The sequence below is a fragment of the Rhodospirillales bacterium genome, from assembly GCA_023898785.1.
Lineage (GTDB): Bacteria > Pseudomonadota > Alphaproteobacteria > Micavibrionales > Micavibrionaceae > TMED27.
In genome coordinates this window covers 55789-171131 of record CP060239.1, presented here as the reverse complement: position 1 = coordinate 171131, position 115343 = coordinate 55789, and the positions used below count along the sequence as shown (strand labels likewise).

115 protein-coding genes, 1 tRNA gene and 3 pseudogenes (2 of these 119 only partly in view) are annotated in these 115343 nt (G+C 49.1%); 50 read left to right on the top strand and 69 right to left on the bottom strand.

Translation table 11 applies throughout. From position 1 onward, the window contains the following. The 3 genes in view from xth to H6859_00910 are tightly spaced (at most 40 nt apart) and all read left to right on the top strand, a layout consistent with a single transcriptional unit that may run on beyond the window. On the top strand, positions 1 to 241 hold the end of the coding sequence (gene xth, locus H6859_00920; GenBank protein ID USO05796.1) for an exodeoxyribonuclease III. The gene continues 524 nt to the left of window position 1, outside the view; only the last 241 of its 765 coding nucleotides appear in the window; the start codon falls outside the window, past its left edge; its stop codon occupies positions 239 to 241. After that, positions 238 to 858 carry a hypothetical protein gene (locus H6859_00915; protein USO05795.1) on the top strand — a complete coding sequence of 207 codons (621 nt, stop codon included), beginning with the start codon at positions 238 to 240 and terminating at the stop codon, positions 856 to 858. Before xth ends, H6859_00915 begins: the two co-directional genes overlap by 4 nt. 40 nt (positions 859 to 898) lie before the next feature. Beyond that, entirely contained in the window at positions 899 to 1789 is an 891-nt protein-coding gene (locus H6859_00910) for a hypothetical protein (GenBank protein USO05794.1), read from the top strand. A 287-nt stretch (positions 1790 to 2076) separates the two neighbouring features. Here H6859_00910 and H6859_00905 read toward each other — a convergent pair. Further along, positions 2077 to 2151 (bottom strand) — tRNA-Phe (locus tag H6859_00905). Positions 2152 to 2297: 146 nt separating this feature from the next. On the opposite strand from H6859_00905, the gene H6859_00900 reads away from it, so the two are divergent. The 3 genes from H6859_00900 (at position 2298) to H6859_00890 (ending at position 6468) form a co-directional block, all read left to right on the top strand. Continuing rightward, positions 2298 to 2696 (top strand): cyclic nucleotide-binding domain-containing protein, encoded by a 399-nt coding sequence (locus tag H6859_00900; GenBank protein USO05793.1) that lies wholly within the window; start codon positions 2298 to 2300, stop codon positions 2694 to 2696. Positions 2697 to 2869: 173 nt separating this feature from the next. Beyond that, positions 2870 to 3655, top strand: coding sequence for a 3-hydroxybutyrate dehydrogenase (locus H6859_00895; GenBank protein ID USO05792.1), 786 nt, complete (start codon positions 2870 to 2872; stop codon positions 3653 to 3655). Between the two features lie 230 nt (positions 3656 to 3885). Beyond that, positions 3886 to 6468 carry a FecR domain-containing protein gene (locus H6859_00890; protein ID USO05791.1) on the top strand — a complete coding sequence of 861 codons (2583 nt, stop codon included), beginning with the start codon at positions 3886 to 3888 and terminating at the stop codon, positions 6466 to 6468. Between the two features lie 203 nt (positions 6469 to 6671). On the opposite strand, the gene H6859_00885 is transcribed toward H6859_00890, so the two are convergent. The 3 genes from H6859_00885 to glpD form a co-directional block, all read right to left on the bottom strand. After that, positions 6672 to 7400: a PEP-CTERM sorting domain-containing protein gene (locus H6859_00885; protein USO05790.1), complete on the bottom strand. Its 729-nt coding sequence runs from the start codon at positions 7398 to 7400 to the stop codon at positions 6672 to 6674. Positions 7401 to 7542: 142 nt separating this feature from the next. Continuing rightward, on the bottom strand, positions 7543 to 9027 hold the full coding sequence (gene glpK, locus H6859_00880) for a glycerol kinase GlpK (GenBank protein ID USO05789.1): 1485 nt from the start codon (positions 9025 to 9027) through the stop codon (positions 7543 to 7545). Further along, positions 9024 to 10544: a glycerol-3-phosphate dehydrogenase gene (glpD, locus tag H6859_00875; protein ID USO05788.1), complete on the bottom strand. Its 1521-nt coding sequence runs from the start codon at positions 10542 to 10544 to the stop codon at positions 9024 to 9026. The genes glpK and glpD overlap by 4 nt, the downstream gene beginning before the upstream one ends. A gap of 143 nt (positions 10545 to 10687) precedes the next feature. On the opposite strand from glpD, the gene H6859_00870 reads away from it, so the two are divergent. Next, positions 10688 to 11143 (top strand): IS5 family transposase, encoded by a 456-nt coding sequence (locus tag H6859_00870; protein ID USO05787.1) that lies wholly within the window; start codon positions 10688 to 10690, stop codon positions 11141 to 11143. A 126-nt stretch (positions 11144 to 11269) separates the two neighbouring features. On the opposite strand, the pseudogene H6859_00865 reads toward H6859_00870, so the two are convergent. Beyond that, positions 11270 to 12375: pseudogene (locus tag H6859_00865) on the bottom strand (IS3 family transposase). Positions 12376 to 12429: 54 nt separating this feature from the next. Between H6859_00865 and H6859_00860 the strand changes: the two are divergent. Next, positions 12430 to 12789, top strand: a complete 360-nt coding sequence (locus H6859_00860; GenBank protein USO05786.1) for an IS5 family transposase — start codon at positions 12430 to 12432, stop codon at positions 12787 to 12789. Between the two features lie 16 nt (positions 12790 to 12805). On the opposite strand, the gene H6859_00855 is transcribed toward H6859_00860, so the two are convergent. Both H6859_00855 and H6859_00850 read right to left on the bottom strand, forming a co-directional pair. Then, positions 12806 to 13201, bottom strand: coding sequence for a response regulator (locus H6859_00855; GenBank protein USO05785.1), 396 nt, complete (start codon positions 13199 to 13201; stop codon positions 12806 to 12808). Beyond that, positions 13201 to 15336 (bottom strand): response regulator, encoded by a 2136-nt coding sequence (locus H6859_00850; protein ID USO05784.1) that lies wholly within the window; start codon positions 15334 to 15336, stop codon positions 13201 to 13203. The genes H6859_00855 and H6859_00850 overlap by 1 nt, the downstream gene beginning before the upstream one ends. Before the next feature lie 172 nt (positions 15337 to 15508). Here H6859_00850 and H6859_00845 point away from each other — a divergent pair, with 172 nt between their 5' ends. Continuing rightward, positions 15509 to 17623 carry a YjbH domain-containing protein gene (locus H6859_00845; GenBank protein ID USO05783.1) on the top strand — a complete coding sequence of 705 codons (2115 nt, stop codon included), beginning with the start codon at positions 15509 to 15511 and terminating at the stop codon, positions 17621 to 17623. Positions 17624 to 17792: 169 nt separating this feature from the next. On the opposite strand, the gene H6859_00840 is transcribed toward H6859_00845, so the two are convergent. From H6859_00840 to H6859_00830, 3 genes are all read right to left on the bottom strand, one after another. Beyond that, positions 17793 to 21179 (bottom strand): type I secretion C-terminal target domain-containing protein, encoded by a 3387-nt coding sequence (locus tag H6859_00840; GenBank protein USO05782.1) that lies wholly within the window; start codon positions 21177 to 21179, stop codon positions 17793 to 17795. Positions 21180 to 21699: 520 nt separating this feature from the next. Then, positions 21700 to 22692 carry an RluA family pseudouridine synthase gene (locus H6859_00835; protein ID USO05781.1) on the bottom strand — a complete coding sequence of 331 codons (993 nt, stop codon included), beginning with the start codon at positions 22690 to 22692 and terminating at the stop codon, positions 21700 to 21702. A gap of 1 nt (position 22693) precedes the next feature. Beyond that, entirely contained in the window at positions 22694 to 24040 is a 1347-nt protein-coding gene (locus H6859_00830) for a hypothetical protein (GenBank protein USO05780.1), read from the bottom strand. 95 nt (positions 24041 to 24135) lie between these two features. On the opposite strand from H6859_00830, the gene H6859_00825 reads away from it, so the two are divergent. The 3 genes from H6859_00825 (at position 24136) to H6859_00815 (ending at position 27494) form a co-directional block, all read left to right on the top strand. After that, positions 24136 to 25188: a glycosyltransferase family 1 protein gene (locus H6859_00825; protein ID USO06650.1), complete on the top strand. Its 1053-nt coding sequence runs from the start codon at positions 24136 to 24138 to the stop codon at positions 25186 to 25188. An 11-nt stretch (positions 25189 to 25199) separates the two neighbouring features. Next, positions 25200 to 25565: a response regulator gene (locus tag H6859_00820; GenBank protein USO05779.1), complete on the top strand. Its 366-nt coding sequence runs from the start codon at positions 25200 to 25202 to the stop codon at positions 25563 to 25565. A 147-nt stretch (positions 25566 to 25712) separates the two neighbouring features. After that, complete coding sequence (locus H6859_00815; protein USO05778.1) at positions 25713 to 27494, top strand: hypothetical protein; 1782 nt, start codon at positions 25713 to 25715, stop codon at positions 27492 to 27494. 126 nt (positions 27495 to 27620) lie between these two features. Here the strand turns inward: H6859_00815 and H6859_00810 are convergent. The 3 genes and pseudogenes from H6859_00810 to H6859_00800 all read right to left on the bottom strand — a co-directional run bounded on the left by H6859_00810 (position 27621) and on the right by H6859_00800 (position 30984). After that, a pseudogene (locus tag H6859_00810) lies at positions 27621 to 28726 on the bottom strand (IS3 family transposase). A gap of 86 nt (positions 28727 to 28812) precedes the next feature. Next, positions 28813 to 29661, bottom strand: coding sequence for a hypothetical protein (locus tag H6859_00805; protein USO05777.1), 849 nt, complete (start codon positions 29659 to 29661; stop codon positions 28813 to 28815). 126 nt (positions 29662 to 29787) lie between these two features. After that, positions 29788 to 30984, bottom strand: coding sequence for a hypothetical protein (locus H6859_00800; GenBank protein ID USO05776.1), 1197 nt, complete (start codon positions 30982 to 30984; stop codon positions 29788 to 29790). A 163-nt stretch (positions 30985 to 31147) separates the two neighbouring features. On the opposite strand from H6859_00800, the gene H6859_00795 reads away from it, so the two are divergent. The 3 genes from H6859_00795 to H6859_00785 all read left to right on the top strand — a co-directional run bounded on the left by H6859_00795 (position 31148) and on the right by H6859_00785 (position 34598). After that, positions 31148 to 32905: a hypothetical protein gene (locus H6859_00795; protein ID USO05775.1), complete on the top strand. Its 1758-nt coding sequence runs from the start codon at positions 31148 to 31150 to the stop codon at positions 32903 to 32905. Positions 32906 to 33182: 277 nt separating this feature from the next. Further along, positions 33183 to 33800, top strand: coding sequence for a pilus assembly protein N-terminal domain-containing protein (locus H6859_00790; protein USO05774.1), 618 nt, complete (start codon positions 33183 to 33185; stop codon positions 33798 to 33800). Between the two features lie 81 nt (positions 33801 to 33881). Next, complete coding sequence (locus tag H6859_00785) at positions 33882 to 34598, top strand: tetratricopeptide repeat protein (GenBank protein USO05773.1); 717 nt, start codon at positions 33882 to 33884, stop codon at positions 34596 to 34598. A 94-nt stretch (positions 34599 to 34692) separates the two neighbouring features. On the opposite strand, the gene H6859_00780 is transcribed toward H6859_00785, so the two are convergent. The 20 genes from H6859_00780 to H6859_00685 form a co-directional block, all read right to left on the bottom strand. Next, positions 34693 to 35637, bottom strand: coding sequence for a type II secretion system F family protein (locus H6859_00780; protein USO05772.1), 945 nt, complete (start codon positions 35635 to 35637; stop codon positions 34693 to 34695). 135 nt (positions 35638 to 35772) lie between these two features. Continuing rightward, a complete protein-coding gene (locus H6859_00775; protein ID USO05771.1) occupies positions 35773 to 36747 on the bottom strand; it encodes a type II secretion system F family protein in 975 nt (324 codons plus the stop codon). A gap of 42 nt (positions 36748 to 36789) precedes the next feature. Continuing rightward, the gene (locus H6859_00770) at positions 36790 to 38109 is read right to left on the bottom strand and encodes a CpaF family protein (protein ID USO06649.1); all 1320 of its coding nucleotides are present in this window, start codon (positions 38107 to 38109) and stop codon (positions 36790 to 36792) included. A 397-nt stretch (positions 38110 to 38506) separates the two neighbouring features. Beyond that, a complete protein-coding gene (locus H6859_00765) occupies positions 38507 to 39760 on the bottom strand; it encodes an AAA family ATPase (GenBank protein USO05770.1) in 1254 nt (417 codons plus the stop codon). A 93-nt stretch (positions 39761 to 39853) separates the two neighbouring features. After that, positions 39854 to 40522 (bottom strand): hypothetical protein, encoded by a 669-nt coding sequence (locus tag H6859_00760; GenBank protein ID USO05769.1) that lies wholly within the window; start codon positions 40520 to 40522, stop codon positions 39854 to 39856. A gap of 12 nt (positions 40523 to 40534) precedes the next feature. Next, positions 40535 to 42010, bottom strand: coding sequence for a type II and III secretion system protein family protein (locus H6859_00755; GenBank protein ID USO05768.1), 1476 nt, complete (start codon positions 42008 to 42010; stop codon positions 40535 to 40537). Positions 42011 to 42086: 76 nt separating this feature from the next. Continuing rightward, positions 42087 to 42971 (bottom strand): Flp pilus assembly protein CpaB, encoded by an 885-nt coding sequence (gene cpaB / locus H6859_00750; protein ID USO05767.1) that lies wholly within the window; start codon positions 42969 to 42971, stop codon positions 42087 to 42089. 168 nt (positions 42972 to 43139) lie between these two features. Then, on the bottom strand, positions 43140 to 43688 hold the full coding sequence (locus H6859_00745) for a prepilin peptidase (protein USO05766.1): 549 nt from the start codon (positions 43686 to 43688) through the stop codon (positions 43140 to 43142). A 34-nt stretch (positions 43689 to 43722) separates the two neighbouring features. Beyond that, positions 43723 to 43923 (bottom strand): Flp family type IVb pilin, encoded by a 201-nt coding sequence (locus H6859_00740; protein USO05765.1) that lies wholly within the window; start codon positions 43921 to 43923, stop codon positions 43723 to 43725. A gap of 78 nt (positions 43924 to 44001) precedes the next feature. Then, positions 44002 to 44181 carry a Flp family type IVb pilin gene (locus H6859_00735; GenBank protein ID USO05764.1) on the bottom strand — a complete coding sequence of 60 codons (180 nt, stop codon included), beginning with the start codon at positions 44179 to 44181 and terminating at the stop codon, positions 44002 to 44004. 421 nt (positions 44182 to 44602) lie between these two features. Continuing rightward, the gene (locus H6859_00730; GenBank protein USO05763.1) at positions 44603 to 46069 is read right to left on the bottom strand and encodes a pilus assembly protein; all 1467 of its coding nucleotides are present in this window, start codon (positions 46067 to 46069) and stop codon (positions 44603 to 44605) included. Positions 46070 to 46116: 47 nt separating this feature from the next. Then, entirely contained in the window at positions 46117 to 46641 is a 525-nt protein-coding gene (locus H6859_00725) for a pilus assembly protein (GenBank protein ID USO05762.1), read from the bottom strand. After that, positions 46638 to 47159, bottom strand: coding sequence for a pilus assembly protein (locus H6859_00720; protein ID USO05761.1), 522 nt, complete (start codon positions 47157 to 47159; stop codon positions 46638 to 46640). Before H6859_00720 ends, H6859_00725 begins: the two co-directional genes overlap by 4 nt. Positions 47160 to 47321: 162 nt before the next feature. Beyond that, positions 47322 to 47867: a hypothetical protein gene (locus tag H6859_00715; protein USO05760.1), complete on the bottom strand. Its 546-nt coding sequence runs from the start codon at positions 47865 to 47867 to the stop codon at positions 47322 to 47324. 13 nt (positions 47868 to 47880) lie between these two features. Further along, a complete protein-coding gene (locus tag H6859_00710; protein ID USO05759.1) occupies positions 47881 to 50034 on the bottom strand; it encodes a hypothetical protein in 2154 nt (717 codons plus the stop codon). A gap of 126 nt (positions 50035 to 50160) precedes the next feature. Then, positions 50161 to 51453 carry an adenylosuccinate synthase gene (locus H6859_00705; GenBank protein USO05758.1) on the bottom strand — a complete coding sequence of 431 codons (1293 nt, stop codon included), beginning with the start codon at positions 51451 to 51453 and terminating at the stop codon, positions 50161 to 50163. Positions 51454 to 51560: 107 nt separating this feature from the next. Next, positions 51561 to 52571: an ATP phosphoribosyltransferase regulatory subunit gene (locus H6859_00700; protein ID USO05757.1), complete on the bottom strand. Its 1011-nt coding sequence runs from the start codon at positions 52569 to 52571 to the stop codon at positions 51561 to 51563. Between the two features lie 111 nt (positions 52572 to 52682). After that, a complete protein-coding gene (locus H6859_00695; protein ID USO05756.1) occupies positions 52683 to 53195 on the bottom strand; it encodes a hypothetical protein in 513 nt (170 codons plus the stop codon). Between the two features lie 123 nt (positions 53196 to 53318). Further along, on the bottom strand, positions 53319 to 54689 hold the full coding sequence (locus H6859_00690; GenBank protein ID USO05755.1) for a phosphoglucosamine mutase: 1371 nt from the start codon (positions 54687 to 54689) through the stop codon (positions 53319 to 53321). Positions 54690 to 54728: 39 nt separating this feature from the next. After that, positions 54729 to 55343: a hypothetical protein gene (locus tag H6859_00685; protein ID USO05754.1), complete on the bottom strand. Its 615-nt coding sequence runs from the start codon at positions 55341 to 55343 to the stop codon at positions 54729 to 54731. A 212-nt stretch (positions 55344 to 55555) separates the two neighbouring features. Here H6859_00685 and H6859_00680 point away from each other — a divergent pair, with 212 nt between their 5' ends. After that, positions 55556 to 56506 carry an N-formylglutamate amidohydrolase gene (locus H6859_00680; GenBank protein USO05753.1) on the top strand — a complete coding sequence of 317 codons (951 nt, stop codon included), beginning with the start codon at positions 55556 to 55558 and terminating at the stop codon, positions 56504 to 56506. Between the two features lie 24 nt (positions 56507 to 56530). On the opposite strand, the gene H6859_00675 is transcribed toward H6859_00680, so the two are convergent. From H6859_00675 to rsmI, 9 genes are all read right to left on the bottom strand, one after another. Further along, positions 56531 to 56797, bottom strand: a complete 267-nt coding sequence (locus tag H6859_00675) for a DUF2892 domain-containing protein (protein ID USO05752.1) — start codon at positions 56795 to 56797, stop codon at positions 56531 to 56533. 43 nt (positions 56798 to 56840) lie between these two features. Next, on the bottom strand, positions 56841 to 58760 hold the full coding sequence (locus H6859_00670) for an ATP-dependent metallopeptidase FtsH/Yme1/Tma family protein (protein USO05751.1): 1920 nt from the start codon (positions 58758 to 58760) through the stop codon (positions 56841 to 56843). Between the two features lie 162 nt (positions 58761 to 58922). Then, on the bottom strand, positions 58923 to 59921 hold the full coding sequence (gene tilS / locus H6859_00665; GenBank protein USO05750.1) for a tRNA lysidine(34) synthetase TilS: 999 nt from the start codon (positions 59919 to 59921) through the stop codon (positions 58923 to 58925). A 49-nt stretch (positions 59922 to 59970) separates the two neighbouring features. After that, a complete protein-coding gene (ybgF, locus tag H6859_00660) occupies positions 59971 to 60939 on the bottom strand; it encodes a tol-pal system protein YbgF (protein USO05749.1) in 969 nt (322 codons plus the stop codon). A 24-nt stretch (positions 60940 to 60963) separates the two neighbouring features. After that, a complete protein-coding gene (pal, locus tag H6859_00655) occupies positions 60964 to 61473 on the bottom strand; it encodes a peptidoglycan-associated lipoprotein Pal (GenBank protein USO06648.1) in 510 nt (169 codons plus the stop codon). A 226-nt stretch (positions 61474 to 61699) separates the two neighbouring features. After that, positions 61700 to 62566 carry a transglutaminase family protein gene (locus tag H6859_00650; GenBank protein USO05748.1) on the bottom strand — a complete coding sequence of 289 codons (867 nt, stop codon included), beginning with the start codon at positions 62564 to 62566 and terminating at the stop codon, positions 61700 to 61702. Continuing rightward, a complete protein-coding gene (locus tag H6859_00645; GenBank protein ID USO05747.1) occupies positions 62556 to 63428 on the bottom strand; it encodes a BON domain-containing protein in 873 nt (290 codons plus the stop codon). The genes H6859_00650 and H6859_00645 overlap by 11 nt, the downstream gene beginning before the upstream one ends. A gap of 29 nt (positions 63429 to 63457) precedes the next feature. Next, on the bottom strand, positions 63458 to 63859 hold the full coding sequence (locus H6859_00640; protein ID USO05746.1) for a YraN family protein: 402 nt from the start codon (positions 63857 to 63859) through the stop codon (positions 63458 to 63460). Further along, a complete protein-coding gene (gene rsmI / locus H6859_00635; GenBank protein USO05745.1) occupies positions 63856 to 64758 on the bottom strand; it encodes a 16S rRNA (cytidine(1402)-2'-O)-methyltransferase in 903 nt (300 codons plus the stop codon). The genes H6859_00640 and rsmI overlap by 4 nt, the downstream gene beginning before the upstream one ends. Before the next feature lie 35 nt (positions 64759 to 64793). Here rsmI and H6859_00630 point away from each other — a divergent pair, with 35 nt between their 5' ends. From H6859_00630 to H6859_00620, 3 genes are all read left to right on the top strand, one after another. Beyond that, positions 64794 to 66083, top strand: coding sequence for a penicillin-binding protein activator (locus H6859_00630; protein ID USO05744.1), 1290 nt, complete (start codon positions 64794 to 64796; stop codon positions 66081 to 66083). A gap of 197 nt (positions 66084 to 66280) precedes the next feature. Continuing rightward, complete coding sequence (locus H6859_00625) at positions 66281 to 66904, top strand: TetR/AcrR family transcriptional regulator (protein USO05743.1); 624 nt, start codon at positions 66281 to 66283, stop codon at positions 66902 to 66904. An 86-nt stretch (positions 66905 to 66990) separates the two neighbouring features. After that, positions 66991 to 68289, top strand: coding sequence for a mechanosensitive ion channel (locus H6859_00620; GenBank protein USO05742.1), 1299 nt, complete (start codon positions 66991 to 66993; stop codon positions 68287 to 68289). Between the two features lie 2 nt (positions 68290 to 68291). Here the strand turns inward: H6859_00620 and H6859_00615 are convergent, their stop codons facing one another. From H6859_00615 to H6859_00600, 4 genes are all read right to left on the bottom strand, one after another. After that, a complete protein-coding gene (locus H6859_00615; GenBank protein USO05741.1) occupies positions 68292 to 68927 on the bottom strand; it encodes a hypothetical protein in 636 nt (211 codons plus the stop codon). Between the two features lie 100 nt (positions 68928 to 69027). Then, the gene (locus H6859_00610; GenBank protein USO05740.1) at positions 69028 to 69900 is read right to left on the bottom strand and encodes a hypothetical protein; all 873 of its coding nucleotides are present in this window, start codon (positions 69898 to 69900) and stop codon (positions 69028 to 69030) included. A gap of 117 nt (positions 69901 to 70017) precedes the next feature. Beyond that, positions 70018 to 70563, bottom strand: a complete 546-nt coding sequence (locus tag H6859_00605; GenBank protein USO05739.1) for a carboxymuconolactone decarboxylase family protein — start codon at positions 70561 to 70563, stop codon at positions 70018 to 70020. A 69-nt stretch (positions 70564 to 70632) separates the two neighbouring features. Beyond that, a complete protein-coding gene (locus H6859_00600; GenBank protein USO05738.1) occupies positions 70633 to 71214 on the bottom strand; it encodes a peroxiredoxin in 582 nt (193 codons plus the stop codon). Between the two features lie 144 nt (positions 71215 to 71358). On the opposite strand from H6859_00600, the gene H6859_00595 reads away from it, so the two are divergent. Continuing rightward, positions 71359 to 72234: a hydrogen peroxide-inducible genes activator gene (locus tag H6859_00595; protein ID USO05737.1), complete on the top strand. Its 876-nt coding sequence runs from the start codon at positions 71359 to 71361 to the stop codon at positions 72232 to 72234. Between the two features lie 32 nt (positions 72235 to 72266). Further along, positions 72267 to 72671 (top strand): transposase, encoded by a 405-nt coding sequence (locus H6859_00590; protein ID USO05736.1) that lies wholly within the window; start codon positions 72267 to 72269, stop codon positions 72669 to 72671. A gap of 31 nt (positions 72672 to 72702) precedes the next feature. Here the strand turns inward: H6859_00590 and H6859_00585 are convergent, their stop codons facing one another. After that, the gene (locus H6859_00585) at positions 72703 to 73017 is read right to left on the bottom strand and encodes a response regulator (protein USO05735.1); all 315 of its coding nucleotides are present in this window, start codon (positions 73015 to 73017) and stop codon (positions 72703 to 72705) included. Between H6859_00585 and H6859_00580 the strand changes: the two genes are divergently transcribed. From H6859_00580 to arsB, 13 genes are all read left to right on the top strand, one after another. Next, positions 73016 to 73264: a hypothetical protein gene (locus tag H6859_00580; protein USO05734.1), complete on the top strand. Its 249-nt coding sequence runs from the start codon at positions 73016 to 73018 to the stop codon at positions 73262 to 73264. The genes H6859_00585 and H6859_00580 overlap by 2 nt on opposite strands. A gap of 221 nt (positions 73265 to 73485) precedes the next feature. Then, positions 73486 to 73686, top strand: a complete 201-nt coding sequence (locus H6859_00575) for a helix-turn-helix transcriptional regulator (protein ID USO05733.1) — start codon at positions 73486 to 73488, stop codon at positions 73684 to 73686. A gap of 59 nt (positions 73687 to 73745) precedes the next feature. Next, on the top strand, positions 73746 to 74351 hold the full coding sequence (locus tag H6859_00570; protein USO05732.1) for a Fic family protein: 606 nt from the start codon (positions 73746 to 73748) through the stop codon (positions 74349 to 74351). A gap of 177 nt (positions 74352 to 74528) precedes the next feature. After that, positions 74529 to 74867: a type II toxin-antitoxin system RelE/ParE family toxin gene (locus H6859_00565; protein ID USO05731.1), complete on the top strand. Its 339-nt coding sequence runs from the start codon at positions 74529 to 74531 to the stop codon at positions 74865 to 74867. Beyond that, the gene (locus H6859_00560) at positions 74860 to 75189 is read left to right on the top strand and encodes a putative addiction module antidote protein (protein USO05730.1); all 330 of its coding nucleotides are present in this window, start codon (positions 74860 to 74862) and stop codon (positions 75187 to 75189) included. Before H6859_00565 ends, H6859_00560 begins: the two co-directional genes overlap by 8 nt. 82 nt (positions 75190 to 75271) lie before the next feature. Beyond that, on the top strand, positions 75272 to 75583 hold the full coding sequence (locus H6859_00555) for a transposase (protein USO05729.1): 312 nt from the start codon (positions 75272 to 75274) through the stop codon (positions 75581 to 75583). Beyond that, positions 75577 to 75912 (top strand): transposase, encoded by a 336-nt coding sequence (locus H6859_00550; GenBank protein ID USO05728.1) that lies wholly within the window; start codon positions 75577 to 75579, stop codon positions 75910 to 75912. Before H6859_00555 ends, H6859_00550 begins: the two co-directional genes overlap by 7 nt. Then, positions 75897 to 76190 (top strand): recombinase family protein, encoded by a 294-nt coding sequence (locus H6859_00545; protein USO06647.1) that lies wholly within the window; start codon positions 75897 to 75899, stop codon positions 76188 to 76190. Before H6859_00550 ends, H6859_00545 begins: the two co-directional genes overlap by 16 nt. Before the next feature lie 14 nt (positions 76191 to 76204). Continuing rightward, entirely contained in the window at positions 76205 to 76690 is a 486-nt protein-coding gene (locus H6859_00540; GenBank protein USO05727.1) for a hypothetical protein, read from the top strand. A 57-nt stretch (positions 76691 to 76747) separates the two neighbouring features. Then, a complete protein-coding gene (locus H6859_00535; GenBank protein ID USO05726.1) occupies positions 76748 to 77098 on the top strand; it encodes a helix-turn-helix transcriptional regulator in 351 nt (116 codons plus the stop codon). 15 nt (positions 77099 to 77113) lie between these two features. After that, positions 77114 to 77563: a hypothetical protein gene (locus tag H6859_00530; protein ID USO05725.1), complete on the top strand. Its 450-nt coding sequence runs from the start codon at positions 77114 to 77116 to the stop codon at positions 77561 to 77563. 1 nt (position 77564) lies between these two features. Next, the gene (locus H6859_00525; GenBank protein USO05724.1) at positions 77565 to 77975 is read left to right on the top strand and encodes an arsenate reductase ArsC; all 411 of its coding nucleotides are present in this window, start codon (positions 77565 to 77567) and stop codon (positions 77973 to 77975) included. Further along, complete coding sequence (gene arsB, locus H6859_00520; protein USO05723.1) at positions 77972 to 79012, top strand: ACR3 family arsenite efflux transporter; 1041 nt, start codon at positions 77972 to 77974, stop codon at positions 79010 to 79012. The genes H6859_00525 and arsB overlap by 4 nt, the downstream gene beginning before the upstream one ends. A gap of 459 nt (positions 79013 to 79471) precedes the next feature. On the opposite strand, the gene H6859_00515 is transcribed toward arsB, so the two are convergent. Then, positions 79472 to 80521: a Fic family protein gene (locus tag H6859_00515; protein USO06646.1), complete on the bottom strand. Its 1050-nt coding sequence runs from the start codon at positions 80519 to 80521 to the stop codon at positions 79472 to 79474. Positions 80522 to 80664: 143 nt separating this feature from the next. Further along, entirely contained in the window at positions 80665 to 80919 is a 255-nt protein-coding gene (locus H6859_00510; GenBank protein USO05722.1) for a helix-turn-helix transcriptional regulator, read from the bottom strand. A 169-nt stretch (positions 80920 to 81088) separates the two neighbouring features. Here H6859_00510 and H6859_00505 point away from each other — a divergent pair, with 169 nt between their 5' ends. Beyond that, entirely contained in the window at positions 81089 to 81799 is a 711-nt protein-coding gene (locus H6859_00505) for a hypothetical protein (protein USO05721.1), read from the top strand. Here H6859_00505 and H6859_00500 read toward each other — a convergent pair. The 8 genes from H6859_00500 to H6859_00465 form a co-directional block, all read right to left on the bottom strand. Next, on the bottom strand, positions 81747 to 82235 hold the full coding sequence (locus H6859_00500; GenBank protein USO05720.1) for a hypothetical protein: 489 nt from the start codon (positions 82233 to 82235) through the stop codon (positions 81747 to 81749). The two genes, H6859_00505 and H6859_00500, sit on opposite strands and share 53 nt — an antisense overlap. Positions 82236 to 82724: 489 nt before the next feature. Next, positions 82725 to 84935, bottom strand: coding sequence for a copper-translocating P-type ATPase (locus H6859_00495; GenBank protein USO05719.1), 2211 nt, complete (start codon positions 84933 to 84935; stop codon positions 82725 to 82727). Further along, on the bottom strand, positions 84925 to 86262 hold the full coding sequence (locus tag H6859_00490) for an APC family permease (GenBank protein USO05718.1): 1338 nt from the start codon (positions 86260 to 86262) through the stop codon (positions 84925 to 84927). The genes H6859_00495 and H6859_00490 overlap by 11 nt, the downstream gene beginning before the upstream one ends. Beyond that, positions 86259 to 86483, bottom strand: a complete 225-nt coding sequence (locus H6859_00485; protein ID USO05717.1) for a DUF2933 domain-containing protein — start codon at positions 86481 to 86483, stop codon at positions 86259 to 86261. Before H6859_00485 ends, H6859_00490 begins: the two co-directional genes overlap by 4 nt. A gap of 19 nt (positions 86484 to 86502) precedes the next feature. Further along, positions 86503 to 87873: an efflux transporter outer membrane subunit gene (locus tag H6859_00480; GenBank protein ID USO05716.1), complete on the bottom strand. Its 1371-nt coding sequence runs from the start codon at positions 87871 to 87873 to the stop codon at positions 86503 to 86505. Positions 87874 to 87890: 17 nt separating this feature from the next. Then, positions 87891 to 88463: a DUF2231 domain-containing protein gene (locus tag H6859_00475; GenBank protein USO05715.1), complete on the bottom strand. Its 573-nt coding sequence runs from the start codon at positions 88461 to 88463 to the stop codon at positions 87891 to 87893. Beyond that, entirely contained in the window at positions 88460 to 91573 is a 3114-nt protein-coding gene (locus H6859_00470; protein ID USO06645.1) for an efflux RND transporter permease subunit, read from the bottom strand. Before H6859_00470 ends, H6859_00475 begins: the two co-directional genes overlap by 4 nt. Positions 91574 to 91616: 43 nt before the next feature. Further along, positions 91617 to 92588 (bottom strand): efflux RND transporter periplasmic adaptor subunit, encoded by a 972-nt coding sequence (locus H6859_00465; protein ID USO05714.1) that lies wholly within the window; start codon positions 92586 to 92588, stop codon positions 91617 to 91619. Between H6859_00465 and H6859_00460 the strand changes: the two are divergent. Beyond that, positions 92573 to 94849, top strand: a pseudogene (locus H6859_00460) (type I restriction endonuclease subunit R). The gene H6859_00465 and the pseudogene H6859_00460 overlap by 16 nt on opposite strands. A gap of 35 nt (positions 94850 to 94884) precedes the next feature. Here the strand turns inward: H6859_00460 and H6859_00455 are convergent. Both H6859_00455 and H6859_00450 read right to left on the bottom strand, forming a co-directional pair. Next, positions 94885 to 96120: a type II toxin-antitoxin system HipA family toxin gene (locus H6859_00455; protein USO05713.1), complete on the bottom strand. Its 1236-nt coding sequence runs from the start codon at positions 96118 to 96120 to the stop codon at positions 94885 to 94887. After that, a complete protein-coding gene (locus H6859_00450) occupies positions 96113 to 96460 on the bottom strand; it encodes a helix-turn-helix transcriptional regulator (protein USO05712.1) in 348 nt (115 codons plus the stop codon). Before H6859_00450 ends, H6859_00455 begins: the two co-directional genes overlap by 8 nt. A 437-nt stretch (positions 96461 to 96897) precedes the next feature. Between H6859_00450 and H6859_00445 the strand changes: the two genes are divergently transcribed. Further along, positions 96898 to 97176, top strand: a complete 279-nt coding sequence (locus H6859_00445) for a hypothetical protein (GenBank protein ID USO05711.1) — start codon at positions 96898 to 96900, stop codon at positions 97174 to 97176. Between the two features lie 223 nt (positions 97177 to 97399). Here the strand turns inward: H6859_00445 and H6859_00440 are convergent, their stop codons facing one another. Further along, positions 97400 to 97657, bottom strand: a complete 258-nt coding sequence (locus tag H6859_00440) for a hypothetical protein (GenBank protein USO05710.1) — start codon at positions 97655 to 97657, stop codon at positions 97400 to 97402. 98 nt (positions 97658 to 97755) lie between these two features. On the opposite strand from H6859_00440, the gene H6859_00435 reads away from it, so the two are divergent. The 12 genes from H6859_00435 to H6859_00380 are packed head-to-tail and all read left to right on the top strand — an operon-like array spanning position 97756 to position 106336. Then, entirely contained in the window at positions 97756 to 98235 is a 480-nt protein-coding gene (locus H6859_00435; GenBank protein ID USO05709.1) for a hypothetical protein, read from the top strand. A gap of 1 nt (position 98236) precedes the next feature. Then, positions 98237 to 98809, top strand: a complete 573-nt coding sequence (locus tag H6859_00430) for a hypothetical protein (GenBank protein ID USO05708.1) — start codon at positions 98237 to 98239, stop codon at positions 98807 to 98809. A 6-nt stretch (positions 98810 to 98815) separates the two neighbouring features. After that, positions 98816 to 99232, top strand: coding sequence for a hypothetical protein (locus H6859_00425; protein ID USO05707.1), 417 nt, complete (start codon positions 98816 to 98818; stop codon positions 99230 to 99232). Beyond that, positions 99233 to 101059 (top strand): hypothetical protein, encoded by a 1827-nt coding sequence (locus H6859_00420; protein USO05706.1) that lies wholly within the window; start codon positions 99233 to 99235, stop codon positions 101057 to 101059. Between the two features lie 20 nt (positions 101060 to 101079). After that, on the top strand, positions 101080 to 102390 hold the full coding sequence (locus H6859_00415) for a hypothetical protein (GenBank protein USO05705.1): 1311 nt from the start codon (positions 101080 to 101082) through the stop codon (positions 102388 to 102390). Positions 102391 to 102393: 3 nt separating this feature from the next. After that, entirely contained in the window at positions 102394 to 104022 is a 1629-nt protein-coding gene (locus tag H6859_00410; GenBank protein ID USO05704.1) for a hypothetical protein, read from the top strand. 21 nt (positions 104023 to 104043) lie between these two features. Continuing rightward, a complete protein-coding gene (locus H6859_00405) occupies positions 104044 to 104322 on the top strand; it encodes a hypothetical protein (GenBank protein USO05703.1) in 279 nt (92 codons plus the stop codon). Further along, positions 104322 to 104807, top strand: coding sequence for a hypothetical protein (locus H6859_00400; protein ID USO05702.1), 486 nt, complete (start codon positions 104322 to 104324; stop codon positions 104805 to 104807). Before H6859_00405 ends, H6859_00400 begins: the two co-directional genes overlap by 1 nt. Beyond that, positions 104800 to 105030 carry a hypothetical protein gene (locus H6859_00395; protein ID USO05701.1) on the top strand — a complete coding sequence of 77 codons (231 nt, stop codon included), beginning with the start codon at positions 104800 to 104802 and terminating at the stop codon, positions 105028 to 105030. The genes H6859_00400 and H6859_00395 overlap by 8 nt, the downstream gene beginning before the upstream one ends. After that, on the top strand, positions 105027 to 105392 hold the full coding sequence (locus H6859_00390) for a hypothetical protein (protein USO05700.1): 366 nt from the start codon (positions 105027 to 105029) through the stop codon (positions 105390 to 105392). Before H6859_00395 ends, H6859_00390 begins: the two co-directional genes overlap by 4 nt. Beyond that, on the top strand, positions 105385 to 105573 hold the full coding sequence (locus tag H6859_00385; GenBank protein USO05699.1) for a hypothetical protein: 189 nt from the start codon (positions 105385 to 105387) through the stop codon (positions 105571 to 105573). The genes H6859_00390 and H6859_00385 overlap by 8 nt, the downstream gene beginning before the upstream one ends. A gap of 1 nt (position 105574) precedes the next feature. Next, entirely contained in the window at positions 105575 to 106336 is a 762-nt protein-coding gene (locus H6859_00380) for a hypothetical protein (GenBank protein ID USO05698.1), read from the top strand. Here the strand turns inward: H6859_00380 and H6859_00375 are convergent. The 3 genes from H6859_00375 to H6859_00365 are packed head-to-tail and all read right to left on the bottom strand — an operon-like array spanning position 106329 to position 107375. Continuing rightward, positions 106329 to 106607: a hypothetical protein gene (locus H6859_00375; protein ID USO05697.1), complete on the bottom strand. Its 279-nt coding sequence runs from the start codon at positions 106605 to 106607 to the stop codon at positions 106329 to 106331. The two genes, H6859_00380 and H6859_00375, sit on opposite strands and share 8 nt — an antisense overlap. A 14-nt stretch (positions 106608 to 106621) precedes the next feature. Beyond that, entirely contained in the window at positions 106622 to 107113 is a 492-nt protein-coding gene (locus H6859_00370; protein ID USO05696.1) for a helix-turn-helix transcriptional regulator, read from the bottom strand. Between the two features lie 10 nt (positions 107114 to 107123). After that, positions 107124 to 107375 carry a hypothetical protein gene (locus H6859_00365; protein ID USO05695.1) on the bottom strand — a complete coding sequence of 84 codons (252 nt, stop codon included), beginning with the start codon at positions 107373 to 107375 and terminating at the stop codon, positions 107124 to 107126. A gap of 544 nt (positions 107376 to 107919) precedes the next feature. Between H6859_00365 and H6859_00360 the strand changes: the two genes are divergently transcribed. Further along, positions 107920 to 108678, top strand: coding sequence for a TerB family tellurite resistance protein (locus H6859_00360; GenBank protein ID USO05694.1), 759 nt, complete (start codon positions 107920 to 107922; stop codon positions 108676 to 108678). 41 nt (positions 108679 to 108719) lie between these two features. Here the strand turns inward: H6859_00360 and H6859_00355 are convergent, their stop codons facing one another. The 6 genes from H6859_00355 to H6859_00330 form a co-directional block, all read right to left on the bottom strand. Beyond that, a complete protein-coding gene (locus H6859_00355; GenBank protein ID USO05693.1) occupies positions 108720 to 109595 on the bottom strand; it encodes a cation transporter in 876 nt (291 codons plus the stop codon). A gap of 2 nt (positions 109596 to 109597) precedes the next feature. Continuing rightward, positions 109598 to 109852 (bottom strand): hypothetical protein, encoded by a 255-nt coding sequence (locus tag H6859_00350; protein USO05692.1) that lies wholly within the window; start codon positions 109850 to 109852, stop codon positions 109598 to 109600. A gap of 2 nt (positions 109853 to 109854) precedes the next feature. Beyond that, the gene (locus H6859_00345) at positions 109855 to 110103 is read right to left on the bottom strand and encodes a hypothetical protein (protein ID USO05691.1); all 249 of its coding nucleotides are present in this window, start codon (positions 110101 to 110103) and stop codon (positions 109855 to 109857) included. Between the two features lie 15 nt (positions 110104 to 110118). Further along, on the bottom strand, positions 110119 to 113268 hold the full coding sequence (locus tag H6859_00340) for an efflux RND transporter permease subunit (protein ID USO05690.1): 3150 nt from the start codon (positions 113266 to 113268) through the stop codon (positions 110119 to 110121). A 15-nt stretch (positions 113269 to 113283) separates the two neighbouring features. Continuing rightward, positions 113284 to 114249, bottom strand: a complete 966-nt coding sequence (locus tag H6859_00335) for an efflux RND transporter periplasmic adaptor subunit (GenBank protein ID USO06644.1) — start codon at positions 114247 to 114249, stop codon at positions 113284 to 113286. A gap of 275 nt (positions 114250 to 114524) precedes the next feature. Next, on the bottom strand, positions 114525 to 115343 hold the 3' portion of the coding sequence (locus H6859_00330; protein ID USO05689.1) for a TolC family protein. 444 nt of this gene lie beyond the right edge of the window; 819 of the gene's 1263 nt are visible here — the last part of the coding sequence; its start codon lies beyond the right edge, outside the window; the stop codon is at positions 114525 to 114527.

Below are 115343 nucleotides of genomic sequence, written 5' to 3'. Positions count from 1 at the left end.
CAAACTCCTCCATCTCGGCCTGACAGAAGCCTTCCGCGCCATGCATAACGGCGCCGGACACTATACCTTCTGGGACTACCAGGCCGGGGCATGGCCCAAAAACCACGGCATCCGCATCGATCATTTTTTACTCTCCCCCGAGCTTGCCGATCGCCTGATAAACTGTACAATTGATAAAGCGCTGCGCGCACTTGACAAACCCTCTGACCATACACCCATCATTATCGAAATTGAATCATGAAACACCTGCTGGCATTTTTCAGCCTCCTGCTCTTAATTGCTTGCACCACCGATGAATCAACCTATCAGCATTATTTGAGCAACAAAGGCCTTGAGAGCCAACTCCCCGAACGTTTCCAGCATTGCCACGGCTATGGCTGCAAATACATCACGCCCGTCCGATTCACCCAAAGCGAATGGAGCGAAATCGAAGCCCTCTTTACGCCCCCCCTACAATCGCCGGAAGCCGAACGCGAGCGCATAAAAACCGCCATCGGCCTGTTCGAACAAAAAGTTGGAGCTAAAACCGGCACCAGCGTTGACATTCATGGCACCTTCTTCAAAACCGGTAAATACCAACTCGATTGTGTCGATGAAAGCACCAACACCACCGTATATCTATCTCTACTCCAGCAAAAAGGCCTGATACGCTTCCACCGCGTCGAAGGCCCAAGCGTCCGCCTGCCTCTCATTCATGCCGGACGCTGGCCACACCAAACCGCCGTCATCACCGAATTAAACACCAGCGAATTCTTCGCCGTCGATTCCTGGTTTCACGATAATGGCGCCCCTGCTGAAATTATTTCACTAAAAGAGTGGAAAGAGGGTTGGAAACCAAATGCAGACAGTGATTCTTAAAATTGACTATGCTAGAGTATTCAAAAATACGGGGTATCTCATGAATAATTTTCTCAAACTCTCAGTTTTGGCCTTAACTGGAATCAGCGCCCTCGGCCTCAATGCCTGCGGCCCGCACGAACCTTTCCGCGAACAGGTCGCCGCGCGCCTGGCCAGCCCGGCATGGATGATAAAGCGCCCCGTTGAATCAGGCCCATTCATCATCACCGCCTTTGAACGTATGCATGAACGTGGCAAATCTGCCAACATTTACATTGAAGGCGCAGGCGAGGCCGATGAAACGATGATCAAAGGCGTACTATTCAACCCCACACCGCGCAACCCTGTAGCCCTGCACCTCGCCTCAATGGATAAAGCCGATAACGTCGCCTATCTCGCCCGCCCATGCCAGTATTCAGGCCTGCGCGATCCAGAAAGCGCCTGCGATGAAAGCTATTGGGGCGATGCCCAATTCAACGCCGAAACCGTAACCTCTTATCACAGCGTCCTCGACAATATTAAGGCCCGATACGGCGTCACCGAATTCAACATTGTCGGCTATAACTCCGGCGCCACACTGGCCGCACTGCTGGCCGGACAGCGCAAAGACGTAAAATCCCTGCGCACCGTTGCCGGACATTTTGACATAGTCGCCCTTTCAGGCGCCATGGAATCCCTCAAAAATGTGCCGCAACATCACTTCATTGGTGGCCAGGACGAAACCGCCCCGCCCGCATATTTGGAAAACTACCTGCAAGCTTTAGGTGACACCCCTTGCGTTGATTACACCTTTATCCAAGAAGCTGCACATGAAAAAGGCTGGGTCAACAAATGGCCGGAGCTTTTGAAAAACGATGTTCCTGAATGCTACATCCCGCCCGAACCGGAATTCATCCCGATCGAAAAACCGGAGCCCATTTACGTTCCACGCATGGGTGGTTCCAAGAAATAAATTTGAAAAAATGAATAACCCTGCCGCAAGAGGCTAGGTATCCTATCATTGCAAGCCTCCGAAGACGGTGAAGCAATCCAGACAGGATAGGGTTTTTGCGGGTTTGACCGGGATAGTTTTTGTAGCAAATGTAGCAAATACAGTAAATATCAAAGCAATATAGATACCCACGGGTAACGGAAACAACATACCGCCTCCGGGCTCATTCATCCACGGGTAAACCCGTGGTGTTCTGTCCTACGGACCGCATAAAAACAAAATTTCCACTAACTCATTGATTTTTAAAATGGTGCCCGGGGGTAGAATTGAACTACCGACACGGGGATTTTCAATCCCCTGCTCTACCACTGAGCTACCCGGGCATGTTTGAGAGATCAAACGATAGAGCGTTATAGGAAAAAGGACCGCTCTTGTCCATACCCCTTCATCATAAAAATCACCCTAAAAAACACTCTTATGCTTTATTCATTTCCCAAAAAATATTAGAATTAAGGTTGAGGGAAAAAATATGAGTATTGCAGACGAATTACAAATTCTTAAATTTAAGCCTGAAGAACGGATTATCTCACAAGGTAAACACTCCGATAAAGCCTATATGATTTTGTCAGGAAAGGTCCGGGTTTTTATGGAAGATGGTACCAAAATCGTCGAACTCGCCACGCTGGGTGAAGACGAAATCTTCGGCGAAAGCGCTATTTTTAGCGGCGAAGCCTACGGCGCAAACGTTGAAGCCGTTGAAGAAAGCGAACTCTATGTCATCACCAAGGACTCACTCAACGAGATGCTTAAAAGCACGGATCCTATCATACGCGCCCTCATCCAGATGCTGATCGCACGCCTCAACGCCACTAACGAAGCACTACTGAAAAGCGAAACCCGGGAATTCATAGACGTCGCCCTGATATAGAAACAACGCTCCATGGCTTCAGGCTCTAAAAAACTATCCTCGCCAACATCTCTCTCAAATTTAAAAACGGATTAAAGACCGGTCGCATAGAATAAATTACCCAAACACTGGACAGAGAAATCAAAACGGCCCATCTTTAATCAAGCGCATTTTCATCGAAGCGGAGACAAAGAATGAGTAATCTCAAAGGAAAAACCGCCATCATCACCGGATCCACCAGCGGTATCGGCTTAGGGATAGCACAAGGACTGGCCGCCGCCGGCGTCAATATCGTAATGAACGGCTTCGGTGATCCCGATGAAATCGAAACCCACCGCACCGCACTGGAAAAACAAGGCATAAAGGCAATCTATCACGCCGCCGACATGACCCGGCCCAATGAAATTAAAGATTTGATTTCTACCGCCCGCACTGAATTGGGAAGCGTCGACATCCTTGTCAATAACGCAGGCATCCAATATGTCGCCCCCATCGAAGACTTCCCCCCCGAAAAATGGGACGCCATCATCGCCATCAACATGAGCAGCGCTTTCCACACCATCCACCATGCCCTGCCCCTGATGCGCAAACAAGGTTGGGGCCGCATCATCAACATAGCCTCTGCCCACGGCCTCGTCGCCTCCCCTTATAAATCGGCCTATGTCACCGCCAAACATGGCATATTAGGCCTCACAAAAACCGTCGCCCTTGAATGCGCCGAGAATAATATCACCGTCAACGCCATCTGCCCCGGTTACGTCAAAACCCCGCTGGTCGAAGGCCAGATCGCCGACACAGCCAAAGCCCGCGGCATTTCAGAAGAAGAAGTCGTCAACGATGTTTTACTCAAAGCGCAATGGACTAAAAAATTCGTTTCCGTTGAACAATTATCGGGCCTGGCGCTATTTTTATGCTCCGACGCCGCCGAAAACATGACGGGCGGACACATCTCCGTCGATGGCGGCTGGACAGCTGCATAAAATATCACAATAAATCAATACGTTACAAAGAAGAACAGCTTTCAAACCGCTACCGACAACATATAACCTTGTAGATATAATTACATAAAATTTTACGTAAAAATCAGCTCTTTTTAAGACTTTTTACCGTAAAATAAGGGATGAGCTGCAAATATGCGGCCTATAGGGTTATGAAATACTTTTGAACAATTTTGGGGTACACTTAGCGTAAGAAATAAGGGATAGGGACAATGGCTTACAAAAATTTCGACGATCTTTCACTTTCACCAACATCCGGCGCAGCAAACGAAACGCTGCAGATCAACGGCCCGTCCGTAGACCTGCCTGACGCCTCATACGTGAAAGACGCCGCACTTGAGCGCGACGGCGCAGATCTCGTTCTTGACGGTCCACAAGGCACGCTCACAATTGAAGGATATTTCTCTGCGGCAGAAACCCCTGATCTCGTTGCCCCCAATGGCGAAACCCTGACACCCGAACTTGTAAATTCCTTTGCCCGCAGCCCCGCTCAATATGCTCAAAGCCATAGCATGAACGATGAAAGCCCGGTCGGTAGCGTTGATGAAATCTCCGGCGAGGCGACAATCACGCACTTGGACGGCTCTGTTGAGCACATCACACAAGGCATGCCCATATACCAGGGCGACGTTATCGAAACCGCAGCCGACGGCGCAGTGAATATAGCCTTCATTGATGAAACCAGCTTTGCCGTATCTGAAGACGCACGTCTGGCCATCGACGAATATGTTTATGATCCTTCAACAGAATCCGGATCGCAGGACTTTTCCGTCCTCAAAGGTATGTTTGTTTTCACCTCCGGCCTCATTGGCCGCGATGATCCCGATGATGTGAATATCGACACCCCCAGCGGCTCAATCGGCATCCGCGGAACCATCATTGCAGGAAATGTTGACACCGGCGAAATCACAGTTGTTGAAGGCGCAATTGTTGTGCGCGATCTTTCCGGCCACGAAATGACACTGGCCACACAGTTCGAAACAGCAAAGCTCGACCCATCCGGCGGTGAAATCCAGAATATGGGACAATTGCCGGCACATGAAGTTTCACAAAGATTTTCCGGGGTCGTAGGCGTATCTCCGACGCTATTTTCATCCATCAACGATGCCGCCGCCGAACAAGGAACGCAACCTGTCAACGGACCGCAAGAACAACCGCGTGAAAATTTCGACGCGGAAGGCACACTCGACCACAATAACGACGGCGAAGTCGATGGCTCGGTTGAAGGCGGTGACGATGCCGCAGGCAACGGCGATGGCGCACCTCTGGATGGTGCCAAAGACCCGGCCTTAATGGATGGCGAGCCTGTAAAATTAACCGGCGAAGATGGCCTCGCGCCCAAACCGATGATGAATCCTATGCAAACCGGCATGATGGGCACAGACCCCATGGGCATGCACCCAATGGGTATGAACCAGGCCGGAACGATGAACACAACCGCAGGCATGGAAACGCTTGATGGCGGCAAAAACACCATGGACGGCATGGATCTGCTTGAGGGCATGAACCCCGATGGAAGACATGCTGGCGACGATAACATGCCGCCACCACCGCCGACTGGAGAGAACCTGCAAGATCCAAACACAATCATTCCACCAAATAGCGACACAACGCCACCCTTGCACGTCAGCGATTTGAACTCATTCGCACAAACTCAAATCAGCACTGCGCCGAATGAATTTTTCGCAACATCAGACAATATGATCTGGGATTATCATTTTGATAAGGAATTTATTGATCCGGATGGAGGAGATTTACACTTTGAATTAAGTGCGGGCACAAAAGACATACTCAACACAACATCAGGAATTACAACTTGGACTTTTGATAACGCAAATGGCCACCTCACGATTAATACCGCCTCACTTCCAGGTGACTTTAATTTCAATATCCAGGTCCGCGCCATTGATCAGGCAGGAAACGCCGGCAGTTTTGAAAACTATACGTTCCACCTAGAACAAAAAACCGGAACTTTTCCATCGACGGTTGACAGCACAGGAACAGACGTTTTAACCGGAAGCGCCAATGCAGACACCACAACACTAGGGGGATCAAGCACCACAACCAACAAAACCATTTTTGCAGGCGATGGCGATGACAACATACTCATATATGATTATGGATACAATAACACAATTCATCTGGGGAATGGTGAAAACATATTCGTAGTCACAGACGGAGCAACCGGAAACACGGCCATTGGCGGATTTGAGAAAGATACATTCAACATGGGCGGTGTCCAAAACCACGCCATTGGCATGGACGGCGACGATATCTTTAAAATTAACTTCTCAACCGGCCCGGCGAAAACAGAACTGGAAACCTCAGGAAACTCCAACATTCTCATGGATGGCGGCCACAGCTCCTACCGCATGCCGTTCCTGCTACACGGCCAAACACCGCCGGCAAGCGAACTTGGCCGCGGCGACACCTTGTCACTGGAAGGAACCGGGGTAGAGCTGGATTTCACGCTCGTTGACAATAACTATTTCCGGGGAATAGAGCGCATAGATCTCTTAAACGGAAGCACAACCGGAGCCGGCATAACACTCGGACTCAATGATGTCATCAACATGACCGATCACAACAACATTCTTCTTATCCGCGCCGACAGCAACGACTGTCTAACTTTTGTTCCTGGAGATTTTGCAAACTTCACAAAAACAGTAGATAAATATCTGGATGATAACCCCACCTTTGGAGGAGCATCCACCGACTTCACCATGTATACGAATGGAAACGTCACCCTTCTGATTGAGGACAACGGCGCAACTGTAAGCGGACTTCCCGCATAAACACAACGTCTAAAAAAACACATAAAAAAAGACCGCCCTGAATGCGCGGTCTTTTTAAATGATATTGACGAAAAATTATAGCCTACATCATATAAAATGATCATAAAAACCGTCATTGCGAGGAAGCGAAGCTGACGAAGCAATCTAGGTTTTCCGCTGGATTGCCGCGCTCCCTACGGTCGCTCGCAATGACGAAAATTGAATCAATTTATCCGGGGTAGGCTATACATATCCGCGCCCGGCCCATTGTCATTATTTTCAACAACGTCATCTTCACGACGGCGCAGTGCCAAACCCAAACCAGCGAGCCCCGCCCCGAGAAGAGCAGGCACTGCAGGCTCTGGAACGGTATTAGCATTAACTTCAGCAAAGGAAAGCTCCGGGTTGTTGGTCTCAAGTACACCGCCTATATTATCAAATCGAAGCTGAGCAAATCGATCATTCAAACTATTCAAACTAGACGCATCCAACAAAATAGTGCCTAAATCCTTGCCAGTAAACACCGTATAATCGCCAGTTAAACCAACTTGTACACCAGTAATGCCCCAGGAATTAGCCTCTGCATCGAAAAGCAAACGGAGCTGATCGGTTGTTCCGGATATTCCGCCATCATCCACAACCATAAAAGGAGAGGAAGAAATACCTATAGTCTCACCGCCAGCCTGGAAACTCCCGGAAACATCGACCCCTGTAAGCAAAGCAAGGGACGGAATCGAAGAAAGATCCGTCCCGGTGCCAGTGTCGATCCGAATAGTCCCCTCAGTTCCAGTAATGCCTGCTGGAACCGGCCCGAAAGAATTTTCAAAATTTGAAACATCGAAATTCAACTTAATAAACGCCGCCTGCGCTTTATTCGTCACCATATCTGCCGCAGCGACAGCGAAGAACACCACCGCACTTGCTGCTGTACTTTTTGCTAAACCCATATTCATTATTCTGCGTCTCCCATTTCATTTACGCAACGTATTCAAAACTTTTAAATCAAAAATGCTATAAGATCAATCAACTATAGAGCGAACCATCAACATTGGGCGCTTTTATATAGTAAATTTACGTAAAACAAAAGAAGTTTTTTCAATTTTCTTGCAAAAGCATACTCAAAGCCGCTTTCCAGCCATCATAGAGCGCATCCCGCGCCTCGGCGCCCATCTGCGGCCCATAACGCCGCGCGGCCTTCCACCCCTGCGCAACCGCTTCTAAATCCTTAAACACCCCGGCCTGCACCCCGGCGAGCGTAGCCGCGCCCCACGCCGTTGTTTCCACCACCGCCGGAACTTCAACCGGCCTTTGGAGCATATCGGCCAGAAACTGGCAGACAAAGCCGTTGGCCGCCAGCCCGCCGTCAATGCGGATAACATCGGCTTTATGCCCGCCATCATCCTCCATAGCCCCCAGCAAATCCAGCGTCTGATACGCTTGCGCCTCCAGCGCCGCGCGCACCACATGCGCTTTTGTGCTCTCCCGGCTCATACCCGTAATCATCGCCCGCGCATCCGGCTTCCAGTGCGGCGCGCCCAGCCCCGTAAAGGCCGGCACAAAATACACCCCGTTATTATCGGAAACGCTATATGCCAGACTTTCCGTCTCTCGCGCATCTTCAAACAGCTCCAACCCGTCTCGCAACCACTGCAGCGCCGCCCCGGCCACAAAGATCGAGCCTTCAATTGCGTATTGTATCTGCCCGTCCACTCGGTACGCAGGCGTCGTCAGAAGCCGATTTTGCGAGCGCCTAAACTCACTCCCAATATTTATCAGCACAAAACACCCCGTGCCATAGGTCGATTTAATCATCCCCGGTGTTAAGCAGCCCTGCCCGATCAGCGCCGCTTGCTGATCCCCAGCCATCCCGCCAATCGGCAGCGCCGCACCGATGGTCTCTTCATCACTCACGCCAAAATCCGCGATATTATCCCGCACCTCGGGAAGCAAGCTCGCAGAAATATCAAAAAGTGCCAACAAATCATCGTCCCAGCACTGCTCCACGATATTATACAGCATCGTGCGCGATGCATTCGTCACGTCCGTTGCATGAACTTTCCCGCCCGTAAGCTTCCACAGCAAATAACAATCGACCGTGCCAAACGCCAATTCACCTGCTTCAGCCCGCGCCCGTGCACCGGGAACATGTTCCAAAATCCACGCGATCTTCGTCGCCGAAAAATACGGATCCAAAAGCAGCCCCGTCTTACTCGCAACCATCGCCTCATAGCCCTGATCTTTCAAAGCCGCACAAACTTCCGCCGTGCGCCGATCCTGCCAGACAATCGCATTATAAACCGCTTCCCCCGTCTCCCGGTCCCAAACTATCGTCGTCTCACGCTGATTGGTAATCCCGATCGCCGCCGGACGCTTTTCACATTTTTCTAAAATTTTTGCGCAAGCCGTCCGCGTATCATCCCAAATATCGTCAGGCTTTTGCTCAACCCAGCCTTTTTCAGGATAATACAACTTAAGCTCTTTTTGCTGCACATCCAAAACCGCACCACCGACAGAAAATAAAATCGCCCGACTACTCGTCGTACCCTGATCAATCGCTAAAATCGTCTCGGCCTTACTCACGCCAGCACCTTTTTCTTCAAACCCGGCAACGCCTTTTCCAGCGCCGCCAGCGTCTCATCGCCAACATGCACACCCAGCTTCGATCGCCGCCACAAAATATCCTGTGCCTCCCTCGCCCACTCATAACGAATCAGATACACCACCTCCGCCTCATACAACCCGCCGCCAAAATCAACACCCAAATCCTCAAGCCCCCTCGCCCCTTCAAGAAAACGCTCCATGCGTGTACCATAGCTCCGCGCATACCGCCGCAGCAAATCCGCCGTCAACCAAGAATAACGCTCACGCTGCCTGCGCACAAACGCATCAAAATCACCTTGAGGAATATCCCCGCCAGGCAACGGCGCATCAGTCGTCCACGGCGGCGCATAACGATTATCCAGATTCAAAAGCCGCCCCATCACTTGTTCAGCCAAAACGCGATATGTCGTAAGCTTCCCACCAAACACAGAAATCATCGGTGCGCGCGATTCCAGATGCTCATACAGATAAAAATCACGGCTCACAGCGCGGTTCTCACTCTCCCCGTCATCAAAAAGTGGCCGCACCCCGCTATAGGTCCATAACACATCATCCCGCGTAATGTCGGCATCAAAATGCGCACTATACGCCGCGCACAAATATTGCAACTCCTCTTCAGAAATCCGTGGATCATAAAGATCGCCCTCAAAATCTTCCTCCGTTGTCCCAATCAGCGTATAATCTCTCTCATAAGGAATCACGAACACAACCCGGCCATCGGGCTGCTGCAAAATGTAAGACTGCCCCCCAGTATAAGCACACGGAATGATGATATGTGATCCCTTCACCAATCGAACCCGCGGCACCGGCTTCACTTCCGAATCCAACCCTGAATCCTCAAGCACTTTTCGCACCCACGGCCCGGCGGCATTCACCACCATAGATGCACGGATACACCGTTCTTTCTGATCACCCTGACCCTTATAATGTACAACCCAAAACTCACTTTTCGGTTCAATTTTTGTGCATGGCGAGCGCGTCAAAATCCGTGCCCCCTTCTCCGCAGCATCCATCGCATTGAGCACCACCAACCGCGCATCATCAACCCAACAATCCGAATAAACAAACCCGCGTGTATAATAATCCGCCAGCGGCACGCCCAAAGCACTAGCCTTCAAATTCACCCCGCGCGATCCGGAAAGCCGCTGCCTTCGGGCCAAATGATCATAAAGAAACAACCCCAGACGGATCATCCAAAACGGTCTTTGCTGCGCATTATGCGGCAATACAAATTCCATTGGTGAAATAATATGAGGCGCAATAGCTAAAAGCTTTTCACGTTCCTGCAAAGATTCTCGCACCAGCTTAAATTCAAAAAACTCAAGATAGCGCAAACCGCCATGAATAAGCTTCGTGCTCGCCGATGACGTACCCCGAGCCAAATCCTTGGCCTCAAGCAACAAAACGGAAAGCCCGCGCCCGGCAGCATCACGCGCCACACCCGCGCCGTTAATCCCCCCACCGATAATGCACAAATCATAATCAATCTTGTCCATAACGATAGATTACAGCAAGCAAGCCCGGCTTTAAAGACGATTGATATAAAAGCAAAGGAAAATTAGGATCAAAAGCCTAGGGTCTAAACACACAGGTAATTTTATGATTCAATGGTTTGGTGATTTGAGAAAGGAGCCAAACTATGCGTCATTTTTATCTTTCAGACACCCAATGGGAAGCGATCAAGCCTCACTTGCCGCCAGATAGGGGACGCAAGCCCCGCGTAGATGACCGCCGTGTGATCAGCGGCATCATTCATGTTTTGCAATCGGGTTGCCGCTGGCGTGATGCGCCGTCCGAATACGGTTCTTACACCACCCTTTATAATCGTTATAATCGCTGGTCTGCGCGCGGCATCTGGCAATATCTGTTCCGCGAGATTGTTGGCGCGTTATCGGACGAACGGGACATGGCGGCGATTGACAGCACGCATATCAAAGCGCACAGATCAGCCGGCGGCGGAAAGGGGGGGGCGCATGCTCAGGCGATCGGCATAAGCCGTGGCGGACGCAACACCAAGCTGCACGCGATCAGCGATATGAAATGCCGTCCGCTAGAGGTGGTCTCGGTTCTTCGGCCAGCTTTGCGGCGAAGTTAAGCTACGATCGGTTGGTTATTGTCATGCCGCCTGCCTGTGGTTTTGTTTCTCCGGGTGAAGGGCGCGGCCGCCGGAGCCGTTAGGCGGAGGCGGCAAGCCCGAGGCCGGAGAAACAAAATTTCGTTCATCATAAACGTCGTCCGGGGTTTGTCCATCAAATACCGAATGCGGCCTCTGCGCGTTGTAAAACGCCAGCCAGCGCCCGATATCCCGCCTGGCTTGCAGGCCGCTCTCGAACGCGTTCAGATACACGCATTCATATTTCAGACTCCGCCACAGCCGCTCGATGAACACATTGTCCATCCAGCGGCCCTTGCCGTCCATCGAGATCGCGATCCCGTTTTCTTTCAGGACGCCCGTCCACGCGTCCGCCGTGAACTGGCTGCCCTGATCGGTATTGAAGATCTCCGGCGGCCCGTAGCGGGCGATGGCTTCCTCCAGCGCCTCCACGCAAAAGCGCGTTTCCATCGTGTTCGACAGCCGCCAGGCCAGCACCTTCCGGCTGGCCCAGTCCATGATCGCTACCAGATACAAAAACCCGCGTTTGACAGGGATGTACGTGATATCCGCGCACCATACATGGTTCGGGCGGGTGATCGTGAGCCCCTTGAGCCGGTAGGGATAAATCCGGTGGCCGGGATGCGGCATCGAAGTGCGCGGCCTTTGATAGACCGCCTCGATTCCCATCAGGCGCATCAGACGCCGCACGCGGGTGCGGCCTACCTCGTACCCCTGACGGCGCAGATGCCGGGCCATCTGACGGGACCCGTAAAACGGGGTTTGCAGGAATTGCGCGTCAATCAGCCGCATCAGCGCCAAATTGTCCGCGCTCTCCCCGCGCCGCTCGTAATACCAGCCAGAGCGGCTGATCCCCAGCAACCGGCACTGCGCCGCGATGCCGATATTGTCATTGGACGGGTCTACCATTTCCTGCCGCCCCCGGACCGCAACCGGGCGGAGGCATCGGCTAAAAAATCACGTTCCACTGTCAGCTGTCCGATCTTGGCGTGCAAGTCCCTGACCTCGGCGTTATGCGCGTCCGCTCGCGATTCCAGCTTGCCCGCAAAACCCGCCTCCAGCGCAGCCAGAGCCTCCTTCTTCCAACGGTGAATGACCGTCGCATGCACCCCGTAACGGGATGACAGCTCCGTGATCGGCGCGTCCTCCCGCAACGCCGCCAGCGCAACCTGCGCTTTAAACTTCGCCGGGTAGTTCTTCCTTGTCTTGCTCATAATCCATGACCCTCCTTCGGTCATAGATCGTAGCTTAACTCACTGTCCGAATTCTTGGGGCCACCTCTGCTGGCTTTGTACATCACGCAAGGGCAACGCGCCGATATCAAAGGGGCGGTTGCCTTGGCAGGATCATTACCGTCAATAAAATATCTCTTGGCGGATAAAGCGTATGACGCGGGACATTTTCGCGGCTTTTTAATGAACCGGAAGATCGAACCTGTCATTCCCTCCACGGCCACACGCAAAATCAAAATCCCGCACGACGAGAGACGCTATAAAAACCGCAATGTCGTGGAACGAATGTTTGGACGCCTCAAAGACTGGCGGCGCGTGGCAACAAGATACGACAAACTCGCCAGAAACTTCTTCGCCGCTCTATGCCTTGCTTCCCTCTTATGTTTCTGGATTTAAGCTGTGAGTCCGGACCCTAAGCCGCTATTTTATGAAGAATAATCCGCAATTTCGCTTCAAGCTGTTTAGAAGAAAAAGGCTTACGAATATACGCCGTCACACCGGCAGACTTTGCTTCAACTACAGAATCCATATCTATGCGCCCTGTTACCATCAAAAACGGCATAGTAGAATCAACACTGCGCAATTGTCGAAGCAAATCAACCCCCGTCATTCCTGGCATATTCCAGTCACACACCAAAAGATCAATGAAGTCATAGGCCGAATCTAAAAATGTCAGCGCCTCGCGCCCGTCACTAGCCTCAAAAATTTGCGTGATGCCAAGCTCACCCATCATATTACGAATCATGGCCCGCGCTTCAGCCTGGTCCTCAACCAAAAGAATTTTAAGATCACTTAAAGCAGAACTCATCAAAATCTCTCCTCTTCTTTTTCAATACCACCCTTACTGGCCCACCGTGAGATTTGCACGGAATCCTCGATACTTTCTCCAACTCCAGACGATAAAATGGTATAAATAACTTTAACCAAAGCATCGTATTCAATGGGCTTGGCAATAAACACAGCGTCTTCAGGAATTTCTACGCGGGCCATTTGCCCTTTTGCCGGATAACCACTCATGAAGATAACATTGACATCCGGGCGTAATTCTTTCAACAAATCTGCCAGATCCACACCATTGAGTTCAGGCATCACAACATCTGTCAGCAATAGATCAATTTTTCCCTCATAATCATCTTGCACAGCCAAAGCCTCATTGCCATTGCTGGCCCGCAACACCTTCATACCCAAATCTTCAAGCATATTACTGACCAATGCCAACAAATCAGGTTCATCCTCTGCTACAAGCACGCTATAACCATCAAACCGGATAGAAGAAAGATTATCCTCTCCACCCAAAATTTTCTTGGGAACCTTGTCACTCAAAGGCAAATAAACGCTCATTGTCGTTCCCTGCCCCAAAGTAGAAAACACATCAATATGCCCGCCAATTTGCTTCACAAGCCCATAGACCATAGACAACCCCAACCCGGTGCCTTTCCCTTGCTCCTTTGTAGTAAAGAAAGGATCAAAAATACGATCAACTACATCCTTCGGCATCCCCATGCCCGTATCTGAAACTATGATGGACGCATAAGATTTGTCAGAGTTTTGCTTCAAAAGAACCGCTGGCAAAGTTTTTTGCGGACAAGCCCGCACCTCCAGCAGCAACACCCCCCCATCAGGCATGACATCACGCGCATTCAAGACCAAATTCATGATAATTTGCGTTATATTCTCTATTGGACACTCAACATACATCTCCTGATGGTCTATCAAAACGCTGCACTTAACAGATGCATCCAGCAAAGGCCGCAACAACAACTCCTGCTCGCGCACCACTGCGCCTAAATCAATCACAGTATCATCGACAATCTCATGACGACTGAATGTCAGCATTTTTTTGATAAGATTTGCCCCGCGCCTTGAAGCTGTGCGAATACGATCCAGATCATCCATTGCCCGCGCTTTATCATCCCAGTTTTTTCCGGCAATGCGGGCATACCCGTCAATAATCGACAATATATTATTGAAATCATGCGCCACTCCAGCCGCCAACTGCCCGAGAGCTTCCAGCTTTTGTGTCTTGGAAAGCTCAGCCTCCCGCATTTTCAAAGCCGTCATATCATTCAACAGCCAAATCGACAGATCCAGTTTTCCGGTATAACCCTGCACAGACGTATGTTTAAGCTCATACCAACACGCCCCGCAACACTTCTCCCCGCCAGAACATAAAATGCTCAACTCAACGCTGCCATCCTCATGCCCCTCACTGATTTGATAAATTTTTTCCATGGTCTTGGCGTCGACAATAGTGGCAAAAACCTCATGAACATTCTTACCGAGAATATCGTCGCGCGAGAGATGCATATCCTCACAAAACGCCTTATTCGCAAATACAATCCTTTGTAAACCTGAAACATGGTCTTGCTTGGTCACGACAATACCGCTCGTCGCAGCCTGAATAGCCTGGGTAAGTTCATGATTATAATGGTTAAGCTTAAGGAGATAGTCTTCCTGATTTTTAAGATCCCCGACATCAATCAAAATCAGGTTCGTACCAACATGCGGAATCTTTTGCACTTCAACCAGACACAACCGATTCCCGGCAGTCATAATGACCTCACGAAAACCTATATCAGTGTTAGTCATCGCTGAACGTCCCAGCGTATTAATCAAGGACTCATCACACTCAACAGCCATATCATAAAAATAAATTAAAAAATCCTGAAGATTCAAAGGCTCACCTGACAGCCGCTTCCCCTTATTCTCCAATAAATCTGGCAAAAATTCATGCGCCTGCACATTGGCAAGAACCAAACGATCATCAACTCCAAAAAAAACAAGCCCATTTCCAATAAAATCAGCCGCCTTTTCAAGCGCCGATGTATAATTGCGCGTCTTACAACGACACCGCATCATATAAAACATAAAACCGCACAGCATCAAAACTGCGAGCAAAAATATACCGCTAGCCAACAGCCAATAATAAGATTCTGTAAACAAAAACTCCCCCTTAAGCAAAACTACTGATTTGCAACTCTAAGTTTATGTTTATAACTACCCCTTGTCTAGACATCTCTGTAGAGAATCTGAATACCCGCGTATATACTACAACAAATCTGCATATTCTCTTCAAAGCCTTGCACTAAACGCCCATTACAAAACGCTTACAACAATGCCTTGTGTAAAACCTGACTTTTTTTATAAGGTACTCCTGCACAGCGCCGCACTATGGGGAGGCGCAATTTACGCCCATGCAGCCCCGCCGCAACCCTCCACCTCTCTCTACGGCCCGCTCGGCCTCCTCGCAATCCCCAGCGCCCGCATGGACCACGCGGGCACATTGCGCGCAGGCGTTTCAACACTCGATCCATACGTGCATAGCTGGCTCAGTGTCCAACTCGCCGATCCACTCTCCATCACGCTGCGCCAAAGCGCCGAAATCTCCAACATCAATGAAGATGCTAAACGCCTCTATCCCGGCGTTGATTTTAAACTCCGCCTGCTGGAAGAAAGCGCCTACCGCCCCGAAATCGCCATCGGCGCAAGGAGCGCCTTTGGCCATAAACGCATGGCCGGAGAATATATCTCAGCCTCCAAACGCTATAAGGATTTCGACTTTACCGCCGGTCTCGGCTGGGGCCGCCTCGGAAGCGCAGCACACTTTAAAAACCCGCTCAAATCACTCAGTTCTCACTTCGGCGGTAATCGCAATCTCGATGGTGAAATGCCAAGCGGCCCGGAAAACTGGTTTACCGGGGGTGACATCGGCCTGTTTGGCGGCGTCGAATATTTCACTCCGCTCAAAGGCCTCTCTCTAAAAGCTGATTACGGCGCCGACCGGTTCAAAGCCGAACAAGCGGCCTTCGACTACAACGCACCCGCTCCTTGGGCCGTAGGCCTGAACTACCAACCCGCCCCCTGGATTGATCTCAGCCTTGGTATGCAAGGCACAGATAAACTCATGGCCCGCCTGTCCCTGCAAGGCAATGTCAAAAAATGGCCCGATCAAGACCGCAAATATACGGCTAACGATGAATCCCCCTTCCGCCCTTACCGCACTGGGCTGGCCCTCCCCGCAGAAATGGAGCTTAAAGCCGCAGGCGAAAACATCATGCTCTATGATGCACAAACCGACTACGAAACCGCCAGCGCCACCCTGACATTGGAAAATAACCGCTCAAGCCCATGCCAGCTCGCCCGCGCTTTTAAGCACATGGCCAATCACGCAGGCCCCTCCATCGAGCGCCTCGAAATCACCCCTATCCACCTCGGTTTACGCGGCCCAAAAATAGCCCTGCTACGCGCTGACCTCGAAAACGCACTGGGCCGCCAAGCAGGCAGCGCCGAGGAAATCTGGCACAATATGGAGATCATACCCTCCGCCGAAAACCCCTTGCGCAAGCACCACCAACCACTGGAATACGGCTATGGCCTGCGCGATTACGCCCTCACCCTCGATACACAAGCCAGCCTGTCCGAAGAAGATAGCGGCACCCTTTACCGCACCGCGCTCGTCGCTGGCGCGCAGGCGCCCGAACTCTTCGGCCTGATCGACAATTTCGTGAGCTTCCGCCTCAACCTTGCTGATAATCTCGATCGTCTCACCGACATCCGCCCGCGCGCCGCCCTGCCCGTACGCTCAGATGTTGATCGCTTTGCCCGCCGCACCATAGCGCTCGACACTGCTTTCAACGCCTTCACCCACAGCTTCCGCTCCGACCTGCATACGAGCCTCATGGGCGGCTATCTCGAAGAAATGTATGCCGGCGCCGGCGGAGAAATCCTCTACCGCCCCTATAAAGCCCGCTGGGCCGTCGGCGCCGAAAGCTTTCTGGTCCTTAAACGCAATCCAGAAAGTACGCTCAATCTCGGCCTAAACGGCGACCACCTGCTCAGCGGCCACATCCAGGGCTGGTACGATCTGCCCCATTGGGATATCACCGTGAACGCCAAAGCCGGGCGCTATCTGGCCGAAGATCTCGGCGCGACCCTGTCCTTGCAAAAGCGCTTCCATGGCGGCGCAGTTTTAGAAGCCTATTCCACAATCACCAACCAGAGCGACTTCGACCTGTTTGGCGGCACTACCCACGCCGATCACGGCATCCGTCTCGCCCTGCCCCTCGGCGGCATCAAATATATCCCGCGCAATGCCAAAGCCAAATTTACTCTCGCTCCGTTTGGCCGTGACATCGGCCAGAAACTCGAAAACCCGCTGCCACTCTACGAACTGACAGAAGGCTTTTCAGCCCGGCATCTTGCACAATACTGGGATGAAATCACACCGTAAATTTTGGAAAAAATAAACACCTCCGCCCCAAGGGGCGAGGTATCACGTCATTGCAAACCGCCAAAGGCGGTGAAGCAATCCAGAATTTATCCTTGTGGCACTGGATCGCTTCGCTTCGCTCGCGATGACGATTACGCCGCAAGCAGCGAGGAATTAAACCTGAAAGAGATTAAACGATTAGATTATCCGCCGCGATCATCTGATACAGATCAAGACCAGTGACACCATTCAAAACCGCTACATTTGTAAAGCTCGCGCCGCCGGTTGCACCGTTTGCATCAACTGCGATGGTGGTGTTACCAGAAGCTTCAGTAAGTGTCACAAAATCATTAATATTGCTTGTCGTATAACTATACCCGCTCAGCAAATCGCTAATATCAATCGCATCACGACCCGTTGCGCTGAAATTCTCAATCGTATCCGTTGCATCCCATGTCGCCGTCTCGAACAAGAAAATATCAATCCCGTCATTGCCATAAAGCGTATCGGCACCAGCCCCGCCATTGATCGTTGTGTAATCAACACTGGTAAGCAATTCATCAGCATCCCATTCGATAACATAGTCTGCGCCCGCATTGCCCGTATAAACGGCATTATTATTTTCAGTCCACCACTGCCCGCCAAGAGCCGAATTCAGGATAAAATAATCGGCTGTAGAAGAACCACCCCACGGCTCAGACCCGTCAGATCTCCAGTTATCATAATGCCCGTTTATCGCCGCACCGCCGGAATTTGCGGCACCGCCAGTCCAGAAAGTTAAACCTGACTCAGAACCACCCTGCCAGACCCAGTTCCCTTCTGTCGTAACATCTGTTGCACCGCCCCATAGATTGTTTCCACCTCCCAAGGACCAGACATAATCCTGTTCAGCCTGAGATGTAATCGTGGCCAAATAACCGTTTCCTGTCAAACCGGTCAGTGTGGCTGCATTAGCGTTTGTATTGGCTGTAGTCCACGTTGCATTGGTCGTAATATGTTGGTAGAAACTATTGGTCTCGACACTGTAAACAACACCGGCATTATCCGCAAGAACCTGCGCGACCAAAGCGTCCCACGCTTCATTCGCCGAAGCCGAATAAATTGTATCCGCTCCCGCATCGCCGTTAAGTGTATCCATCCCGGTACTACCGTAAATCGTATCGGCGCCATCACCACCGCTGACAACATTGGTTTCCCCGGCATCTTCTACTCCCGTCGAACCGCTCCCGACAGTAGTATCAACCCCGGTCAGGAGGATGTCGTCAAAACGAATCCATCCATCTTCAGATGATTGACTTGTATCATTGAGGTAAGCCCCAATTCTAATCGTATGACTCCCTGCAGAAAGATCGGCAATATTCAAAGTTTCAGTCAACCAACCCGTCGTATGATCGGCACCATCGCCATTGACCCCATTTAATTCATCAACCCAGTTATTACCCCCAAGACCATATTGGGTCCCATCAACTGTGACATACAAATAAAGATTCTCACCTGTCTCCGTAGTCCCATCAAGAAACATGCTGTAGGAAATTGACATTTGGACAGACGTCAAATCAGCCGTCGTAGTAATCGTCTGGCTATAAGAACCGGAAAGCGGCCCGGTAGGGTTACCGGTCGAATTGATATTCACCTCGATACTTCCGGCAGACGTGTTCCCGTCCCCACTGATATAATTTCCACTAATCGTAACATTGGCACCGTCAGACCCGCCAACCCCGGGAAAGCCGTCTGCATAGGTAAAGCCATCTTCATCCGTATCAAATGTCGCCTCAAGAGCCGTGACCGTCGAACCGCCGCCCGCAGTGCCACTAGTTTGAACCGTCGCATCATAGGCAAAAAGCACATCATTGCCGGAACCGCCGTCAATAATATCGCTACCGTCACCGCCAAAAATCACATCATCGTCACCATCGCCATTAAGGGTATCATCGCCATCATAGCCGTAAATCCAATCATTACCAGCACCGCCACTCAAAATATCAGCCGCGCCATCATCGCTCATCAAGCCGGCTTCCCATTCAATCACATAGCTGTGAGTTGACGTATCAACCCAATCATGCCAAACGCCTGTCGTATATAAAATAGCGTTATACTCTGTGTTTACCTGCGGCTGCCCAGACGCCCAATTCTCGTACATACCGTTAACAGATGTTCCGCTGACATCGCTGAATTGTACACCTGCTTCTAAGCCGGCATTCCATTGCCAGGTACCGTTTTGAGCAATATCTGCACCACTGATATACGAATCATCGCTTAACAGCCCAGACACATAAGTATTTTCCGCCGCAGAGGTAATTGTTGCAAGGTGCCCGGCAACACCATTGAGTGTCGTCGCAGATGCGGCGGCAACAGCAGCCGCATAATCAACATTCGCGCTAACAAATTGGTAGAAACTGCCTGTTTCCTGAGAATAAACAACATTGGGGTTATTAAACAAAATATCGGAAATAGCGACCGCATCCAGACCATGCGCATGCAAAATATCATCTCCGGTGCCACCATTCATCGTATCGGCACCAGCTCCGCCAACAAGCACATCAACGCCAGCATCACCGTCTAACGTATCATCTCCATCCCCGCCGGAAATATAATCATCATCATCGCCGCCGGCAAGCTCGTCGGCGCCGTCATCGCCGTAAATACTATCGTTGCCTGCCCCGCCAGAAGCTATATCATCGCCTGTACCCGCAATAATCTCATCTGCGCCATCGCCACCGGAAAGCAGATCATTACCAGTACCACCGGAAATGTAATCGTCTCCATCACCACCGGCTAAAGCATCGTTATCTGCCCCGCCGATGAGCGTATCATTGCCATCATCGCCAAAAAGAATATCGTCTCCGTCATCGCCAATCAGCCAGTCATCGCCATCTTCGCCAAAAAGAATATCGTCCCCGGCATCACCAAGCAAACCATCGTTACCCGCACCACCATTAAGAATATCGTTACCCGCACCGCCAATCAGGTAATCGTTATCAGCCTCTCCATAAAGAATATCGTCACCATCATTGCCAAAGACCATATCATTGCCGTTACCGGCAATAACAGTATCGGCGCCGCCTTCACCAAAGATCATGTCATCACCGTCACCGCCATTAATGGTGTCATCACCACCAAGACCACGAATGCGATCTGCCCCGGCCAACCCATCAATAGTATCCGCCGCATTCCCCCCGGAAAGATTGGCATCATCCCCGGCTGTTCCAGTAACATTCGGAACACCGATGCTCGGCGTCGTATGACCAAAAAGATCCGTACCTGCAGAAACCACAGAGCTCTGAGCCTGCGCCAAAATCGTAGCCGTAAGATCAGTCCCCAAATTAAGAGCACTACTGTTAATCGAAACGGCTGTGAAAGTGATGGTATCGCCCGGATCACCAGAAGCGCCATCAAATCGAAAACTTAAGGATGAAGGAGCCGTACCGGTATATTCAATGAAAACATCATAGCTGGTGGCACCGGAAACCATCGTAACAGAGCTGACAACAACGCCACCCACCAGTATCTCCAAAGTCGGAGGATTTCCACCTGAAAAGCTGGTATTCGCATCAAATGATAATAAAAACGTATTCATCGCCCGGTTTTCTGCCCTTAACTAGTAACCCAAGTTCTCTCAGTAGTTAAAGCAATGCCTTTTAACGCATTGTTTTTTATATTTATTCTTATTAATAATACCAGAATATGGTTAGAAAAACATTAACGCATAAAGCTTAACAAAATCTTGCTTAATCTGCTAGAACAGACAAAAAAATCCGCCCCAAGGGGCGGTTTTAGAGGTACCAGATCGGATGAAGTAGTCTTAAAAAGTATGTCTCATTAAATGTAGTAGTCTTAAATTGTAGCAGTCTTAAAAGGAGATTCAAAAACCCTGCTAATATTGCTTTAATTTCCTCCGCCATTCGTCCGCTTTATTTATTTACTCACTTGATAAAATCGGATCTCTTATGTCTCAAGCGGGGGGCCTATTTTGCCCTGCCCCCCTTGCTCAGATTTGGTCTTACGCACTGACCTTATATCTTCAGAATACATAAAATTTTATGTAAATACAATAAAATTATCAAAATTTTATGTAAAATTTTATGTAAGTGTATTTTTTACAGTTTTTTCAACAGGTTAAAAAAATCATCTGGAGCATCAACTTCATAATTATGCACCTCACCACTGAGCGGGTGCACAAATGAAATACTTTTCGCATGCAATGCCTGTCTGGGAAAATTCAATGCGGCCATAATAACATCTTCTTCATAACCGGCCTTTTTCATAGCCCCGCGCACCGCCGTATCCTGCGCGCGATAAAGCGGATCACCGATCAAAGGATGCTTAAGTGCCTGCATATGCACCCGAATCTGATGCGTTCGCCCGCTCTCAAGCTTACATTCCACCAGGCTAAGCGCCTCTCCATAAGCTTTCAAAACCCGGTAATGCGTACGCGCCGGCTTGGCATTTTGCCCCTTCACACTCATTTTTAAGCGATTTCGAGGGTCCCGCCCTATCGGCATATCCACAACACCCTTAACCGGCACCGGAACTTTAAGCGCCAAAGCCTCATAAATCCGGCTTAAAGACCGGTCCTCAAGTTGCGCCGCCAGCCCCTGATGCGCCCGGTCGTGCTTGGCCACCACCATCAACCCGCTTGTATCTTTATCAAGCCGATGGACAATCCCCGGACGCGCCACACCGCCAATCCCCGACAGGCTTTCCCCGCAATGATATAACAAAGCATTGACCAAAGTCCCGCTGGCATTACCTGCCCCCGGATGCACCACCAACCCGGCCGGCTTATTAATCACCAGCACGTCCTCATCTTCATAAATAACATTAAGAGCGATTTTTTCAGGTTGCGGGGCCGCCTCTTCCACAGGAGGAATCTCAATCTCAATAACGCTGCCAAGCGAAACTTTATGCGATACATCACGACACACCAGCCCGTTTAAATGCAACGCACCGTCCTGAATTATACCTTGCAGACGCGAACGCGAAAAACCATCCGCTAAAGCAGCCAAAGCCTTGTCAAGCCGCTGCCCCACCTGCTCTTCACTAATTATAAAACGTAACGTATCTTTTTCTTTATCTGAGCACTCATCCATATTACGGCATCACCCGCTCTCTTTGCCGACAAGGATCCGGATACGGATCAACCCCCGTAGCCGCAACCACCCACCCTTCCTGACTACGCACAACCTCATCGGGAATCTCCGGTCCCTGCTCATTTATGGCCCTGCTGTGCTCAATTTTATATGCAACGCGCGTCTCACCAATAATCAACCGCTCCGCCCCTTTACTGGCCATCAACGCGTAAGCATCCACCGCTTCACCATTAAAAAACTCGTCACTCGAAAACAGCACGCCACGCGGATTTAACGTCAATAAACGCACATGCTCTATCTCTTCACTGCCCTCAGGAGTCTGACCATCAATAAGCACACTGATTAAACCATCCTCACTCACCATCACATCACGTCCATCAAAATGTAAAGAGCCGTTGAGATAGCGCTGCCAGACCACATCGCCGGTTGCATCATTCACAACCATAACCCAGGCTGCACGGTTGCCGTCACCCATCGGCAACGCGCTACCGACAACCGCCAGAGTATCGGCAAGCATCTCATGCGCCCGTACGATCTCAGCCGCCGCACCGCGCGGATAAGACTTCTGCCACATCATATTAAGATCCTCGGCTATGCGCATAACCCATCCCGTCTTACGCCCAATAGCATTATCAATAGAGCCGCTCGCTACATAGCCGCCATCTTTCATTGGATATAAATCATAAACAGCATTTTCCGAACCAATTACAAACGCATGATCCGCAATCACCACGCCAGCACTGTTCACGCGGTATAATACCGACCAATCAGGTTTATCCTCTTTTGGTGATGATGCCGACGCCGCGATCACAAAAGACTGACCAGACGCACTGGGCTCCATATCATGCCCACGCAAATGATTACCTGGATCGCGCACCACCTTGCTGAACAGCAAATCACCTTGTAAATTGAATACCCCAAGCCAGATATGCTGCCGTCCTTTTGGAGGCGTGATATTCGCAAGCATAACCATACCCTTATCGTGCGGCAAAACCTTCACAAGCTCTGCCAGCCCCGGCACCTCATAATCCTTCTCCCACAACACCCGGCCATTGCGCCCAATCTCGACCAACAACAAATCCTTACGATCCCCTTTAGCAGGAAGAACGCGCTCACCGGCAGCCAGAACCGTCCCTGTTTCGTTAACCAAAGCACTCTTGAACCGCTCATGCGTAGGAATTTCCCCATGCACACTGTCCCACACATTATAGGACCCCAACGTCGGCGCCCGCAGCTTTATAATCGCCTCATACTGAATATCGCAGTTTTGTGCCCATACACCGCCAGACCACAGCGCAAAAACACCGACAAATGCAGAAAACAAAACCAGCCTGTTTATCATTTTCACGAAACCTTTAAAGCCTTTGAAAGACTATAAAATTGACAGCGACAAATGTCTATGCCAGTAACAAAAGACCATTGCAGGAAAGCACGACAAACCCGATGAAACTCTTGATTATCAGCGATGCCTGGCACCCGCAAATTAACGGCGTTGTGCGCACCTATGAACATATTAGTCAAGAAATGCAAAAACTGGGCCACACTGTCAAAGTCATCGGCCCGGCAGATTTTCCCATGAGCGTGCCCATGCCCGGCTATAAAGAAATCAGACTGGCCATAGCCCCCTACCGAAAACTGCAACGCATAATAAAAAAATATAACCCCGACCATATTCACCTTCCCACCGAAGGACCTCTCGGCTGGGCTGGACGCAAATATTGCCTGCGCAATGAACGTCGCTTTTCAACCGCTTTCCACACCCGTTTCCCGGAATATGTCGCCCAGCGCGCCGCACAAATTTTGCCCTCATCACACGATTTCGTCCATGCCCGCGTCGTGAATTACGTCCGTCGTTTCCATGCCCCCTCTTCCGGCATGACCGTCGCCACCGGAAGCCTTGAAGAAACGCTGAAAAACTGGGGCTTTCAAAACCCGATGCACCGCGTCACGCGCAGCGCTTGTCTCGATACATTCACTCCAGGAGAAAAAACACTTTTTCATGATCTCAAAGGTCCGATCGCCCTGTATGTCGGACGCATCGCCATTGAAAAAAACATCGAAGACTTCCTCAAAATGGATTGGCCGGGAAGTAAAGTCATTGTCGGCACCGGTCCGCAAAAAGCCGAACTGGAACAAAAATATCCCGATGCGCTCTTCGTCGGCAAAAAAACCGGCGCTGAGCTTGTAGAACACTACCGCTCCGCCGACCTGTTTGTTTTCCCCTCACGCACAGACACATTCGGCATCGTCCTGATCGAAGCGCTGGCCTGCGGCCTGCCGGTCGCCGCTTATAATGTAACCGGCCCCAAAGACATTATCACAAAAGATTTTCTCGGCTCTCTGCACGACACGAACTTAAGCCTGGCCGCAAAAACCGCTCTGCAAAACAAAGACTTGGAAAAACGCACCACCCATGTGCATAAAGAATATACGTGGCAACATGCCGCTGCCCAATATGAAGACATGATACTGAATAAAATCCTCCAAACACGATAAAGGAAACGACTATGGCCCACATTCTCATTGCCGAAGACGACCAATCAATGTGCAGCTTCCTCCAACTCGCGCTGGAAAAAGCCGGCCATAATGTACAAATCGCCTATAACGGCATTGATGCCCTGAAAATTATAGAAGAAAGCAACCCCCCCATCGATTTACTCCTCAGCGATATTGTCATGCCCGGCATGGATGGTGTTGAGCTGTCCAACAAAGCCACAAAAACTCATCCTTCAATCAAAATCATGTTTATCACCGGCTTTGCCGCCGTAGCCATGGAACGCGAAGACCTGGACCGGGAAAAAACCAAAGTCCTGTCCAAACCTTTCCACCTCAACGATCTCGTAGAACAAGTGGAAACCTTGCTGTCCACCTGAACACACTCCCGACTCAGAGACCCGAAACACTGCAAACACAGCGACTTTCAAGCATATCCTAACACTTTATTAACGAAATTCACCGATAATAAGGTGCAAAACTATATCTGCTCCGCAGGTGCAGTAGAATTGAGTTAAGGGCGTAAAATGGCGGAAAACACCCATATTGCAGAGGAATATATAAAAAAACTGGGCGGTAACAACACCGTCTGGGCAGACACAATCGCCCCGCCTACCGCCGAGCAAACCGCCAGATTAGCCAATTTCGCCAACGAAGGCATGAAAAACTCTCTCCTTCAAGGCTATGCCGCAGACATGGGACCCGACACTAACTTTTGGAATAAAATAGGGACAAAAGACGGGTTTCACACCGCCCCCGTAGACGGAAAAACAGGACAATTTCGTTTCGAAAACCTGACACAGACAACACTTCCTACACTCGGCGGAACAGTCGGCGCCGTTTTCGCGCCTCTTGAAGAAGAATGGCTGGTTGGTCTGGATTTCGAAGTCAATGTCAAAGGCACAATTCTGGTAGAAATGGCCAAGCCGGGCGAAGAACTTGGACCAGCAGGCTATAAGCTCTCTCACAACGTCAAAACAGACTTGAACTTCTACAACGAAAAAGTAGAGGACCCGCTAAAAGTCTCAGGCAAAGCCTTCTGGATTGAAAAGAGCGAGGAAATACCGAGCTTCGCTTTCAAACACCAAGAAGAAACAAACCTTGGAAACGCAATGGCCGACCTCGGCAACGCGCCAGCCGGTCTGTCTTTCGCCTCCCTCGACACGGCAAAGAATCCAGACATGTCAGGCGTTATCTCCGATACAACACCCCTGCCGCCTGCTGCTCCAGTTGAAAAAAGCGTTGATCCATTTACTCAGCTTAACCCGGAAGAAGCACATAAGGGTTACTCAGGGCCTGCCCCGGCGCTCATCGATGCAAAAGTCACCTTTTCCGGCGAATATCAGATCAACGCTAAAATAAATGTCGAAGTCGAACACACCTTGACCGTATCACGTCAGGACTATGAACGTATTAAAGCCGAACTTGACGGCCAAACGATATATTCCGCCAGCGTTGCCGGATCCGTAACCGTATGGAACCCCGGTGCAGACAGCGAAGGGAACGCCAGCGAATTCTTCGTTCACGTAGGGCTTGATAAACTTGAGATGAAAGGCGGCATAAACGAAACCGTCGCCATGACCAAGCTGCTGCAAGATGAAAAAGACGGCGCTGGCCAGCAATATATTGCCGAACTCAATGGAAGAGCACCGCCCCCGGTCAATCCATACCTTCAAGACAGCCCCGGCAAAACCATGATCGCCAAGGCAAGCCCCACCGGCACAGCGGATGACGTCCGGCTTGCCCAGGCATCATGCAATCTGCTCAGCGACGCCAACCTCGCGATTGACGGCGATCCCGGCACCAAAACGCAGAGCTGCGTCGGCACAGTTCTGGGCGATGATTATGTCGCCGATGATTGGAAACAAAACGCCGAAAATCTGCAGGAAATCGTCGCCCTCAGCCCCGAAGCCGCAGAAAAAGGCCGGATTCTGGCAACAAAAACCCTCAACGGCGAAATAAAGGATTTCTCAAAAGAAGCCTACGAAACTCAGGCATTCCTAAAAGCCAAAGAAGGCATAGCCTTTGACGGCGACATCGGCCGAGGCACCCGCGCCGCCGCAACGGCCCATCTCGACATGGAAAACCAGCCCAGCATCGAAGCCATCGCCAACGCACCGTCCCCGGGGAAAGGCACTCCATCACTCAGTTGTGAATTTGGAAAAGTCTGCGGCCCGGAAAACGCCGCCAACGATCCAAGCTTTGATCAACCGGAAACCGACGCTCGGGCCGTTGCTAAAACGCAGCCCCCCATACAACCAACCAGAGAGGTGGTCTCGGTTCTTCGGCCAGCTTTGCGGCGAAGTTAAGCTACGATCGGTTGGTTATTGTCATGCCGCCTGCCTGTGGTTTTGTTTCTCCGGGTGAAGGGCGCGGCCGCCGGAGCCGTTAGGCGGAGGCGGCAAGCCCGAGGCCGGAGAAACAAAATTTCGTTCATCATAAACGTCGTCCGGGGTTTGTCCATCAAATACCGAATGCGGCCTCTGCGCGTTGTAAAACGCCAGCCAGCGCCCGATATCCCGCCTGGCTTGCAGGCCGCTCTCGAACGCGTTCAGATACACGCATTCATATTTCAGACTCCGCCACAGCCGCTCGATGAACACATTGTCCATCCAGCGGCCCTTGCCGTCCATCGAGATCGCGATCCCGTTTTCTTTCAGGACGCCCGTCCACGCGTCCGCCGTGAACTGGCTGCCCTGATCGGTATTGAAGATCTCCGGCGGCCCGTAGCGGGCGATGGCTTCCTCCAGCGCCTCCACGCAAAAGCGCGTTTCCATCGTGTTCGACAGCCGCCAGGCCAGCACCTTCCGGCTGGCCCAGTCCATGATCGCTACCAGATACAAAAACCCGCGTTTGACAGGGATGTACGTGATATCCGCGCACCATACATGGTTCGGGCGGGTGATCGTGAGCCCCTTGAGCCGGTAGGGATAAATCCGGTGGCCGGGATGCGGCATCGAAGTGCGCGGCCTTTGATAGACCGCCTCGATTCCCATCAGGCGCATCAGACGCCGCACGCGGGTGCGGCCTACCTCGTACCCCTGACGGCGCAGATGCCGGGCCATCTGACGGGACCCGTAAAACGGGGTTTGCAGGAATTGCGCGTCAATCAGCCGCATCAGCGCCAAATTGTCCGCGCTCTCCCCGCGCCGCTCGTAATACCAGCCAGAGCGGCTGATCCCCAGCAACCGGCACTGCGCCGCGATGCCGATATTGTCATTGGACGGGTCTACCATTTCCTGCCGCCCCCGGACCGCAACCGGGCGGAGGCATCGGCTAAAAAATCACGTTCCACTGTCAGCTGTCCGATCTTGGCGTGCAAGTCCCTGACCTCGGCGTTATGCGCGTCCGCTCGCGATTCCAGCTTGCCCGCAAAACCCGCCTCCAGCGCAGCCAGAGCCTCCTTCTTCCAACGGTGAATGACCGTCGCATGCACCCCGTAACGGGATGACAGCTCCGTGATCGGCGCGTCCTCCCGCAACGCCGCCAGCGCAACCTGCGCTTTAAACTTCGCCGGGTAGTTCTTCCTTGTCTTGCTCATAATCCATGACCCTCCTTCGGTCATAGATCGTAGCTTAACTCACTGTCCGAATTCTTGGGACCACCTCTCAGCGCCATGAGCCCGTCTTAAGGCCCGTAAACCGGCAGATCCTCTTGCACTTCACAACGTGTCTGCATATATCTGCCAATTTTTTCACTCGTGCACCCTATTTTACGCCGCGCCCCCTCATACATTTGCTTAAGCTCTGCAATATCAAGCCCCCGCGCAACCAGCGCCCCGTCAATCACCTCACGCAAAAACGCCTGCTCCAGCTTTGGATAGCGCCGTTTGCCCTCCGGCTGAGAATCCTGATCATACAGCCCCAATATCGCCGCTACCGCCGGATAATTTGGCTGGCCATTACCATGATACAAATCCCCCACCTGCGTATCGATGAAATCAATCGCACGCTTTTTATCAAATTCATCAACGCGAACCGTCAGCTTTTCTAAACTGCTATCGTAACGCTGCAACATCTCAGTAATAGCCTGGTGCGTCGCTTCATCCTGACCGGAAGCCAAAAACAACAAAGCCATGCTTGCAATAATCCCAACTTCGTTGTCCTGTTGCGCCTCGGCCGTAAGAACCAAAATCTTGTGGGCCTCACATTGCTCATTGAACCCCTTATTAATTCTGAAACGCTCAACGATCTTATCAACCGTTTTTTCACGCTGCTCTACTTTACTACTCCCATCCTTCGAAGAAACTTCAACATCCTCTTTCACAGTTTTGCTAATAAACTTGGTATAAGTCTGCTGGTCTACACAGTTTGGCGTTGTACTTTCCTCCATAACCTCTTTAGTCGAAGCGCAAGCACTTAAAAGCACCGCTAAACTCACAGGTGCAAGCACCCTCAGAGCGCGTGCTCCATATCCACGCACAAAATTATCGTTTGCGAAAGATGAAAAATCAGCCATATGTTTGAACGCTGCCATAATACAATCCTAAAAATCAGAATAAACTTGTACAAATTATGTAAATAAAAGTCAATAAAAAAAGAACCCGCCACCAAGATAGCAGCGGGGTCTTTTAAACGACCATTGAAAAATAAACGCCGTTTCCTAGTTCGGAGAAAGAACATCAAAAATATTGTTCGTTCCAGATTCATCAGAGACCTTGCCATTACCAGCACCTTCGTTCTTCGGAGGTTCAGGAATAGTTGTCTTAAACTCACATTCAGGAATAAGCTTGGCGCGCTGTTGAGCCACTCTACCTGTACTCTGATCTTTAGTCGGTTTTTTAAGACCAAACATATTCATCATAACCTGCGTCGGCGTTGGGCGATCTTTTTGATTAATCTCACCTGTCCCGCCTTCGTTAACATATGATGTCATCGTACATCCCATAGCATCACGATATACAGAATTAGCCCCCATAACATACATGTGAGCTTGCATATGTTCTGCTACAGAAGCTTTTTCTTCATCTTTTACACCTGGCAAATTCTTTGAACGTTCCCAATTATGGCGTTGCGCTTCTTCTGTAACAATGTGTCTGTGCACTCTATCTCCAGTTCCATAAAGCGCTTCAGCAAAACACATTGCCAACGCAATAGTGTCTTCGTCCATACCATACGTCATATAACCACGATCTACGGGAGCAGCATCCCAAAGCTGTTGCCCACTAAAAATAGCGCCCGTTTTTTTATTTTGAATTACAAACTTAAGGCTGGGGTGATAGGAAATGCCCGCGCCAGCATAATTACCAAAAACATCACCAAGCCGTCCCTCAACAGAAAAACGAGATTCACAAGCTTGAGCCAGGAACCTTGCCGTTTCAAGGCGCGCTGCCATACCATTCGTTGCCGCACCCTGACGCGCATCAATTTTATTGATCGAATGATCATCAACTTGAATTTCATTATTCCCGTTCGTCTGTTCTTGCTCTGCAGCGCCGCCATTAGCAACAGGTTGAATGGCCCCAGGTGCAATATTAACATTTGCTCGTGAATCTGAACCAATACGCTCAACTTCAAGACTATTGTTTCCGGTCAAAGTATTCCGGCTATCCACACGGCCCGTCACGTTCGCATGATTGTTCGCTGCAGCAGAAGGATTCAAACTTCCTTCCATTTCAAGACCGGCCGTCGCAGCCGCACTGGGAGAACCACCATTCATGATCAACTCATAATCATCGCCATAATAATTATTCTGTTCACCAATCTCATCACCGCCACCATAACCACCGGCCTGCGCCGCACCTGACATCGCAACCACAAGGGTCCCTGCAATAACTCTGCTATTTGTCACATTACTCATCTCATCACCTCATTGGTCGAGTTAAAAAATCCAAAGAATTCTGTAAAGAATGCGCATTTAATTCCATAACCTGAAACTTATGTCAAGATATTTTGTAAAACATTTTATTTGCATAATTTAAAAACCGGCGCTATAACACCCCTCTCATTTGGGATATTGAAATATGAGCGCAACCGCCGCTGCACAGCTTTATACACCAGCCCCCTCCTTGCGCGATCATTGGCAACGCGCCGGTACCGTGGCCGAGCGCGCCAAAACCGCTCTGCAAAACCGCATCCACAAAATCACCGACAACCCGCTGACCAAAACCTTTGCCAAAGCCGCCATGGGCGCTGGCGCGGCCTATGCGGTGAAAACAGCCGCCATCAGCCTGGCTTCAACAGCGGGCTCCGGCGCAGTTGCCGCAGCAGTATTGGGCGGCGCTGCCGTCACAACCTACAAGGCCGCAAAAGACTACCGCACGCAAAATAAAGACCGCCCACACGGCTTTTGGGCAAACCTGAAAGGATTTTTCTCATTTCTCGGCCAGAACAAGGCAAAGTATGCGAAACAACTAGCCATAAGCTCTGGCCTGGGCATAATCGGCGCTGCCGGACTGGTTGAAACGTTCGCCCACGCCGCAAACGCCGGAGAGATAGACGACCTGATAATGCCGGAAAATATTGCCAATCATTATCAACCACCAGAACAGGGAATAACCACCCCTCCGGCAGAAATGCCTGCAACAGAAGCAACAGAGCCGCAAACTGCCGTAACTCAGACCGAACCTCAGAAAATCGCCGCCACCCCGGCACTCACCCCGCTGGAAAAACTGAGTCAAATTAACCCCGATAATTTCTCAGGCCGCGCAGCCGAAACCTTATCCTACGCGAAAAAAGGGCATGCCTGGGCCGTCAAGGAAATGGCCATTCACCTCTTAAGCGGCAATAACGGCTCGCCGCTCAACCGTGAATTTGCCGTCGAACTGCTGCAAATCGCAGAACACAGCGACAACCCGAAAATCGCAAACCAAGCCTCGCGCGATCTGGACACAATTAAAAATCTCTGGCCTGAAGCCTTCGCGCAGGAAGAAATAACTATCGCTGAAGCACCTGAATTTGAACCAACGACGTCAGAGGTGGCAGAAAAACCAAAAGCCCAGGCCCTGAAAGAACACATCGTCACGGCAGAGGCTCCCGCCTCCCCCCTCGAACGCCTCGCCGCGCTCAACCCTGAGAATTTCGGCCAGCGCGGCCAATATGTCCTGCAATTCGCCGAAAAAGGCCACGGCTGGGCGCTCAATGAACTGGCCTCCTCACTGCTTTATGAAGGCAACGGCTCACCGCAAGACCGAAAACTCGCCGTCGAACTCTATCGTCTTGCCCAGGAAACCAGCAATGCACGCATAGTCGAACACGCCACAAAAGACCTGGCCGTTGTCGAACGCCTCTGGGGCGTAGACAACATTATGGGCACAAGCGCCCCTAACGAACCAAAAACACTTCTGGCCGGCGGCAAACCCACACCGCAAGAACTTCCCATGCCGAAATTACCTGCAAACACGAACATCCCGGTGCTTTGCAACGCCGCTTCAACCGAAACAGGGATAGACATCAAATGCGTACTCGACCCTAGCCAAATCAAGAGCAGCGACACCTTTACAATAAATTTGCCCGGCAATGCGGAAATGAACTTCTATTATGATGGAAAGGCAGCCAATCTGGGAATTACTGAACCGGGCGACGCCATCGCCTCGCCGAACCGAACAAGCAACATCGTAAACCTAAATCTTCACTTCTCACACGAAGCCATGCAAAATCCGGAAGCCATGTACTCAATCACGGCAGGCAACAACGCCTACGGTATCAGCTTCTCTCCACAATCCGAACCGCCAATTCAATACGCAAAAGCCGCCGATGGACCAAAACTTGGCGCCCTATAAGCCTTTCCCACCATGGTCATCGCAAAAGTTGATAGCCAGGCCGCACAGGTTTATAGTTTACCCAACAATGCTAAACAGACCCGGAATAAAAGCTTGCATTTTTTTAGCGCCATAATTTTACATAGTGTTAAAAAACTGAAACACACGAAACATATATTCTCCTAAAACCCGCGCATTTAAAACTTAAGTAAAATGCATGCAAAAAGAAGGTGATTCTTAAGCCCTTTCCGGCTATACTGAAAAATATAGTCCTTCTCCCTTATCAAGGGTTTTTCACATGATTTTTTCAAAATATCTTAAATTCGCGCTTTTCAGCGCCATAGTTTTGCTCCAGAGCCTAAGTGTCAATGTCCCGTCCTTTGCGCAGGAAAATGGCAGTCAGCCACCTTTGGATATCCTTCCTGCTACAACAGCGCAAGAACGCGGAATTATCTACGACGACCAAACTCACACCCACCCGGCCATAAAGCTGACGCCCGATAAATCTGAATTGGTGCACCTTGATCGCCCTGCCGCCTCCATCATCGTCGGCAACCCAAATCATTTAAGTATCCTCGCTGACACATCCCAAACACTTGTATTAGTAGCGCGCGCGCCCGGAGCAACCCAATTTACCGTTTTGGATAAAAACGGTGCCATAGTCATGCAACGCCATGTCATCGTCGCAAGCCCAAAAGAAAAATACATGCGCATACGTCGCTCCTGCGCAGGCTCCGATGATGATACTTGCCAATCAACCAGCGTTTTCTACTGTCCTGACATGTGCCACGAGATCATAATGGGAAGTGAAGAAGCAGACTCAAACGCAGGAGCTCTGGTAGAAGGTGGCAATACAAATACCAACGAAGCAGACGCTCTCACAAGCCCTCCTGCTGAAATTAATGATACCGAATAATGACACTTAAGACTTTCAAAACATTTGTGTATAATGGTCGCGGGCAGATAGCCCAAAATTCAATAAGGCGAAAATAATACAATGAGCATAAAAAAAACCACCTCCCTGATCCTGACATTAGCATTATGCAGTGCACTCACCGCTTGTCAAACAGCGCAAAGTACCGATGCGCAGCTCCGCACATCCTCGATGGATGGTGCAATTGAGCGCGCGGCAAACTATACACGCAAACCAAGTAAATCCCTTAGTTACCTCGAACGCACCTACAAAAAACAACCTGATAGCGAACTTGCCGCAGTCGATTACGCCGTAGGCCTGCGCGAAAATAGCAAATACGAGCTTGCCGCAACGATACTCGAACCTTTTGCTAAAGGAAAAAACGCCTCCTCTCTGGCCACCTCTGAATATGCAGCCATTCAATTAGCACAGGGGAATTACGAAGCCGCTGAAAAATACGCGCAAAAAGCCGTCATCGCCGATGAAACCAACTTCAAGGCTTATCACCGTCTCGGCATCGCCCTGGACACGCAAGGCATGCACCAGGAAGCCGAACGCGCCTATCGCAAAGGCATAGAACTCTGGCAAGGCGACCCGACAACCATCATGAACAACCTCGCGCTAAACCTGGCCTCACAAGGCTATCTCAATGAATCCATAGAAATTCTACGCAAAGCTCAAGACGTTTCGCCTGGTCGCGTCGAAATCGAACGCAACTTACGAATTATCACAGCGCTGCAACAAGCAGACGGGACCCCTGCCCCCAAACCAGGCAAAAAGCCAATAACAACCACGGATTAATTCTCCTTAAAAAAAACTGATACAAAAAAGCCGCGGAGCCATGAACAGGAACCGCGGTTCTTTTGTGCGTTCAGTCACGCACAAATTTCAATCATTAATTCAAAGAGCTCGCTGAAATCCCCGCCGGACCGAGAATAATAATGAACAAGGCCGGTAAAAAAAACAGGATCATCGGCACTGTCAATTTCGGCGGTAATGCTGCAGCTTTTTGCTCTGCCTTCGCCATACGCATATCACGCAATTCATCCGACATAACGCGCATAGCTTGTGAAATAGATGTTCCATATTGCTCCGCCTGAATAAGCGAAGTTGCAAAGCTTTTTGCTGCACCGCTACCCACACGCCGCGCAAAATCCTGCAACGCCTCGCGCCGATCATTCAACATCGCCATCTCCGCACTAAGCAGGCCTAACTCTTCAGCCAAAACCGGCGAATGCTCCGCCACTTCTTCTGCAACACGATCAACAGTCTGCTCCAAACCAATCCCGCCCTGCACACAAATAAGCATCATGTCCAAAGAATCTGGAAACGCCAAACCGATCTCCTCCTGACGCTTCAAAATCGTATTCTTAATCAACACATCCGGCAGTTTATAACCAATCACAGCCGCTGTAAAAACAGACAAAAGTTTCATCATATCAGAAATTTCTTTCTCAGTATTTGAAAGAACCAAAACCGTCAAACCGGCAAGAACAATTGGCACAACCGCTTGCGCAATCATAAACTTAATCGGCGCCTTGGGACTGCGAATACCTGCCTGCAGCATTTTGTCACGCACTTTTTCACCCATAGCACCCGCGATTTGCTGCATCTTATACAGCGCTGCCATGGAATCAGCCGCCGAAACATTCTTTTCCGTTTTTGCCTTATGAATGCTGCCATCACGCGTCGCCTGAAAAAGATCCTTACGGCGCTTATCAACCACCGATCTATAATGTTCCTTCTTCTCTGTCTTATTTAAAAATGGCAGTGCAAATGCTGCAAAAGACCCGGCAGCAAGAAGCGCGCTCACCAATGTTATAATAAGTTCATTATCCATCTATACACCTTCTAATTAAGTTTGAATTCTAAGGGCGGCGAAAATGTTTGTTTTTAAAAACCCGGATCGCAGCATATGTTTTGATATGTGAGAACCGGAAGTTTTAAAAATGAACATTTTCGCCGCCCTTAGAATTCAAACTTTAAAGTTAATCATAATTTTCATCACCATAACACCCACACTCATCCAGAAAACCGCAATCGCCAGCAACACATTGCCAAACGGATCAGTGAACAACACGCTAATATATTCGTAATTCACAAAATACATGCCAGTCGCCACCAAAACCGGCAACGCCGCAATAATAGAGGCAGACGCAATAGCTTCTGAGGACAGCGCCTTAATCTTACGCTTCAAACGAAACCGCGCACGGATTACATTCGATAGATTAGTCAAAACCTCTGACAAGCTGGAACCTGTTTGCGCCTGAATAGACAGCCCCGTGGCAAACATCTGCATTTCGGTCAAAGGCATAGAGCGCGTCGCCTCCAACGCAGCCTCTGCCAAAGCCACACCGATCTTCTGCTTATCATAAATATTCCCCATCTCTTCTCCCACAGGGCCGGTGAACTCACGGGAAATCATAGCTATGGCTTCGGAAACGGGCATCCCGGCCTTCAACAAACGCACAGTTGCTTCCAATGCATCGGGAAACTCTTCCAAAAATTTCTTCTGCCGCCGCGCGGCCATTTTCTTAAGTACAAATCGTGGAAGACCAAGCAAACCAATCACAGCTACAGCAATCAAAACATGCGGCGGCTGCCCCATAAGCTTTGCCAAAAACGTCAACCCTATCATCAGCGCCACAGACATCAACCAGAACTGCTTCACGGAAATACTAATTCCGGCCTGTAATATCATCGTCGAAATTGTGGTTTTCTTTTTAGAATTTTCTTCACCCTTGGCCTCTTTTAGCTTCTTTGCCAAATCCGCCCGTCGGCGATCTTTTGATCCACGCTCGTCAGGCCCGCGAGCACCGCCACTTTTCCCCTGAATCACGCCCATAACCCGTTTTTTGCGCGTAGATTCCTGCGCCGCCATGTAGGCAACAATGATCCCCATCACCAAAATAGCGATCAATGTGATCAAAACAATTTGTACAACTGACATAAACTCAAGACCTTATTAAATCTATTATGGGCAGATAAATTTTTAGTCGAAAGCGCCTTCCATAGCTTCCAGCACCATCCCGTCAACCCCAAACTGACGCGCATTATCAAAAAATTTAGGCCGCAAACCTGTAGAACGATGTTTAGTCACAAGCTTGCCATGTTCATCTTCACCCTCAATATCCAGCACAAAAAGATCCTGCATGGTGACAACCTCGCCCTCCATCCCGGTAATCTCAGTCACATGCGTTGTTTTTCGCGACCCGTCACGCAAACGTTGCACCTGAATAATCACCTGCACCGCACCCGCAATCTGTTCACGCACCGCTTGCTGCGGCAAATTCAAACCGCCCATTGCAATCATATTTTCCATCCGGCTCAAAGCCTCGCGCGGGTTGTTAGCGTGCACCGTACCCATCGAACCATCGTGACCTGTATTCATCGCCTGCAGCAAATCAAATGCTTCCGGGCCGCGCACCTCACCAACAATAATCCTCTCCGGGCGCATCCGCAGACAGTTTTTTACCAAATCGCGCATCGTCACCTCACCCACCCCTTCCAGGTTTGGCGGGCGCGTTTCAAGACGCACAACATGCGGCTGCTGCAGCTGCAATTCACATGCATCTTCGCATGTGATAATCCGTTCACCAGGCTCAATATAACGCGTCAAACAGTTCAGCATCGTCGTCTTACCGGACCCCGTACCGCCAGAGACCAGCACGTTCACCCGGCAACGACCAATCGCCATAATCAACTTCGCACAACTCGGCGTCATTGATCCAAATTGCTGCAACTTATCAAGCGTCAGCTTATCCTTGGTAAATTTACGAATGGTCATACACGCGCCGTCCACAGCCAAAGGTGGGATAATCACGTTTACACGGCTGCCATCCGGCAAGCGCGCATCACAAATCGGACTGGCTTCATCAACTCGTCGGCCGATTGCTCCCACAATCCGCTGACAAATCGTCGTCAAATGCTGGTTATCACGGAATTTAATCTTCGCTTTTTCAATCTTACCGTTAATCTCAATATAGGTCGTATCCGGTCCGTTAATCATAATATCGGCAATACCGTCTTGCTCCAAAAGCTCTTCCAAAGGACCAAAACCAAGCATATCGTCGGCGCATTCCTTGGCAATACTTTGCAACTCCGCAGCAGTCAAATCGAGATTACGGAACCGCGCAATTTCCTCAACCGCGCTCAAAACTTCTTCACGCGCCGCCTTGGCCTCCATATTTGCCAAAGCTTTCAGATCAATCCCGTCACGCAAATCAAGCCAGATTCGATTGCGTGAACGCTGCAACCGAAGCGTCGTTATAGAATCCGTACTATTTTCCCCCTCTTCTTCCGCCGGCGCCATCTCCTCAGAAAATGGATCTTTTGCCGTGGGTTTTCCCTTTTCCCCCTCTACCTTCTTCTTGGAAACAGATTTAGGATTTTCAGGAACAAAAGCAGCCTTCTCTCCAACCACTGCCTTATCATCGGACTTCTTCTCAAGCGCGTCCCCTAATCCAGCCAACATCGCCGCAGGATTATCAGCCTCCCCGCCTTGCGGTTTTTCATCCCTCACCGGCTCTGGATCTGATTTTGGTGCAGATACAGGAGCAGACTTCTTCTCTTCAACCTTAACCTCTTTCGGCGCAGGCTTTTTCTCCACCTTCGGCTTTGGCGAAGATGCAGAACCGCCCTGATCTGAAGTTTTCTTTCCAAACATAGAAATACGTCCTACTTAAAACTTAAAAGCCCGCGCGATGCCATCACCCTTTAGACTTTAACTTGCCAAGCAAATTACCCAAAAAGCCGCCTTCTTCACCGCCCTCTTCAGCGCCTTCAGTTGTAATTTCCGTTAAAGATTTCTGCAAAACCGGCAACAACGTCTTTTTAATCAAATCGCGCGCAACCTTATCATCGGTCAATTTGCGGCTCTCACTTTCATTTCCCAAAAACATCTTCGCATCATAGGGCAAATACGCCGCTACACTGAACTCCATCGCCTTTTCAATATCAGACTTTGACACTTCATTAGCGGGTGCCTGCCCCTGCATATTGACAATCAAGCTAACATCGCTATCTTCTCCGCCGCGCACCTCTTTCACTTCCTGAATAAGACTGCGTGCAAGCCGCAAAGCCGGCAAAGTCGGCGTAGCCGTCACCAAAATCTGGTTTGCCCGCGTTAAAATAATTTTCTGTAGCGCCGCTGCAGATTGAGACAAATCAACAATCACAAACGGATATTTCACCATCAACATATCAATTAGCGTTTCGAGCTGATCTGGGCTTACCCCCTGTTCCAACATCACATCACCGCCGGTTGCCAGCACACTAAGCTTGTCACTCACCGTATAAAGCATACGCTTCAAGCTATCCTCATCAGCATTTTCCGCCGCGCGCACAGCCTCGCTCAGCGTTGTGCTCGGCTCAAATCCCAAACCAACTGCCAAAGTTGACCATCCGCCGGATGCATCAAGCAAAATCGCCTTTTGCCCCAAAATATCGGTCAAACCGCAAGCCAGCGCTTCAGAAATAATAGACGATCCCACACCACCCTTCGCCCCCATCACGGCAACCAGACGGCTTCCCGTTACACCTATCTTTTCGATCAAGGCCTTGGAAACGACTTTAGCCAAATCCGCTGAACTTATAGGGCGCACGAGATAATCACTTACCCCCATATCAATCAAACGACGATACAAATTCACATCATTGTCCGGCCCGACAATAATCGCCGAAGTGCCTGCTTCACAATGTCCGGCCAATTCCTCAAGACGCGCTGTAAAGCTTTTATCAATCACATCGGTCTGAATAATAATCAGTGTCGGAGAAGCAATATCCTGATACGTCGCAATAGCATTCTCGACATCACCTTCCTCATCCTGCACACTAACGCGCGCAAACCGCCAATCATTTTCAAGATCTCTGGCGGCCTGTAATGTCTTTTGATCTTTTGAATAAACAGCAACACTCGATGCAGGAAGCAGTATAGAGGTTGCCTGACTGTCTACCTCACTCATTGATTATTATTTTTATCCTCGTCCGTCATGCTTATTTAAAGCCATTTAAATTATAGTTCCATTTGTTTAACACTTTATGAGCAGTCTTCAGCCCTATTCTGACGCGCTCTCACCATCCAACGGCTCATTAGGCACACCCATGCGATACACAGCAACCGTATTACTCATGCGGCGACCGTCGGTAATAGGATCGACCGTGCCCTGTCCTTTAAGATCCTTAGGCCGGGCAACTTGACGCGCGAACAATGTTTCAGTCGTACAACCAAGCCTATAGTCCTCATCAACCTTAACATCCAAATCTTCAAAGCCTGGAATTGTACTGCAATCCTTCGGAGCCAAAGCATTATAGGCCGTATAAGATACCATCGCATTCATGCCGCCAGAACCATTCACCGGCAATATATTTGCATCTACGCTATGCACACCGGCAGCGCGCAACTCCTTCACAATGCGCGCAGCTTCATCATTGGCATGCATCGCATTAGCCGATCTGGATTTAGGATCATACGTCACCGTCAACTCCAAAGGCCCGCCACCGTGCTGATCGTAATGCCTGGCCAAGCCTTGTACAGCCGATCCGCTCAATTCCGAAGCCGGCAACGTATCGGTAAATGTCTCTTCCTGCACTTGCACACGGTTTTGATTAAGCATCGTCGGCTCAGACAAACACCCGCTCAAAACCATTGCGAGCGTAATCATACCTAAAATCGTATAAGGCAAAGACACCGTCCATCTATGTTTTTTGCTTGTTCTCACAGACATATCAATCACCCCTTAATCCAGCAAATATCCAAATTGCTCATCCAGAGCAAAAATCGCCTCATCCTCAACGTCATAGACCCTACGAATATTGGCAGCAAACGCTTGCGCCAACGGATTATTTTTCTGCTTCGGCACAGGTGCCGCACGGTCTTCTTCCGCATAAGGCTCAACCAGATATGGCGTCACAATCACAACCAACTCAGTTTCGCTACGCTGAAAGCTGTCAGACTTAACAAGATCGCCAAGAACAGGCGTCTTACTAATCCCCGGCAAACCGGTCATCCCTTCCAGCGCATCAGAACGTAAAATCCCGGCAATCATCAAACTGCCACCACTGGGGATTTCCACAGTCGTATCCGCCCGGCGAATATCCAGACCCGGCACAACCAGATCAGCCAGCGTCACCGCATTTTCAAAATCAAGTGAAGACACTTCCGTATTCATCTGCAGACTGATCCGCTTGCCGGACAACACCACAGGACGGAAATTCAACGATACGCCGAACTCACGAAACTCAATAATGATATTCCCAACCTGATCACGTCCAGCAGGCACAGGAAACTCACCACCGGCCAAAAAGCCGGCCTGCTCACCGGACACCGCCGTCAAATTCGGCTCAGCCAGAATATTGACCAAATTACGCTCTTCAAGAGCATTAAGCTCCAGCCCAATCAGACCAACACCACGCAAGCCGCTCTCGATAAGACCACCTGCGATCCCCGCTGCATCCTGAGACAACGCAATCCCGCCGCCCGTACCAAACGTAAACTGATCCCCGCGCGACGTCACGCTACTACCGGGATTACCGCCAAACAAGGTCGTCGTTGAAAGCTCGTTCGGATCGTTCATATACGTTTCCATCCCCAGCTCTTTAAGCGCCGTGCGTGAAGCTTCCATAATCTTAACCTGCAACATCACCTGCTGCTCGCCGCGCACTTCCAAAAGATTGGAAATCAATTCATCAATCGGATCATCCTCATCTTGAAGATCACTTACATAATGCCCGACAATATTGGTAATCTTGGAAGCCACATCAGGATTAGAAACCGTCCCCGTCAACAAAATCTGGTCATGAATAGCCCCGACCTTAACAGTCTCTTCGGGATACAGCTCATTCACAAGCGACTGAATAGCCTGCAAATCATACGCGACATGAATATCAATCCGCTTCACGATATTCCCCATCGCATCCAGCGCAATAATGTTCGTATCACCAACATTCACACCAACGACATACAAGCTGTTACTCTGCACAGCCATGACATCAACAATCGAAGGATCCGCAACCAACACATCCGAAACATCTCCCTCGACCGAAACCAAATCCGCTTTACCAAGCGTAATCGTTAATGGCGCCTTGATTTTCATTTCGCTCTGGAGCGTTTTCAAATCACCTTTGGCCGCCGTAACCGCCAAAGGGGCCATAAATACAACAAACACCGCCGCCAAAGCCAGCGCCGCCCTAATTCTGGATAAAAATGTGGACATCGTCATCATCTATAAGACTTTCAGTTAGTTACGCAGAGAAGAGAAACAAAATTGACAGCAAAGAATGCTAAGAGATTTAACGAGCAGGAATTGCCGTGACTTGCTCACCGCTATAGATTCGCACAATATTACGATTAATTCCAGCATCCTTTTTCATTTTTTCATATTCGGCATAAACTTCATCGCCCATACTCGTCAGGCGCGCATCAGATATAGTCGGCCATTTCTTTTCAACAAGCACATCATCACCAACAGCGCGCAGCACCAGAGTCAACTCGCCAAGCTGGGAAGCCAGAGATAAACGCTCAGCATCCTGAGCCCCTACAGCCAGCGTCACAGTTTTACCAACCTTAATCTTATCATCCTCGGGACGCTCGGCCAGTTGATCAACCGCAAGAACCTTCACATTCTGCAAGATCGTCTCCGTCGCCATCTTATCGAGGTTCAACTCAATCATCTGCGTAATTTGCGGATTATCATCCTCGGTGCGAATACTTTCCTTATAAGTCAAAATCACATCGACAAAATCACCAGGGCCTATAAAACCACCCACCATAGTTGACGCGGAAACCTCAATCGCAATCGCGCGCTGACCGGGCTCCAAAGTCGCCGCAACCAAATTACCTTTCACCTGCCCAAGCATCGCACTCTTCATAACAGGCTCACCTTTGGCAACATTGCGCCCCAAACGCCCCTCAAGAGCTTCTTCAGGCTTCTGCTCATCCTGACGTAAAACCGCACCAGGAAACACGCTGCTTTTCGGCCATTCCTGCCAACGCATATCCCCCTCTTTCAACTCACGTCCAAGCACCAGATCTTTTGACGCCACAAGAACCTCAACCTTAGCCTCCTGCAAGGCTGCCGCCTCCTTCTTGCCACCCAAAGTCACCTGCACAAGCATGGCAACCAACACAGCCACAAGCACAGCACCTCCAAGAACAATGAGAATATTCTTATTCATAGCAAAACCTCATCCGGTTTTTGTATTATTGAAAATATAGCAAAAGAACGCAGCAAAGCCCGAAACAGGCAAAATAAATAGTCTATTTTTATGATGCGCCTATTTTCTTAAAAAAGCGTAAAACCTAAAAAATTACAAAGAAAAGCAGAAAAACAGGCGCTTAAGGAACTACTCAACAACAAACGATGATAAAACATCCAGATCAAAATACCCTATTTTTACAAAAGATGCCAGCGCGCCAAGCACAATTGCAACGCCGTAAGGAACCTTACTCGCCCCGCCTTGCACCTGCGCCACCCAACTCTCAGGCTTAGGAGCCTTCACAGGCGCCCATTTCTTAAGTGCCAGAGCCGCTAAAGCGAGAACGCCGCCTGCAACGCTCATATAAAAGATAAACGGCACCAATCCCTTTAAACCGGCCCATAACGCAAGCGCGCTTGCCAACTTGGAATCTCCAGCACCCATCAATTTACCCATAAACATCGCCAGCGTGATCAAAAACACAATAAGAGCCGCAACAATATGTGAAGCTAAAGACGCAAACACGTCATCGCGCCCACCAAACCACAAAGCACCATAGCAAAACACAAATGCACCCAGCACGATCAAACTGTGCAGGTTGGGAATAGTCATACCGCGCAAATCCGACAACGCCGACAGCCCGCCCGTACCAATCACCACAAACAAACACATCAAAAAGACGATAAGAAGAAGCATAATCGAAACCCTGAAAAAGGAATAATTGAAAAAGTTAAGGACCGGAGAAACCGTCCTCGACCTCCTGAAAAAGAACAGCGAGCTCATCACCAATTGCAAACACAACCGCGATAATAACCAAAGCAATCCCACCTGCCATTAAAGCATATTCAATTGCTGTCGCCGCTTTACGCTCCAGCCAAAACGCCTGAATGAAAGCAGAAAAACAAACATAGATTTGAAGAAATTTTTTCATGTGCAGAAACCCACATACAAAGAACAATAAAAAAGCCCACCCGCCAAGGATGGGCTTTTCCTAAAACATCAGCACATATTAACGTGCAGCAAGTTCATCTTCAACATCTTGGAAAGTCGCTGAGATTTCATCACCGAGCGTAAACACAACTGCAACAATCGCAATCGCAATACCGGCAGCAATAAGGCCGTATTCAATAGCCGTTGCACCGTCTTCGTTTCTAAGATAAGCATCTTTCAAAGCAAGCAATTTCAACATGGTTTTCTCCTTTTAGATTTTTTCGAATTCCGGTTACCCACACTTCAAAACCAATGAGACTTAAGGACTTGAAGCTCCCAACCGTTTACTCTTTTAGAATATCGAAAGTTGATTAATGGAAGGTTAAAAAACGCAGTATTTGCAGCAATAATACAATAAAAAATCACCACCCTTCAAGTATAAAATTGAATCTTTTTTAAATAAAATTTTAAATAGTTTTCAATACTGATATTTACTTTATATTTACTTATAAAATACTTAAACAACTCAAAAAGACTCTGTTTTATTTCACTTTTTCTGAGCAGTTTTTAAAAACAAAAATAAAGCACAATAAAACACCAGGCCTTTACTAATATTCCACTCAAAAAGCCTTGCAGATCACATCAGCAAGGCTTCCTGTCACGCATAATCTTTTATGCGTTTAACTCTTAATATGCAGATTGCTGAGTTCCTGCGCGATACTGCGAAACACCTGAATCAACTCATCAGACGTCGTCACATGCTTATGCGAGCCGCCATTACCGGCACAATCCTCATAGAGCTGCTCCGTGGTTGAATCAATCCCCCCCGTATCGAAGGTAATCGTATAGACAGTCACATTGTCCTGTGCGTCCATATTTTCACAAACATCTCTCAGGCGATCATCCAAAACACTGGAACTGCTGACAGAATGCGTACCGTTTATACCAAAACCACCATAAGGGCTGGAGCGCACATTATCACCATCGGTCATCATAACGACCACCTTGCGCCAGGCGGTATTATCCCAATCAACCCCTTCGGTAAACGGCACCTCGGGAGAAAGCATTCGCCAACCCCAGGCCATACCGATATTCCCGAATGTCCAGCCATTGGCTTCCATTTCTCCGATCCGGTCTTTGAGCGCCGTCATATCATCCGTTAAAGGCAACACAGACGCCGCTGGACAACTATATTCAGGCGCCCGGTAAACCGTTCTGGCTCCAGCAGAATAATCCCAATCCAGACAAGTTGAACCGGACGAGTTATACTGATCACCGACGCAGATATAATTGTTATAATAATTACACTGCGCGCTATCATCATTCTTATCCCGGCACCAGCGATACATATACCACGGTCCACTATGATCCAGCACATCGCTACCGTCATCTTCTTCCAAAATACAGATATTCGTATCCGCATCATTACTGAAACTCAGCCCCAGAGGATTATTCAAGAAAGGATCGGCATACACATTACCATCATCGTCATAGCCCAACCCGTAAGGACCGACATTCACAGATGTAGCATAAGGAACCAGCCCGATCTTCACATATTCGTTCTGCGCCGTAACATAGGAGCCATAACGATCCAAGCAATCACCAGACGCATCCTCATCATATGTACCATATAAAATTTCTACAAACTCGCATGCCGCCGTACGGAGCTTGCCAATATTATTATTCGACGCCATCGAGCCGGTGTTATCCAGAACCAGAACAACCTCCAGCCCCTTCACCTCACGCTGCACAACCGTCTCGGCCGTAACATCAATGTTATCAATACCAAGCACCCGCAGAAACGAGGTTAAATAACTCGCATTACCGGTCACCGTCACCAGATTTCCCTCAATGACAACAACAGGATCAAACGTAACGCCTAATTTTTCTGGCGGATAATTAACATCAAAAAAATCTTGAACTTTTTGTTCAATCGTCGCCTCATCACTGGAAATAGCCGCCGCCGCCAGAGCCGCCGCATCAATCGCCTGCGCCAAGCGCTGCTGAACAAGATAAGCCTGCGACAAATCAATCGCCATACCAACCGTCCCGATCAACAAGGGGGCCATCAAAGCAAAAAGGATCGCAATCGCCGCGCGCGTATCGCGATAATAACGCACAAAATTTAAAAACATTCTCTTAAGCATAACAACCACCTTAGTTTTTACTTTTTTAAGGACTATACAGCCCATTTTTAATTCCGTTCGATAACCGCGCCCTGACGCCCGCGAGCAAAGGCAATTTCCTGCATCGGGATTTCTTCAATAAGAAAACCGGCAAACATGGGTTCAAATTGATATTCAACCGCAACAACCAAAACCCCTTCACCGGCTTGCGCCAAATCCTCAACCCGAACCTCCACATCCGCCAAAGGCGTCATATTACGCGTTTCCCGCCATTCAATCACTGGGTTAGCATCGTCATCAAAACTAACACTGACAACATCCACCCCATACGTAGTCGTATCAAACGGCTGAAACGCGAGCTCGCTGGCATCCAGTGCATCATCAATCATCGACGTATCAACAACGCTGCTGCGTGCGATAAGATCCGCCGCAACCTGCGAAGCGCGAATAGCCTTTTGGTTGGCCAAAATTCCATTTCCTAAATCAACCAATCCAAGCAATAACGTCAACAAAATTGGAAAAACTAACGCCGCTTCAACGGCGGCCACACCATCTTCAGATTTAAACCAGCATTTTACAAAATTCACGATCATGCCCCCGCCCCTGCGAAATCATACGGCTCAACTTGCAAAACGATTGTTGACATAAACAAGCGTGAATTGTCAGAACCTGAAATCAGCCTTCCAACAAACGGCGTCATCATTTCATAGCGATATGCCACCCGGATCAAAATCCTGGCATCAGAACCACCGGCATCAAACCCCTGACTAACCATGTTGCCATCGGCGTCAAATTGCGCAGGGGATGTCGCCACATCGGAAAAACTGCTCAAGGTCAAAGATTCAACAACCACGTCATTGCAGTTTATCAACACCGTCGTATAATCACACAAACCATCCCGGAACGCAGTTTCCGGATCTGCGCCCGATTGCTGTAATTCACCGGTCCTAATCATCCGTGATGCAGAATTCGTAGCGCCTTCCAACAAACTGGCCGATGCATACATAATCGCAATTTCAATGATACCAAGCGTCAACATAAGATACGGAATTGCCAGCAGGCTAAACTCAATTGCCGTTGTACCTTTTTCATTTTTAATGAATTTTTTCAAGAATTTAGCCAACACAACCCCAATATTTATCATTTAAATTAAATTGGTTTTAAATTTATGGCATAAAAAAAGCGGCTAGCGCACGCTTCATAAATACCCAATAACCCAACACCTCCAGTATGACGCCTATATATGAACATTTATTTAAGTATAGATAGGATTTTAAGTACCTTCCCCAGCGCTACCCTCAACCGGAAAACCTTCATGGTCTATTGGAATTTTCCCATTCACCTCTTCGCCCCACCGCTCAATAAGCTCAGCCTGTCGCTTTTCAATCGTATTTTTGCGTGAACCACCACGTTGATAAAGAAAATTAGCCACCAACATCGTCACCGCCCAATCAATCAAATACCCAACACCAGCAGCAGAATAAATAACAATAATCGCCATCGGGTCCACAATAATCGATAGTGCCTTGGACATAGACATATCCGTTGTCCACAGCTCCATAATAAAAGGCATACACCCGGCGATATTCATGGCCCCGACCGTGATAGGTTTTATTTTCTTTTTATTACGGTCGGCATAAAACGCTACAAAAGTCGGCAACAATCCGATAAATAAAATCACCGCAACAGGCAAAAACACCGCCGCCATCAAAACCAGAACAATCAAAAACAGGCTTGTCCAAGCCGAACCCGAACGCTTGACGCCCTTTTTCTTGGCTTTTTGACCAGTATTCTTCCGTACAACTTTCTTTTTAGCCATTCTCAGTAGATCCCTAAAACAATGTATTATCGGACAAAAACACAAACGCAGTTCCCACAATAACAATAAAGGCCAAAATACATGAAAGAATAGCAGCCACTTCGCGCCCGGTCTCAATACCAAAGGAAATTTTATTTTCCATACGCATCTCAAGCCTCAAACGCTCTGTTTCAAGCGTTTTAAACTCCAGCATAGCCTTACGAAAAGATGAAAAATCTTTCTTCACAACCTCAGCATTTTCAAAAATACTGGCAATTTTCTTTAAATCTCCTGTCGATTGAAACTCAGCTACGGCCTCCCTCATTCTTTCCTGAACGCGCCGATCATGATAACGCTTTACAACCGCTTGCAAACGCGGCGCCATCACCTTGGCAATCGCTGGAAAGTTGCCCAAACTGTATCTTTTCTGTATCGCCGCCAGGCATTTCAAATTGGCGCCAATGACCCTATGATTCTCATGAGTATTCAAATCATAGAGATACGGCTCAATAACCTTTTGATCTTTTTCGTATAAGAACGCCACAGAATGCAGATCTAAAAACGTTGTGGATGCATGCCCCTTTTTACACAAATCCTCATACGCATTGAGCAAATCATCCGCGCCAACAATATAATAATCTTTAATCACCTCACTCAAACACGGACATTCCGGACTTAATAAATAAATCACCCGTTCAATACCATCGCCAAACTTGCTGGTTTTAAGATAACGGCGACATTTTTCAAATTTACCGAACAACCCGTTCACATCAATAATATGAGGATCTTGCACCGACAACCAATTGAGTACCAATGAATTTCTAAAAACCTCAACAAAAGCGCCAATTGGCTGTTTTAGAACAATGGCCTCAACAATTGCATTTCCAATACCATCACCAATCAAACGTAAATTCCGAAAACGTATAGGCGCACCAGTATCTAAAGCGATAGACACATTCCCCGCCAGACATGATTCATAGCCAGAGCTGGTAGATTGCTGACGCGAATCCACCACAGCCTTTTGGAACCGTTCAGAGATATCCTCGTCCTCTAAAGAACGTTCAATCCAGTTTAAAAGACTATCATCCTCAATAGAGCTCTTAACGGCCTTAACTTTATTTTCAATATCCATTGCCATGAGCGGCGTAACAAAATATTTATCACCCCCTAAATCAAACGGACGTGGAGCTTTTTTAATCGCCGTAGATTGCTTCGGACTCAAGCGCCGCCCATCCAGCCACTCTAAAACTTCATCAATCGTCCACCGTTGCGAAGACTCGTCATGCAAAAGCCCGCGTAGCAATTCTAAAATTTCACCCTTAAACCTGTCTTTACCAGTAACTGCGCTGTAACTACCATGTGAAATCTTGCGCCTGACAATCTCATCATCACTAAGCCCTTTAAGCGGGTCGTTGTGACGCATGATCACTGCAATAGAAACGCCAAGCGCATACAGATCAATCGTAGGCGTAGCTTTTCCACGCGCAACAGGATCCGCCATTCCACGCGCAATCGGCTCATACAAAACAGGCTGCGCCAACGACTGTGAAACAGACAAACAATCACCCAGAATAATCTTGGAAGGCTTTCCCTGCACACCATCACAAAACATGTTGTCAGGACGGATAGCCCCATGCACAAAATCTTTATCGCGAAAATCCTGTAAAATACCGGCATATGGTTTAACGATAAGCGACATTACATCATCTTGTCTCCACCCTAAAGCGTTCCTTTCTCCCCGCTGCAACAAAGGCTTCCCAAGATTGTCGTAGTAAATAAAAACATAAAGTTCCCTCTTGGTCGGCGGCCAATACACAACACCATGTGCAACCAGCTTCGCAAGAGAGTTATCAACTATTGTAGAATATACATCAGCCGCCGCCCGACGCGGCACCAAATACCGCTCACAAACAATAGCGATCAGAGGCGTTTTATTACTATCATTGGAATACGCTCGATAAGCCTTGTTCGGACCGGAATTATACTCTGATAACGGCACCTTGCATTGAATTCCGACCTTACCTTGAAAATCGGCAACATTCTCACCCTGAACGTCTTGAGTTTTCTGCGAATCTTTCAACCCAGACTTCTTTTGCTCCTTACCACCATGATCAGACGAATTCGCTCTGGTAGAATCCTCAGAAATCTTCGTCTCTTTACTGTCTTTAGCGCCTGTTTCTTCAGACATAACAAGAACTCTTTAACATGAAATAGCTACATTACCTAAGAATCAGGCAACGCCAAAATGAAGCATGCGCTTAAAAAATAAAGCGCAACGCACATTGTAACCATGTTCATACAAAAAGTAAATTGATCAGCCCGCAAACGGGTCCTGCATCAAGATCGTATCCTCACGCTCCGGACTCGTAGAAAGCAGCGTCACCGGAGCGCCAATCAACTCTTCAATATGCTTCACATATTTCACAGCCGCCGCCGGCAATTCCGCCCATGTGCGTGCTCCACGTGTACTCTCACTCCACCCGTCCATGGTTTCATAGATCGGCTTGGCCGCAGCCTGTTTCACTTGCGAAGCCGGAAGATAATCAAATTTCTCACCTTCGATCTCATAACCAACGCAAATCTGTATTTCCTTAAGTCCGTCAAGCACATCCAGCTTCGTCAACGCAATCCCGTGAATCCCGCCCAACTTTATTGTTTGACGCACCAATGCCGCATCAAACCAGCCACAACGCCGCTTACGCCCGGTCGTTGTGCCAAATTCATGGCCATTTTCACCAAGAAATTGCCCAACTTCATTATCCTGCTCAGTCGGAAACGGGCCGCTCCCGACGCGCGTCGTATAGGCCTTGGTAATCCCCAAAACATAACCGACGGCATCCGGAGCCACACCCGACCCCGTAGCCGCTTGCCCGGCCGCCATATTTGACGAAGTCACATACGGATATGTGCCGTGATCCACATCCAGCATCATCCCTTGCGCCCCCTCAAACAAAATCTTTTTGCCCTCAGCCCGTGCCTGATCAAGCACCCGCCACGTCACGCACCTGTATGGCAAAATCTCATCTCGCACAGCCATTAGCTTGTCGAAAATATCGTCTGCACTCACCTCTTCCGCACCCAGGCCTTTAAGCAACGCATTATGATGCAACATCATCCGGTCCAGCTTTTCACGCATCACATCAGGATACTCCAGATCGCAAACCCGGATCGCCCGGCGTGCAATTTTATCTTCATAAGCCGGGCCAATCCCGCGCTTCGTCGTACCGATCGGTTTGCTCCCGCGCGTTGCTTCCATCGCTTCATCCAGCGCCCCATGCACCGGTAAAATCAACGGCGCATTCTCCGCAATCATAAGCTTGTCTGGATTCACATCCACGCCTTTTTCTTGAATGGCTTTAATCTCCTTCATCAAGGCCCACGGATCAATCACCACGCCATTGCCGATAATCGAAATCTTCGATTCACGCACTATCCCAGAAGGCAACAAATGCAGCTTATACGTCACTCCGTCAATCACCAGTGTATGCCCGGCATTATGCCCGCCCTGAAACCGCACCACCACATCAGCGCGAGATGAGAGCCAATCGACAATCTTCCCCTTACCTTCATCGCCCCACTGAGCGCCAATCACCGCAACATTTGTCATTTATATACCTTTATATACCTTTCTAAAATTTCTACCCTCGCATCCTGACGAAAGTCAGGATCTCCCCTGTCATAAAGATGCTGATTTTCATCAGCATGCAAGGCCATTTATCCCCGTTTCACAATAAACCCTTCATCCTGCAACCGGGCCACCTCGGCCCAATCCGCATCCGCCGATAATTCTTTGACCTCTGCAGTCTCTTGCACTTTCAACCCTTGGCGCAACGTGTCCATATACAGCGTAAACCCGGCTGCACTTTCCTTCGCCTGCTCACCCTCATAAATATCATAGCGCCCACCCCGGCCCAACTCGCCACGAATCCCCGTTGCAAACAAGGTAAAAGCCAGCCCGCTATGATACTCAAACCCGCGCGTTTCGAGCGGATCAATCGTCAAAGAAATCGCACTCATATCCAACCCAGCGATCGCCGCTTCAACTCCGGAAACAACCGCACGCAAACGTGCAATATACTCGCACGCCGCCTCCGGCAACGCCAATACATCCAGCGCCGACAAAGCCTTATCGACCGGCCCGGCCAATGTATGACGCAGCCCGTCAATATCATCCTGCCTCGTCTTCGTAACCGCAAAAAGGTCATCCACAATCCGCGGCAAGGCAAAATCCATCGTCACGCCGCAAGCCCCCAAAGCAGCCAAACCCTTCAAAGCTACCACACAAATTTCAACATCGCTGGCCACATCGTTCCGGCCGATCATCTCACAACCCACCTGCGTAAACTGGCGCTGTGTGCGCGCCTGAGAAGCCTTTGTACGGATTACGTCATTCGCATAAGTCAGCCGCAAAGGCCGTGCCTCATCGGAAAGCCGCGAACGCGCAATCCGCGCGATCTGCGCCGTAATATCGCTGCGCAGCCCCATCATTCGATGCGTTACAGGGTCCATCACCCGGAATGTTTCAGACGTCAAGGCCGCACCCGGCCCCGGAGCCAGCAAGCTTTCCTCAAACTCAGCCATCGGCGGCTTCACCCGCGCATAACCAAAACTGCGAAATACCGCCATCAGCCGCGCAATCGCGTCATATTCCACCTCCGCCTGTGGGGGAAGCAAATCCTCAAACCCACTGGGCAGAAGGGCGCTATTTTGGGAAATATCTTTCATGCCCTAACGCTTAAGGGGCAAAGCGTTTAAAGTCAATAAAATCAAAAAACAAGCTACCATCTAAAAACTAAACAACCCAAGCAATCAGATAAACCACCACATGCAAACTCTTTAGGCACTAACACCCTTAAGATCATTCTGCATAGATGGGTGAGGACCGCCTTTACAATTATTCTTACATGAAGGGGTTCCTTTACACCTGTTCTTACATGAAGGGGATCCCTTACAACTGTTCTTACAACGACCACCATCATTTACAGAAGGCCAAATACCCTTTAACGGACTGTGACCAAACTCTATTTCATAATCATTAAAAAAAAGTTTGTATGCATCCCTCGTTTCACTTGCAGATTCTTCATCCGTATCAGGATGGTGATGTATATAGCCTTCCCCTAAAAAATCACAAAAATCATGATATTGAACGGTAGACAGTATAAAAGTATGCCAGTATTCATCAACAATTCCGGCCATACCATACTGTCGTTTGTTTTTTGCAACTAAAAATAGATATCTCTTTAATTCTAACGATATCAAGTCTGCTTTATCTTTATCAATATCGTATTTTTCACTGAAATATTTAGTTATTGCAGATAGATTGTAATTTTCAACTTCAGAAAATCTCATGTTAATTCTCCTTAAAAATTATGAACAAAAATTTAGTCCTATTCTATAACCGCTATCCTCTATTTTCTTGAGATTACAACAATCAACGCATATTATCAAAAACAAAGTAATTTATGACTAATTTTACCCCACTGCCTTCTCAATCACCGCGCACAGATCATTGACCACGCCTTCAACCTTGCCCGGGTCATCGCCTTCCGCCATCACGCGGATCAGGCTTTCCGTCCCGCTGGCCCGCACCAAAACGCGCCCCTCATTGACCAGCGAACTTTCCGCTTGTTCAATCGCGGCCTTGACCTCATCCGCGTCCAGCGGCTTGACCGTGCTTTCAAACCGCACATTGCGCAAAATCTGCGGCAACGGCGTGAACAAATGCAGCGCCGCGCTCGCCTTCTTTCCACTCTCTTTCAGGAACGAACAAATCTTGATCGCCGCCTGCAACCCGTCACCCGTCGTATTCAAATCCGACAAAATCAAATGCCCGGATTGTTCCCCGCCCAGATTAAACCCTTCCGCCCGCATCGTCTCGGACACGTACCGGTCCCCAACCGCCGTGCGGATCAGACAAATTCCCCGCTCCTTTAAAAACCGCTCCAGCCCCAAATTCGACATCACAGTGGCCACCAACGCACTCCCTTGCAACTCACCGGCCTCCTGCATCGAAACCGCCAGCGCCGCCATCAGCTGATCGCCGTCAATCTTCGCGCCTGTCTCATCAACCATAATCAGCCGGTCCGCATCCCCGTCCAGCGCAACGCCAATATCCGCTTTATGCTCAATAACCGCCTTCTGCAGATTCTCGGTCGCCGTCGCACCATAACCATCATTAATATTGCGCCCGTCCGGCTCCGCGCCAATCGATATAACCTCGGCCTCCAGTTCCCAAAGCACCTGCGGCGCCACCTTATAGGCTGCACCATTGGCGCAATCCACCACGACCTTAAGCCCCTCCAGCGTTGTTCCACGTGGTAAAGAGCGCTTCACACTTTCCGCATAACGCCCGATCGCATCATCCAAACGCGCCGCTTTCCCCAAATCGCCGGGCAACGCGAGATGCTCGCCCAGATCCTCTTCCAGCGCCGCTTCAATCTCCAGCTCAATCTCATCATCCAGCTTGTACCCGTCCGGCCCAAACAGCTTGATCCCGTTATCTTCGAAGGAATTATGCGAAGCCGAAATCATCACCCCGACATCAGCCCGTAAAGATCGCGTCAACATCGCAATCCCCGGCGTCGGCACCGGACCCGTAAGGATGACATTCATCCCCATCGATAAAAACCCGGCCGTCATCGCTTGCTCAATCATATAACAAGACAACCGCGTATCCTTGCCGATCACCACCCGGTCCGTCGGCAGCCCGCCATGGCGTTCGCGCAGCACTTTCGCCGTCGCCATCGCCACCCGCTGCACCATGCCCGGCGTCATCGGATAGCTATTGGCCCGCCCGCGAATTCCGTCTGTTCCAAAATATTTCCGTTTTTGCATTTGCGTCATCACCAACACCCTCAAAAATCCATAGAACAAATTAATAAATCAAAGCTTCAGAACATCCGGACCGTTACCGCTTAAAGCCTCAGGGGGCTTCGTGCTTGCAATACGCTTCAACACCGTGTTAAACGGCCAATACCCCTCCGTCTCTACGAGATCTTTATATAACGCAGAAACTTCCTGACCCAAAGATCTTCCTGAAATTTCATAGAGCTTCTCATTTCCATGATACATACCATCTCTTCCGTCATAACCTCCGATAAAAATGAGAAGCCCCCCTTCTTGAGAAGGTTCATAGCCAATTCTGAAAAGCCTCTGATGACCACCCTGCCGACCATTAAAAGACGTTAAACAAAGGTCTTCCCTGCCACCCTCTAAACACTCCGCCGAGTAAACAAGCCACTCCGTATCGCCCCACTTATAGAGAGGGTCTGAAAAGCTTAAAAACGTCTCCCCACCCTCTCCGTAACACACCGAAGACCCCTTTTCAAAAAATCCCCTGTAATACTCAAAAACATCTCTGGCCGTCGCCGGTGTCCCGCCATCCGGACTCTTTTCCGCACCTGCCTGATTTTTTCTCGGAAAAACTCTCTCAAACAAACCACCTGCGGCACACTGAGAAAAATAATCCACAATCCGCCCGCTACTGTCTAGCGCCATAACAAACCCTTACTCCAAGATATTCCTATGTCACAAGCTCCGTTGTACTGGCAAATACGGAGGATAACAAGCGCGGAATTCGCAGACACGCTCACACAGACCCATCGCGCGCACAGACAATCAACACATTTTTGTGCACAAAATATACTTTTTTATTGTCATATATTTCAAAAATCTCTACCGTTTCCGTAATAAAAGAAACAAAAGACATAATGAAACCGCAAACAACGACGGTACAATTCTGCGAAATCAGCGACCCCGGCCCTCCGAAAACAAACCTCGGAGCCATTGCCTTGCGCGAAAACGATCCCGTTTACCACCTGCACACGGGACTCAGCCCCTTCACGCTCTCCGCGCCCCACGCCGGCTGGAAAGTCCCCCGGCATATGATCGATCAAGACGGCAATCCACTCGGTGCGCCCGCATGGTGGTTTGATCCTGACATCAATGAACATCGCCACGAAGTCTGCGACTGGGGAACTGCCGAACTGGTCAAACGCTTAAACAAACTCAGCCCGCACCTGTCCTCAATCGCTTCAAACGTATCGCGCCTGGTGGTTGAAAAAAACCGCGCATGGGAATATGCCATGACCCCGAATTCCTCTGAATACGGTGCCAGGCTCTGCGTCCCCGGAAACCACAATATTTCCAAAGAAAAGCTCGCTCAGCGCAAAACCATCTACGACACCTATACAAGAGCTGAAGAAAAACTGGTCTCGAACATCAAAAACACCCATAATGGCGCAGCACATATAGCACTGCACAGCTTTTCACCTAAATGGCACGGCCATGGCCGCGACCATGAAATCGGCATCACCTATTTTGAAGACACAATATTGTCCAGACTAATCGAACACGCCTTTATCGAAAGAATAGGCAACCGCGCCGCTTCGCAGTATCCATACAACCTGAAAGACGGCCAGTTCAGCAATAAAATAGCCGCGCCAAAACTCAGCAAAAAATACGACACGCCTTTTATCATGATCGAAATCCGCAACGACCTGCTTCAAGACCCGCAACGCCTTGAAGAAACAACGCAGCTTTTTTTACAAATACTCAAAGACATCGAGAAAAACCCGCTATACAAACACTGCTTTTCTCGAAAACAATCAGCGCGCACATCAATACCCGCCGCAAGCACCCCGGCTTTCGAGCCTATATAACGGACAATCCGGAAAAAGGACTACTCAAGCATCCTTGTCGTCAGAAGACGCCTGATCATCATCAGCCTTTTCAACCTTACAAGAACCGTCACGACAGCACGTATTCATGCCCATAAACGTATAAGCCGGACAAAAACCGAAAAAACTGGTAACAACCATAACAACCGCCAGCAAAATCAATACATTCCCAACAACACCGGAAATAAAGAAACTCGCTGCAAAAAGCACAACCGCCGCAGCAATCCGGGCTTTTTTATCCTTATCTCCAATATTTTTCTCAAATTTAAACATAGCACTCTCCCCTTATGTATAGACGGTATAAAAATCTAAACATCTAAGCTCCTTGTGGCGCTTCCCCACTGGCAAAACCTCCACCTGATGGCACAGAAGATTTTGGTGTCGTATCCTCCGGCGGTTCATTATCACTATCACGAAGTATCGGCTTTCCGGCAAGCAGGTCCTTGATTTCATCACCAGACAACAATTCATATTCAATCAAAGCCTTGGCCAATTTATGCAAATCATCCAGATTTTCAGTCAAAATCTGCTTGGCCTTGTCATAGCCCTGCTCAACAATCCGTCGAATTTCAGAATCCACGGTCGCCGCCGTCTCATCAGACATATTTTTCGATTGCGCAACCGAATGCCCAAGAAAAACCTCTTCCTGATCCTGCGCATAGCGGATTGTACCAAGCTTATCAGAAAAACCCCATTCCATAACCATCTTGCGCGCCATATTGGTCGCCTGTTGAATATCGCTACTCGCACCCGTCGTAACCTTATCATGTCCGAAAATAATCTCCTCGGCAACGCGCCCGCCCATCGCCACAGACAAATCTGCCTTCAGCTTCTCAAGGCTCATCGATAGCCGATCAGCTTCAGGAAGACGCATAACCAGACCCAGCGCCCGCCCGCGCGGCACAATCGTTGCTTTATGCACCGGATCGGACGCCGGCTCATGCATCGCCACCAACGCATGGCCCGCCTCATGATACGCAGTCAGCTTTTTCTCATCTTCGCTCATCACCATAGACTTACGTTCAGAGCCCATCATGACCTTATCCTTGGCATCTTCCAGCTCATCCATACCCACAACGCGCTTGCCGCGCCGCGCCGCCAAAAGCGCCGCTTCATTAACCAGATTTGCCAAATCCGCCCCGCTAAAACCGGGCGTCCCGCGTGCAATAATAATGGCTTCAACATTGTTCGCCAGCGGCACTTTCTTCATATGCACTTCAAGAATCTTTTCCCGGCCCTTAATATCCGGAAGCGGCACCACAATCTGACGATCAAAACGCCCCGGACGCAAAAGTGCAGGATCAAGCACATCCGGACGGTTCGTCGCCGCCAGAATAATCACGCCCTCATTGGACTCAAACCCATCCATCTCAACCAAAAGCTGGTTCAAGGTCTGCTCGCGCTCGTCATTCCCTCCGCCCAGCCCGGCCCCGCGGTGCCGCCCCACTGCATCAATCTCGTCGATAAAGATAATGCACGGCGCATTCTTCTTGCCCTGCTCGAACATATCGCGCACCCGGCTCGCACCAACGCCAACAAACATCTCCACAAAATCAGAACCGGAAATGGTAAAGAACGGCACATCCGCCTCACCGGCCACGGCCCGCGCAATCAGCGTTTTACCCGTCCCCGGCTGACCGACCAGCAAGGCCCCTTTCGGAATCTTCCCTCCCAAACGGCTAAATTTCTGCGGATCCTTCAAAAACTCAACGACCTCTTCCAGCTCCTGCTTAGCCTCTTCAATACCCGCCACATCCTCGAATGTCACACGGCCATGCTTTTCATTCAGCATCTTAGCCCGGCTCTTGCCAAATCCCATCGCACCGCCGCCTTTACCGCCCTGCATTTGCTTCATAAACATAATCCACACCCCGATGATCAGGAATGCAGGCAACAGCGAAATCAAAATACTCATCAAACTAATCTGCTCAGGATCTTCCTTGTCAGCCGCAATCTGCACCGCGCTACCCTGAAGGCGGTCTACCACGTTTTCGTTCGGCGGCACCATCACCTTGAATTCTTCGCCGCTTGAAGCAAATACGCCGTGCAATTCCTGCCCTTTAATAACGACATTCGAAACACGCCCCGCCTGCGCATCCGTCATAAATTCACTATAGGAAATCTTATTCCCGCGGTTAATTGCCCCTTGCTGCGCGCCCTGAAAAATATTGAACAGGAAAATCATGGTCAGGCCAATCGCCAGCCAGAAAATCAAATTGCGACCAAATCCATTCACAGTTGCCTATCCTTCTTCTAATTCAGAATATCCAATGTAGTACAATTTCCGCTCCAGACAAGGAAAATCAAGGCTAAAACCGTGGTTTTTCAAACAATCATGATTAAGAACCATATAAAAAACGCCTCTTTTTTTCTTTCCCAGACTTTTTCGAAAGGGTTCTTAAGAATACTCGCGCGTCAAACGCAAAATCCCCAAATTCTCGTCCATTGCAAACATCACCCCCCCCAATGTGCGCTTTCGAAACGGCGTGCCCTTATTTTTAACAGCCATCAAATCATATAAAATCACCTCAACCCTTTCCATACGCGGCGCATAATCGGATAGCGGACGCAAAACCGACAACGCCTTTAACAAACATCGCAAAATAACCTCTTCAGGCTGCATAAATAAAATATTAATTTTAAATACGATATGTTTCGTATTTGATTCAATGGCCGCATTTTGATAGGCCTGCGCGCTGATAACCTCCAAAGCACGGCGCGCGCGCCCTAGGCGCTGTGCCGTTACCGCCAATCGCTTCGAAGTAAGTCCCTCTTCCTCCAAAACACACCGCGCCTTACGCAATCGTACCCGCGCAAAATCACTATTTGCATTACTGGGGTCCTCAAAATATGAAATATCTTCCGCCCCGCATAATTTCAATAACTCCGCCTTACCACAATCCAACAAAGGCCGCACTAACGTTAAACGCTCATCATAAGCCTGACACTCCTGCATCCCGGAAAGCCCATCCAGCCCACTGCCTTTGGCCAAACGAAACAACACCGTTTCCGCCTGATCATCCCGGTGATGTGCCAAAAACAAATACTCAATATCATGACACTCACAATACTCAGCCATCAGACCATAACGTGCCCTGCGCGCCTCTTCCTGAATGGCTGTGTCCGCTGGAGTCTCCCAGCGCAAAATATGATGCCCCACCTGCTGCGACCAGCCATCCAACCACGCGCCTACCTGTACAGCCTCATCAGCCGCTTCAGGCCTGAGCCCGTGATCAACCGTCAAAGCATGAACATAAACCCCGCGTCCATCCGCCCAGCGCGACAACAACCAGCACAGCGCCATAGAGTCCGGCCCACCTGACACAGCCACAGCAATCGGCCCAGTGCCCCCCACACCCAGCGCCAACATACGATGATTAAAGTCTTCAAAATTCAAAAGATTTCACCAGCTTCCAAAGAGCAAACAGCTAAACGATAGCAGCTCTTTAACACCCGATCCGGGACATTTCCTGATCGGCCCGACGCATCACGGGCGCAGCCCCGGACGGATTTTCTTTCTTAAGCTGACGAAGCGCCACGCATGCATCATCCTTCTTCCCCAGCGCATCCAAAGATAACCCCAGTTTCAGCAAGTTATCCGCCGCTTTAGAACCTTTCGGATATTGCTGATACCCCTCAGCAAAAATCCGCGCAGCCGTTTCAAAATTCCCGCGTACATAATGTGTCTCGCCGAGCCAATATTTAGCATTACCCGCCAACGGATGATCAGGGTGATCACGCAAGAAACTCTCAAATTCGACCTGCGCCCCCTTATATTGATGATTTTTCACCATCGAAAATGCATTTTCATAAGTTGCAGACGCTAAATCAGAAGACGATGTCCCGTCCCCCGATTCCGTATACGAACCAAGCTGCCCGACCGCACCTCCACTGTTGGCATTACTGGAACTCCACTGATAAGTCTGCCCGACGCCACTACCAACAACGCTCGGTGGATTGCTATCTCTAAGCGGCCTAGCCGTATAACGACTGGCCCCACTCACCGGCGCAGCGCTGCCGGAACGCGAAGCTCCAGAACCTTCCAGATCATTCATCCGCAATTCCATATCACTGGTAAAACGCTCAAGCTGATCTTTAAGCTCACGAATCTCAAAGCTCTGCTCTTCCAAATCCCCCCTCAAACCACGCACTTCCGTTTCAATCTGCTGCAATCGAATTTCGGCATCAGCCCCGCCAGACAAGCCTCCGCCAACGCCCGCAGGCGGCTTCTCACCTCGATAGACCGCACGGCTGAGCGTCTGGATCTCATTTTCCAACCGTTTAATGCGGTTTTGCATATCCCAATCACCCCCCTGCGCACCCGCCATAAACGGTAACCCCGCAAGCGCCACAGCCAAAAGGCCTGAAAAAATCCAGGCCCTCCGTTTGCGGATATAAAAAGAAAGAATCGTCATTTACAGACCATTTATCACAATTTGTTAGTCAATCTTGGTGACAGAACGACGGTTCTGTGACCACGCAGACTCATTCGCACCCGGAACAGCCGGACGCTCTTTACCATAACTTATGACCTGAATGCGTGATGGAGCAATACCCAGCGCAGACAGATAATTACGCACAGAGTTTGCACGGCGTTCGCCCAAAGCCAGGTTGTATTCACGTGTACCGCGCTCATCTGCATGACCTTCAATCGTAACATTCAAGCTCGAATATTGCTCAAGCCAGGCAGCCTGCTTATCCAAAATCATACGCGCTTCATTGTTCAAATCATAACGATCCGTACCAAAGAAAATACGATCACCAACATTAACAACCAGATCAGCCTGCGTACCAGGAGCCGGTCCTTGCTGCGCACCACCTTGATAAATTTCATCCAACGGCCCATCAGTAATGCCCTCACGCGCAGCCGCACTCTGGCCATCAAAAATAACCTCCTCGTCATCGTTCGATGAACAAGCCGAAACCAAAAACACAACAGCCAAAATCATCATCAGCCGGGACAGTGCAAAAGAGTCCTTCGAAACTTTGCGGAACAGTGAGAGGGTCATAATATTCTCCTTAACAAGATTGAGCACACTCCATAAACAGTACAGATGCCTGTTCAGAATCAAGTTCTATTCGGTTACAAACACCCGCGCAAGAGCCATCATTTTTTATAGCCAACTTATCCTTACAAACATATACGCTCATACACGCGAAACCCTTCACCGCTCTTTAATTCAGAGCATCATTAAGCTGCTGCAATAACAGCTCAGCCTCCATCCGATCACGCGAATTGGGCGCCTTTTCAATATAGGCAACCAGCGAATCAATAGCTCCTCGCGGCTCACCTGTGCGCGCCAAAAGCACCCCTTCATCCAGCAATAACCGATATTCCTGCGGATCAATTTGTCGCATCCGTTGCACAGTTTCCAGCGCACCTTGATAATCCTCAGCCTCAATCTGCCGAAACTTGATAATATTTTGCAAACGAACCAGAATACCCCGATTCCCCACCGGCTCATAATATTCCGACGAAAGCTCCGCCTGCGCCCCAAAAACCCTCTTAACAATTTCGCGCATATCTTGCGCCTCAACAATGCGCCCACCCTCAAACGGATCAAAAATAATGCGCTGCCCGCCCGCTTCCAAACGGCACAGAAAATGCCCTGAAACATCAAGCCCCACAATATTCCACCCTTGCGCCCGCGCACTGTGGATATAAAGAATACTGAGCACAATCGCCCGCCCTTTGGCCCGGTCAATCACCCGAATTAAACTGGCGTTTTGTAAATCATCATAACTTTCACGATCACCGCTATAATGATAACGCCCGTGCAATATATCGCTCAAAGCCTCTAATTGCGCTTTAGCACTGTCACCAAAAATCTCTGCATAACGCGCCCCCACTTCATCACCAATCACCTGCAAATGATAAATATAGCGCCCCAAAGATACGCCTTCATGACTAAGCGCTGCCAAGGCCAAAGCCGCGTGCGCCAGATTGATTCGATCATCAGGTATGCTTCCTAAAGACTGGATATAACTTTCAGGATCGAATGCACCAGACAACTCTTCCAGTCCGCTAGGATTACTGGTCATTCCAGAGAATTTCTTCACTTTCAATGCCCTGACGCTGGGTTGGTCGTGCAGGCGCAGACGGCTCCTGAGAGAACATCGGATCAACATTATTCGAATAAGATGACGAATCTGTACCATAATCAGGCGAAGGCTGTGACCCGCGCAAATCAATCGGCATATTTGAATCTTCATACGGACGCACCGGAACACTTTGTCCCTGTGCGTTCTGATAAACATAATTATCGTCATACGTACTTTGATATGTTGAGCCATCATCAACACCACCAGTTTGTGTCTTGCCGCCAACAAATTTCACATAGCTCACCACACCATTCACACCGTTAATCGTGCGCGCTATTTCAATCACCCGGTTAAGCTCAGAGCGGTTTTGAGCGAAGCCCATCAAATAAACCGTCCCGCGCACCGTATCGATTGAATAGTTAATCGACAATATTTCCCGATCAAACGTAATCGCCGTACGAAGCCGTGTTGTAATCCATGTATCCTTGGCAAAACCAACAATACCCGCACTCTCGGCAATTTGAATCTCGTTAATCACCTGCTTCACACCTTTAGGTTGCCAAGCCAGCCGCACCGCTTCCACCCGAGCTTCCGGATCTTGCACAACCCCCGTAATCAAAACACGCCCCTGATTAATCGTCAGATCCAGCTTACGAAATGTCTCAACGTCATACTTAAACCAAAGATCATTAATCTCAATCTGAATGCGCGCATCATCAACCGCAGCCGACAAACCGCCCTCTTGCGCTGCGGCAATGCCCGCAGTAGCGCCAACACCAGCCGCCACACCCAGAGCGGAACAGCCAGGCAAAAACAAAACACAAACAGATAAAATCAGAAATTTACGAACCATGATGATCATCCTGAAAACCAAACACGAAGCAGCTTACATTATTGACCAGACAACCACGCATTGTCCAGATGACGTATAGAAACTGCCCCCAACAGATTAAGCCCTTTTCTTAAAGATTCAGGCGGCACCACAATCACATCAAACCGCATGGAAAGGCCCGACGCCTCCTCATGATCCGCCAGATATTGCCCCGCAGCGCCTTCAATCCGTCGACGCGTACGCGGCGTAACCGCATACAGCGCGCTCTCCGGGTCTTTATGCGCCTTAACCTCGACAAACACCAGCATCTCCCCCCGACGCACGATAAGATCAATCTCCCCAACCCGCGTTTTATAACGCTGCTCTAAAATCTTATACCCTTGTCGCTGCAAATATCGTGCAGCCGCCTGCTCAGCCGCCACGCCGCGCTGATAAGCAGCCTCTTTCGTTAGCCTGCTCACTTCGAAATCTCCAGCGCCAGTGCATAAAGTACCTTTTTCGGCTGTCCGCTCACCTCAGCCACCTGCGCCGCCGCATCTCTCGTACTCATTTCTTTAAGCGCCTTTTCCAACAACGCCTTCAGATCATCCTCGCTATACGTTCGCACCTGCGCAGCCTCAATCACCAGCACAATCTCCCCCTTTACTGGCCCCCGCTCCTCATAATGCGCGCGCAAAGCCGCCACATCATCACAACGCACTTCCTCATAAAGCTTGGTCAATTCGCGCACCACAGCCACACGCCGACCCGGCAACGCACTCTCAATATCATCCAGTGCCGCCAGCAACCGTGGCGCCGTTTCAAACGCAATCAACGTCCCCGGAGATCCTTGCCACTCACATAAAATGCTCCGGCGCGCAGCGCTTTTCGACGGCAAAAATCCCATAAATGAAAACCTGTCCGAACCCAGCCCCGAAAGCTGCAACCCAGCAAGCACCGCATTCGCCCCCGGTACGCTAGTCACATTCAAACCAGCCCGCTGCACGTCTGCCACCAGCTTATACCCAGGGTCAGACACCAACGGCATCCCCGCATCACTAATCAGGGCCAGCGCCTCACCACGACCAATCCGCGCCACAATCTTCGCACGCACCGTTTCATCACTATGGTCATTATAAACGCTCAGCTTCTGCGCAATCTCGTAATGTTTCAGCAACTTACCCGAAACCCGCGTATCCTCACACAAAACTCCATCTGCCTGGCTAAGAGTATCCAGCGCCCGCAAGGATATATCGCGCAAATTCCCAATCGGCGTCGCCACCAGATATAATCCCGGCGTTAAACCCCGCCCGGCATCATCTGGCAGTAGCCATCCGCGTTTTTTTTCTTTACTCTCGCTTTGTGATAATTTCTCGGACATTTGAAAACCATACTAAACAAATGATGATGGATACAATGACACAAAGATTTAAAACCGCTTTTATTGCTCTCTTTCTCATCGCGCCCCTTCTTGTGCTCGGCGCATGCCAGACCGGCAGTGGATATAGACCGCACACAAGCGTTCCACAAGCCCCGGCCCAACAAGCCCCCGGCATCTTAAGCTCAACATCCTCTGACGAACTCCTTGGCAACCAGCAAAACCCCATAACACCCACGGACCACATGATTAACCTGCCCACCGTAAAAGTCGGCATCCTGCTTCCTTTAAGCGGTCAGCACCAAAAACTCGGCGATTCAATGCTCAAGGCCGCACAAATGGCTCTGTTTGAAATCGGACACGCCAACCTTGAACTCATCCCGCGCGATACAAAAGGCACTGCCGCAGGTGCGCAAGCCGCAGCCCGGTCTGCAATCGATTCCGGTGCTCAACTTCTCCTCGGCCCGGTCTTTGCCCCGGCAGTTCGCAGCGCAAAACCCGTCGCCCAACGCGCACACATCAATATGATCGCCTTTTCCACCGACTGGACCCTTGCCAATAGCAACACCTACGTCATGGGCTTTATGCCCTTTGACCAGGTCAAACGCGTCACCAGCTTCGCAGCAAGGCACGGCATAACCCGAGTCGGTGTGCTTGCCCCCGATACCAATTATGGCCGCATCGTTTCAAACGCATTTAACGCCGCCGCCCCACACTATAACATCACCATTACTGAAAACATCAGCTACCCTGCCGGAACATCAAACCTCGCCCCCATCGTAAAAACCTTTACCCACTATGAGGCACGCAAAAGCGCTGGTGCCTTGGCCCAAACGCCTTTCGACGCCGTACTGATGCCCGTAGGCGATCAAGATGCACGTGCTATCGCCAGCCTGCTCTCCCACTATAACCTCCCCCCGCGCAGTGTCCGGCGTATTGGAACTGGCCTGTTTGATGAAGCCTCACTAGCCAGCGAAGCCAACCTGGAAGGCGCATGGTTTGCCGCGCCTGATCCGGCTGCGCGCCATAGCTTTGAACAACGTTTTATAAACACCTATGGAACCCACCCCCCGCGTTTAGCGACACTGGCCTTCGACGCCACAGCCCTGTCCGCTATTCTTGCTAGGCGCGGCCTGCAATCAACGGGTCGGCCAGCCTTTGACCACACAGCGATAACCAACCCGAACGGCTTCTCCGGCCTTGACGGTATATTCCGCTTCCGCCAGGATAACACAGCTGAACGCGGACTGGCCGTTCTCGAGTTTCGCCGCGGCAGGCTGGGCGTCATTGATCAAGCCCCAAAAAGCTTTCAGAATATGACCCAATAACGTACACCACAAATAAGTGTAATAATATTAGACTTTTCTGACATTATTTATATCATCCACAGATGTACATTTTTTTGTAAAAATCACACATTCTCCTCTTGAATTTTATTCAAAAAGTCGCCACTCTGCGTTTCCTAGAGTAAAATTTTTAAAATACGATACGAACTGTTTCAATTTTAAACCAGAGGGAAACATTGATGTCTCAGGCTGCATTACAAAAAAACAACGCGCAAACCACACCAACAATGCAAGCGCGCAAAGGCCGTCCGCGCAGCCAAAAATCGAAAACAGCCATTTTGAAGGCCACCAATTCTTTGCTGCTGCACATGAGCGTTCAGGAACTCTCCATCGAAGCAATCGCTAAAAAGGCCAAAGTTGGCAAAACGACAATTTATCGCTGGTGGCCGAACAAAACCGCCGTTGTCATGGACGCCCTGCGCGCTCAACCTGGCATCCAAAGCCCCCTCCCTACACCGAAAAACAATACTGAAGCCATTATCATGCAGCTTGATAAACTCATCCGTATGCTCGACGGCAACAATGGTGACACCATCGCCCAACTTTTTTCTGAAGCACAAGCCGATGACAAAGCTCAGAAAATTTTCGCAAGAACATTTCTTACCCCCCTCATCGATGCCGTCGAATTCAGCATCGAACAAGGCAAAGACCACAAAGAATTTCGCTCATCCTTAAACACAAAACTGGCTGTGGATTTACTGTGCGGACCAATATTCTTCCGCCTTATGTCCCGTCCGGCGGATTTAAACGAAGAATTCCGCGAAACATACCCGAAAGAAGCGGTGCGCCTGATCAGCGCATAAAGTAAGCGCTTTTAAACAAGCTCACAACAACCGTACTCATACAATTGCCTCTTTTCAACCCCGTCAAGAGCGCCTAGAATTGTGCCATGCTGGAAAATATCAACATCGAAGAATACTGGAATATCATTACAAACTGGTGCGCCAATCACTTTTGGAATACCGATACACTCTATCAAGGCATTTTACTCCTCATCGCCTTTGTCTTAGCCAGCATCAGCTACAGTATGTTTCGCAGCAAAGCTGCAAAACTAATCGAAAAAACAAAAATGCCGTATGCCGCGCGGCGTATATCAAACAACCTGCTGCGCCTGCTCCTGCCAGTCGTTGCCTTGATCATTCTGGTGATCGGCGACCAACTCCTCAAATCCGATATTATGGGTGTCAACACCGCTCTAACCGAAGGTGTAATGAAAGTTTTACTGGCCTGGGTTGCCATCCGCACCGCCGTCCAGTTCATTGCCAACAGCGCCATCCGCAACTTCTTCGCTCTCGTGATCTGGACCATAGCCGCGCTCAGCATCTTCGGCCTGCTCCACCAAACCATGACGACATTGGATTCCATATCCTTCAGCATCGGAGATTTCCGCCTCTCCGCCCTCATCGTCATAAAAAGCATCCTGTCGATATTCACATTGCTGTATCTGGCCATATTCGCCTCCAGCTTTGCAGAACGCCGGATATTCAGAATCAAAAGCCTGACCCGCTCTTCACAGGTTCTGATAGCCAAAGTGATCCGCGTCGCCCTCATCGTCTTCGCCCTGCTCGTCGGCGTCACATCAGCCGGCATCGACCTCTCCCTGTTCGCCGTCTTCGGCGGCGCCATCGGCTTGGGAATTGGTTTCGGCCTGCAAAAAGGCATCTCGAATCTGTTTTCCGGCATGCTACTGCTGATGGACCAGTCCATCAAACCCGGCGACGTGCTGGAACTTGAAAACGGCACCTTCGGCTGGGTCAACCAGATGGCCGCACGCTACACCGAAATCGTCACCCGTGACAACAAATCCTTCCTCATCCCCAATGAAGAACTCATCACCCAGCGCGTGGTAAACTGGAGCCACGGCAACTCCCTCATCCGCCTGCAGGTAAATTTCGGAACGCATTACAACTCCGACCCGCATAAAGTCATAGAAATTGCCGAAGCCGTCGCTGCCGCCGCGCACGAGCGCATCCACAAGGATCCGCCGCCCGTATGCCATCTAACAGAATTTGGCGACAGCTCGATAAACTTCTCTGTGCGTTTCTGGATCAAGGACGCCGAAGCCGGAGTAACGAACATCAAAGGCGCCGTCATGCTCGCCTTATGGGACGCGTTCAAGGAAAACGCCATCGAAATCCCCTACCCCCACCGCGAAGTCTATGTGCACGAGGTTAAAAAAGGCGCTTAACCTTAGGGCACGGGGGTCCCTTCGGGTTCAAACACAGGCCCCTCCTCATACGGTTCGACCTCAATTTGGATGCCCGGCCAATCAACACCCTTAAATCGCGACAAAACGGCAAGCACCCGCCCCTCAAAAAAGCTATCGTGCCCATATTCTATACGCTCTAATGCATTCATACAGTCTTGAGGCTTATCGAGCGATAAAGGAGCATCACTCATTCCAGTCGTACCAAAACGCATAATGGGACTGGCGCTCCACGAAACTTGATAACGTCCCAAATATCCCTTAAAAACTAAATCCTCCGTACTTTCCGTACGAGGAATAAGCTGGTCAATAATCTCAATAGAGCGCGTATGATCTTCCCTATGATCTTGCATCTCACCCTTCAAATGCTCAAGATAATCGGCAAGACCAAGTGGCGGCCCCAGAAAACGATTATAATCTTCCTTAGAAAACAACTGACACTGCAATACTTTATCAAGAGAAACATTTCCCAAAAACTGCCTCACTCCTATTTCAGGATCATCGTCAGTAATTGTCTCTTCATACAACATCTGAACAGGACCATCCCGTTCATCATCCAAATCAAGGCCAAAACGCTCGTAAAGCCCACACAAAGCATCATTTGTAACACCAAAACGCATAAGTAAAACCTCGTCCACTAAATCCGACAAAAATTAACCGTTGTGAAATTATGTAAAAATGAGTGCCTTGTCAAATAAAAAACGCGCCCGTAACTACACCCTAACCGGCATATTCAACGCTAAGTTCATGAGACCCATCCTGCAGTTCCTCAGAATGTAACTGACCTCGCCCAGCAAGCCTTTGACAACTCATACAAACCCCATCCGCCCAATTGCAATTCAACTTTTGCAGTTCTTCCAAGGACCGGACCACCGGCGGCGTATCTTCAGCAACCTTAATCGCATCCGTCTTTGCCCCCCATCTCATAAAACCCCGCTTGGCAAATCTCTCAACCGCCTCGACATTGCCTGCATTCAAAACCGCATTGACCGTATGACAATTTCGCCGCACCAAATCATAATCAAGTCCTTGCCTGTTAATATCCTCCGCACGCTCCTGATAAACCGCCCACAGAGCCTCGATACAATCCTGATCATCGCTAATCGCCACCGGCTCCTCTACAACATAATCGGCGTCAAGCGGCTCTATACCATCTCCATACCAGCTAAAAACACCCAATTTACATTTTTTACTCTTGAAAACGGCATTGTTAAAAGCATCCATCAGCCGCCTTGGAATGAAAGTCGAAACAATATTCCCAACAGTATGCGGGTCAATCCTTAGCCCAGTCCACTCGCCTGTCTTAGGATCAATGGCTCCGGGATTTAACTCCCCGCGCACGCAAATCTGCGGATAAAGCCGTCCCGTTTCCGGGTCTTTCAACGGCTTGCCATCTTCATCACACCAAATTTGAGCCATCCGCGTAAAAGAATGCTCAACGCTATTGCGCCCCAAAAAACTGGCCAGCTTGTGGCTCCCTCGCCATTTAAAGCTATCAACCGTCGCAATTTGTATGGCCCAGCGCGCCCGCGCCCCCGGATGCCGTTCAGGAACGAAAGACGTATCTACTGTACTTTGATCAATCCTGCCCAATTTTTAAAAACCATCTCAAATTAATTTCCGTAATAAAATACCCAATTTAAACACAAAATGCAAAAAAAACGCGCCCATAACAGGCGCGCTCCTATAAAATACATCGATAACAAGCTTTTAAGCCGCCTGTGCGACATCTCCCCCCAGTGCCGCAGCCCCGTCCAGAACAGCCGAAACCGCCTGCACAACCGCCGCAATCCGCACCGCGGTTTGCACCTGCTCCAAGCTCAAACCGCCCTCACGGATTTTCTTTTCATGCGACTTCACACAGAACTGACACCCGTTAATCGCCGAAACCGCCAGCGACCACAGCTCGAAATCAACCTTGTCCACGCCCGGATTCCCGATAATATTCATCCGCAATTTCGCCGGAATGGCCTGATAATCCGCCATCATGCCGGTGAACTTATAATAAACATTATTCATCGCCATAATCGCCGCCGCCGCCTTGGCCGCCTCCAGCGCCTCAGGCGAAAGATATTGCGCCGCTTCTTCCTCAATCTCACGAATTACAGCCACATTGCGCCCGGCATGCGCTGTCGCTACAAACGCCCCCCAAAGCTGCTGCGAGTTCAGCGTCTCCTCATTCGCCAGCGACGACAAATTCAACTTAATATCCTTGGCATAGTCCGGCATTTTATTTTTCAAATTATCAATAGACATCGTTTTTCCTTTCTCTAAAAGACAAAACAGGCGGCAAAGTTCTTCAAACCTGCCGCCTGCGAACCTTAATTAAGCCGCGATCTTCTGAGCTTCCTTATGAACATCAATCGTCTCGCCACCAACCGCACGGTTACACGGACACAGCTCATCAGATTGCAACGCATCCAGAATGCGCAAGGTTTCCTTCGGATTGCGTCCCACATTCAGGCCGTTCACGGCAACATGCTGAATTACGCCATGAGGATCGACAATGAATGTCGCACGCAACGCAACGCCAGCCTGCATCTCACGAATACCCAAACCGTCAATCAAGGAACCGTTCGTATCAGCAAATGACCACTGGTTCAGCTTAGACAAATCAGGATGCTCGCGACGCCATGCCAGTTTACAAAACTCATTATCTGTAGAACCACCCAAAACCACACAATCACGGTCTGCAAATTCATCATTCAGCTTTGCAAATTCGACGATTTCTGTCGGGCAGATAAACGTAAAATCTTTCGGGTAGAAAAAGAAAACCTTCCACTTGCCTTCAAAACTTTTTTCCGTGATCGCCTCAAACGCGCTTTCGCCATTTTCTTCGTGCACGTTAAAGCCGGGCTTCACACCTGTAATTTCGAATTCAGGAATTTGATCACCAATACCGAGCATTTCTAAATCTCCATTCTTTGTTCGGGTTAAAAATCCATGCCCGTAACTTGCACCCTCAGAACGACAAAATCCAACAAAAATTTCCACTTATTAATATCGAAAAAATAAATACTAAAATACACATTGATATGATATTTTCGATATATGCATAGACCCAGTCTCAGACAATTAAGTTATCTGATCGCCCTACGCGAACGCGGATCATTCATCGCCGCAGCAGAAGAATGTGCCGTAACACAAAGCACGCTGAGCGCAGGTATTAAAGAACTTGAAATCATCCTCAGCCAGCCACTCGTCATCCGGGGACGCAAAGCCACGCACCTCACGCCATTTGGCCTTGAAGTCTATGATAACGCACAAAAAATTATCAACGATACAGATCGTATCGTAGCAAGGTCAAAGCTAATATCTCAGCCCCTTAGCGGGCCACTGCGCCTCGGGATAATCCCCACCATAGCGCCCTATATGCTTCCCGATATGCTCCCAAAACTGATTGAAAAATTTCCCCGCCTGGAGCTACAAATCCACGAAGACCTTACCGACAGACTACTGGAATCATTAAGAAAATCACAAATCGACCTCGCCCTGCTCGCCTTTCCGTATAACACTCCAGACATGCATCAACGCATTTTGTTTGAAGAAAAATTCTACGCCGCCGTCGGCAAGCATGCTGGCCCAGCCGCAAATTCAATCAATATCAAAGACTTGAAGCCAGAAGAGCTACTCTTACTCGAAGACGGTCACTGCCTGCGCGACCATGCCCTGTCCGCCTGCGACCTTCAACTTCCCAAAACCCGCAAAACCTTTTCGGCAACCTCACTGCCCACCCTGATCCAAATGGTCAAAGCGGGCTACGGCATCACCCTCCTGCCGGAAATGGCCTGTACGCCCGAAACAATTCCGCCGGGCATCCGTCTGCTCCCCTTTAACGACAAACACCCGCCTACAAGGCAAATCGGCCTGTGCTGGCGCCGCGGCGACCCCCGCGCCCGCGATTATGAGATGCTCGCAAAAGTATAGTCAAACTCATATAAATTGATTACACTTCATGGATGACGTATTCATCCGATTTCCGCCGTAAAGTCTTATCTGTCAGCGAGAAGGAAGGCCTTACGATAGCCGAGACGGCGTCCCGGTTTTGTGTGGGTGTGGCCAGTGTTGTACGGTGGCTTAAACACCCGGAACCGAAGATGTCCCGCAACAAGCCCGCAACCAAGATCGACATGAAGGCCCTGGCCAGAGATGTTTTGGCCCATCCTGATGCTTACCAGTACGAACGGGAGCGCAGGCTGGGGGTCAACGAAAAAGGGGTCGGTCATGCCCTGCTTTTCTTGCCGCCTTACTCTCCAGACCTCAACCCCATCGAACAAAAATGGGCTCAAACCAAAGCCATCAGAAAACAACTCTTCTGCTCTATTGACGCGCTTTTCAAAATTGAACCATTTTATGTGGCGTAGGCTATACACCCCCTGCCGGAAGTCATCATGATCAGAAAAAACTCCTTCTTGCTGTATTGGCTATTGCGTCGGCGGTGACGGCAATGATTTTTATATCACCGATTTTTTCCTCGCGCTCCCGGATCATGGTAGCGGCTTCAAACCCGTCAATCTCCGGCATCTGGCAATCCATGAAAATCAAATCGTATGTATTTTGCTGCGCCAGCTCTATGGCCTTCCTGCCGCTTGCCGCCTCATCCACCCCGGAAAAGCCGAGATTTTTAAGAACCTTGCGCAGGAACAGCAGGTTATGCAGGACATCATCGAAAAGCACCAGCCGGATCTCTGGATTTACGGCCACACGCATGAATGCGATGATCAGGCCATCGGCAAAACCCGGATTATTTCAAACCAGCTGGGCTACCCCAATCGGCATGGCGGCTTCGAATGCGCCGGGTTTGATGAGAGGGGCAAGGAGATTGAGATTAAAAAGTAAAATGTGCTTTACTTTAATTGTTGAAAAATTAACAAAAGTAAGTTATATTTTACTTTATAGCCCGATAAGGGCTTTTGAGTTAAAAGGATTTAACCGTGGCAAATTTATTATGGGGTAAGGTCTATTACAAGGACATCTTCGCGGGCTATTTGCGTGAGGAGCCAGGAGGCCGTGTCACTTTCACCTACGATAACAGCTATATCGATGGCGGTCAGCCGCCATCAACATGGCCGTACAGGGGCTGGAGAAGCACATCGAGGCCGCCAAGGACGCAATCCAAGAGGCGCCACTCGGTGGGGCTGATTTCAAGGACAATCTCATTAAACTGATAGGAAAGCGATGGAACGGAACGTTCGTCTTAATTGGCAAGGCTTTGTCGAAGAAGCAGTAAGACGCCGCAAGGAGCAAAAGCTCACGCAGGAGCAACTGTCGGTTCTGGCAGGCGTCAGCAAGCCCACGCTCAACAGCTTCGAACAAGGCAAGACAACCATCAAGCTCGATAGCGCTCTCAAAATTTTGAAGGTGCTGGGTCTGGCGTGAGTCAGTGGTGTGTTACTAAATATATTGGGCTATGATAGAGTTAGAAGGATAGGAATAAAATGGTTTTAGAAAATAAACTGAACATCACAAATCAGGTTGAGTTGGCAAAGGCCGAGGAAAAACTCAGCAAACAAAAAGCCAAACAGCTTTTTGAATCCGGTGACATCAACAAGATTGAGGTCGGAACATTTACTGGCCTTGCCAAAATTCACCAATATCTGTTCGAAGACATCTATGATTTTGCCGGTAAGGTTCGTGAGGTCAATATCGCCAAGGGTAATTTCCGTTTTGCACCCCTGATGTACTTGCGCCAGTCTCTGGATCATATCAACGCCATGCCACAGGGCAACTTTGATGAAATCGTCGAAAAATACGTTGAAATGAATATCGCGCATCCCTTCCGCGAAGGCAACGGGCGTGCAACACGCATCTGGCTGGATCTGATCTTTAAAAAAGAAATCGGCAAGGTCGTGGATTGGAACCGCGTTGATAAAGATGCGTATCTCTCGGCGATGGAGCGCAGCGTTGTCAAGGATGTGGAAATCAAAGCCCTGTTAAAAGATGCCATGACCGACAAAATCAATGACCGCGAAACTTATATGAAAGGCATTGACGTCAGCTATTACTACGAGGGTTACAGCGAATTCAAGACCGAGGAGCTGTAAGACCGCAATCAAGCTCAATAGCACTCTCAAGATTTTGAAGGTACTGAAGCTGTCATGATTTTAGGAAGGGATTGAAAATGCCATTAGAATCAATGGACAATATATTGCTGCCAAATACATTTGGCGTTTTTTATTGCCAAATATATTTGGCTATGCTATAGTTAAAAGGATAGGAATATGGCACAACCGACTGAGCCGAAGACAGTCATGGTCTATCAGGATGAAAACGGTAAAGAACCGTTTACCGACTGGCTGAACGGCCTTCGCGATCAAAAAGGGCGGCGTGCCATTCTGAAACGGATTGGAAGGCTGGAGCTGGGATTGTATGGCGATTGTGAGCCGGTCGGCGAAGGCGTTTTAGAATTGCGAATATTCCTTGGGCCTGGATACCGGGTCTATTTTGGAGAGGACGGCGACAATATCGTGGTGTTGCTCTCAGGTGGCGATAAAGGCTCCCAGGACAGGGACATCAAAACCGCAAAGGAATTTTGGAAGGAGTACAAGGATCATGGCTAAGAACAGACCATACAGAGAATTCAGAGCCGTTGAGGAAGAATACTTCCGCAACCACCCTGAAGAGATCGAAACCTACATCGAAGAAATTTTTGACGAGTTCGCGCAGGACAACAACACAGCAGCGTTACTTGCCTCTTTGCGCGTGATTGCAAAAGTCAAAGGCATCACGAATTTGGCTGAAGAGGCGCAGATGACGCGCCAAGGTATCCAGCATGCTTTGTCCAGCAAGGGCAATCCTCGCTTTGATAATGTAAATGCCATTATGAAAGCCATGGGCTATCGCCTGATGCCTGAAAAAATCGATATGGTGCACGCTTCCTAAAAGCCGGTTCAATTAGAGGTGGTCCCAAGAATTCGGACAGTGAGTTAAGCTACGATCTATGACCGAAGGAGGGTCATGGATTATGAGCAAGACAAGGAAGAACTACCCGGCGAAGTTTAAAGCGCAGGTTGCGCTGGCGGCGTTGCGGGAGGACGCGCCGATCACGGAGCTGTCATCCCGTTACGGGGTGCATGCGACGGTCATTCACCGTTGGAAGAAGGAGGCTCTGGCTGCGCTGGAGGCGGGTTTTGCGGGCAAGCTGGAATCGCGAGCGGACGCGCATAACGCCGAGGTCAGGGACTTGCACGCCAAGATCGGACAGCTGACAGTGGAACGTGATTTTTTAGCCGATGCCTCCGCCCGGTTGCGGTCCGGGGGCGGCAGGAAATGGTAGACCCGTCCAATGACAATATCGGCATCGCGGCGCAGTGCCGGTTGCTGGGGATCAGCCGCTCTGGCTGGTATTACGAGCGGCGCGGGGAGAGCGCGGACAATTTGGCGCTGATGCGGCTGATTGACGCGCAATTCCTGCAAACCCCGTTTTACGGGTCCCGTCAGATGGCCCGGCATCTGCGCCGTCAGGGGTACGAGGTAGGCCGCACCCGCGTGCGGCGTCTGATGCGCCTGATGGGAATCGAGGCGGTCTATCAAAGGCCGCGCACTTCGATGCCGCATCCCGGCCACCGGATTTATCCCTACCGGCTCAACTGGTTGGGGAGTTAAAAGAAAAAGGCTATCAATCAAAAAGCTGGGTTGCCAGATCCGGACGTTTCCATCCCGGAAAACCCATCACAAAAAGCTCGATTTACAAAATCTTGGATAATCCGGTTTATATCGGAAAGATCAGTCATAAAGGCACTATCTATGAAGGCGAGCATGTCGGTTTTATTGATCCCGCCGATTTTGAAAAAGCCAAAGAGATAAGAGAAACCAGAGCGCCTAATTCATCGCCGTTACGCTGCACCCAGGCACAATATCTTTTGCGCGGATTGCCAAACTGATCATCCAAAAAGTGGTGGTCTATCCGGAAAAAGTGATTATTGCACTGCGTCCGCTGGGGATGGCCGGGCTTTTGCATGAAATGATGCCGGATGCCAAAATCAAAAAAGGGCAGCCCACAGAAAACACACCGCTGGAAATAACAATTCCGATCAAATTAAAACTTCACGGCGGTAGGAAATATATCACCACCCCTGATGGCCGTGATTTGGCCATTGCACGAAAACCCAAATACGAAAATAATATGATCAGAGCCGTTGGGCGCGGGCATCAATATCTTGAAATGCTGGAAGCCGATCCTGATTTAACCATCATGAAGCTGGCTAAGCGAGAAAAACTCGATCACGGCTACATTGCCAAGACAGTACGCATGACCCAGTTAGCACCCGATATCATTGAAGCCATCCTGAATGGCCGCCAGCCTTACAGCCTCAACCTTACCGATTTCATGAAACCCTTCCCGAATAGCTGGGAAGAACAACGCCAGCATTTTGGATTTTAATCAGAAGTATGCCAAAAGATATTGACATTTCTTGTATATGTCGATTATTCTCGACATATGGACATACAAAACGCAACGATTATGTTTGACGCCCTTTCTCAGGAAACCCGCCTTGGGGCTTTCCGTCTATTGGTCAAGGCCGGGCCGGAAGGGCTGCCTGCTGGCGCAATCAGCGATGAGCTTGGTACGCCGCACAACACCATGTCGTTTCACCTCAATCATTTATCTAATGCGGGGATTGTGACATCGCGCCGCGAAGGGCGTTCCGTTATATATGCGGCGAATTTCGAAGTGGTGCGCGATCTGATCGGATTTATGGTCAAGGATTGCTGCAGCGATGAATTCGCTAGTATCCGCGAAGATAAGAAAAAGGGCTGCTCAATTATCGAGCTGGCCAAGTGTTGCTAAAGGAAAGGAAACGACATGAAAATATCTGAAGTGAAAGAGGCGCTTGAAACGCTGGACGCTGTGAATTTCAAATTGCCGGATGGTTCCACCCTGCCGCCACATTTCCATGTCACAGAAGTCGGGCTTGTGACCAAGCATTTCATTGATTGCGGCGGGACGGAGCGCACCGAAACCGTAGCCAATTTCCAACTTTGGGAGGCCGGAGATTACGATCATCGCCTTGCGCCACAAAAATTTCTGCATATTCTAAACCTTTGTAAAAAGGTGCTGGGCGATGGGGATCACGAAATCGAGGTCGAATACCAGCAAAACACCATCGGCAAATTCGGCCTGCGTTTTGAAGATGGGGATTTCATCCTGACCAACAAACAAACCGCCTGCCTCGCGCAGGATGCATGCGGGATACCCGATAAAAAGCCCAAAGAGGCAAGCGCCTGCTGCGCCCCCAAAAGCGGATGCTGCTGACATGAAAGACATTCTTGTCCTATGCACCGGAAACTCATGCCGCTCCGTGATGGCCGAGGCGCTGATCAACCAGCTTAGCGCAGGGCGGTATAAAGCGGTGAGTGCAGGCAGTAAGCCTGCCGGATATGTGCATCCCAAGTCCATTGAAACCATGAAACGCAATGGCATTGTTGCCGGGACACCACGCAGCAAGTCTTGGGATGAATTTGAGGGTAAAAATTTTGATCTGGTGATTACGGTTTGTGATACCGCCGCAGCTGAAAGCTGCCCAGTATTTCTGGGCAAGCATGAAAAGTTGCATTGGAGTACGCCTGACCCTGCCGCCGCCACGGGCAACGAAGAAGAAATTAACGCCGCCTTTGACGAGGCGTTTAACTTACTAAAAACCAGAATAGAAAAAGAATTATTATGAGCACAGCACAATCACCCCTCGGCATTTTTGAACGCTATCTCTCGTTATGGGTCGGGCTGTGCATTGCCGCCGGGGTTGGGCTTGGCCTGCTGGTGCCGGGCGCATTTCAGGCTATTGCCAGCCTTGAATATGCCAACGTTAATCTGGTCGTTGCCGTATTCATATGGGTGATGATTTACCCGATGATGGTCAATGTCGATTTCGCCAGCCTTAAAGATGTCGGCAAAAAGCCCAAGGGGCTATGTATTACGCTGGTGATTAACTGGCTGGTTAAGCCCTTTACGATGGCCGCATTGGGGATTCTGTTCTTTGAGCATATTTTTGCTGGACTGGTCGAGCCGCAGGACGCCAAGGAATATATCGCTGGGATGATCCTGCTCGGCGTTGCACCCTGCACCGCGATGGTGTTTGTATGGAGTCAGCTAGTGCGCGGCGATGCCAATTACACGCTGGTGCAAGTGTCGATCAACGATATCATTATGATTTTCGCCTTTGCGCCGCTGGTAGCGCTCTTGCTAGGCGTAACCGATATTATCGTGCCGTGGGAAACGTTGCTGCTCTCCGTCATCCTCTATGTGCTTATTCCCTTGGCGGCGGGATATATCACCCGCAAAAAGCTGGATGGTTCAGGCAACCACGAGCGCATTGCCAAATTCACAGCTAAGGTAAAACCGTTTTCTATCATGGGTTTGCTGGCTACGGTTGTTTTGCTTTTCGGCTTTCAAGCAGGAACGATCATTGAAAAGCCAATGGTCATTGCCCTGATTGCTATACCCTTGCTTATTCAAAGTTACGGCATTTTTGCCATTGCCTTTGGATGGGGCTATTTCTGGCGTGTTCCCTTCAGCACAGCCGCACCTGCCGCCCTGATCGGCACATCCAATTTCTTTGAACTGGCCGTGGCGGTGGCCATCAGTCTGTTCGGCCTTAACTCCGGCGCAGCTTTGGCCACGGTCGTGGGCGTTCTGGTCGAAGTGCCTGTCATGCTCTCTCTGGTGGCTTTTGCCAATAAAACGCGACAACATTTTCATCCGTAAATATTTTCTCTCACGTCTAAATCGGTTTACGCTGCGACCTGAAAACAGTTAATTTCCCAGAACAATCAACACATTGATAAATAACGACAAAAACCTGAAGGGCGTTTTTGTAATCGCCTCTACAGCTTTGGAGAAAAATCGGTATTTAGAGAGAAAACGGGGGTATAAATGGCTTTTTGAAGGGGCACACACCCTTTAGCTTTGGACGCAAAAGCCCAAAAACTCTGCCCTTTTGCAAGGGATTACAAGGCTTAGAGAGAGTTTGGATTTAGAAAATTGGTTGCGGGAGCAGGATTTGAACCTGCGACCTTCAGGTTATGAGCGCAAACCAAATCTCTTTAACACATTGATAATACTAAAACTTTTCTTGCGTTTTCATTATGTGTGTAAGTAAGTGTGTAAGTCAAGCCCTTCCGGTTTTCGCCCTGAAGGGCGTTAAAGTTTAGAAAAATCGTGAAATTATGCCAACGAATACCACACGCCGCGGCCATGGCCGTGCATAACAAGATGCCCTTTTTCAACGAGAGCGCGGAAATGTTCTTTGAGCGTATTCCGGCTTGTGCCTGTAAGCTTAATCATGTCACCAATCGTCACGCGGCCATGTTCACGAGCCTGTTCAAGAATTTGAACGGAAAGCTCCGGCAATGCCGCAAGAACGATTTTCTCGCGCTCCACTTTCTTTGAAAGCGCTTGCACTTGGCCTTGCAATGATCGCAAGAAAAACAAAATCCACGGCTGCCAGTTTGGTTCATCCGTTCTGATTGTACCTTGCGTTTGTCTGAGCGCGAGGTAATAGCTCTCTTTGCTTTTCTCAATAATACTTTCCAGCGATGAATACGGCACATAAGCATAGCCAGCGCGCAAAAGTAGGAGCGTTGTAAGAACGCGGCTCAGTCTTCCATTCCCGTCTTGAAACGGGTGTATCTCCAAGAAAACAACAATGAAAATTGCAATCACCAGCAAGGGGTGCAGAGTCTTGCTTTCAAATTCTCCCCGCGCCCACGTAACCAATTCTTCCATCAGCCTCGGCGTATCAAAGGGCGTGGCCGTTTCAAAAACAATAGCAACTTGTTTTCCTGCCTCATCAAAAGCGGCAACTGAATTTGAGCTTGTTTTATAATTGCCACGATGGCGCTCGTCTTTCTGGCTATGCGCCAATAAATCACGATGAAGCTGCTTTATATGGTTTTCCGTGATGGGTATTTCTGACCAAGACTGAAAAACCGTTTCCATGACATCGGCATAACCAGCAACTTCTTGCTCATCTCTAGTTTCAAAAGATTTGATTTCTAAATTGGCCAGAAGCTTTTCAACATCACGATCAGAAAGCTTGCTGCCCTCAATCCGCGTTGAAGAGCCAATGCTTTCAATCGTAGCCACGCGCCGCAGCGCTGAGAGTCTTTCCGGCGCTAAAGTGCCCAAGGCACGCCAAGCGCCCTTAAACTCGTCTATGGCCGAGATCAAAGAAAGTATATCTGTGGTGATATTTAAATGGTTGGTTTTAATCATAACAACCAATAATACACCCATTTACACCCATTTAACAAGCCAATAATACACCCATTTACACCCATTTCTAGGGATGCTCTTACATCCTATGCCCGTCAGGTTTACACCCTGAGGGGCGTTAAAAATGAAAATTGAGCAAGCAATTAAGGCTTTTTATTTGCAGCACCAAAAGGATCAAAAGACGTTCTGCCGTTAATTTGAAATTCCAAACCCAGAGCAGAAAGCACGGCCAAAATCGTTTCCAGCTTTGCCGCCGGATGGCCTTTTTCAATCTGTGAAATTGTGGCTTGGCGAAGTCCGGTTTTCTCTCCTAGTGCAGATTGACTCATGCCGCGTTTTTTTCGTACGCGGCGAATTATATTTCCAATTTGTTCTGGGCTACGGGCTAAATCAGACATAAGAAAAATTATACGCTAAAATGTATAAAATGAAAATATACGAATTGGCGTATAAATAAAAAATACCTGATTTCATACCCGATTATACCCGATTCAAAATTTTCCTATTCAAAGCATTCTTGATAATCCATATAGTTATTCTGAAAATAAAATTGATTAGGCTCTACAAATGGCACTGTATAAAATTGAAGACAGAAAAATTAAAGCAATAGAACGCACCACATTCGCGCACCAAAACATTAAAGAGCGCGATGATCTTCAAAAAATGCTCAAAGAAAATATAGAAATAATTTCTCCAGACACGCTTATAGTGGCCGAAGAATTTGGTGAATGGGAAGACAGTAGAAGGCGTATTGATTTACTGGGTTTAGATAAAGACGCAAATTTAGTTGTAATAGAACTAAAACGCACAGAAGATGGTGGCCATATGGAGCTTCAAAGCATTCGTTATGCCGCGATGATTTCAACTCTCACATTTGAAAAGCTTGTAGCTATTTACGGGCATTATTTAAAAGCAAATCAAATAGACAACGACCCAACAAGCGCCCTTTTAGAATTTTTAGATTGGGAAGAGCCGGATGAAGATAATTTCGCTCAAGAAGTAAAAATCATTCTAGCCTCAGCGGAATTTTCTAAAGAATTAACAACATCGGTAATGTGGCTTAATGATTTTGGCCTCGATATAAAATGCGTAAGAATGCATCCTTACGTTAGCGGAATTTTGGACATACAAACGGTTATACCAATTCCAGAAGTGGCTGATTATCAAATTAAAATAAGAGAGAAAAAGCAAAAAGAACGTGCATCACGTGAAAACTCAAGAGATTTCACAAAGTTTGATGTGAGCGTAGCTGAGGATTCTTTTCTGTTTGCGGGGTGATTCTATAAACCCGATATTCCTGCACCTTGCCGCCTGTGATTTCTTTAATAGGCAGATCGCCGAGGAAGGGCAGGATATGAACGCGCAAACGGTCTGAATGGCCTCGAATCCATGCAGGGCTACGCTGGCCTTCGGTGATAACGGAATATTCTTGAATGAATTTGTCCGCGACATCGCGGAAGGTTAGAACTTTTTCTTTTTCCTGCTTCTCGGCGGGCGTTTCTAAAACGCCAATGCTCGCCTGACCGCGCAGATTGAAATACCACTCTTCGGCGTAGTGTATCGCTTCATGCAGATATGTTTCTTTTGTCGATGTACGGTAATTATACCCGCGCAGATAAGCGGCGGCTTGCCAATAGCTGCTGCGCCCGCGTTTATAAACATAGGCTTTACCGCCTAAAACTGGATGCTTTTCTGGTGTCTGCTGTATCTCCATAATACGATGCCTTTCACAGTACAAAAGTGTGTAAGTAGTGTGTAAGTCAATTTTAGCAGTATTATGGTTAAAGAAGTGTTGCTAAGTCATTGATTTATTGGTTGCGGGAGTAGGATTTGAACCTACGACCTTCAGGTTATGAGGGAGATTCTGACAATTAACTACAACACGCAAAAACAGAATACAGCAAACAAATCAAACGGTTAGAAGAAAAATGTTTTTGCCGTAATTCGTGGTTTATTGTCCCTTTTTGCCTCCAACTGTCCCGCCAGTGTCCCTTGGGACAGTAGATCACCGTTAATATTAAACCCCGAAAAATAAAATTTTAAACGTTATAGCACCCAAAAAACTTATATAATAGAGAAGCAAACAGTTTTAATGCCCGCTTTATAGAACGCGAAGGATATTCTGCCAAATGCCAAGAACTGATCTCGTTCTTAAAGCCACACCGCTATCGAAATTTTAAACCTTTGTGTAAGGGCGTGCGACTTATATCTTTAGCAAACGCAGCCGCAAGGCATTGGCGATCACGCTCACAGAAGAGAGTGACATCGCCGCTGCCGCTATAATTGGTGAGAGCAGAATACCAAAGAACGGATAAAGGATACCTGCTGCAACTGGTACGCCCGCCGCATTATAGACAAACGCAAAAAACAAATTTTGCCGGATATTGTTCATTGTTGCGACAGAGAGATTGCGGGCGCGGACGATGCCAGTGAGGTCGCCTTTGAGCAGCGTTACACCCGCGCTTTCCATCGCCACATCCGTTCCGGTGCCCATTGCAATGCCCACATCGGCTGCGGCTAATGCCGGAGCATCATTCGTGCCGTCTCCGGCCATGGCCACAATCTTGCCTTCACCCTGTAATTTTTTAACAATTTTGCTTTTATCCTCCGGCAAGACTTCCGCTTCCACTTCCTCAATATTCAGCATTCTAGCGACTGCTTCCGCCGTGCGGCGGTTATCGCCGGTCAACATTACGATGCGGATACCTTGTTTATGCAGGGCCTCAATAGCCTCTGGCGTAGTTTTTTTGATCGGGTCGGCAATTGCCAGTATCCCAGCAGGCTTGCCGTCCACGGCGATAAAGATCGCCGTAGCACCGTCCGAGCGCAGTTCATCGGCCTGCGCCGATAATTTATGAATATCTACGCCGCGCTCTTCCATCAACATCACATTGCCAAGCGCCACCGCACGGCCATTGACGGTGCCGATCACGCCTTTACCGGTCGGCGAGTCAAAATCATCCACTTTCGCTAAATTCAGCCCCTTGTCTTTTGCGGCCATGACAATGGCATGAGCCAATGGATGCTCGCTGCCCTGTTCCAGCGAGGCGGCTAACATAAGTAATTCATCTTCACTGTAGCCCTCGGCAGGCACTATTTTGGTAACGGTCGGTTTGCCTTCAGTCAAAGTTCCGGTCTTATCGACCACTAGCGTATCGACCTTTTCCATGCGCTCCAGGCTTTCCGCGTTCTTAATCAAAACGCCGCCTTGCGCGCCCTTACCAACACCAACCATAATCGACATTGGCGTGGCCAATCCCAAGGCACAGGGGCAGGCAATAATCAAAACACTCACGGCAGCAATCAAGGCATAGGCAAAAGCCGGAGTTGGGCCAAAGACCATCCAGCAGATAAAGGCGACAATCGCACAGAGTATGACGACCGGAACGAACCATGAGGCGACCAGATCCGCCATGCGCTGAATGGGTGCGCGGCTCCGCTGTGCCTCGGCAACCATCTGCACGATCTGCGAAAGCATCGTATCCTTACCCACACGCTCAGCCTTCATAACAAAGCTGCCGGTCTGGTTCATCGTACCGCCGATCACTTTGCTCTCCGCTTCTTTTTTAACGGGCATGGATTCCCCTGTGACCATAGATTCATCGACCGCACTGCTGCCCTCGGTCACAACACCATCCAGCGGCACTTTCTCACCGGGACGTACGCGGAGCAAATCGCCCGCCTTTATTTGATCAAGCGGCACATCTTCATCCTCGCCATTTTCATTAATCCGGCGTGCGGTTTTCGGCGCGAGATCGAGCAGCGCACGGATAGCCCCACCAGTCTGTTCGCGCGCCTTTAATTCCAAGAGCTGACCGAGAAGAACAAGCACGACAATTACCGCTGCCGCTTCAAAATAAACGGCAACAGCACCTTCATGTCCTTTGAACGTATCGGGAAATAAGCCGGGCGCTACCGTAGCAATAACGCTGTAAACCCACGCTACACCTGTTCCCATCGCTATAAGAGTAAACATATTCAGATTGCGGCTTTTCAGGGATTGCCAGCCGCGTTCAAAAAACGGCCATCCTGCCCATAAAACTACAGGCGTTGCCAAAACAAGTTGTATCCAGTTTGAAGCAGTACCGCTGATATAATGATGAAAATTTAAAAGATGTGCGCCCATTTCCAACGCAAAAACCGGCAATGTTAGGATAAGACCAATCCAGAAACGGCGGCGAAAATCAGTCAGTTCCGGGTTTTCGCCTTCTTCGCCGGTGATCGTTTCCGGCTCCAGCGCCATGCCGCATATTGGACAGTTCCCCGGCCCTTCCTGCCGGATTTCCGGGTGCATAGGACAGGTGTAAATCACATTGGCACCGGCAGGAATTTTAACAGGCTTTGCTTTTTTCCCATGCTCATGATGACAACATGAATGGTTTTCGTGACTATGTTTATGGTGTTTATGCTCCATGTGAGTGTCCTTCATCTGATCTGGAATAGTGTTTTAAAAATAGTCTCTCTCCGGCAAAAACAAAGATCATGCCCGCCAGCGAAACATAAATCACCAGCATATCGGTTTGTGCTTTTACAATCAGGAATGCGCTCAATACGATCAAATCCAGAATAATCGCCGTGATAAGCACAAAGGCTTTGGCCTTAATCTCTTTGCGCAGATAACGCAATACGCCCCAATGCACAGCAATATCCATGATGATGTAAAAAATCGCGCCGAGTGAGGCAATCCGGCTGAGGTCAAAAAAGACCGTCAGCACCATGGCCAGAACAATCGTATAGACCAGCGTATGTTTTTGAATATCGCCTGGCATACCGAAATGACTATGTGGAACCAGTTTCATATCGGTGAGCATAGCCAGCATTCGGGACACCGCAAACACGCTGGCAATCACACCGGACACGGTGGCGATAATGGCAAAGCCGACCGTCACCCACAGGCCGTATTCTCCAAAGGCAGGCCGTGAAGCCTCGGCCAGAGAATAATCTTTGGCTGTAATAATCTCGTTAATCGAAAGATTACCACCAACCGCCAGCGTGACCATGAGATAAAGAACAACGCAAATAGCAATCGCAATGATAATCGCCCGCCCGACATTCTTATGCGGGTCTTTAATTTCGCCGCCGCTGTTGGTGATGGTGGTAAAGCCTTTATAAGCGAGTATGGCCAGCGCCGTTGCCCCTAAAAACCCGCCGGGCGTGGTTTCTTCCGGTTTCACGGAAATGCTTTCAAAACTTAAACCCGAGGCCCACAAACCGCCTGCAGCTAATAGCGCAATACCGGCAACTTTCAGGAAGGCCATGAAGAACGAAAATGTCTGGATGAATTTGTTACCGAGAATATTAACGAGAAACGCAAAGGCCAGAAGTCCAACCCCCAAAGCCGGAACCAGCCAGCTATCTTTCCCGCCGTCAAAAAGTTGCAGTGTATAGGTACCGAACGTCCGCGCGACAAGGCTTTCGTTAATAACCATGGAAAAATACATGAGCAACGCGCACCCGGCCGTCATAAAAGTCTTGCCGTAGGCTTTCTCTAAAAACATGGCAATGCCGCCCGCAGACGGATAGGCGTTGGACATTTTCACGTAAGAGTAAGCGCTAAAGCCCGTAATCACCGCCGCCGCCAGAAAAGCCAGCGGGAACCATTCCCGCGCCAGCTCCGCCACCTGCCCGGTCAGGGCGAATATCCCGGCCCCGATCATCACCCCGGTTCCCATTGAAACCGCGCCGATTAAGGTCAGGCTGTTTTCTTTGTAGTGTGCTGAACGGTCGTGGTTATGGCTCATTCCTTATCCTCCTTGTTATGGTCTCCATGCCCGCCGTGACCATGGCCGAATATGTGCATGAGGGGGCAGGCCAGCAGAATAAGATACGGTAACGCCACAGCCAGATGATCCAAATGCTGCGTCAGAAGGTAATAACTCAGCCCGGCTAAAGCCAAAATCAGGGCAACGCCCTTCCATGACAATATGAAAGCTATAAAACCTTTATGATGTTGATGATGCATAATTCTAACTCCTTTTTTCTTATTCTTCTTCCCAGCCGCCGCCCATGGCCTTAAATAACTCTACGCGTGCGGCCAGTGTTTCGTATCGTGCCCGTTCATACTGATCTTCTGACTCTAGCAGAGTGCGCTGTGCATCCAGAACATCCTGAAAATCAATAACGCTTAAGGAATATTGCTGTTCGGCAATATCATAAGCTTTCCGCGCTTTACTAACGGCTTTGTTTAAGGATTGTTCGCGCTCTTTCGTTTTTTGCACTTTCGTCATGGCATTTTCAGCTTCCTGAAACGCAACCAAAACTGTCTGCTGATAATTTTCCGCAAGCTCTTTTTGGCGAGCGGTCAAGCGATCCAGATTACCTTCCAAGCGGCCACCCTGAAAAATCGGCGCAATCACTGATCCCGCCAAGGTCAAAGCAGAAGCCGATGGGTTCGCGGCCAGCAACAGGCTGGGGCCGATATTGACAGATGGATAAAATGCGGCCCGTGCTGCACCGATGTCGGCATTTGCGGCAATCAGCATGGCCTCCATACTTTTAACATCCGGTCTGCGTTCCAAAAGTGCGGCAGGTTGCAAGGCCGCCGGATCGGGCAGATGAAGAGCGTTTATATTTTTACCACTCACATGAAAGCTCTGCGGCGGTTCACCAATCAGCACCGCCAGTGCGTTTTGCGCCAAGGCCAGTTCCTGTTCTAATGCTGTCACAGCGGCTTTGGCTCTGGCCACCTGTGTTTCCTGACGTGTGATATCGAGTTGTGTTCGCGCTCCGGTTTGAAAACGCGCCTCAGCGACATCCAGCAAATCTTCGCCCGCGCGCAAATTGCCCTTGGCAATGAGCACACGCTCTCTCAAATTCAGGACATTGAAATAATTTTGCGCCACATCACCCATAATCACGAGCGCCAATGCATCATGCTGATATGCTGAGCTAAGGAGCTTGCTTTCTGCCGCGTTTGTTTTTGCGCGGTTGGCTCCAAATAAATCAAGTTCATAGGATATGCCGATATCTGTCGTGTATTCAGGAATGCCATTATTGCGCATGTCTGTGATATTCATAGGAACGGTTGAACCGCTCATATAGCTTGCAGTTACATCCGCCGAAGGGAGCAGCGAAGCACCGGCAACTTTTAAATCTGCACGCGCCTGTTCAACCCTCTGAAGCGAGGCTTGCAGGTTATTGTTATTTTCAAGGGCGCGATTAATCAGGTCATTTAATTCTGCACTTTCAAACCCCGTCCACCAGTCGGCAGCGATTTCGGCATTTTGAATACTCTGCGCACTTCTCCATGCAGGCGTTTCAACATCCGGCCTTTGGTAATCGGGTGTCATAGAACATGCCGATAAAATCAGAAGCGATGTGGATATGAATGCGAATTTCTTAAAGTTATTCATCTTGGCTATCCTTCATTTTAATGCTCATGGCTGCTGTGGTCATGATGGTCTGTAGAGGCTTCTGGCTCTTGTGTTTCATGATGATTTGTCTGTGGTTCATCACCATGGCTATGACTACCATGGCCACCATCCCCATGAATTTCAGGTATTCTCATCACGCCTGTGCCGTGGCGATAAACAACTTCACCGCCCTTATATCCTGTAACAGCCAGCAAACTGGAAGCCAGCACGATAACGCCAACGAATACAGGACTAACCGTTTGAGCGCCGCGCTGTTTCCATGCAGCCCATAAAGCCAAAGCCAGAAATATTCCGGCAGTCGGCAACGCCCAGTTTTTATGATCCGTCATGGCGGCATGGGACGCAGCATCATGGCCAACTGAATTATACGCATCAAATCCGGCAATCACTGTACCAGTGGTCAGAACGGCACCAATCCATAAATTCCAGCGTGCCGCTATAAACAGATTTTCTTTTTTAAGAACACTTCCCAGCAGGTACAAAAGCGCCGAAACACTCAGCAAGCCAATCGTGAAATGCACAAAAATGGGGTGGTAATTGGGAATAATTTCTATGTTCATGTCCATCATTGTTCAGTCCTTTCTTCTTTTAAAGGCAATTTCAGTTGCCATTGCATATACACAGCATAGAGCACAGGTATCAGGATCAGTGTCAGAACAAGCGTGCTGACCATGCCGCCGACCATTGGCAGAGCAATACGGCGCATCACATCAGAACCCGGCCCGTCGGTGAGGAAAATCGGGATCAAGCCAAGAATGATGGTGCTGACCGTCATGAGTTTCGGGCGGAGCCTTTGAATTGCTCCATGGCGCACATTTTCTAGGAGTTTCTCGAACGTATCCGGCCAATGCTCCCGCATTTCATGATCGATATAAATCAGCATAACGATAGCGGTTTCCACTGCAATTCCGGCCAGTGCAATAAAGCCAACGGCCACAGCAACGGAAAGGTTGTATCCTGCCAACCATAGCCACCATACACCGCCGATAATGCCGAACGGTACAGAAAGCATAATCAGGATCGTGCGATCCCACCGTCCAAAATGCAGATACAGCAGCGTTAGAATAATGAGGATGGTTGCTGGAACAGCTATTTTCAGGCGTTCACCCGCTTCCTGCATTTGCTCAAACTGACCGGAGAATTTCAGCGTATATCCTTGCGGAAGCTCTAATGTTTTCAGAGCTTCTTTAAGATCAGCGATATAAGAGCCAATATCACGCCCCTCAATATCGACAAACACCCAGCCGTTCAGACGTGCATCCTCGGACTTGATCATGGATGGTCCCTCAGCAATACGGATGTCCGCCAGATCGGCAAGCGGAATGTGCGCACCATTCGGAGCGCTGACCAGAATATTATCCAGATCGGAAATATGCTCTCGATAAGGACGGTCATAGCGTAGCATGATCGGATAACGCTCTCGGCCTTCCACGGCCTCATCAAGCTGCATCCCGCCAAGGGCTGTCTGGATAACCTGCTGCACGGTTTTAAGAGCAATGCCGTATCGCGCAAGCTCACGGCGATCAGGAACAATCTCAATATATTTCCCGCCAACAACCCGGTCAGCAATCGCGCTGCGCGTGCCGGGAACATCTTTAGCGCGCCCCTCAACATCTTTGGCGATGCGGTCGATTTCCTGTAAATCCGATCCGGCAATCTTGATGCCGACAGGGGTGCGAATACCCGTAGTTAGCATATCGAGGCGGATTTTAATCGGATAGCCCCAGCTATCCATCATACCCGGCAGGCCAACACGCTTATTCAGATCAGCGATCAGCTTTTGCGGTATCATGCCTTCGCGCCATTGATCGCGGGGTTTAAGTTCAATCCATGTTTCGATCATGGCTAAGGGTGCAGGATCGGTCGCTGTATCTGCACGTCCGGCTTTGCCGAATACATGTTCGATTTCCGGGGCTTGCATCAACTGGCGATTGGTAACCTGCAATATCTCCCGCGCTTTGGCTGGTGAGACTCCCGGCAGGGTCATCGGCATATAAAGCAATCCACCTTCATAAAGCGGCGGCATAAATTCACTGCCCAGCTTGGATGCCGGAAGCGCAGTAGAGATAAGCGCAGCCAGTGCCAGAACAATCGTTGTTTTACGCCATTTTAGCGCTGCATTGAGAAATGGCTTATAAAGCGCAATAAAGAAACGATTGATCGGATTTTCATCTTCACGTTTGATCTTGCCGCGTATGAGCCAGAGCATCAGCACAGGCACAACAGTAACGGATAACAAAGCCGCCGCCGCCATTGCATAGGTTTTGGTGAAAGCCAGCGGCGTAAACAATCTTTCTGACTGCCCGGTTAAAGCAAAGACAGGGAAGAACGAGACAGTAATAATCAGCAATGAAAAAAACAGACCCGGACCAACTTCTTTTGCCGCTTGCACCAATGCTTTTTGTTTATCTTCTGGTTTTGCGTCAGCGCCCATATCAGAGAGTTTTCTATGCGCGTTCTCAACCATCACAATCGAGGCATCGACCATCGCGCCAATCGCAATCGCAATCCCGCCTAGCGACATTATATTCGCCGTAATACCTTGCGCGTTCATGATGATGAAAGCTGCAAGAATACCAAGCGGAATGGTGATAATCGCCACCAAAGCACTGCGCGCGTGGAGAAGAAACAGGAAAGTAATCAGCGCGACCATCACGCTTTCTTCGATTAGCTTATCTTTCAGATAATCAACAGAGCCTTCAATCAGCTCGCTACGGTCATAGACAACTTTCAGCTCCACACCTTCGGGCAAGCCTTGCCGCACGCTTTCCAGCCGTTCTTTGACATTATGAATGACATCCAACGCATTCGCACCGGGGCGCATAACAACAATGCCGCCCACGGCTTCACCTTCACCGTTCAGTTCGGTAATACCGCGCCGAATGGCCGGACCTTCGACAACACGAGCGACATCACCCACGGTAATTGGCGTACCGTCCGCAGTCTTCAAAACAGCCTGCGCCAGATCATCCGGCTTGTTCACATAGCCGTAGGAGCGGATAAGATATTCCGTTTCCGCCATCTCTAATGTGCGTCCACCCGTTTCAGCATTTGCGCCGCGCACGGCCTCTACCACTTTTTGCAGCGGTATATCAAAGGCGCGAAGCTTATTCGGATCGACCTGTACCTGATATTCTTTAACAAACCCGCCTACAGAAGCAACCTCTGCCACACCATCAATCGTGGCTAGTTCAAAGCGTACGAACCAGTCTTGTAGGCTTCTTAATTCAGAAAGATCATGCTGGCCTGTCTTATCAAATAAGGCATATTGAAAAACCCAGCCCACACCTGTGGCATCCGGCCCAAGTTCAGGCTCCACGCCTTCAGGCAAAAGCCCGCGCGCTTGTGAAAGATATTCGAGCGTCCGGCTACGCGCCCAGTACATATCGACGTTATCTTCAAAAATAATGTAAACGAAGGATGTTCCAAACATGGAAAAACCGCGCACAACTTTGGTTTTAGGGAGCGATAGCATCTGCGTTGAGAGCGGGTATGTGACCTGATCCTCAATCACCTGCGGAGCTTGTCCCGGCCAGTCAGTGCGGATAATAACTTGGGTATCCGATAGATCGGGAATTGCATCGAGCGGGATTTTAGTCACCGAGACCATGCCAGCCGCGAGCAACACAAGCGCGCCCAGCATCACAAAAAATTTATTTGCCACAGACCAATCTATAATTTTGGCCGCAAAACTCTTGGACGGGTCGTGCATATGCTCTTGATTAGTGGACATGGCCTTGACTTTCTTCACTTGAATTTTGTTCTGGCTGCATATCTTTCATATCGCTGCCGCCATGATCGTGTCCCATCGCTGCCATGCCGCCTTTAAGATTGCTTTCAGCATCGAGCATAAATTGTCCAGACTGAACGATTGTCTGACCGTGTGAAAGCCCTTGTGTAATCTCGGTCAATCCCTCTGCTGTAATACCTGTCTCCACCATCACAGGGCGGAAATACCCGTCACCCAAATTCTCAATTACATAGGCGCCCATTTTACCGTAAAGCACGGCTTCGCTCGGCACAGCCAAGCGGGATTGCGTGTCGGCACTAAAAGAAACATCAACATAAGTATCGGGCTTTAATGTGCCCTCCGGATTATCCAGCACAAGACGCACAGGCACCGTCCGGCTTTTAGGATCATTCACTGGATGAATAAAATCTATTTTTGTTTCATACGCTTTGCCTGTTTCAGGCTCGGTAACAGTGGCAGGCGCGCCGACTTTAAGAAACTGAACATCACGGATCGGAACATCGGCATTCACCCACACTGTTGAAAAATCCTGTAATTTTAAAACGCTTCCGCCTTCATTCACATGCCCGCCCTTGCGAACATTCAGCATAGTAACGGTACCGTCTTCTGGCGCGTAAAATGGTGTTTTTTCAAAAAATTTGCCGCGCTCTTTTAATTCAGCAATCGCCTTATCATCCATACCGTAAAGTCGCAGCCTTTGTGTGGCATTGCCCACACGTGAGCCAATCAGAAAATCTGACTGCGCGTTCATCAAATCAGGACTGTAGTAAGTAAAGAGAAGGTCTCCTTTTTTGACGGTATCGCCGAGCGCATCAACGGCCAGATCGACAATCCAGCCCTTCGTACGCACATCAATCGCATATTCCAGTCTTGTACTTGGTGCTACAGATCCAAAAGCGCGAATGTTTCGACCAAAATCATGGTGGCTATCAGATTGCTGCAACTGAACGCATCATGTGGAAGATTAAAAGCTCTTTCGAAGGAAAAAGCTGGAGCACGCCTGAAAGCGGTGGCTATATCTGGCATACGACGGGATCGGGAAAAACACTCACCAGTTTTAAAGCTGCTAGGTTAGCAACCGAACTCGACTTTATTGATAAGGTATTTTTTGTGGTCGATAGGAAGGATTTGGACTATCAGACCATGAAAGAATATCAACGCTTCTCGCCTGATAGTGTGAATGGCTCTGACAGTACAGCCGGGCTTAAACGCAATCTAGATAAAGATGATAACAAGATCATCGTGACGACTATTCAGAAATTAAACAACTTGATAAAAAGCGAAAGCGATCTGGATGTTTACAACCAGCAAGTTGTCTTCATTTTTGACGAGTGTCACCGCAGTCAGTTTGGGGAAGCGCAGAAAAATCTGAAAAAGAAATTTAAACGTTATTATCAATTCGGATTCACTGGCACACCGATATTCCCGCAAAATGCTCTAGGGGCAGATACTACCGCCAGCGTCTTCGGGCGCGAGCTGCATTCTTATGTAATTACGGATGCTATCCGTGATGAAAAAGTTTTGAAGTTCAAAGTTGATTACAATGATGTTCGCCCGCAATTCAAAAGCATTGAAACCGAACAGGATGAGAAGAAACTGAGTGCCGCCGAAAATAAAAAGGCTTTCTTACACCCAGATCGCATCCAGGAAATATCAAAATATATTTTAAATAACTTCCGTCAAAAAACACATCGACTGCAAGGGGGAAATAAGGGCTTCAATGCGATGTTTGCCGTCAATAGTGTAGATGCAGCAAAACTTTATTATGAAACGCTTAATGCGCTACAAGCGGACAGTGATAGACCCTTAAAAATCGCAACAATTTTTTCCTTTAATGCCAATGAAGAACAAGATGCTGTCGGTGATATTCCAGATGAGAGTTTTGATGTTTCTGCGATGAATAGTAGTGCTAAAGAATTCTTGGGCGCTGCTATCAACGATTATAACGCATTTTTCAAAACCAATTTTAGTGTCGACAGTAAAGGCTTTCAAAATTACTACCGTGATTTAGCCAAGCGCGTTAAATCTAAAGAGATAGATTTGCTAATTGTCGTAGGCATGTTCCTGACTGGCTTTGATGCACCAACGCTAAACACATTGTTCGTTGATAAGAATTTGCGTTATCACGGCCTGATGCAGGCTTATTCTCGTACCAACCGTATTTATGATGCCACGAAAACATTTGGAAATATTGTCACTTTCCGTGATTTAGAGCAATCAACCATCGATGCCATTACTCTGTTTGGTGACAAGAACACCAAGAATGTCGTTCTTGAAAAGAGCTATAAGGAATATATGGACGGCTTTAGTGATGCAACGACGGGTGAAGCGCGTCGTGGCTTTGTAGATGTTGTGACGGAACTGGAACAACGCTTCCCCAATCCGGAGGATATTGTTAAGGAAGCCGATAAGAAGGCCTTCGCAAAGTTATTCAGCGAGTATTTGCGCGTTGAAAACGTTCTTCAAAATTACGATGAGTTCGCCAGCCTTAAAGCGTTGCAAACTGTTGATACGAATGACCCCGAGGCCCTAGAAGCGTTTAAAGAAAAACATTATTTAAGTGATGAAGATATTGAGAACCTCAAAGCGATCAAGATTCCTGCAGAGCGTAAAATACAAGACTATCGTTCTGCATATAATGATATTCGAGACTGGTTGCGAAGGGAAAAGGCATCCAACGAACAAGATAAATCATCAATAGACTGGGAAGATGTTGTATTTGAAGTTGATCTTCTTAAATCTCAAGAAATCAACTTGGATTATATTCTTGAGCAGATCTTCGAGCATAATAAAAAGGTCAAAGATAAAGCAGCGCTCGTAGAGGACGTACAGAGAATGATACGCTCTAGCCTTGGAAACCGTGCAAAAGAAGGGCTTCTGGTTGATTTTATCAATCAAACGGATCTTGATAAAATAGGCGATAAAGCTAGCGTTATTGATGCATTCTTTAAATTTGCACAGGCAGAGCAAAAGCGTGAAGCAAAAGAATTGATTGATTCTGAAAATCTTAATCAAGATGCTGCCAAGCGTTATATTAAAGCTTCTATTAAACGTGAGTTTGCAAGTGACAATGGAACAGAATTAAACGCTATTTTGCCAAAAATGAGCCCACTGAATCCACAATATTTAGCAAAAAAGCAGACTGTTTTTCAAAAAATATCAACATTCGTTGAAAAGTTTAAAGGTGTTGGCGGGGATATTTAAACGAAGCGAGCCATATGGCAGACATATCTGGACTACTAACAGATAATCTCTTTAATCCGCTTAATATTAGCCTTCGACACACCACAAGATTTGGCCAGTTCTTTCCACTGCTGCAGCACTGTCACGGTTTCATCGATGATGCGCTGGGCGTCTGCCCTTGATAAATCCGCAACCTCGGCCAGTTTCAGCAGCTGCTCAACACCCGGGTTTTTACCTTCTCCCATCACCATGGTGCTTTGCTCTCCGCCCGGGCCGCTGGAGAAGGTGAGGTCATAGGCGGGCGCCATTTTCCACGTACCGCTGTCATCCATCAGGAAAGAGAAGTTTTTCGCGTGGTCATCGCGGTTATGGCTGAGCACGTTAAACACCGCCAGACGGTACATCTTCTGGGCCTCACGAATATCGCGCGTCAGGATCATCGTCGCCTTGATCAGATCCTGATAATCGAGAGACGGCACTCTAAAATCAGAGTGCAGCAGGCCGCATGCTGTATGCATATGCAGGCGTCCGCTACTATCTGTCCGATCAAAACGTTTGGTTGCAAAATACCCCGCGCCCGTTTTGGCGGGGAAGAGATGCGCGTCCATCACCTCCAGACCGGCTTCCTGCGCCATCAGGCTATACACATATTCAATCGCTCCAGCATCTTGACCATCTGCCGTATTTGCAAATTTAACCAGCCATGGTTCATAGCCAGTGGGCAGGTCCTCCACGCCCTGAATGACTTTGGATTTATCACGGTTAACGCCGATCATAGCTTTAGGGCGAGCCCCTTGTGGTGATCCGCCCAGCGCCAGAAGCTCTTCAAATACTTCCTCGCTGCTGCCCTCTAAAATTGCCTGTGACTGATCAGCCAGCACATCAAGGTTAACGGTCTCGCCATGCACACCCTCGCTGTAATCCGGCGCATAAATCAGTGCGCCCATACCTGAGGCACCCACATACGCCAAACGATCCAGCGGTGAAAAACTATCTGGAGCAATCCCTTTACGCCGCAAAGCACGATCCAGCAAAAGCCGTCCCCAGCCATCGGGCAGGCTGTCATTAAACAGGCCGGGAAGCCCCTCAAACAATCCTGGCTCAAAAACCTGTAGCTCCGGTGTCAGGGGAAGCTTGAAGGGAGAGACTTCGAGCTTTTTAGTGATAAAGTCTGCGTCATATTCAAAGAATATTTTGCCATCACGATGCGCGAGACGCCCGACAGGGATGGGCGCATCTCCAAAATCCAGCATGACATTCAGCGCACTCACGGGCGTAAAATTCTTAGTCATGAGACACCTTCTTCTTTCTGGCCTTTTTTCTGAAACGCGGCGCGGTTTTTGAGACGGGCTTATCGCCCTCACTCGCTTTCAGCAATTCATCCATGCTGGCAAATTGTGTTTGCGGCTGGAGGGCTTTGACCAGCCTTTCATTCAGCCCCAAAACAAATGTAAGCTTAACAAAGGATTCGAGCGATATTTTACCTGTCTGCTCGAATTTCCTGAGCACAGCAACGCTCACGCCGGAACGCTGCGCCAGCTCAGCCTGCGTCATGTTTCTGGCAACCCGATGCTCGCGCAAAAGCCGAGAAAACTCCAAAAAACTGTCTTTAGGGGTCAATATAGCTATCATAATGTTAATTATACCATTAAATTACACTTAAATGGTATTATTATATTAATAAAATTGATATTTTTCATTTGTCAGAAAAAGTAAACTAAGGGGTAAACTGGGGCAGTTTACCGGTCAACTAAACTATTTAAAAAAAATCAAACACTTATCATGTCAAGTAAGTTGACAATTTACCCCATTGCTTGACGTATTTATTTAAAGAAAACAAAGGCTTGCGCGAAATCTGTCAAGTAGCCGTGTCAACTAAGTTGGAACTCCTGACGCTAAAAAACTCCCGCACGTTCCCCGCCCCTATAGGAAATGCCCCCACAGGACCCGCGCGAATTCCTGCGAGAACGCAAGACCGCTCTGCGCAGGCCTGCGTGCATCACTGAATGATGTGCGAAACTCTGCATATTCCACTGGCTATTGCGGGCGAAGGAAGCATTCATGTTCACATGGATGAGATACCGACCATCACCATTTACACGCGCGGCCATCCTCTGGAGACGAGGATCCTCGGTATGCAGGATCTGACCAGAGAGCAGGTGGGCAAGGCGTTGGAATTGTATGCCAAGCAGCATGACACCGTCGTCGGCACCGTGCTCGGCGTGACCGCAGGCGCCGTCGTCTTTACGCCGGTGACAAACTGGAATCGAAATAGCAATCCCGAGCCCGCCGATATCCATTTTATTCCTTGGGAAAAGATCCGCGAGTTGCTCGGCATAAAACTCTGACCGACCGGGATGGGGTGCGTGGATCTGTATCCCACGCCCCTCCCTTTAGGGAGGGGTGGAGAGAGTGACATCTGCTGACATGCCGTAAACCCATATGCACTAAGCCATACAGCCAGAAAATCAGACGGTATATGCAGATACACCAAAATTTCTGCGCTGCGCGTAACCTCTTGTAATAAAACAAAAGCAGATATCACCGCCTGGCAGATCTGCTGCAGATTCATCAACGCGTCTTCTCTTCATCATGATAAACCCAGCTGTGTGCATTTTCGACCTGACGCACACCACCGGATCCTTCATCCTTGTAATGCGTGGGCAAGACAGCAATGGCCGACGTCATAATCTCGCCAGTATCCTCATCAATGTCATCCTGCCCCAGCTGCATATTCTCAACCACCAGATAGCCATACTTGCTGCGCTCCGCCGTTTGTTTCGTTAGCGGATGCGGAGTCTTCAGGCATTTGATATAGCCCTTGCCCATCAGAACGCTGATACGCTTCTTGATGGTCGTCTGGCTGCCCAGCCCATCAATATCCTCGTATGCTTCGCTGAAGCTTTCAATCGTATATTTGGGACGGTGTGGCGGTAGAATTTGAAACGGAAAAAGGCTTTATTCTGACGCTTGAACATGGCGCGCCTTTGGAGGTCGCTATTGAAGAAGGCTTTAGTTTTTGGACACAAGACGAGAAAATCTTACCGGTACAGGTCGGCGGTGGTTTCTTTGAAGGAGAGGGGCAACCCACAATTATTGACGGTGCTGATTATGCCTTACAAGTCGAGGGCTTGGCACCTTACAGGGAAATTTTAAGCGCCGGAGAAGGTGTTACGCCGAAACAGGGGCAAGGGTACCTCATTCTAAACAGCGTCATAACGGATATAGACGGCAGGGCTGTTATTCCGATCATGCCTAAACTGCGCTCCGGTATTGAGGAGCAACCGCTTATTGTCGGCATAATAAAAATTCATATGCGCCTAAACAATGATGAGGCCGGGGATAATCCTACCAATGCCCGGCTGCAAACCTCTTACACCTTACAATTTGAAGAAATCTTAAGCTGAAATGTCTGAAAAACGTTTAAATGAAACTCTGTCCACTGAGACAGAAAAGCAAGTCGTGCGCCCTATCCTAATGGCTGAATTCGATTTTGACACCAATGTTGAGCGCGCTTGGACTGGTGTTGGCGAGTTGGTTTGGGACAGCAAAACCTTTTACGGCACAGGCAATCTCGGCAAGGTTTCAAAAATTGAAGAAACAACTGAAATGAAGGCAACAGGCGCAAGCTTTCAATTAAGCGCCATACCCGCCGAGCTTATTGAGGATATTCTTGCCGCGCCGATTCAAGGGCATTCTGCAAAAATGTGGTTTGCCCTTATGGATGAGGATTTTCAAAACATTATTGATGAGCCTCACCTTATCCATGACGGTCGCCTTGATACCTCTGAGCTTATTGATACCGGCGACACAGCCACCATCACTTTGAATTCTGAAACCCGCTTTAGGGATTTAGAGCGCCCGCGCACCAAACGTTACACCGATGCCGAACAGCAAAAACGTTATCCGGGCGATAAGGGCCTCGAATACGTGCCTTCGATGCAGGACAAAGAAATCACTCTAGGCGCGCCAAAGGAGTAATCAAACATGCTTACACGTTTAACCGACTGGTCAATCCGCCTTGACCGGTTCATCGACCTATACCGTAACCGTCCGTTTGTTTGGGGTGAAAACGATTGCTGCCTTTTCGCCATGAATTGCGTGGAGGAAGTGACAGGCCAAGATTTAGCCGATCCTTACCGCGGATATAAAAACCAGAAAGAAGCCTTACGGCTTTTAAACCGTTGCGGCGGTGTGGCCGGAATTGCGGACGCTGTAGCTGAAAAACACAACATACCGGAGATCCCGCCAGCCAACGCGCGCCGCGGTGATGTTTGCCTGTTTGATATTGGCCGCGGCGATACGCTTGGCATTCGTGCCGGGGAATTCATTTATGCCCCCGGCTACCGGGGCCTTATTGAGTTTCCAATTTTACAGGCTCTGCGCGCTTGGAGGATTGGATAAATGCCTCAAGCCGTTGCCCTTGTGCCTGTCGTTCTTGGCGGGCTGACTTCGCATTTTGTCGGCGCTGCCGTGGGCGGTGGTGTAATCGGCGCTATCGTGGGCGGTTTAGCCGGTGCCGCAGTCGTATCTTTTACCGCGCCTATTTTTGCTCCGAAACCAGACGTACCGAAATTCGATGCAAGCGTATCTGTAACGAATGTCCCGGCCAGCGCTAAAGGCCGCACGGAAATGATACGCCAGCCAATAACTACGCAGCGTATCGTATATGGAGAGATACGTGCCAGCGGCCCGCTTGTTTTTGCCCATAGCCGCCCGATTGACGGAAATTCCGACAAGCTTGATATTCTGCATTTAGTCATCGTGGTTGCGGCCCATGAAGTCGAAGCCATTGGCGATATGATTTTCAATGATGAGGTCGTTACCTTAGACGGAAACGGCGAGGCTACTTTAGAGCCTTACAAAGAAGACGGCACAGTTTATGCAACCGTGTATAAGCATCTTGGAGAAAGCGACCAAGAGGCGGATTCCGTTCTTGTTAGCAATAGTGGGGGGAAATGGACAAACGCACACCGGCTGCGCGGGCTGGCTTACCTCCATGTTATGCTCCGTTATAACGAAAAGGCTTACGCTTCCGGGATTCCAAATATCTCGGCTTTGGTAAAGGGCCGAAAAGTTTATGATCCGCGCTCGGAAACTGAGGCATGGTCTGACAATGCCGCCCTTTGCATTCTTGATTATCTGCTGGCAGATTTTGGCCTGGGCGCGAGCATTAATGAAATTGACGTAAATTCTTTTATTGCCGCGGCAAATACTTGTGACGAAGAAGTCGCAACACTGACAGGCACGGAAAAACGGTACACCTGTAACGGCGTAGTGGATTTAGGCGACAGCCCCCGCGCCATTTTAGAAGGCATGTTGAGCAGCTGCGCCGGGTTTTTGGTTCACACCGGGGGCAAATGGCGCTTGCATGTTGGTGCTTACGCGCCGCCGGTCAAAACTTTGGATGATAGCTTTTTACGGGACGGTGTGGTTATGCGCCCGCACCGATCGCGCCGAAAGTTATTTAATACACTGCGGGGCGCTTATGCCTCCCCGGATCACAACTGGCAGCCGATTGATTACCCGGCTGTTTCAAGTGATTTATATATTGCCGAGGATAACGGCGAGGAAATAACCTCAACGCTTGATTTAAGTTTTACGACTTCTCACACAATGGCGCAGCGTATAGCGCGCATTGCTTTAGAACAAATCAGACGGCAAAGACAAATTGAATATCCGGCAAACTTGGCAGGGTTTCAGGTTTCCGCAGGCAATACTATTGCTTTGAACTTGCCCCGCCTTGGTTTAGCGGACATGCCGTGCCGCGTAACGAATTGGCAAATGGTCGAGGATATGGGCATAAATCTTACCCTCGATGAAGACGGCCCGGACGTTTATTATTTTGATCCCGGCGATTTACAGGATATTGGCGATAACCCGCAAATCGTTACGCCAAACAATCAGGCGCAACCGCCTACGACACCGCGAAATCTGACCGCCTCTGCCGGAGATAATTTTATCACTGTTAGTTGGGACGCTATTACGGATAGCGACTTGCGCTATGTCGAGGTTTGGGAACGAACCGCCGACACCGAAAACCCCGAAGTTGACGCAGCCCGCATTCTGGAAGTTTACGGCAATTCATTTACTCGCAATCTTCTGGCCGGAAGCGAAACCCGCTTTTATTGGGTGCGCTCCGTTGACCGGTACGGAAATAAATCCGAATTCGCCGGGCCGGTTGAGGCCACTACGTCCGGGGATCAAACCGTTGTCCTCGTCCTTGAATAACCCGCTAAAGGAGCCAAAACATGACCACAACCAAGAAAATATCGGAGTTGCCTTCCGCGGTAACTCCATTGCAAGGGGATGAAGTCGTCCCCGTTGTTCAAGATGGTGCAACGCGCCGCGCCACCATTGACGAAGTACGGGAGGGCCTCGCGGCAGACGACCATAATCATACTTTAGAAGATATTGCCGATGCGGGAAGCGCGGCGGGTGCAGAAATTGCCGACTTTGCCACCGCAGCGCAAGGGGCAAAAGCTGATTCCGCTTTGCAGGCCGAAGACATAGGAAGCGCGGCTTATAATGAAACTGAGGATTTTGCGACAGCCGCGCAAGGGGCTAACGCGGACAGCGCTATACAGCCGGAGGATTTGGAGGACGTTGCGACAAGCGGTGATTATGATGATTTAATAAACGCTCCACAGCCGGGCCTTATTAATGCCGTTATAAACGGAGGCTGTATGGTTTCTCACCGCGGCGAGCTTTCTTTAAGCGACAGCTGGCAATATGGCCCTGTGGATTTGCTGGCCGTAACTGCGGAGGGGACAGTTTCCGCAGGCACAATCAAACAATTTACCGGCGCTTACAGCCTTACAGAAACCGGCGCAGCCTGTATGGTTGAAAATGCGACCTTGACCGGTTCAGGAAAAATCAATTTCCGCCATCGTATAGAATCTAAAAATGCACGGCCCTTTGCAAACAAAGCAGCACATTTCTCGGCCCGCACATATCACGATAGCGGTGCTACGCTGGATTATACGATTACAATCAACAAGGCGGATTCCGAGGATGATTTTGCCACGGTAACGGAAATAGATAGCGACACTGTTTCAGTAAATAATGATACGAATGACGGTATTGCATTCTCTGTTGCGGATATGGGCGATTGTCGGAACGGTATTGAAATTATTGTTTCAATTGATTGCGGCGCTATTACCACAAAAGATTTCTTTTTAGGCCAGCTGCAATTCTCCATAGGCGCTAACCAGCGGCCCTTTGAAATGCGCCCGGCAAGTTTAGAGGAAAAGCTTGTCCATCGTTTCTTAAGGCCAATTGGAGGCATTCTTGGCGTGGCCAATTCCGGCTCGAACATGCAGGCCGTATTCTCCCATCCCGGCATGCGCGCTGCGCCAAGCTATGAAGTAAATGCGCCTATCGCCATGACGGATGGTTACACCGCAGATTTCACACAATCAGAGGCCAGCATTACAAACGTCCATGAAAATAACGCTCATCATGGCCGCGTGGATATTGCCTATTTCTCCGGCCTTACTTCCGGACGCTTTCATATTCAACGCGGCACAGGCGGCTTAATTTTGGCCAGTGCGGAGCTTTAAAACATGCCTCAAATTGATGAAATATTGGTGCCAGGGCAAAGCGTGAATAAGCAGCACTTGCGGCAGTATCTTGCCGCACGAGAGTTTCCGCGCCCAGAGGATTACGGCGCAAAAAGAAACGGTATTGATGATGACGCGCCCGCCATTAACCAATGCTTACAGGAAAACAAACTGGCTATTTTATCGCCCGGAACATACCGTATTGCCGAGCCTATCGTCCTGAATTACGGCATGAGTATATTGGGCTATGGCGATATGAGTATTATACAGGCGCAAGAGGAAGCCTTAAACGAAAACGAGCTTCCGCCTTATTCTGCGGATTTTAACGCTATCGAAATTGTTGAGGGTTATTGTCTTGTCCAAGATTTAAAAATCATTGGCGGGGCCTCAGCACTTTTCCTTGCGGGAAAAGTCGGCCCTTGCGTTAAAAATGTTATTGAGAATGTAACCATTTGGGACGCACAAATCGGCGTAACCTTGGATGGATGGAATGATACTCAAAAGCCTTGCTATTGGAATAATATAAGCCGTGTTCTTGTCGCCCGCCCCGGCATTAACGGGGTTTTGCTTACAACCACGCCGGATGATTGGGAAGACCCGGAAACGTTCGGGGATTCACCAAATGCAAATAAGTTTTACGATGTGCGCGTTTATTCACTTTCCTCGCCTCTTTCCGGTTCCGGGTTCTTTATCTCAACCGGGCAATATAATAATTCCTTTATTGATTGTGAGGCTAACGTCCACACAGATGCAGAGGCGTGTTTCCGGCTCGGTTTTCTTGCGCGGCATAATGTTATTACCAATTTTTACGCAGAATGCTTAGGGCTTGCGCCGGGTATTCGGATAGATAACGGTTCTATTGATAATACAATTATCCGCCTTTTCTCAGCGACCGGCGGCGCAGCTATTTGGGACCCCACCTTGCAGGGCGAATATCAAGCCTTTGACGCGGGCTATCCCAAAAAGAATTTTATCAAGGATGCATATATAACCGATGTGCATATAGACGGCATGACGCGCGGGACAACTTATATTGATCCGCCTGAGGATCATGTCGGCGACATTTCAATTGATTTGGAGCATACCTTTTATCTTTTAAGCTCCTTCAACAAATCTTATGACCTGATTTTGCCGAATGCCGGAAACGCAACCGGGCGGTGGGTTACGCTCAAAAAAAGCGATTTAAGGGATAACCCAATTTACGTGAAAGAAGATAGCGGCAACGGGCCGGATAACCGGACGCTTACGCTCTTACAGCAATACGACACGGTTACGCTCGTTTCTAATGGTGCGACTTGGTGGATTTGCCAAGACAACCGTATGCCCCGGCCTAGCCGCTATATTGATAATGCCGCCGCACCTTCCGGTACGTTTCAGGCAGATATGCTTAACCGGGTTTATTTGGTTTCAGCTTTTTCAGGGCAAATCATTTTTGAAATTCCTACCCCCGCGCAAGCGGCAGGCCGAATGTGTACGATCAAGAAAATTGATCCTTCCGGTAATCATGTGAAAGTCCAAATGGCGGGCGGCTCCGGTGGGCCGGACGCTCAAATCTGGTCATTAACAAGCCATTTTGCCGCCATAACGATTTATTCGGACGGCGGCCAGTGGATTGTCATTTCAACATATTAACCAAACAGAAAAGGAAAAAGTATGACACCAGCAGAATGGGGGCTGCTGTTCGGCATTATTGCCCACAGCGTGGCCGTGATTATGGCGCTTGTAAAGCTTGTGGTTTGGGTTACGTCCCATGTTACGGCCAGCGAGCAGAAAATTCAAATACTTGAACAGCAAGTCAATAATGATGTAACGGGTCGCCGGGTGGTAGGAGAAATGAAAGAAGACCTCGCCACGATCAAAGCGCAAATTAAAGATATGCGGGAAGATATGCACCACCTCCGCAAAAAAGTGGATGAAAACGGGGGGCAATAATGGACATTCGACAGCTTCGTGATTATGTGGTGCGGCCCGCTTTGGAACGCATTAACGCTTGGACACCAAACGCCGAACAGTTGGTTATAGGCACCGCCCTGGCAGAAAGCAGGGCGTTTTTCATTCATCAAGTCGGGCGCGGCCCTGCGCGCGGATTCTTCCAAATGGAGCCGGTTACGCATGACGATATTTGGGAAAGATATTTAAGCCGCAGGCCCGCGCTTCTGAATGAGCTAAAGGGCCTCATAATGCGGGATATGGATTTGCATGACCAACTGCATGGCAATCTGTTTTATGCGGCGGCCATGTGCCGCATTTTTTATCTTCGCTTTAAAGAGCCGTTGCCGGAAATGAACGACTGGCCCGGCATGGCCGCTTATTGGAAGAAATATTACAACACGCCGGCAGGTGCCGGCACTGTCGAGGGTTTTATACAAAAGGCTCGGCCCGCCTTTGATCTTTATGTAGGAGGAATTAATGATTAAACCTGACAATACCGATCCCATAAGAGTTAGGCGTTTTCTTGCCTTTTGGGTTTCTGTCTATGCCTTTTTGATACTCCCAAACTTGCTGGTGGCCTATCAAATTTTAGCCGGGGCCGACATTGGTTTGCTTCAATCCATCCTAACCTATATCGGCATTTTAGCCTCAGGCCCTATTGGAGCTTATCTCTATGCGGCCCACAAAAACGGGAATAAGGAAAAATGATTAGTTTTATTTTGAAAAACTGGAAATGGTTAAGCGCCGTTTTCACGGCCCTTATTCTCGTAGGTTATATAGCTTGGCAGGATCACGAAATTACGAACCTAGAAAGAAAATTGCTGGCTTCACAAGCCAGCGCCGCCTCATACGAAAAGAGCCTTGCCGAATTGCAAACGGACACCAAAGCAAAAATTGAAGCTTTGGAAAACGAAAATAACCAAAGCGTCACACGCGCCAAGGAGCTTGAACGCTTGCTTGGTACTATAGAAGGAGCAGACGATGAAAAAGACGGCCCTTGCGCTCCTGTACTGTGCGATACAATTAAGCGCCTGTACGGGAAACCCGCAGACACAAGTAAAAGTGATTAAACCGGAGATCCCGCCAAGCCTGCGGCAATGTCAAACCTCTCCGGCCTATCCCGGCGATGAAGTCACACAAAAGGATATTGCCGCATGGGGAGCAAAACTCTGGTACGCGCACCAAGATTGCCGATCAAAGCTCGAAAATATTAATAAAGCTCTTGGTTATACCACCACGAAGGATAATTAAAATGTTAGTCAATACCGGCAATATGTTTGCTTACGGGCGGCGAGAACGTGACCCGATTCTTTCCATTGGAAATCTTTATCACTACAGCGACCCGGCACTTTCAAAAAAAGTTTTTCATTCGGAAAATTATTTGGAAGAAATTCATCCCATTAAAGGAACATATATTCTTGAACAGCCTGCACCAGAATCTGCCATGCATTTTAACCCTGCTTTTTTTAACGGATTAGGCGGGTATGGCTTTGAAGATGTGGCGCGCTGGATGATGTACGATGCAGACCCCACACCGTTTCAGGTTGAAAGGACAATCGGTATGGTGATTGATATGCCTGGCCCATTTGAAAACAATCAAATTTTTGGGTTTTCTAAATTTAATGCCTTTAACACCCATTGGCGTTTATCGACCAGCGGTGCATCAGGTGGCCGAATAACTTACGGGAGAGCTGAAGACCACCCGGACGGAGAATTTCCCTCCCTTGTAACAGGAGCGCTCGGCGCATCCTATATAATCATTATTCGTCAAGTTTCCCTTACACAGCACGAATTTTATATCAACTCCCCGGACAATCCGGTCATTCTTAACCCAAACGATGGTTACTGGACTTTTGATAGGATAAGGCTAATGCTTGGGCGTATCGGTGGCACACGGTCGGAAACAGGTGTAAGAATTGGCCCTATTTTTGATGCCTTCTGCCTTATTAGCCCCGGCCACCTTCGCAAAATCATGGAATTTTGGTCTGCCCGCACCGGCATACCTCTTACTTAGTTTTTAAACGTTCTAAGGCTTCTGCGGCTTTGTTATATCCCAATGCCTCAGCGCTCAGATAATCACCGAGAGCCTCGGCTTTATTGCCAAGCTTTTCGTGAGCGAGTCCGATGCCATACATATAAACGGCTTGCTCTTCCACGGTCGCACCGCTTTCGATTTGGTGCATAAAATATTCGGGCGCTGTCGCCGGTTCTGAATAGGCGCGCTCTATAACCTTCCTTTCAAATGCTGAATAGTTTGTGCATCCGGCCAAAAGTAACAGCGTCAAAAACAATCTCCCCATTATTCCCCGCCTCTCTCTTTTTCCTTTTCGATTAACTCGTCCAGAAATTTATTTACTTTTTGTACGTTGTGATGGTTGAGAAGAACGGCCTCCGTGTATTTTCGTATGAAACAAATCAACGCGCCATTTGTTGACAGGTTTTCGACTGTTAAGGCTGCATTTAATTTTTTTCGTGAATCCTCTAATACATGGAGAAAGGGCTCTTGTTCATTGTCTGAAAGGCCCGCGGTTTTTTGGATTTGGCTTTCTTCATAGCCGTAAACAAAATAATCAAAAGGCACATCCAAAGCTTTACTAACGTCATATAAAACGCCCGCCGCTACACGGTTACTGCCTTCCTCATATTTTTGTACTTGCTGAAAAGTTTTATTGATTGAACTGCCAAGCCGTTGCTGTGAAATTCCTAAAAGGCAGCGGCGTATTCTTATGCGCTTGCCCACATGAATATCAATCGGTGTGGCGCGCGGCCCTGTGTTTTTTGATTTAGCCATATGATCCTCCCTAATGCTGGCATGGTAAAAAGTCGGGAGATAGCTTTTCTAATACACAAGCCCAAAAAACAGCCCGGCTAAAGTCTGATTGTTTCCATGCCTCCGTTTCCCTTTCAAAAGCTTCATTGATGGCGCGCCCTCCGTAAACGGAAACCAAAACCCCTGCGGCTTCCTCCGGCTTTGCGGCTCCCCAAATATCACCGTATAAACGGTTTTCCAGAGTTTGTTTAAAACTGCTTAATGACATAACAGCTCCTTTCATGTGCTAATGCCATGAACAGAGCGTCTCTCTGGAGCCGAGAGGTTGATAACACCAACAAGCGGTGCGCGCGGTATTTCCGCAAAACGGTATTGTATTCCCGCGCCCTCTCGACATAAGAGAGCGCGCAATTTTGTGAATACTTAGCGCGGTGTAACTTGTTCGGGTTATCAAGCCCTGTCACGGTATTAATGTTTAAACTAATCATTGCTTTTTGCATAGCGTTGATACTCCAAATAAAAACCACCATGCCGTTTTATCGGGCATGGTGGCCGGAGGTTAGTAGACCGAACATTAGTACAGCCGCGACAGCCTTTAGGCCGGAGCCTTGGACATACGCTGCCGCCCCCCGGCCATAAGACCGAGAAGCGACAAATTACGTTTTGCCAGACGCTAATGTTCGGGCCTACTACAGCCCGGCCTTGCCCTTTTTTCGACAAAGCACTCTTATCTAAGCAGATTTTTAGGAAAATGTAGAGAGCTGAATTTGCCCGTATTGCAACTAAAAGCATTGAAGATTCAAGAGGAAATGCTAAAAACATAAGATATGTTTACAGTTTTGTTGAAAAACGTTTTGGGGAAAATGCCAATGCCGGAGCCGGAAGTCCCGGAAAACCGGCACATACGGCTCGTGGAAGACGAACCTCAGACAGAAATTGAGGCGGAGGAGCAGGCGGAGGCACTTGCGGATAGCATAAGCACGGCCGTCTTTATTACATATAAAAACTCCAAAGGGGAAGAAAGCGAGCGCCGTATTAGCGTTAAGCGCGTAAGCCGGTCTGCCAAAGGAGATTTGCTTGTCCGGGCCTATTGTTTTGAACGAAAAGCCGTTCGGTGTTTTCGCGCGGATAGAATTGTAGAGGCGGTCGATTTGGCGACTGGCGAGGTTTGGGATACTCAAACGGAAATCCTTGAATGCTTCGGCGTGGTCGAGAAGACCTTGCCGGTTGATCCCAAAGCAGCCACCCGCGAAGCCCTTACAAAGTGCCGCCACGCTATGAATGTTCTGGTGTACCTGGCACGTTGCGACGGTCATTTTCACCATGAAGAAGAAAACATTATTATTCATTATTTGATGGATGAGTGCTTTGATTGTGAATTCCATGACGAATATTTGTTAGCGCGCATAAGAAAACTTTATCCGGATACCGATAGTTTCTTTGACTCCCTTGACTATTTGGAAGAGAAAAACCCCGAAGCTTTGGGGAAATTGGCTCGATATGCCGCCCGCCTTGTGCAGGCCGATGGTGAAATCGCAAAAGATGAAATGGACTTTATGAACGAATTACAAGCCTATTCCACCTGAATACCGCCCTCAGGCTGTAAAGCCCGAGGACGGCGAATTGCTTAATTACAAACGGTATTTTCAAACTCCAATGTTGAATGCTCAATATCGAATTTGTCGTGCAATATTTTCTTGAGGCGGGTTTTTAAATCATCCATTTCCGCACTTTCACTTAAAACCACATGAGCCTCTAAAGCATTGCGGTGTTCGTCCAGTTGCCAAACATGGACATGATGAACGTTGACCACGCCTTTTTCGCTTTCCATTGCTGCAACCACTTCCTTAATGTCCATGCCCTCCGGCGTACCTTCCATGAGCAAATGAATGGTTTTAGGAATCTCTGTAAAGCCCTGCCACAAAACGTAACCGGCAATAATCAGCGTCATGGCGGCATCTGTCCAAACCCATCCGAACAGCAAAATAAGCGTTCCTGTAATAATGACCCCGACCGAGGCCAAAGCATCCGTTAAATTATGCAGAAAAACTGCTTTGATATTCATGCTTGTTTTGGATTGATTATACGTTAGCACCGCCGTGAAAATATCAACGACCAGCGCAATTCCGGCAACGGCAATAACTGTCCAGCCTGCAATTTCCTGCGGCGTTATAAAGCGTGTGACCGCCTCATAACAAAGATAGAGGCCGATAACGATAAGCGTGGTCAAATTGATAAGCGCCGCCACGGTTTCCGCCCGTTTGTAACCAAACGTTTTAAATTGATCGGGCGGCTTACGGCCTATGCGTATTGCCACCAGCGCAATGAGAAGCGAGGCTGCATCACTAAAATTATGCAATGCATCGGCAACCAGCGAAAGTGAGCCGGAAATAATCCCGCCGATGACTTGCGCGACTGTTAGCAACATATTGGCTAGTACCGCCCACCAAAGGCGGCGCTCACCAATTTCAGACGGGTTTCCGTGATGGTGATGATGTCCCATTTTTAATATCTAACCTCCACTGGCCTTCCGGTCATTTCTTCGCAAACATATTGCATTCTTTTATGTTGCTCTATGTTTTTAGGGTTGTCTTTGACAAGCCCGCGCTCAATTTCCTTTTTACATTCTTCGGCCAAAATCAGGCGCTTTTCATCTTCTGTTTTGCCGTCCAGTTTCTTTTCCAGCATTCCGTAATGCGACCAGCTGCAAGCGGACAGCACGGCAACAAAAGGAAGTAAAAGTAAGGTTTTCTTAGGCATGGTTATTCCTCCGTTTCTTTATTGAGATCATCCATATGGTGGCATAGCGCCTCTCTATGGGCTTCATGGCCGGGGTAATGCCCGCCGCCATAGATAGGGTCGCCAAAGCGCTCAAGGCAGATATAGTAAAGCTCCTGCTGGCGTTCTGCGCCGGTTTTCCCTGCCAGCCTTTGCTCAACGGTTGGTGCCCTGAAAGACTCGCATCCGGCCAAAGCAAGGCAGGCAATTAATATAGGTATGGTTTTTTTCATTTTTTGCTCCTTTCGTTACGAAACTTTTCTCTTGTGCTCTTCTACAAAGCGCCGTGAAAATACGCCGTATAGAACCGGCAAGACGAACAGTGTTAAAAGTGTTGAAGAAAACAATCCGCCGACGACCACAGTTGCCAGTGGCTTCTGGACTTCTGAACCTATACCCGTTGCCAAAAGCATCGGAATAAGACCTAAAGCCGCAATAGAGGCGGTCATAAGAACAGGGCGCAAACGGGATAATGCGCCGCTAAAAACGGCTGTATCCGCGTCTGTGCCACCTTCAATGAGCAAGTTGATTGCATTGACCATAACCACGCCATTCAAAACAGCTACGCCAAACAAAGCGATAAAGCCGATTGATCCGGGAACGGACAGGTATTGCCCTGAAAAATACAGGGCAGCAATACCGCCGATCATGGCCAACGGGACATTCAGCATAATCAGCGCTGCCTGGCGCACCGAGCCGAAAGCAAAAAACAGCAAAAGAAAAATAAGACCAAGCGAGAGAGGCACAACAATCATAAGCCGTGCCTGCGCCCGTTTTTGGTTTTCAAATTGCCCGCCGAAAACAACGGAATAACCGGGCGGCAATTTTACTTCTTCCTTAATGCGCTTATTGATTTCTTCCACAAAACCGCCCATATCGCGTCCGGTCAGGTTAGACTGAATTACAACGCGGCGCTGCACATCATCCCGCCTGATTTGCGGAGGGCCTGCCTCAATCGAAACATCGGCCACATCACCAATGCGAACCCACGCACCGCTTGGTGCCTGCATAATTAGGTCGGCAATAGCATGGGGATCGTTCCGGTATTTTTTGGCCAGCCGGACATAAATGTCATAGCGCTCGTTGCCTTGAATAACCTGTCCGGCCTCATTACCGCCAATAGCATCGGAAACAAGGGACATAACCTGTCCGACTGGAATGCCGTAACGAGCAAGCTGGTCACGATCAGGCTTGATAACAAGCTGCGCTTCACCAGCAATCTGTTCCATTTCCACCGATTGTGCACCTTCAATTTTACGCACTAACGTTTCAATGGCCTTGCCTTTTTCTGCCAAAATATTCAGGTCGGGGCCGAATAGTTTGATAGCAAGTTGTGCTTTCACACCGGAAAGCAACTCATCCACGCGGGTTGCAATAGGCTGTGAGAAGGTAAATAACAAGCCCGGATGAACGGACATTTTTTCTTCCATCAACCTTTGCAATTCAAAGCGGTTTGAAGCCGAAGTCCACTCCTTGACCGGTTTTAGCCCAACGTAGATTTCCACGTTAGATACCGGCTCTGGATCACCGCCAAGTTCCGCGCGCCCAACACGGCTTGAGGCGTAAAGCACCTCGGGAAACTCCATCAGCTTGCGTTCCAAAGTTTGAGCGACTTCCAAAGAGGTTTCCAATGACGAGGAAGGGGCTAGCGTAACACGGATATTAACCGTGCCTTCTTCCAGCTCTGGCACAAACTCGGTTCCCAAAAACGGGACAAGAGCCATAGAGCCTATAAACAACGCAACAGCGGTTATCACAATCGCCTTTTTAGCTTTAAGGGCTGCCGACAGGCTTTTCTTGTATCCTGCGTCTATAGCATCAATCAGTTTGTTTGATTTGTGATCGACACTGCGCCGGAAAAGATAGGTTGCCAGTGCAGGAATAACCACCAAGGCCACCATAAGAGAAGCCAGCATAGCCAGCACAATGGATACGGCCATAGGCTGGAATAGCTTGCCCTCCACACCCTCAAGCGTAAATAGCGGTGTGAAAACAACAATAATAATCAAAACGGCAAAAAAGACTGGCCGTCCCACCTCGCGGGCTGCTTCTAAAATACGCAAGCTTGTACCTTGTGGATTGTCGCTTTCATCGTGATGAGAAAGATGTTTGAATATATTTTCCATCATCACAACCGAGCCGTCCACCATCATACCAATGGCAATTGCAAGACCACCAAGGGACATGAGGTTTGCCGAAATTCCCCAATAGGCCATTGCCATCAAAGCCATAGCAATTGAAATAGGGACCGAAAGCAGAACCAAAATTGCAGCTCGTATGTTCATCAAAAATAAAAACAGAACAATGACAATCAGTACAAAAGCCTCAATCAAAGCCTTGCTAACCGTGTGAACAGCTTTACCAATAAGGTCTGCCTGATCGTAAAACGGCTCAATAATAACCCCTTCAGGCAAGGCGTTTTGAATAATTGGCAAGCGCTCATATATCTGGTCAATTGTGTTTTTAGTATTCGCCCCCATGCGCTTCATAACTACGCCGGTAACGACTTCTCCCATCTGTTCGGGTTTACCGCTTTCATCGCGCATCGTAATGCTAACGGCTCCTTGGCGAATTTCAGAGCCGTAAGAAACTTCTGCAACGTCACTAACTTTGACTACAACACCGTCTTCATCCTTGACCGGGACATTGGCAATATCGCGCAGACCGTCTTCGCCGCCCCGAACCCAACCCACGCCGCGAATAACAAGCTGCTCTGAGCCTTTGTTCATATACCAGCCACCGGCATTGCGGTTATTTTCCTCAATGGCCTCCACTACATCTTCGGCATGAAGTTGGTAGGAAAGCAATTTTGCCGGTTCAAGATTAACCTGGTACTGCTTTACTTCACCTCCAAATGACAAAACTTCGGTTACTCCATCAATCGGCATAAGCAATAATTTAACCACCCAGTCATTCAAACTGCGAAGCGCCATAATATCGAATGTATCGGGATCATTCGTGCGCAGCATATATTGGAACACTTGTCCCAAGCCAGAGGTGTTTGGCCCCATTTCAGGTGTTCCCACGCCCTCAGGAATCTGCTCCCGTGCATCCTGCAATCGTTCAAAAACGAGCTGGCGGGCAAAGTAAATATCCGTTCCCTCTGTAAAAACGACTGTAACAATGGAAAGGCCGGTTTTTGAAATCGAGCGCACTTCCTCTACGTCCGGGAGGGAGTACATAACCGCCTCAACCGGGTAAGTGATAAGCTGTTCGACTTCTTCGGCTGCAAGCCCTTCGGCCTCCGTATTCACCGTGACTTGTACGTTGGTAACATCGGGAAACGCATCCAGATTTAGGTTTGGCAAAATCATAATTGCCCCGACCAGAATGGACGCCAGCATTAGAATGACCATTAGGCGGTTACGTACCGCACCGTCAATAATTGTATTAAGCATATTTTTTCTCCCGGCTTAGTGGTTGTGTACTTCAAAGCCGCTTTTGGCGAGTTCCGATTGCACGAAAAATGCACCCTCTGTAACAACCCTTGTGCCTTCCGGCAGGCCGTCAATGACGGTATAGTCTTCAACCGTTCTTAGCGTTTGCACTTCTTGTGGTTTAAACTGTCCCGGCTTTTCTTCGACATAGACCACCCAATCTCCGTCCGCCGAACGAAGGACAGAAGATGTGGGAACAGCTAGGTATTTTTGCTCCCCGCCCGTTTGTATGGCTGTATCGACATACATACCGGGATGGAGGCGGTCTTCCTCGTTATCAACTTCAATACGAATTCCAATCGTGCGGGTTTCCTCATCGAGCAAATGGTGCTTTTGAACGACCTTTCCTTGCAGCCAGCCATTGCCGGGCACATGAATGCGGGCGTTTGCTTCGGTTTCAATCTGCTTTGCATTTTCTGGAGATAAGCGGCTTTCAACCCATAAAGCGGACTCATTAACAATATCGAATAGAACGCGGCCCGGCTCAATCAATTCGCCTTCAATAAAATTATCGCTGACAATTGTACCGGCTTGTGGGGCAAGGAGTTGAAACTCGCCCGGATTTCCTTTGGCCCCATTTTTATGCAGGGCCTCAATTTGTTGCTCTGTCATACCGTAAGCCATAACTTTGGCGCGCGCTTGTTCATCGGCAATTTGGGCTTCGCTATAGCGTTTTGCAGAAACGGCTGCCGATCCGAGCTGTTGCACCCGCCGCCACTCTTTATGGGCCACTAGAGATTCACCAATGGCCGCAGCCATTTCAACGGAAGAAAGTGTTACAAGCGGTGTGCCTTGTTCGACCTTATCTCCTAACTTAGCGTGACGAGATACTATTTGCGCTTCGATGCGCGGTGTCACTTTACTGCTTAAATAGGAATTCAAAACAACCTCGCCGGGGGCTTGAATTTCACCTTCCAGATTTTGCAAGGTTAAAGGTTCCACAAGAATTCCGGCGGCTTTCAGAGATTCTGGCGAAATCTCTATCTCACTTTTTTCTTCGTGTCCGTGGCCTCCTTCTTCGCCGTGATCGCCGTGACCTTCTTCACTTTCTTTTTCGCCGTGATCTTCATGTTCACCGCTTTCTTCATGTCCGGCCCCCGGTTCATCTTGTTCTTTTTCAACATGCGATCCCTCGTCATGGCCGTGACCATCCTCGGCGGCATAAGAATAAAAAGTAAAACTGAAAGCAGCCAATATTGTTAAAACTAATAATAATCTCATTGATTTTCTCCTGTGTTTTGTATCCATTGCTCAACGCTGCCCGAAGCAGCCAGCCACGCAAACCATGATTGCCAGACTTTTCTGTGCAGTTCCTTTGCCGCCACTTCCGTATCAAGCGCTTGCTCAATTTGCACCAAATAATCCGTTGCACTTAAATCTCCGACCTTGACTTTACGGTCGAGAATATCGACTTGTTCTGCCAAAGCCTGAGCGCCGTTCTCTTGCCAGTTTTCCCATGCTTTTCTGGAAAGCTGGTAAGCGCTGCGGCTTGCCTGCAGGCGTGTTCTTGCTGCATGGTAAGCGTTCTGTCCGGCCTTTGCTTCGGCCAAGGCCTCTTGCTTCGCCTGTTCTACCTCCGCGCCGTAAGTATTGAATACATACAAAGGCATCGAAACCGAGAAACCAATCATATCGGCTCCGGCATCTTTCCCGCCGACAAGACCGACGGTCGGATCGGGAAGGCGATCCTTTTGAGCTTGGGTAATAACAGCCTTGGCCGCTTCTTCCCGGTGCTTCCTTGCGCGCAAAGAGGGCAGCTGCATTAAAACCTGATCTTCGTTATCAATGCCAAGTACAGGCTCCGGGAGTGTTTCAGGCAACTCCGGTAAAGCAAAGAAGTTATCGGGAGCAAAGCCGATTGCTGCGTCCAGCGCCTGCCTGCTTTCGGCCAATGCTGTTTCTGAATCCGCCTGCTCAATCAAGGCCTCTGACAAAGCCAATTGCGCCAGATTATATTCACTTTGGTCAATATCGCCCGTCTTAAAGCTTTTATCTGCAAGCCCTGCAAAACGCTCCATTAAACTTGAACGCTGCGT

Bases quoted from the DNA above. Each gene is read 5' to 3' on its own strand.
- H6859_00895 (USO05792.1), top strand. From the start codon at position 2,870: ATGAGTAATCTCAAAGGAAAAACCGCCATCATCACCGGATCCACCAGC.
- H6859_00510 (USO05722.1), bottom strand. From the start codon at position 80,919: ATGTCTGATTTAGCCCGTAGCCCAGAACAAATTGGAAATATAATTCGC.
- H6859_00715 (USO05760.1), bottom strand. From the start codon at position 47,867: ATGGCTAAAAAGAAAGTTGTACGGAAGAATACTGGTCAAAAAGCCAAG.
- H6859_00900 (USO05793.1), top strand. From the start codon at position 2,298: ATGAGTATTGCAGACGAATTACAAATTCTTAAATTTAAGCCTGAAGAA.
- H6859_00770 (USO06649.1), bottom strand. From the start codon at position 38,109: ATGGCGCCGGCGGAAGAAGAGGGGGAAAATAGTACGGATTCTATAACG.
- H6859_00450 (USO05712.1), bottom strand. From the start codon at position 96,460: ATGATAGCTATATTGACCCCTAAAGACAGTTTTTTGGAGTTTTCTCGG.
- glpD (USO05788.1), bottom strand. From the start codon at position 10,544: ATGGACAAGATTGATTATGATTTGTGCATTATCGGTGGGGGGATTAAC.
- H6859_00410 (USO05704.1), top strand. From the start codon at position 102,394: ATGCCTCAAATTGATGAAATATTGGTGCCAGGGCAAAGCGTGAATAAG.
- H6859_00890 (USO05791.1), top strand. From the start codon at position 3,886: ATGGCTTACAAAAATTTCGACGATCTTTCACTTTCACCAACATCCGGC.
- H6859_00555 (USO05729.1), top strand. From the start codon at position 75,272: ATGAGCAAGACAAGGAAGAACTACCCGGCGAAGTTTAAAGCGCAGGTT.
- H6859_00620 (USO05742.1), top strand. From the start codon at position 66,991: ATGCTGGAAAATATCAACATCGAAGAATACTGGAATATCATTACAAAC.
- H6859_00480 (USO05716.1), bottom strand. From the start codon at position 87,873: ATGAATAACTTTAAGAAATTCGCATTCATATCCACATCGCTTCTGATT.
- H6859_00370 (USO05696.1), bottom strand. From the start codon at position 107,113: ATGGCTAAATCAAAAAACACAGGGCCGCGCGCCACACCGATTGATATT.
- H6859_00705 (USO05758.1), bottom strand. From the start codon at position 51,453: ATGACAAATGTTGCGGTGATTGGCGCTCAGTGGGGCGATGAAGGTAAG.
- H6859_00825 (USO06650.1), top strand. From the start codon at position 24,136: ATGAAACTCTTGATTATCAGCGATGCCTGGCACCCGCAAATTAACGGC.
- H6859_00695 (USO05756.1), bottom strand. From the start codon at position 53,195: ATGAGATTTTCTGAAGTTGAAAATTACAATCTATCTGCAATAACTAAA.
- H6859_00675 (USO05752.1), bottom strand. From the start codon at position 56,797: ATGTTTAAATTTGAGAAAAATATTGGAGATAAGGATAAAAAAGCCCGG.
- H6859_00440 (USO05710.1), bottom strand. From the start codon at position 97,657: ATGGGCAAGGGCTATATCAAATGCCTGAAGACTCCGCATCCGCTAACG.
- H6859_00885 (USO05790.1), bottom strand. From the start codon at position 7,400: ATGAATATGGGTTTAGCAAAAAGTACAGCAGCAAGTGCGGTGGTGTTC.
- H6859_00630 (USO05744.1), top strand. From the start codon at position 64,794: ATGACACAAAGATTTAAAACCGCTTTTATTGCTCTCTTTCTCATCGCG.
- H6859_00505 (USO05721.1), top strand. From the start codon at position 81,089: ATGGCACTGTATAAAATTGAAGACAGAAAAATTAAAGCAATAGAACGC.
- H6859_00800 (USO05776.1), bottom strand. From the start codon at position 30,984: ATGAGTAATGTGACAAATAGCAGAGTTATTGCAGGGACCCTTGTGGTT.
- H6859_00405 (USO05703.1), top strand. From the start codon at position 104,044: ATGACACCAGCAGAATGGGGGCTGCTGTTCGGCATTATTGCCCACAGC.
- H6859_00805 (USO05777.1), bottom strand. From the start codon at position 29,661: ATGGCAGCGTTCAAACATATGGCTGATTTTTCATCTTTCGCAAACGAT.
- H6859_00625 (USO05743.1), top strand. From the start codon at position 66,281: ATGTCTCAGGCTGCATTACAAAAAAACAACGCGCAAACCACACCAACA.
- H6859_00525 (USO05724.1), top strand. From the start codon at position 77,565: ATGAAAGACATTCTTGTCCTATGCACCGGAAACTCATGCCGCTCCGTG.
- H6859_00910 (USO05794.1), top strand. From the start codon at position 899: ATGAATAATTTTCTCAAACTCTCAGTTTTGGCCTTAACTGGAATCAGC.
- H6859_00795 (USO05775.1), top strand. From the start codon at position 31,148: ATGAGCGCAACCGCCGCTGCACAGCTTTATACACCAGCCCCCTCCTTG.
- H6859_00430 (USO05708.1), top strand. From the start codon at position 98,237: ATGTCTGAAAAACGTTTAAATGAAACTCTGTCCACTGAGACAGAAAAG.
- H6859_00425 (USO05707.1), top strand. From the start codon at position 98,816: ATGCTTACACGTTTAACCGACTGGTCAATCCGCCTTGACCGGTTCATC.
- H6859_00645 (USO05747.1), bottom strand. From the start codon at position 63,428: ATGATCATCATGGTTCGTAAATTTCTGATTTTATCTGTTTGTGTTTTG.
- H6859_00350 (USO05692.1), bottom strand. From the start codon at position 109,852: ATGCCTAAGAAAACCTTACTTTTACTTCCTTTTGTTGCCGTGCTGTCC.
- H6859_00690 (USO05755.1), bottom strand. From the start codon at position 54,689: ATGACGCAAATGCAAAAACGGAAATATTTTGGAACAGACGGAATTCGC.
- H6859_00560 (USO05730.1), top strand. From the start codon at position 74,860: ATGGCTAAGAACAGACCATACAGAGAATTCAGAGCCGTTGAGGAAGAA.
- H6859_00380 (USO05698.1), top strand. From the start codon at position 105,575: ATGTTAGTCAATACCGGCAATATGTTTGCTTACGGGCGGCGAGAACGT.
- H6859_00515 (USO06646.1), bottom strand. From the start codon at position 80,521: ATGATTAAAACCAACCATTTAAATATCACCACAGATATACTTTCTTTG.
- H6859_00745 (USO05766.1), bottom strand. From the start codon at position 43,688: ATGCTTCTTCTTATCGTCTTTTTGATGTGTTTGTTTGTGGTGATTGGT.
- H6859_00615 (USO05741.1), bottom strand. From the start codon at position 68,927: ATGCGTTTTGGTGTTACAAATGATGCTTTGTGTGGGCTTTACGAGCGT.
- H6859_00415 (USO05705.1), top strand. From the start codon at position 101,080: ATGACCACAACCAAGAAAATATCGGAGTTGCCTTCCGCGGTAACTCCA.
- H6859_00550 (USO05728.1), top strand. From the start codon at position 75,577: ATGGTAGACCCGTCCAATGACAATATCGGCATCGCGGCGCAGTGCCGG.
- H6859_00585 (USO05735.1), bottom strand. From the start codon at position 73,017: ATGCGTGTGGCCGTAAATCCAGAGATCCGGCTGGTGCTTTTCGATGAT.
- H6859_00820 (USO05779.1), top strand. From the start codon at position 25,200: ATGGCCCACATTCTCATTGCCGAAGACGACCAATCAATGTGCAGCTTC.
- H6859_00530 (USO05725.1), top strand. From the start codon at position 77,114: ATGAAAATATCTGAAGTGAAAGAGGCGCTTGAAACGCTGGACGCTGTG.
- H6859_00535 (USO05726.1), top strand. From the start codon at position 76,748: ATGGACATACAAAACGCAACGATTATGTTTGACGCCCTTTCTCAGGAA.
- H6859_00740 (USO05765.1), bottom strand. From the start codon at position 43,923: ATGAAAAAATTTCTTCAAATCTATGTTTGTTTTTCTGCTTTCATTCAG.
- H6859_00500 (USO05720.1), bottom strand. From the start codon at position 82,235: ATGGAGATACAGCAGACACCAGAAAAGCATCCAGTTTTAGGCGGTAAA.
- H6859_00420 (USO05706.1), top strand. From the start codon at position 99,233: ATGCCTCAAGCCGTTGCCCTTGTGCCTGTCGTTCTTGGCGGGCTGACT.
- H6859_00840 (USO05782.1), bottom strand. From the start codon at position 21,179: ATGAATACGTTTTTATTATCATTTGATGCGAATACCAGCTTTTCAGGT.
- H6859_00600 (USO05738.1), bottom strand. From the start codon at position 71,214: ATGCTCGGTATTGGTGATCAAATTCCTGAATTCGAAATTACAGGTGTG.
- H6859_00780 (USO05772.1), bottom strand. From the start codon at position 35,637: ATGGATAATGAACTTATTATAACATTGGTGAGCGCGCTTCTTGCTGCC.
- H6859_00595 (USO05737.1), top strand. From the start codon at position 71,359: ATGCATAGACCCAGTCTCAGACAATTAAGTTATCTGATCGCCCTACGC.
- H6859_00395 (USO05701.1), top strand. From the start codon at position 104,800: ATGATTAAACCTGACAATACCGATCCCATAAGAGTTAGGCGTTTTCTT.
- H6859_00345 (USO05691.1), bottom strand. From the start codon at position 110,103: ATGAAAAAAACCATACCTATATTAATTGCCTGCCTTGCTTTGGCCGGA.
- H6859_00340 (USO05690.1), bottom strand. From the start codon at position 113,268: ATGCTTAATACAATTATTGACGGTGCGGTACGTAACCGCCTAATGGTC.
- H6859_00495 (USO05719.1), bottom strand. From the start codon at position 84,935: ATGGAGCATAAACACCATAAACATAGTCACGAAAACCATTCATGTTGT.
- H6859_00475 (USO05715.1), bottom strand. From the start codon at position 88,463: ATGATGGACATGAACATAGAAATTATTCCCAATTACCACCCCATTTTT.
- ybgF (USO05749.1), bottom strand. From the start codon at position 60,939: ATGACGATTCTTTCTTTTTATATCCGCAAACGGAGGGCCTGGATTTTT.
- H6859_00575 (USO05733.1), top strand. From the start codon at position 73,486: ATGGAACGGAACGTTCGTCTTAATTGGCAAGGCTTTGTCGAAGAAGCA.
- H6859_00355 (USO05693.1), bottom strand. From the start codon at position 109,595: ATGGGACATCATCACCATCACGGAAACCCGTCTGAAATTGGTGAGCGC.
- H6859_00485 (USO05717.1), bottom strand. From the start codon at position 86,483: ATGCATCATCAACATCATAAAGGTTTTATAGCTTTCATATTGTCATGG.
- H6859_00730 (USO05763.1), bottom strand. From the start codon at position 46,069: ATGCTTAAGAGAATGTTTTTAAATTTTGTGCGTTATTATCGCGATACG.
- H6859_00650 (USO05748.1), bottom strand. From the start codon at position 62,566: ATGACCAGTAATCCTAGCGGACTGGAAGAGTTGTCTGGTGCATTCGAT.
- H6859_00360 (USO05694.1), top strand. From the start codon at position 107,920: ATGTTTACAGTTTTGTTGAAAAACGTTTTGGGGAAAATGCCAATGCCG.
- H6859_00870 (USO05787.1), top strand. From the start codon at position 10,688: ATGCGTCATTTTTATCTTTCAGACACCCAATGGGAAGCGATCAAGCCT.
- H6859_00775 (USO05771.1), bottom strand. From the start codon at position 36,747: ATGTCAGTTGTACAAATTGTTTTGATCACATTGATCGCTATTTTGGTG.
- H6859_00790 (USO05774.1), top strand. From the start codon at position 33,183: ATGATTTTTTCAAAATATCTTAAATTCGCGCTTTTCAGCGCCATAGTT.
- H6859_00390 (USO05700.1), top strand. From the start codon at position 105,027: ATGATTAGTTTTATTTTGAAAAACTGGAAATGGTTAAGCGCCGTTTTC.
- H6859_00700 (USO05757.1), bottom strand. From the start codon at position 52,571: ATGAAAGATATTTCCCAAAATAGCGCCCTTCTGCCCAGTGGGTTTGAG.
- H6859_00455 (USO05713.1), bottom strand. From the start codon at position 96,120: ATGACTAAGAATTTTACGCCCGTGAGTGCGCTGAATGTCATGCTGGAT.
- H6859_00685 (USO05754.1), bottom strand. From the start codon at position 55,343: ATGGCGCTAGACAGTAGCGGGCGGATTGTGGATTATTTTTCTCAGTGT.
- H6859_00445 (USO05711.1), top strand. From the start codon at position 96,898: ATGGATGAGATACCGACCATCACCATTTACACGCGCGGCCATCCTCTG.
- H6859_00735 (USO05764.1), bottom strand. From the start codon at position 44,181: ATGTTGAAATTGCTTGCTTTGAAAGATGCTTATCTTAGAAACGAAGAC.
- H6859_00400 (USO05702.1), top strand. From the start codon at position 104,322: ATGGACATTCGACAGCTTCGTGATTATGTGGTGCGGCCCGCTTTGGAA.
- H6859_00680 (USO05753.1), top strand. From the start codon at position 55,556: ATGAAACCGCAAACAACGACGGTACAATTCTGCGAAATCAGCGACCCC.
- H6859_00605 (USO05739.1), bottom strand. From the start codon at position 70,563: ATGTCTATTGATAATTTGAAAAATAAAATGCCGGACTATGCCAAGGAT.
- H6859_00760 (USO05769.1), bottom strand. From the start codon at position 40,522: ATGTCTGTGAGAACAAGCAAAAAACATAGATGGACGGTGTCTTTGCCT.
- H6859_00915 (USO05795.1), top strand. From the start codon at position 238: ATGAAACACCTGCTGGCATTTTTCAGCCTCCTGCTCTTAATTGCTTGC.
- H6859_00855 (USO05785.1), bottom strand. From the start codon at position 13,201: ATGAGTTCTGCTTTAAGTGATCTTAAAATTCTTTTGGTTGAGGACCAG.
- H6859_00815 (USO05778.1), top strand. From the start codon at position 25,713: ATGGCGGAAAACACCCATATTGCAGAGGAATATATAAAAAAACTGGGC.
- H6859_00590 (USO05736.1), top strand. From the start codon at position 72,267: ATGACGTATTCATCCGATTTCCGCCGTAAAGTCTTATCTGTCAGCGAG.
- H6859_00765 (USO05770.1), bottom strand. From the start codon at position 39,760: ATGAGTGAGGTAGACAGTCAGGCAACCTCTATACTGCTTCCTGCATCG.
- H6859_00725 (USO05762.1), bottom strand. From the start codon at position 46,641: ATGATCGTGAATTTTGTAAAATGCTGGTTTAAATCTGAAGATGGTGTG.
- H6859_00570 (USO05732.1), top strand. From the start codon at position 73,746: ATGGTTTTAGAAAATAAACTGAACATCACAAATCAGGTTGAGTTGGCA.
- H6859_00490 (USO05718.1), bottom strand. From the start codon at position 86,262: ATGAGCCATAACCACGACCGTTCAGCACACTACAAAGAAAACAGCCTG.
- H6859_00845 (USO05783.1), top strand. From the start codon at position 15,509: ATGCCTTGTGTAAAACCTGACTTTTTTTATAAGGTACTCCTGCACAGC.
- H6859_00785 (USO05773.1), top strand. From the start codon at position 33,882: ATGAGCATAAAAAAAACCACCTCCCTGATCCTGACATTAGCATTATGC.
- cpaB (USO05767.1), bottom strand. From the start codon at position 42,971: ATGAATAAGAATATTCTCATTGTTCTTGGAGGTGCTGTGCTTGTGGCT.
- arsB (USO05723.1), top strand. From the start codon at position 77,972: ATGAGCACAGCACAATCACCCCTCGGCATTTTTGAACGCTATCTCTCG.
- rsmI (USO05745.1), bottom strand. From the start codon at position 64,758: ATGTCCGAGAAATTATCACAAAGCGAGAGTAAAGAAAAAAAACGCGGA.
- H6859_00580 (USO05734.1), top strand. From the start codon at position 73,016: ATGAATGCGATGATCAGGCCATCGGCAAAACCCGGATTATTTCAAACC.
- H6859_00835 (USO05781.1), bottom strand. From the start codon at position 22,692: ATGGATGAGTGCTCAGATAAAGAAAAAGATACGTTACGTTTTATAATT.
- H6859_00755 (USO05768.1), bottom strand. From the start codon at position 42,010: ATGTCCACATTTTTATCCAGAATTAGGGCGGCGCTGGCTTTGGCGGCG.
- H6859_00710 (USO05759.1), bottom strand. From the start codon at position 50,034: ATGTCTGAAGAAACAGGCGCTAAAGACAGTAAAGAGACGAAGATTTCT.
- pal (USO06648.1), bottom strand. From the start codon at position 61,473: ATGATTTTGGCTGTTGTGTTTTTGGTTTCGGCTTGTTCATCGAACGAT.
- H6859_00565 (USO05731.1), top strand. From the start codon at position 74,529: ATGGCACAACCGACTGAGCCGAAGACAGTCATGGTCTATCAGGATGAA.
- H6859_00365 (USO05695.1), bottom strand. From the start codon at position 107,375: ATGAAAGGAGCTGTTATGTCATTAAGCAGTTTTAAACAAACTCTGGAA.